This is a genomic window from Microbacterium hydrocarbonoxydans, assembly GCF_011752045.1.
GTDB lineage: Bacteria > Actinomycetota > Actinomycetes > Actinomycetales > Microbacteriaceae > Microbacterium.
This window is the reverse complement of record NZ_JAAKXW010000005.1, coordinates 1-112752: the sequence shown is the minus strand read 5'-3', so window position 1 is coordinate 112752 and position 112752 is coordinate 1. Positions and strand designations below refer to the sequence as shown.

The window sequence follows — 112752 nt, the reverse complement described above, 5'->3', positions numbered from 1 at the left end:
CCGACGCGACGGATCGGCCTCGGCGGCCCGCACGAGCGTCGCGGCGATCTCCGCCCGCTCCTCCCGCGCGACGGGGACGAGCGCCTGCGCGGCGAACACGATGTCGGTCGCGGGCGGACGCGCGACCGAAGGAGGCCGCTCGGCCAGCGTCATCGCGGCTCGCCCCGAGGAGACCGACAGCGCCACGGCCGGCGCGAGCATCCGCGCCTTCGTCCTGGCGAACGGCAGCGTGGCGAGCGCCGTCGGCAGCTGCACGCCGATGCGCCGCCCGAGCTCCGCGAACGCGCGCTGCTCGCGGTGCGAGTGCACGACCAGGAGATCGGCGTGCCGCCGATAGTCGAGCGCCCCGCGCTGCGCGGGGATCGCCATCCCGGGAAGGCCCGAGACGGTCACCGGCCGGTGGGTCAGCGCGTCGATCACCCGGCCCATCAGCCGCACGAACGGCCCGCGGCCGGCGAGCAGCACCACATCGGGGCGCTGCGCCTCCAGCCACGGACCGACTTCGCCGAACACGACCCGCGACACGGCTGACGCGTCGAGTCCGGTGCCCGTGAGCGCCGTGCGCTCCTGCGCGGCGCTCGCGGTGAGCGGGGTGCGCACGAGCAGCAGGTGCGGACGGATGCCGGGCACTCCGCCGAGCAGCGATGCCGACCACTTCACGAACGAGTCGGCGTCGGCGATGGCGACGACGCGCAGACCGTCTGCGGAGACCATGCCGGCTCAGGCGGGGACGCGGCGGAGCTTCGCCATCGGCGCCTGCTCGCTGTCGAACACGCGCTTGACGCCGTCGCCGAGGGCCTTCTCGATCACGCGGATGTCGCGCACGAGGTGCTCGAGACCGGCAGGCTCGAGGGATGCCGCGTGGTCGGAGCCCCACATCGTGCGGTCCAGCGTGATGTGGCGCTCGACGGCGACCGCGCCGAGCGCGACGGCGGCGAGCGAGATCTGCAGCCCGCGCTCGTGTCCGGAGTAGCCGACGGGGATGCCCGGGTAGCGGTCGCGCAGCGTCGCGATGACGCGGAGGTTGGCCTCCTCGGGCTCCAGCGGGTACGTCGAGGTGGCGTGCAGCAGCACCACGCGGTCGGTGCCGAGGGTGTCCAGCGCGCGGTCGATCTGCTCGCTGGTCGACATGCCGGTGGAGAGGATGATCGGCTTGCCCGTCTCGCGCAGCGCGAGCAGCAGCTCCGTGTCGGTGAGGCTCGCGGAGGCGACCTTGTGCGCGACGACGTTGAGGTCCTCGAGGAACTCGACGCTCGGCACGTCCCACGGGGAGGCGAACCAGTCCAGGCCGAGCATGGTGGCGTGGTCGCCGATCTCGATGTACTCGTCGCGGCCGAACTCGACCCGGCGGCGGTACTCGAGGTAGCTCATGGTCCCCCACGGGGTCTCACGCGGGACGTCGCGCATGTGCTCGGGGGTGGAGATCTCCGGGGTGCGCTTCTGGAACTTCACCGCGTCGGCGCCCGCACGGGCCGCCACGTCGATGAGCCTCTTGGCGATCTCGACGTCGCCGTTGTGGTTCAGGCCGATCTCCGCGATGACGTAGGCGGGGTGCCCGCCGCCGATCACGCGCGAGCCGATGCTGACAGTCATGGTTCCTCCGGTCGTCGATTGCCTTCCCTCCTGGGTACGCGCCGAGGGTGAACACCGCGCGACAGGAGGGTTACCGGCACAGGTCAGCCCGGCAACACCCGTTCGATCAGCTCGCGCACGGCCCCGTTCCCGCCCGTGCGGCTCAGCACGACGCGCGCCTCCTCGAGGACGAGCGGATGCGCGTTCGCCACGGCGACCGGCCAGCCGACGATCCGCATCGCGGGGAGGTCGTTGACATCGTTGCCCAGATAGGCGATGTCCGCGAGGTCGATGCCGCCGTCGGCGGCCCACGCCCGCAGCGCGGTCTCCTTGTCGTCGATGCCGTGCAGCACCGGCACCTGCAGCTTGCGTCCGCGGGCCCTGACCACGCCGTTCATCTCGGTGGAGAGGATCAGCATCGGCACGCCGGCGCGGCGCAGCAGCGAGACGCCCATGCCGTCCTCGCGGCTCACCCGCACCCGCTCGTGCCCGTCGGCGTCGATGATCGCGGTGTCGTCGGTGTGCACGCCGTCGAAATCGGTGACCACGGCCTTCGCCGGGATCGGATGCGCAGGCTCGTGCAGCGCGGCGAGCGTCCTGGCGATCCGCAGCTGGTGCTCGTCGTCGATCTCGATCGCCGTCCACTCCGGCACCGCGGCGATCCGGGTCCGTCCGAAGAAGCGGTGCCCGCTCGCGCGGAAGCCCGCCGCGGAGAACACGTAGAAGGCCCCGGTCTCGAGGTGATGCGGCTCGCGGTCCTGCCGGCGGGGTCGGACCGCGGCGTCGTGGTTGATCGCCTCCGCCGCCCCGTCGCCGCCCTCCCGCCAGAGGAAGCCGTAGGTCTCCTGCGCGGAGAACACGCTGTCCGCCCTCCCGGCGCGGACCTCGGCGACGGCGTCGGCCAGCACGTCCGCGGGGATGAACGGCGAGGTCGCCTGCAGGAAGGCCACCACCCCGACGGCGATCCCCTCGCCCTCCAGCTCGTCGAGCGCGTGCAGCAGGGCGCTCTCGGAGCTGGCGGTGTCTCCGGAGATGCCGGCGGGACGGCGGATCACCCGCGCCCCCGCCGCGGCGCTGACCGCCGCGATCTCCTCGTCGTCGGTGGACACCGCGACGAGGTCGACGCCGTCGGCATCCGAAGCGGCGCGGATCGCGCGGACCACGAGCGGGATGCCGCCCACCCGCTGGAGGTTCTTGCGCGGCACGCCCTTGGACCCGCCGCGCGCCGGGATGATCGCGACCGTGCTCTGCTTCTTCATCGTCCTCGGATCGCCTTCCATGCTCGTGCCGCCCGGCGCCGCGCGCCGAGCACCGTCAGCCTCGCCTCCTCGACCCTCCCGACCCCGCCGGCCGGGCGGAGGGCGCGATCGAGCACTCCCGGTCGCGGCGCACCGGGGAGCCGCAGCGCCGCCAGCCGAGCGGGCGTGAAGTACCGCCGCCGCTCGGCCTCGTCCGCAGCACGCAGAAAGTCCTCCGCGCGCGGGCGGAGGTGCCCGGCGACCACCGGCTGCATGGCGTAGCCGACCGCGTCCACGAGCAGCTGGAGCCGCTCAGGTTCCCGGTATGGGGAGTCGTCGCGGGTGAGCGCATCGACGATCGTCGCGGGGATGCGGTTGCTGTTCTCGAACGGCTCCAGCCGCCGCAGCACCGAGGCGGTGCCGGCGGCGCCGATCGGCGTGCCGAGCAGCGCATGCACCGTCGGCAGCGCCGTCGAGAAGCCGGCGACGACGGCCAGCACGCCGAGCCGCTCGGCGAGCAGCTCGGCGGCGAGCGCGCCCCGGTATTCGGCGAACTCCACGCCGTGCCGCTCCGCGCGCCGGCGCACGGCATCCGTGATCAGCGGCGGAGCAGAGGGATGCGGCTTGAAGACGATCCGCTGCGGAGCCCAGTCCATGGCCCGGTCGATGAGCTCCCCCTGGAGGGCGATCTCCTCGGCGGGCGTCACGAGTCCGAGCGCCGAAAGGTACTGTCCGAGCACCAGCACGGTGGGCGTGCCGTCGGCGAGCGTCCCGGCATCGTCGATCGCGGTCTCCTCGAGCGCGGCCCGGAACAGGTCAGGCGGCACCGGCACGGTCGTGGCGTGCGGAGAGGCGACCAGGGGCGTCACCCCCGGGACCACGTCGGCGTGCACGACCCGGCCGATCCGTGCGGCCACCGTGTGGCTGAGCTTCACCCGCATCGGCGACCAGGTCATCAGCCCGTCGCCGATGATCGTGATGCGGGCGCCGGGGAACAGCGACATCAGGGTGCGCGCGGGGGCGACCTGCGGGCTCTGCACGAACAGCTCGAGATCGCGCGGATCGAGACCCCACGCGCGCGTGAGCAGGCGCCCGAGCACGGGCAGCTCGGCGTCGCGCGGCTTCCAGGAGCTGGGATGCAGCGCGCCGAGCACGGCCTCCAGCTCCTCCACCCGGTCGAACCGGCCGCGCAGCGACCGCAGCGCCGGGTCGGCTGCGATCCCCAGGGCGGTCTCCGGCACCCGCGCGGAGTTGAACGGCACGAGGATGCTCTCGCCCTCGCCGTCGAGCAGCCCGCCGTCGAGGGCGGCCGCCACGGTGGCGAGCCCGTAGGCGCTGTGCAGCGCGAAGATCCGGGTCATGCCGCGCTCCCCCGCTCGCGCAGCAGCGAGGCGAGCACCCGGCGTCGCGGGCCGTCGAGCCGGCGCACCACCCCGGGGACCGCGTCGGCGGGCAGACGCCGGATCAGCGCGCGGATGCTGCCCCGCATCTCCGCACGCAGCGCAGGGGTCATCCGGCGGGCGCGGACCAGGTGACGGGAGCTGAGGGCCAGCGCCGTCCAGGTCGCCTTGGGCAGGAAGCGCTCCGCCTCGGCATCCTGCTCCACGATCTCGATCACCGCCGTCATCGCCCTCGCGAAGTCGAGCTGACGGCGGTCGCGCACCTGCGTGAGCGACGACGCCACCCCGCGCCGGTACAGCAGAGCCGGCGCGTCGACGACGGCGAAGGAGCGCGCCTTCAGGTGCAGCCGCCAGATCCAGGGGCGGTCCTCCGCGGTGAACAGTCCGGGCGGGAACTCCGCGAGTCCCTCGTCCAGAACCCTGCGGTGGAACAGCCCGGCCCAGGCGAAGGGGTAGTCGACCATGGTCGGCTCGTCTTCGGGCAGGATCGCCTCGCGCGGGGACACGACCCGCTCCCGCCAGGGATGCGGAGCGCGCACGAGCGTGCGCCGGCTGGCGTTCACGGTGACGTGGTCGGTGCGCAGGAAGTCGCATCCGAGCTCGGCGAGTCGCGCCGTCAGCACCTCGAGGCGCCGCGGCTGCATCCAGTCGTCGCCGTCCACGAAGCAGAACGCGTCGCCTTCGACGTGCGCGAGCCCCTGGTTGCGGGCGCTCGCGAGGCCCGCGGGGCGCGGGTTGCGGATCACCTCGGCGGCTCCGAACCGCTCGGCGTAGCGACGCATGAGCTCCCCAGTGCCGTCGCCGGAGCCGTCGTCGATCGCGACGAGCTTCACCGCCGACGGATCGGCGAACTGACGGGTCAGGGTCTCCAGGGTGGTGCCGATGTAGGCACCCGCGTCCTTGGCAGGGAGGATGACGGTGACGAGCGGGGCGCGCATGATGCCACGGATGCTGTCACGCGATCGTGGCCGGCCGGGGACGCCGAGGTGAACGCGGGGTGTCCTGGTCCGGCGCCCCGCACGCATGGACCACGATGGGAGGATGCTCTGGCCTCTCGGAAGGATGTGGCGCGCGCCGCGGCGGAAGCACGGCGCCACGACCGACCTGCGCTGGCTCAGCGCACGGGCCTGGACGACGAAGTGGTACCCGCAGGGCATCGACGTCGGCGTCCGCGACGGACGCCGCACCCTCGCGGTGAGCTGGTTCCGCCAGGACCGCGGCCGGCGGCACCTCGCCTCGCGGGTGACCTTCATCGACCTGGAGCGCGGCCGTCGCGTCGACGTCGCCCTCGCGCTGGAGGAGGACGGAGAGCTCGTGCCCGCGCCGATCCACGCCGGCGGGGTCGCGTGGTTCGGCGATCGGCTCTTCGTGGCGGCGACCGGCCGGGGCATCTGGGAGTTCGACCTCGGCGGCGTGAGCCGCCGCACAGGCGCCGAGGCGCGGCGGGTACGGGCCATGAGCCGCCACTGGCCGTGGTCGACCGCCCGGGTCGCCGTGCGCACCAGGGTGCATCCGATCGATCTGCGCTGCTCCTACCTCGGCCGGGTGTTCGACGCGAGCGGGCGGCCGCTGCGGCGCGTGCTCATCGGCGAGTACCGCACCGACGACCGCGGCCGGATCGCGGAGTTCACGGTCCCCGACGGCCCGCTGGGCTCCTTCGAGGAGATCGACCGCTTCGCGCCCGGCATCCGCTCCATGCAGGGGGCCGTGCGGTGGGGCCCCCGGCTCTTCGTCTCGCAGTCCGACGACCTCCGCCCCGGCACGCTGTGGACCGGACGGCGGGATGGCCTGGCGCCGGCATCCGTCCCGCTGCCCGCCGGGTGCGAGGACCTCGCCCTCGACCTCCAGGCCGGGCTGCTCTGGTCCCTCGGCGAGCATCCCTGGCGGCGCGTCGTGCGCGGAATCCCCCTCGACCGGCTCGGAGCATCCGCAGAGGCCGGCGAACGTAGACTGGACGGGTGAAGCCCGCACCTCTCCTCGTCTACTCCGTGCTGCGGCTGCTGGCGTTCCTCGTCCCGCTCGCGATCATGTGGTTCTTCTTCCCGATCTTCCGCGAGCTCTGGTGGCTGGCCGCGATCTTCGCCGCCCTCATCGGAATGAGCATCTCGATGCTGTTCCTGCGCGCCCCGCTCACCGACGCCTCCGCGCGTCTGCACCAGCGTCGGGAGAGCCGCGGCTCGTCCGCGCAGGCCGACGCGGATGCCGAGGACCAGGCGATCGACGGCGGCAGCGCCGCCTGAGCCGCGCGGACCGGACCGCGCTCCCCAGGAGCGAAGGGACCTTATGCCCGTCAGCGCTCCCGCCTCCCGCGCACACTGGCCCTGATGGCCGCGCGGCCGTCGAGAGGAGACGGAGCGATGATGTACGGAACCGGTTTCGGCTGGGGTTGGATGTGGGTCGGCGGCGTGCTGATGCTGCTCATCCTGATCGCGCTGGTCGTGCTGATCGTGCGGCTGTCGGCCCCGGGGGCGACCTTGGGTCCGCGCACGCGGGAGAGCGGAGCCGCAGATCAGGCGCGCCGGATCGCCGCGGAGAGGATGGCCAGGGGCGAGATCGCCCCTGACGAGTTCCATCGGATCGTCGGCGCGCTGGACGAGCATCGCTAGCGCGGAGCCGATGATCCCGCCGGCCCCTGCTCAGCCGACGAAGGCCCAGAACAGCGCGCCTGCGTAGAGCAGCGATGTCAGCGACGTGAGCGCGAGGGCGATCACGAGTTCCCGCGGCTGCCGGTACGTCCACACGATCAGCACGGCCGGGAGTCCGGCGAGCAGGGCCAGCAGGCACAGCCAGGCGATCGGGAACAGCAGTGCGAGGAACACCGCGATGCCGAACGGTGCGAGCACGAACAGCGTGAACAGCACCTGCGTCGCCCGCCTGCCGATCAGCACGGTCAGGGTGCGCTTGCCGACGAGACGATCCTGGTCGATGTCGCGGAGGTTGTTGGCCAGCAGCACCGCGCAGGCGAAGAGCCCTGCGGCGATCGCGCCCAGCCAGGCCTGCTGCGGCAGCGCGAACACCTGCACCCAGGTGGTGCCGAGGGTGGCGACCAGCCCGAAGAACACGAACACGAAGACCTCGCCGAGCCCGTAGTACCCGTAGGGCCGCTTGCCGCCGGTGTAGAACCAGGCGGCGACGATGCATGCGGCGCCGACGGCGAGCATCCACCACTGCCCCGTGCGGATCACGATCGCGAGTCCGACCGCCGCGGCGAGCGCGAAGAACGCCAGCCCGACGATCAGCACCGTGCGCGGCTTCACCCGTCCGGAGGCGGTGAGCCTCGCGGGCCCGACCCGCTGCGCGTCGGTGCCGCGGATGCCGTCGCTGTAGTCGTTCGTGAAGTTCACGCCGATCTGCAGCAGCACCGCGACCGCGAGGCACGCGAGCGCGATGACCCAGTGGAACTCCGGCCCGGTGCTGCGGGCGGCTCCGGTGCCGATGAGCACCGGAGCGATCGCCAGGGGCAGCGTGCGCAGACGCGCGGCGCCGATCCAGTCGCCGGCGGTGACGGGGCCCAGCTCGACGACGGGCTTCTTCGCGGGGTTCCCGCTGGTACGGGACGGGGTGCGCTTGGTCTTCTTCTTACGCTGTGAGGATGCTGCCACGCAGGGAATCCTAGTGGGGTCGTCGATGAGCGACCGGCCCCCGATTCAGGGGTTGGGGTTGCTGTCCTTGCCGTCGAGCCAGAGGGTGTCCGACTTGTCGCCATGGGCGCCCGGCTTGCCGACGTGCTTGTCGCCGATCTTCGGACCTTTGAGGATGACGTGCACCATCGCCTGCGCGTGACCATGGCCGAGGCCGTAGGTCTCCTTCAGCCAGTTCAGGACGACGGTCGCCTTGGTCGAGGCGTCGAAGCCCTGTTCCTCGGCGAGCGCGATGAACTGGCGCGGGGTGAGGCCGGTCTGGGTCTCGATCTTGTCGAGGTATGCCTGGAAGGACATGCGGTCTCCTGTTCAGTCCTCGTCGAGGAACGTCTGGATGATGGTGGCCGACGCGTGGATGCCGATGATCCGCAGGGTACCGTCCCCGACGTTGGTGAACGCGTGCGGCACGAAGGCGGGTCCGGTCGCGGTGTCGCCGGCACCGGCGACGAACGTCTCCTCGCCGATGGTGATCTGTGCGGTGCCCTCGAGCACCACCCAGGTCTCGGGATAGGGATGCCAGTGCAGGCCCGGCCCCTCGCCCGGCTGGTTCTCGACATAGAAGTAGGAGACCTCGGCGCCGTGCTCGGCACCGACGAATCTGCGGCTGCGACCGGTTCCGAGGCGGATGTCGGCTGCGTGGACGACGGCTGCGGGGAGCGATGTGCTGTTCATGTCCCCAGTCTCGACAGGACGTTCGGGCACCCCTAGAGTTTCGATGTGGATCGAAACAGCCTCCCGATCGAGGGTGTCGAGCACCCGGACCACCGAGTCGAGTTCCAGCTCAGCCCTGGAGACATCGAGGCCGTGCGCTTCGGCGTCTCCCCCGGTCACGAGCTCGCCCACGCCGTCCGCGTGCTGCTGCGACCGGCGCAGCATCCGCTGCAGTGGGGCTGGCTGCGCGCCGTGCGCGAGCGCCTGCCGCGGGAGAGCTTCGGCCTGCTCGCCGCCGTGATCGGCGACGACGGCTACATGCCCGACTTCCTCACCTCGGCCCCGCACTGGGACATGACCCCGGACGCCGAGCTCGAGGCGCTCCGTGCCGCCGAGCTCGAGCCGATGCGCGTGGACTTCGGCAAGATGGTGCTCCGATCGACGGGGGCGAGGCAGCGGGCCCTGCGCGACATGCAGGCTCAGCCCGCGAAGGCGAGGTCGATGATCGCCGACGCATGGTCGGAGGTGTGGGATGCCGCGCTCGCGCCGGTCTGGCCCCAGCTCGAGCGGCTGCTGCGCGCCGACATCGCTGTGCGCTCCCGCACGATCGCCACCTCGGGGATCGCCGGGATGGCCGACGGCCTGCATCCGAACGTGAGCTGGGGCGCCGGAGCGGTGCGCGTGCGGCTGCGCAAGCACAGCGAGCAGGTCGACTGCCACGGCAGCGGCCTCGTGCTGGTCCCCTCGGTGATGTCATCGTGGGGATGCATGGTGCTCACCGAGCCGCCGGCGCAGCCGACGCTCTTCTACCCCGCGCGCGGCGTCACCGCCGGCTGGGCGCGCGACCCCGCCGAGATCGCCGAGGCGCTCGGCGCGCTCCTCGGGCCCGCCCGCGCCGGCATCCTGCTGGATGCCGGCGTCGCGCGCACGACCTCTCAGGTCGCGCAGGATGCGGGCCTCGCAGCGTCCACGGCCTCTCACCACCTCACCGTGCTCCGCGATGCGGGGCTCATCGGCAGCGAGCGCCAAGGCAACAGGATGCTGCACCTGCGCACGCCGCTCGGCGAGGCGATGATCGGGGCGGTGCTCTGATCTAGGCGTCGCCGCCGACCGGGATGATCGGGCGGTGCTCGTAGTAGGTCTGCAGCACGACGGTCGTCCGCGTGCTCACGTTCGCGGACAGCCGGATGTCGCGGACGAGCTCCTCGAGCGCGCGGGGCGAGGGCACGCGGACGAAGAGCATGTAGCTCGCGTCCCCGGCGATCGAATGACACGCCTCGATGGCCTCGAGATGCTCGAGCAGCTCCGGCGCGTTGTCGGGCTGCGCGGGATCCAGCGGGGTGATCTCGATGAAGGCGGAGAGCGGTGTGCCCACCTGCTCCGGGTCGAGGATCGCCCGGTAGCCGGAGATCACGCCGCGCGTCTCGAGGCGCTTGAGCCGCGACTGCACGGCGGAGGAGGAGAGACCGACGGCCTCGGACAGCTGCGCGAGGGTGGCGCGCCCGTCCCGGGAGATCGTGGTGAGGATCGCGCGGTCGACAGAATCATCCATACATGGAATAATATCTGTCAGACCCGGTTCATGCCGGAAATTTTCCACCAACCTCACGATCGGAGGGTCCGATGTCCATCATCACCAGCACGTCCCAGGCCATCATCGGCGAGCCCGAGGTCGTCGAGGACGCTGCGACCGCCGAGACCTCCGCCGCCTGGGCGCAGCTCAAGGCCGCCGCGATCGCGATCCGCGAGCTGCAGGTGCAGGACGGCTCCATCCCGGACGCCGCGCGCCACGCCGCCGCCCGCGAGCTGGTGTCCGCGATCACCGCCGGCATCCGCGCCCTGGCTCCCGCCTTCCCGCACGACGCCGAGTACCTCGCAGCGTCCATCAGGGACTTCGACCGCTGGGCCGCCGAGGGCTTCGGCGTGCCGGACTTCCTCGACTCGCTCGTCGCGTTCCAGCCGCAGCAGCACCGCGTCGACGGCATCCGCCACCTCGTGATCTTCCCGATGTACACGCAGAACGGCTCGAGCGACCGCCTCGTCGAGGCGCTCATCGTCGAGACGATCTGGCCGGAGTTCATCGCCGAGCTCGAGGCCGGCGACTACGGCAACAAGCTGTTCGTCTCGCTGCGCCTGGTCGACTTCACCCCCGGCTACGACACGAACTCCGCCGTGCTCTTCCCGGAGACGGTCGCGATGCGCGAGATCCCGTCCTTCACCTGGGGCGCGATCTTCCAGGACCGCGAGGCCGCCCGCTACCGCCGTGTCGTGCGCGCGGCATCCGAGATCACCAACCTCGACCTGCCGGAGCGCGCTGCGGCGATGCTCGACGACCAGTCACTGGCAGAGCGCGCGTTCGTGATGTGGGACATCATCCACGACCGCACCCACATGCGCGGCGACCTGCCGTTCGACCCGTTCATGATCAAGCAGCGGATGCCGTTCTTCCTGTACTCCCTCGAGGAGATGCGCTGCGACATGACCGCTTTCCGCGAGTCGGTGAAGATCCAGCGCGCGCTGACCGCGCGCGTCGAGGCCGGCGAGGAGCTGACCGCCGCCGAGCAGGAGATGCTCGAGCACGCGCCGCTCGTGCAGTACGCCGTGATCTTCGACCGGATCTTCCGCTTCGCGATCACCGGCAACCGCACCCGCAACTACGACGCGGTCGGCGGTCAGCTGCTGTTCGCCTGGCTGCACCAGCGCGGCGTGCTGCACTGGACCGACACCGCTCTCGCCTTCGACTGGGAGAACGTGCCCGACGCCGTCGTCGCCCTGGGAGATGCGATCGACGACCTGTACTGGCACTCGATCGACCGCCCGAAGGTCGCGCACTGGCTGGCTGCGTACGAGCTCGTGCGCAGCGTGCTCACGCCTCACCCGGCGTCGAAGTGGGCCCGCGGCCTGTCCGACGAGATCCTCGCCGGCGCACCGAAGGGCTACACGGACGCGGTGATGGACGACGAGTTCCCGCTGTCGATGTTCTTCGAGACCCTCGACAAGAAGATGAAGCCGGTCATCGAGTCGACTGTCGGCATCCGCGGCACCGACGACTGACACACACACGGGCGCCCCGATCTGCGGAGCCGGTCCCGATCTGCTGACGTTTCCTGGAGAATCGTCCGCAGATCGGGTCTCGGTCGGCTGATCGGGGCGCACTGGTCACGGGAGAGAGCATGAGCCTCAACGGACGCACCATCGTCCTCGCCGGCGCGACCAGCGCGTCCGGCCTCGCAACCGCCTCGGCCCTCGCGGCCGCGGGCGCCCGCGTCGTCGCGACCGGCCGCTCCGCCTCGCGACTCGAGCCGCTGCGCGCGGCCGGGGCCGAGGTCGAGGTCGCCGACGCCACGTCGCTCGACTCCATGACCGCACTCGCAGAGCGTCTCGGCGCCGTGGACGCGGTCGTCCCGCTGGTCGGCGGCTGGCGCGGCGGCGGCGGTCTCGCCGGGCAGTCGGATGCCGACTTCGAAGCGCTGCTGCCGGCTCTGCAGGCCGTGCGCGCGACCAGTCGCGCCTTCGACGCCGCGCTGCGAGCCTCGGATGCGGGGCGCTTCGCGATCGTCTCCTCCACCGCCGTGGGCCGCCCGCTCGCCGGCGGTGCCAACTACGCCGCGGTGAAGGCCGCGAGCGAGGCCTGGGCCCGCGCGGTGGCCCAGGGCTTCGCCAAGGCGGCACGGGATGCCGAGGAGCCGCTGCGCGCGGCATCCGTCGTGTTCCGCGCCAAGGCTCTCGATCCGGAGACCCTCGCGCCCGCGATCCTCAGCCTGTGGGACGCGGATGCCGCCGAACTGAACGACCGCGTCATCGATCTCTGATCACGTGCCGCCCGTCCGGCCGTCGTCTGCGGGCTCGCGGACGGGGACGTCCGCACGCCCTCCGCGAGCCGTCACCGGATCGCTGCCCGCATGTCCGTGCGGCTCCTGCCCCTCGGCAGGCCCATCGATGTCCTGCTCCGGCGCGTGCGCGTACAGATCCGTGAGCTTGCGGTAGGAGCGGGTGAAGAAGGCGAGTCCTCCGGCGACGACCATGATGAGTCCCGCGAAGAGGCAGATCAGCGCGATCCCTCTGGCCTGGCCCTCGCCGAGCAGCCAGCCCCACTGCGCGTCGCCCTCGGGGCTGCGCATGAACGGGATGATGAGGAACTCGGCGATCGGCGCGATGAGGAACGCCGTGATCGGGGCGGCGGCCGCCTCCATCGCCGCCGCGACGCCGAACACCCGCCCCTGACGGTCGAACGGCACCACCTTCTGGATGATGGTCTGCTCCGCGGCCTCGGCGGGCGGCACGAGCGCCATGTACATCCACATGCCGATGACGAACAGCGGCCACCACTCGCGGATCATGAACACCGCCCCGAGCACCCCCATCGCCATCACGATGATCAGCAGGGTGCGCATCGGCTTGGCACCGAGTCCGAACTTCGCCACCAGCCCGCCGCCGATGAGGAACCCGGTCGAGGCGAATGCGAGCGCGAATCCCCACATCTGCGCGTCGAACAGGGTGAGGCCGTACGGATCCATCAGCGCCATGTACACGCCGCCGATGAGGTTGTTGAACGTCGAGAAGATGATCAGCGCGAACAGGCCGGGAGCGAGCCTGATCGCCGTCACGCTGCCGCGGAAGTCCAGGGCGCTGGACGCGTTCGGGTCGGGCTGCGGGGTGCCCTCCGGGATGCGGATGAACAGCAGGTGCACGAAGGTCAGCGCCATCGCGACGATCGCGATCGCGAGCGTCCAGCCCATGCCGAGGAAGCCGATCGACAGGCCGGAGAACACGCTCGTGACGAGGAACGCGAGGCCCTGCACCGTGCCGACCAGGCCGTTCGCGTTCGCCCTCTTCTCCTCCTCGACGAGGAGCGTCACCGTGGTCGACAGCGCGATGTTGCGCAGCTGCTCGATCACGCCCCCGAACAGGATCACCGCGGAGAACAGCCAGAACCACGGGCCTCCGAGATCGAGCAGAGCCGCCTCAGGCTGCCACAGGTAGAGACCGCCGGCGATGAGGAAGGCGACCGCCGAGATGACGCTGGACAGCAGCATCACCGTGTGCTTCCGGTGCCGGTCGACGATCGTGCCGAAGACCATCGCGAAGAACGCGATGAAGAGCATGTAGGCGCCGCCGATGATGCCGGTGGCCAGCACCGACTGCGTCTCGATGTACACCCAGAACGTGAGGGCGAACCAGAGGAAGCTCGTCGTCACGTTGGCGATGAGCGTGTTGAGGAGGACGTTCCCGAAGGCGGCCTTCGCAGCGGTGCGTTCCATGTGTCCGAGGGTAGGACGGGCTTCCGACATCCGGAACCCCACCCTGCTCGCGGCCCCCGGGCCGGCGGCGTCCGCCGATTAGAATCGTGTAGTGACTCTTCAGCATGACCCCGCGATCCGGGGCTTCGCATCCGACAACTACTCCGGCGTCCACCCCGAGGTGCTCGCCGCCATCGCCAGGGCCAACGGCGGCCACCAGGTGGCATACGGCGAGGACGCCTACACCGCACGTCTGCAGGAGGTCTTCCAGCAGCACTTCGGCGAGGGCGTGCAGGCGTTCCCGGTCTTCAACGGCACCGGCGCGAACGTCACCGGCCTGCAGTCGATGCTCCCCCGCTGGGGCGCCGTGATCGCGGCATCCACGGCCCACATCAACGTCGACGAGGGCGGCGCTCCGGAGAAGATCGGCGGCTTCAAGCTGCTGACCGTCCCCACCGATGACGGCAAGCTCACCCCCGAGCTCGTCGACCGCGAGGCGTGGGGCTGGGGCGACGAGCACCGCTCGCAGCCGCTGGTGGTGTCGATCACGCAGTCCACCGAGCTCGGCACGCTGTACACCGCCGAGGAGATCAAGGCCCTCGCCGACCACGCGCACGAGCGCGGCATGAAGCTGCACCTCGACGGCGCCCGCATCTCGAACGCCGCAGCCGCCCTCGGCCTGCCCTTCCGCGCCTTCACCCGCGACGTCGGCGTCGACGTGCTCAGCTTCGGCGGCACGAAGAACGGCGCCATGCTCGGCGAGGCCATCGTCGTGCTCAACCCGGAGGCCTCCGACGGGCTCATCTACTCGCGCAAGTTCAACATGCAGCTGTCGTCGAAGATGCGCTTCGTGTCGGCTCAGCTCATCGCCCTTCTCGAGGGCGACCTGTGGCACCGCAACGCCAGCCACGCCAACGCGATGGCGCAGCGCCTGCGCGGCGCCATCGAGGCGGGCCTCGCCGACGGCTCCATCCAGGGCGTCTCGTTCAGCCAGCCGACGCAGTCGAACGGCGTCTTCGCGACCCTGCCCGACGGCGTCGCCGACCAGCTGCGCGAGTCGTTCCGCTTCTACGACTGGGATGCCGCGCGCAACGAGGTCCGCTGGATGTGCGGCTTCGACACCGAGGAGGCCGACGTCGACGCCTTCGTCGCCGAGCTGGGGCGCCTCACCACCGCCTGAGCGACCTCTTCCGCGAGCATCCGGTTCCGGAGCAGCTGCCTCCGCCGACGCCCCATCTGAGCATCCGCGCCCCACCTGAGGTGCGTCTGCCGGGTGGGGCGTCGGCGTTCAGGTGGGGCGTCGGCACACGGTGAGCGGACGCTGCGAGCGCAGAGCTACCGGAGCAGGCCGAGGTTCGCGAGGGCCTGCCGGATGAGGGTGCCGCGGCCGCCCTCCATCTCGGCGGCGACGGCGTCGGAGCCGGCCGCCTCTGGCGAGAACCAGGTGACCTCGAGGGCGTCCTGACGCGGTTCGCATGTACCGGTGACCGGCACCACGAAGGCCAGCGACACGGCGTGCTGGCGGTCGTCGTGGTATGCGCTGACGCCGGGGATCGGGAAGTACTCGGCCACCGTGAACGGCAGCGGCTGAGGCGGCAGCAGCGGGAACGCCATCGGTCCGAGGTCGTTCTCCACATGCCGGAAGAGCGCGTCGCGGATCGTCTCGCCGAAGCGCACCCGGCCCGACACGATCGTGCGGGTCATCTCGCCGAGCGGGGTGGAGCGGAGCAGGATGCCGATCTCGGTGACGACGCCGGAGCCGTCGGTGCGCACGGGGATCGCCTCGACGTAGAGCATCGGCAGGCGGCGGCGCGCCTCCTCGAGCTCGACATCGGTCAGCCAGCCGGGGTTGGCACTGGGCGCCGGCGGCTGCGGATCCCCGAACCCGGGGATGCCGTCGTCGTCGGGTTCCGGATCGGGATCAGGTGTGCGGACCGCCATGTGTCCTTTCTACCAGCCGGGTCGCCGCTGCGGCACCGGCATCGCGGTGTCGGCATCCGCTGGCAGGATGGGAGCGTGAGCGAGATTCTGACGATCGACGACGCCGCGACCCGGTGGTCGCCGGGCGAGCGCGCACGGATGCCGCTGCTGGTGCTGCTGCACGGCTACGGCGCCGACGAGCACGACCTGTTCGGACTCAGCGCCTATCTGCCGGAGGGCATCGCCGTGGCCTCCGTGGCCGCGCCCCTCACTCCCCCGTGGCCGATGCCGGGGCGCTCCTGGTACCCGATCGAGGGTCTCGACGGGCGCAGCTCGGCCGCCGTGACCGCGGCCGCCGAGGCGCTGCTGCGCTGGCTGGACATCGCCGCGCCCGACGCCCCCTCCGTCGCCCTGCTCGGCTTCTCGCAGGGCGCTGCGGTGTCGCTGCAGGCGCTGCGCCTCGCTCCGGAGCGTTTCGGCGCCGTGGTCGCGCTCAGCGGCTACGCCGCTCCCGGCGACCTGCCGGACGACGAGGTGCTCGCCGCGCTGCGCCCGCACGTGTTCTGGGGCCGCGGCACACATGACGACGTCATCCCGCCCGCCCTGATCGCGCACACCGCGGAATGGCTGCCCTCGCACGCCGACCTCACCGGCCGGGTCTACACCGGCCTGACCCACAGCATCTCCGAGGAGGAACTGGCGGACGTGCGCCAGTTCCTCACCCGGTGGCTGGAGAATGTGCCGGCCTGAACCGCGTCAGCGCTTCGCGCCGGGCACGTCCGCGTCGATCCAGACCAGCCGGTGGTCGCTGGACGGGAACGGGTACGTGCCGGTGAGCGCCGAGAGCGGGTCGGCGGATGCCGGCCAGAAGACCCCGGAGTCGAGGATGCGGATCTGCCGGCTCGGCAGCACGTAGTCGACGCGCAGGTTCCCCGGAGGCTCGGAGAAGTCGGCAGTGTCCTGCGCCGGGTCACCGCCGTGGGCGAGGTTCACGCCGCCCTGCAGCTCGGCGGCCTCCGCCCCGCCCTCGCTCGCCGGCACCGAGCCGGTGTTCACCTTCGGATGCTCGAGCAGCTGATCGATGGCGCCATCGGTGGAGTCGCCGTCGTTCGGGTCGGCGTTCTGGTCGCCGGCGATCACGAACAGCGATCCGCCCTTCAGCCCGCCGCCCTGGCCGGCATCGTCGGTGATGTAGTCCGCGGCCTTGCCGCCCGAGATGTAGTCGGCCCAGAACCGGATCTCGTCGTGGTTGCGTCGGCCGTTGCGGTCCTCGGCGCCGTCGAAGGTGGGCGGGGTCGGGTGCGAGACGAGGAAGTGCACCGTCTTGTTCTTCGACACCCGGATCGGCACGTCCCAGTGCGACTTGCTCGACAGCGGGAACTGGGCCAGCTCCTCCGGCGAGTACCAGTCGGCCGGTGCATCCGTCGCCGGGTCGTCCGGCAGCAGCGCGCCGGGCATGTCCGCCCAGCGGAAGTTCCGGAACGTGCGGATCGCATCCTCGTCGATCGGCAGCTTCGAGTAGACGGCCATGCCGTACTGCCCGGAGAAGAGCCCGAAGCCCCAGGCGTCGTCCCCGCCGCCCACGGTGCCGTTGTTGTTGAGGTCGAACCCGCTGGGCACGCCGGTGTTCACGGGAGCGGTGTACCGGTACGGGTACTCCACCGGCGCGGCGTCGCCGTGCGCGACGGAGAGGTAGTTCTCCTGGAACAGCCGCAGCGCCTCGCCGCCCGCGTCGTAGTCGAACTCGTTGATGAGCAGCACGTCGGGGTTCGCGCGCTGGATGATCTCGGCCACGGCATCCGCCTGGGCATTGCCGGGCTCCGACAGATCGGCCACCAGGGCGCCCTCGGCGCCGCGGTTGAGGGAGGCGTTGAACGTGGCGAAGCGCACGTCGCCCACGCTAGCCGGGGCAGGCGACGGCGGCGAGGGCTGATCGGCGAGCGCCGGCGCGGCGGTCGCCGACGCACCGGCGGTGAGGAGCAGTACGGCGGCGATCCCGGCGACGCGGGCGCGGCGATGCGTTCTGGTCATGCCGGCACTGTAGACCCGGAACGTGGACCAGGGGTTAACGATCTGCGGAGGACAGGACCCCGGCTCAGCGCTCAGCGCTCAGCGCTCCGCGCCGTCGGCTCCGTCGCCGGAGGAGGCATCCGGCCCCTCTTCGCCGCCCCTCCGTCGCATCCGGCTTCCGGCGGCCGTGAACGCCACCATCATGGCCGTGCCGATCGCGATGCCGATCCCGATCCCGAGCCCCATGTCGTCGAGGGCTGAGCCGAGGGCGACGCCGACTCCCATGCCCACCGCGAGCCCCGCTCCCATGCCGACCCGCTGGAGCGTCTCACCGGGATGCGGATTCTCTTCTGCCATTCCTCTACGGTACGGACGCCGCGCGTTGCCGCGCATCCGCCGCACGGCGGATCCCGCGACACGCCCGGAGGTTGCGGATGCCGACACGCCCGGGTATCGTCGTGGAGTCCTGTCCGCCGTGTCTGGAAGTCCCTTGATCTGAATCGTCGCCTCCGCGCCCCTCTTTCCGCGCGCTGACCCGACGATCGCCGACTCACGGCCGACATTCCCCTCCTTCCGAGGCGCTTCGACGTCTCCGTCCGGGGACCGGTGTCAGTGCACCCTCGCACTCGACAGGAGACACCATGTCAACACCCACCCTTCACGCCTCGGTCACGCTCGACCGCCTCACGTTCATCTGGCCCGACGGCCAGACCGCGCTCGACGCGGTGTCCGGCTCGTTCGGCTCCGGCCGCACCGGCCTCGTCGGCCGCAACGGCGCCGGGAAGTCGACCCTCCTCCGGCTGATGGCCGGGGAGTTCGAGCCCACATCGGGTACGGTCACCGCGGCCGCCGGGGTCGCCTATCTCCCGCAGCAGCTCACCCTGGACGTCGACCGTCGCGTCGCCGAGCTCCTCGGCGTCGCCGACGCCCTGGATGCCGTGCGGGCGATCGCCGCCGGAGACGTCGACCCCGCGCACTTCGACGCCGTCGGCGACGACTGGGACATCGAGGCCAGGGCCGCGGCATCCCTCGCGGAGGCCGGACTCGCGCCGGAGTTCCTCGACCGCCGGGTCGGCGAGCTCTCCGGCGGAGAGGCGGTGCTCGTCGCGATCGCCGGCATCCGCCTGCGTCGCGCGCCGATCACCCTCCTCGACGAGCCGACCAACAACCTCGACCGCGAAGCCAGGGCGAAGCTGCAGGCGATGGTGCAGGCCTGGAAGGGCACGCTCGTCGTCGTCAGCCACGACCTGTCGCTGCTGGAGCTCATGGACGACACCGCCGAGCTGTACGGACACACGCTGACCGTGTTCGGCGGGCCGTACTCGGAGTGGCGCGCCTGGCTGGACGCCGAGCAGGACGCCGCGAAGCAGGCCGAGGTCACCGCGAAGCAGGAGCTCCGCAAGGAGAAGCGGCAGCGGATCGAGGCCGAGGTGAAGCTCGCCACCCGTGCGCGCACCGCCAAGAAGGCCGAGATCGAGAAGCGCGTGCCCAAGATCATCGCGCACGGCCGGAAGATGGCCGCGGAGGTCTCGGCCGGACGCCTGCGCGTCGAGGTCGGGGCCAAGGAGGATGCCGCCCGCTCGGCGCTCGACGAAGCCGGGCGCCGCGTGCGCTCCGACGCGTCGATGAAGATCGAGCTGCCGGATCCGCAGGTCTCCCGCAGCCGCCGCCTCGCCACCCTCGGCGACGAGGAGCGGGCGTGGGTGATCCAGGGACCGGAGCGGGTCGCGCTGATCGGGCGCAACGGCGCCGGCAAGACGACGCTGCTCGAGCGGCTCGTCGCGTCGGGCGTTCACAACTCCTCAGAAACCGGCGAACACGGTGACGAGAGGTCGGAAACAGGGGATTCCGGCGCGGGTCTGAGGAGTGATGAACGATCCGCGCTGCACGCCGAGGCGCTCACCGACCGGATCGGCTACCTGCCGCAGCGGATCGACGGCCTCGACGAGGACCTCTCGGTGTTCGAGAACGTCGCCGCCGTCGCGCCGCACGTGCCCGAGAAGGAGCTGCGCAACCGGCTCGCCAGGTTCCTCATCCGCGGAGCCACGGCCGAGCGCCCGGTCGCGGCGCTCTCCGGCGGCGAACGGTTCCGCGTCGCGCTGGCGAGGCTGCTGCTCGCGGATCCGGCGCCGCACCTCGTGGTGCTCGACGAGCCGACGAACAACCTCGACATCGACACCGTCGACCAGCTCGTCGAGGCTCTCCGCGCCTACCGCGGTGCGGTGCTCGTCGTCAGTCACGACGACGCCTTCCTGCGGCGGCTCGATCTCGACCTCACGCTCGAGATCGACGCCGAGGGAGCGCTGCGAGAGGCCGAGCTCCCCGCGTGAGCCGGGGCGGTCCGGCATTCCCGGGCCGCCCCCGCTCGGGGCAGTATGGAGGCATGAGCTCTCTCGTGCGTCCCCGCTCCGACCGCGTCATCGCCGGCGTGTGCTCCGGCCTCGCCCGCCGCTTCGGCATGAAGCCCCTCACCGTGCGGATCCTGGCCGTCGCCCTCGTGCTGTTCGCCGGCCTCTCGCTCTGGGCGTACGTCCTGATGTGGATCCTCATGCCCAACGAGGAGTGACCGCGCTCCCGGCCCCGATGTCGGCGGCCTGGGCGAAGATGGACGGATGAGCGACGTGCTCGACCGCTTCACCCCGGCCACGCAGGACTGGTTCCGGGGTGCCTTCACCGCGCCCACACCGGCACAGGCGGGCGCCTGGGAGGCGATCTCCGCGGGCAAGCACGCACTGGTAGTCGCGCCGACCGGATCGGGCAAGACGCTGTCGGCGTTCCTCTGGGCGATCGACAGCGTCTTCCGGGAGCGGATGCAGCTGCCCGAGGCGCCGGTCGGCAAAGGCGCCTCGCGCACCCGCATCCTCTACATCTCGCCGCTGAAGGCGCTCGGCGTCGACGTCGAGCGCAACCTCCGCTCACCACTGATCGGCATCGGGCAGTCCGCTCGGCGGCTGGGCACCCTGGCGCCGGCGGTGACGGTCGGCGTGCGCTCCGGAGACACGACCTCGAGCGACCGGCGCAAGCTCGTCGCCGACCCGCCGGACATCCTCATCACGACCCCCGAGTCGCTGTACCTCATGCTCACCAGCCGCGCCGGTGAGACCCTGCGCGACGTGCACACGGTGATCATCGACGAGGTGCACGCCGTCGCGGCGACGAAGCGCGGCGCCCATCTCGCCGTCAGCCTGGAGCGGCTGGACGCCCTCCGCCGGAGTCACGGCCACGACGCACCCGCCCAGCGGATCGGCCTGTCCGCCACCGTGCGGCCGATCGACGAGGTCGCCCGGTTCCTCGGCGGCTCGGCGCCGGTCGAGATCGTCGCCCCGCCGGCGTCGAAGACGTTCGAGCTCGGGGTCGTCGTGCCGATGGACGACATGACCAACCCTCCCCCTCCGCCCGGCGTGACCGCTCCCGTCGACGGCGAGCCCGCGGAGTACACCGAGGTCACGGGTTCGGTGTGGCCGCACGTCGAGGAGGCGATCGTCGACCGCATCCTGGAGAACAACTCCACGATCGTGTTCGCGAACTCCCGCCGCCTCGCCGAGCGGCTCACCGGTCGGCTCAACGAGATCTACTCCGAGCGAATCGGAGTCCCGGTTCCCGAAGCCGCCGTGCCGGCCGCCATGATGGCGCAGGCCGGAGCCACTGCCGGCGCCGACCCCGTGCTCGCCAAGGCGCACCACGGCTCGGTGTCGAAGGAGCAGCGCGCGCAGGTCGAGGAGGAGCTGAAGTCCGGCATCCTCCGCTGCGTCGTCGCGACGAGCAGCCTGGAGCTCGGCATCGACATGGGCGCGGTCGACCTCGTCATCCAGGTGGAGGCGCCGCCGTCGGCGGCATCCGGTCTGCAGCGGGTCGGCCGCGCCGGACACCAGGTCGGCGAGATCAGCCGCGCCGCCCTCTTCCCCAAGCATCGCGGCGACGTGCTGCACACGGCGATCGTCACAGAGCGGATGCTGGCCGGCAAGATCGAGGCGATCCAGGTGCCGCGCAACCCGCTCGACATCCTCGCCCAGCAGACGGTCGCGGCGAGCGCCCTCGGCGAGATCGGGGTCGAGGAGTGGTTCGAGACGGTCCGCCGCTCCGCTCCCTTCCAGTCGCTCCCCCGTTCCGCCTACGAGGCGACCCTCGACCTGCTCGCCGGCCGCTTCCCCTCCGACGAGTTCGCCGAGCTCCGCCCCCGGCTCGTCTGGGACCGCGACGCCGGCACGCTCACCGGGCGCCCGGGAGCGCAGCGCATCGCCGTCACCAGCGGCGGGACCATCCCCGACCGCGGCCTCTTCGGGGTCTTCGTCGCCGGCGAGGGAGCAGGGCGACGGGTCGGCGAGCTCGACGAGGAGATGGTCTACGAGTCGCGCGTCGGCGACGTGTTCACCCTGGGCACCACGAGCTGGCGGATCGCCGAGATCACCCATGACCGTGTGAACGTGATCCCCGCCTACGGGCAGCCGGGCAAGGTGCCGTTCTGGCACGGCGACGGCATCGGACGCCCCTATGAGCTCGGCGAGGCCCTCGGCCGGTTCTCGCGGGAGGTTGCGGCGGCAGCCCCGGAGAAGGCCGCCCAACGGCTCATCGAGGCCGGCCTCGACGAGAAGGCCAGGGCGAACCTCATCGCCCACCTCACGGAACAGCGCGAAGCCACCGGCACCCTCCCGACCGACCGCACGTTGACGGTCGAGCGCGGTCACGATGAGGTCGGCGACTGGCGCGTGATCCTTCATTCCCCGTACGGCATGAAGGTGCATGCCCCCTGGGCGCTGGCCATCAACGCCCGCGTCCGCGAGCGGCTCGGGGTCGAGGGCTCCGCGGTCGCGAGCGACGACGGCATCATCGTGCGCATCCCGGATGCCGAGGCCGAGCCGCCCGGCGCCGAGCTCTTCGTCTTCGACCCCGACGAGCTCGAGCACCTGGTCACGGAGGAGGTCGGCGGCTCCGCGCTGTTCGCCTCCCGCTTCCGGGAATGCGCGGCACGCGCGCTGCTCATGCCGCGCACGAACCCGAACCGGCGCTCCCCGCTGTGGCAGCAGCGGCAGCGCTCTGCGCAGCTGCTCGAGGTGGCCCGGCGGCATCCCACCTTCCCGGTGATCCTGGAGACGCTGCGCGAGGTGCTGCAGGACGTCTACGACCTGCCCTCGCTGCGCCGGCTCGCCACCGCGATCGCCGACCGGCGCATCCGCCTCGTCGAGACGCAGCCCGCGCAGCCCTCCCCGTACGCGCGGGACCTCCTGTTCGGGTACGTCGGGGCCTTCATGTACGAGGGAGACTCGCCGCTCGCGGAGCGCCGGGCCGCCGCGCTGTCGGTCGACCCCGCCCTGCTCGGCGAGCTGCTCGGCACCGTCGAGCTGCGCGAGCTGCTCGACCCCGAGGTCATCGCGCAGTTCGAGCGGGAGGCCCAGCGGCTCGACCCCGAGCGGAGGGCTCGCGGACTCGAGGGCGTCGCCGACCTGCTCCGGATGCTCGGGCCGATGGATGCCGAGGAGGTGGCGGCCCGTCTCGAGGAGCCGGGTGAGGCGGCCGCGCACCTCGACGCCCTGGTGACCGCCCGGCGCGCGATCCCTGTGACGATCGCCGGCGCGCACCGGTTCGCCGCCATCGAAGACGCCGGGCGCCTCAGGGACGCCCTCGGCGTCGCCCTGCCCACCGGCATCCCGGTCGCCTTCCTCGAACCCGTCGCGGACCCGCTCGGTGATCTCGCCGCGCGTCATGCGCGCACGCACGGGCCGTTCACGACGGATGCCGTCGCCACCCGCTTCGGGATCGGCACCGCGGTCGCCCGGCACACCCTGCAGCGGCTCGAGACGGCCGGCCGGGTCACCAGCGGCTACTTCCTCCCCGAAGCGGCGGGCTCGGCGGACGAGATCGAGTGGTGCGACACGGAGGTGCTGCGCCGGCTGCGGATGCGGTCGCTGGCCGCGATCCGCGGCAGCGTCGAGCCGGTCTCCCCGGAGGCGTACGCGCGCTTCCTCCCCGACTGGCAGCACCTGAACCGGCCGCTCGAGGGACTCGACGGGGTGCTCACGGTCATCGAGCAGTTCGCCGGGGTGCCGATCCCCGCGAGCGCGTGGGAGTCATTGGTGCTGCCCTCGCGGGTGCACGACTACACCCCCGCGATGCTCGATGAGCTCACCGCCGCCGGCGAGGTGGTCTGGGCGGGCAACGGCACCCTTCCCGGTCGCGACGGCTGGGTGTCGCTGCACCCGGCGGACCTCGCGCCGTTCATGCTCCCCGACCCGGATGCCGAGATCGCCGCCGACTCCCTCGAGGCGCGGCTCCTCGCCACGCTGCAGGCCGGCGGCGCCTACTTCGCGGCGCAGCTCAAGGAGATGACCGGGGCGGAGAACGAGCAGTCCGTGCTCGAGGCGCTGTGGGCGCTGACCTGGTCGGGGCGCGTCACGAACGACACGTTCGCCCCGATCCGATCGCTGCTCGCCGGCGGCTCCCAGGCGCACAAGGTCACCCGGCGGGCGCCCCGGGCGCGCACCTACCGGGGCATGTCACTCGCGCGCTCGACCCCGCGGCCCACATCGATCGGCGGGCGCTGGTCGCTGCTGCCCGGCGTCGAGACCGATCCGGCGCGACGCGCCACCGTCACGGCGGGTCTCCTCCTCGACCGCTACGGCGTCGTCACCCGCGGTGCCGTGCAGTCGGAGGGGGTTCCCGGCGGATTCGCGCAGGCCTACCGCGTGCTCGCCGGATTCGAGGAGGCCGGGCACTGCCGACGCGGCTACGTGATCGAGAAGCTCGGCGCGGCGCAGTTCGCGGCATCCGCCACCGTCGACCGCCTCCGCACCTTCGCGGGCCTGGCCGACCCTCCGCCGCGGAAGGCGGTCACGCTGGCCGCGACCGACCCCGCGAACCCGTACGGCGCTGCGCTGGGCTGGCCGCGTCGCGAGGGCGTCTCCCACCGGCCCGGCCGCAAGGCCGGCGGACTCGTCGTGCTCGTCGACGGCGCCCTGGTGCTCTACCTCGAGCGCGGCGGCCACACCGTGCTGTCGTTCAGCGACGACGGGGAGACGCTGCGCGCCGCGGCGTCCGACCTCGCGGTCACCGCTCGCGCGCGTCGCCTGGAGACGCTCACCGTCGAGAAGGTCAACGGCGAGGGCGTCTACGGCACCGAGTTCGCCCTGGCCCTGCAGGAGGCCGGCTTCGTGGTCACCCCGCGCGGCTACACGCTCCGCAAGGGCGTCTGAGCGAGCACATACCCTGGACCCATGATCAGCGAGTTCGGCGCCGGCATCCGCACGCTCCTCCGCGGCTTCGCACTGTGGCGCACGAGGCCGGGGCTGATGAACCTGGGCCTGGTCCCCGCCGTCATAGCCCTCGTCGTGCTCGGGGCGACGCTCGTGCCGCTGTTCCTCGGCCTCAGCGCGATCACGGCCTGGGCGACCCCGTTCGCGGAGGAGTGGCCGGCCGTCTGGCAAGGCCTGCTGCGCGCGGCCGTCGGATTCGTGATCGCCGCGGCGGCGATCGCACTCGCCAGCGCCGTGTTCACGGCGCTGACCCTCACCATCGGCGACCCGTTCTACCAGCGGATCTGGCGCGCGGTCGAGACCGACCTCGGCGATCCGCCTGCGTCGGACGGCGGTGGCTTCTGGTCGGCGGTCGGGGAGGGACTCCGGCTGGTGATCCTCGGCATCCTCGTCGCGATCGTCGTGCTGCTCATCGGACTCGTCCCGCTCGTCGGCGGCGTGCTGGGCTCCGTGCTCGGCGTGGTCCTCTCCGGCCGGCTGCTCGCGCGCGAGCTCACCGGACGCTCGTTCGACGCCCGCGATCTCAGCCCCGCCGACCGCGCGGCGCTGTTCGCGGGCAGCCGCGCCCGGGTGCTCGGCTTCGGCGTCGCGACGCAGCTCTGCTTCCTCATCCCCGGCGGCGCGGTCGTCGTGATGCCGGTCGCGGTCGCCGCCTCCACGATGCTCGCCCGCGACATGATGGCGCGCGCCCCGCTCGCCACCCCGCAGACGCCGCCGCCGTCCGGAGCCGTCTGATGCCAGAGGGCGACACCGTCTTCCGCACCGCCCGCCGCCTGGACGAGGCGCTGGCCGGTTCCGCGGTGACGCGCTTCGACCTGCGCGTGCCCCGCGCCGCGACGGTCGACCTGACCGGGCAGACCGTGCACGGCGCGGCCTCGCGCGGGAAGCACCTGCTGCTGCGCATCGGGGACAGCACCCTGCATTCGCATCTGCGCATGGAGGGCGCCTGGTACGTCTACCGGCCGGGCGAGAAGTGGCGGCATCCGGCGTTCAGGGTGCGGGCGATCGTCGGCACGGCGGAGCGCGAGGCCGTCGGCGTCGACCTCGCCGAGGTCGAGGTGGTGCCCACTCGCGACGAGGAGCAGCTCGTCGGCCATCTCGGCCCCGATCCGCTCTCCGCGGACTGGGATCCCGCCGAGGCGGTGCGGCGAGTCGGCGCCGATGAGCGCAGCATCCATGTCGCGCTCCTCGACCAGCGCAACGTCGCAGGCTTCGGCAACGAGTACGCGGCGGAACTCCTGTTCCTGCGCGGGATCCTGCCGACCACGCCGACCCCGCGGGTCGACGTCGCGGCCCTCATCGACCTCGGCGTGCGGACCATCCGCGCCAACCGCGACCGCGTCGACCGGACCTTCACCGGGGTCAACCGCCCCGGGCAGACGACCTGGGTGTACGGGCGCGCAGGACACCCCTGCCGGCGGTGCGGAACCCTGATCCGCAAGGGCGCGCAGGGCGCCGATCCGGCCCGCGAACGGGTCACGTTCTGGTGCCCGACCTGCCAGCGCTGAGCCACATCCCGGCTCGGGAATGAATCATCCCCCTCCGTGGTTGTTGCTATATCCGGAGAACTCCGGACACGGGAGGAATCGTGGGCAAGAACTACGTCGACATCGAGAACGACCAGGGCGGGACGCTGCGGTACCGCAAGCACGCCAACGGCCGCGGTCTCGTCGCGCATGGCGCGAAGGTGCATCCGAAGGCGCACATCGAGGCGGGCGCCTACATCGAACCCGGCGCGCGCGTCGGCGCCGGGGCGACCGTCGCCCGCGGCGCGTGGATCGATGCGGATGCCGTGATCGGCGAAGGCGCGCACATCGACGCGCACGCGCACATCGGACAGGGCGCCGCCGTCGGTGACGGCGCGCATGTCGGTGTCCGCACCGAGGTCGGACCCGGCGCCCGCATCGCACGCGGCGCCCGGATCGGCGACGACGAGACCGTCGCCGCCGGACTCACGGTCGCGACCGACCGCAAGGGACTCTGGCTCGCCGCCTGAGGCCCGCACACCGGGAACCTTCCCGGAGCAACCTGAAGAACAGTCTTCTGCGAGACCGGGCCCCCAACCGGTCCGCAGAAGTCGGGCCGGCCGCAGTGTCGCGCACCGACCCCGCGGCGACGCGCCGTTCCCCAGCGGTGCGCCGCCGCCTGCTCAGTGCGCTGCGGGCTTCGGCCGCGCCGACGCCAGGCGGGCCAGTGCGAGAGCGCCGATGAGCAGCCCGAAGTCGCGCAGAGCGACGTCGAGGTAGCCGCCGACGCTGACCAGGCTGATGATGATGCCGAACAACCACGCGGCCACCAGGTAGCCGCCGAATCGCGGCAGGAATGCCACGACGACGCCGGCCACGATCTCGATCGCGCCGACGATCAGCATCGCGGTGCGTGCATCGCCGGGGATGATCGCGTCCATCCACGGAGCGAGATAGCGCTCCCAGTCGGGCGTCAGAACCCGCACGAACTTGTCGAGTCCGAACAGGATCGGCGCGACCGTGAACACGGTGCGCAGGAGCAGGAAGGCCTGCCTGTTCCCGTCCTGCGTCAGCGGAAGGCGGGTCTCGGTTCGAGTGCTCATGAACTCATCCTTTCTATAAGAGAATGATCCACACGATAGAAGCCCTTGACTCTAAAAACAAGAGCTTTATCATTTAGAGGTGGCCACTGACACGACGACGGATGCCGCCCGCATCGGCGCCCTCGCGGACCCCATCCGCGAGGCCCTGTATGCGCATGTCGCGAGCCATGACGACGCAGTCGGCCGCGACGCTGCGGCTGCCGCCCTGGATCTGCCCCCGCACGTCGCGAAGTTCCACCTCGACAAGCTGGTCGAGGCAGGCCTCCTCGACGTCGAGTTCCGGCGCCTCAGCGGCCGCACGGGTCCCGGGGCCGGCCGCCCGTCGAAGCTCTACCGCCGCGCGGCAGGCACGGTCGCCGTCTCACTCCCGCCGCGCCGCTACGACCTCGCCGGCCACCTCCTCGCCCGCGCCATCGAGCGATCGGCCACCGGAATCCCGCTCGACGACGCGATCGCCGCGGTGGCCCACGAGGAGGGCGAGCGCATCGGCGCCGGCGGCACGACCGACGTCGACGGCCCCGAACTCGATCGCCTCGGCGGGGTGCTCGCTGCCCACGGCTACGAGCCGCGCATCGCCCAGGAGCGGATGCTGCTCGCCAACTGCCCCTTCGATTCGCTCGCACGCGAGCACACCGGCCTCATCTGCGCGATGAACCATGCGTACGTGCGCGGCGTCGCCGACGGTCTCGGCTGCAGCCATCTGGAGGCAGACCTCGACCCCGGCGAGAACCGGTGCTGCGTGACAGTGCAGCGCACCGGCGCAGCGCCCGTCCAGAGCGCCCGATAGCCTTGCCCTATGGCAGGGCAGGGACGGAAACCGGGTCGCGGATCCGGGCGGGGCGCGCCGGCGCGTCGCGGCAAGGCTGCGCCCGCGGCGCGAGTTCCGGCACGGAGACCGCAGAAGAAGGCCGAGAAGGTCGTCTTCGACGCCCCCGCACCGGACGCGGACGAGCCGCGGACGTTCCGGCTCGGCGTGGTCCCCGGCGCGACCCCCGGCAAGTGGATCGACGCCTGGAAGCAGCGGATGCCGCAGGTGCCCCTCGAGCTCGTCCCCATCGAGGTCGCGGGACAGCGCGAGGCGATCGACGAGGTCGACGCCGCCCTGGTGCGACTGCCGCTGCACGACGACGCACTGCACCTCATCGCGCTCTACGAGGAGATCCCGGTCGTCGTCGCCTCGATCGACTCACATCTTCTCGCCGCCGAGGAGCTGACCGTCGAGGACCTCGAGGGCGAGGTCGTCATCGCGCTCAGCGATCCGGCGCTCCGCCCCATCGACATCCTCGGCGCCATCGCTCCGCGCTTCGACCCGATGCCCACCGCCGACGCCATCGCGACCGCGGCATCCGGAGCCGGCATCGTGATCGTGCCGATGTCGCTGGCCCGCCTGCATCACCGCAAGGACGCGGACCGCCGCCCTCTCGCCGGCGGCCCAACCTCCACGGTGGCGCTGGCCTGGCGCCGGGACCGCACCACCGTCGACGTCGAGACGTTCGTGGGCATCGTGCGCGGGCGCACGGCGAATTCCTCTCGATGACGTCGCCCGAGGCGGCCCCGTCGCGGTCTCGTTAGAATCTCCGGATGGCCTCGCTTCTCTACGTCAGCGTGCGCCCGGAGACCGGCGCGGCGGATGCCGAGCACGCCTCGTTCCGGCGCGCTCTCGGCGCCGACGTCGTCGACCGCCTCGATCTGCTCGACGGCCCCCTCATCGAGTCGCGGCTGGACGGCTACCGGGGCCTCGTCGTCGGCGGCTCCCCGTTCAACGTCAGCGACACCGCGAAGTCGGCGGTGCAGCGGCGCGTCGAGGCCGATCTCGAGATCATCGCCCGCCGCGCGATCGACGGGCGGGTGGCGGCGTTCTTCACCTGCTTCAGCATCGGCGTCGTGACGCGGATGCTCGGCGGCGACGTCGGCACGGGCTCCCCGGAGGCGGCGAGCGCCGCGGTCATCCGCACCACCCCCGAGGGCGACGCCGACCCGATCTTCGGCCCGAGCGGCCCGGCGCTCACCGTCTTCACCGGCCACAAGGAGAGCGCGGTCGCCGTTCCCGACGGCGCGACGCTGCTCGCCACGAACGACGCCTGCCCCGTGCAGGCCTATCGCGTCGGCACGCATCTGTACGCGGCGCAGTTCCACCCCGAGCCGACACCGCGCGACTTCGCCGACCGGATGACCTTCTACCGCACGACCGGCTACTTCGACCCTGAGGAGTTCGACCTCGTGCAGGGGCAGGTGCTCGCAGCATCCGTCACCGAGGGCGCCGCGCTGCTCCGCCGGTTCGCACAGCGCTTCGCCTGAGCACCGGCCTCCGGGTTCAGCCGCGCAGCAGGTCGATCCGCTCGTCGAGGTAGGCCGCCAGCGGCATGTACCCGCCCGCCGTGCTCCATCGCACCTGCGGCACCCCGTCGAGCAGGGCGAGCGGTCCGGACGAGCCGCCCGCATCCACGGCATCCACATCGATGACCGTCCAGCCCACGTGCACGACCTCCCCCGCGGCGAATCCGCCGCGCAGCGCCTCCTGTCGCCGCGCCGCGCGCTCGCGGGCAGACTCGGCGGTGTACCCGCGGCGGCCGGGGTCGGCGGCTCGGAGCACCTCCGCGGTCGCCAGCGCGCGAGTGCCGGTGAGCAGCAGCACGCCGAGGTGCCAGGCCTCCCCCACGCGCACGATCCGGCGGCCGCGCCAGCGCGACTCGCGCTCCTCGCCGAGGCCCTCGCGCGGCGCGCCGGCCAGAGCGGCGCGTGCGGCATCCATCAGGTCGGCGGCGGTGTCCACGTCTCCAGGGTAGGAGCCGATTCGCCCGGTCGCCGCATCCACGGCAGAATCGATGCACACCCCGAGGAGCGCTCATGTCCCAGCCCGATACCGCCCGCCTGCTGATCGCGTGCGACGACCAGCCCGGCATCGTCGCCGCCGTGGCCGGCGTGCTCGCCGAGCACGGGGCGAACATCATCTCGCTCGACCAGCACTCCACGGATGCCGAGGGCGGCCGGTTCTTCCAGCGCACCGTCATCCACCTCCCCGGCCTCGCCGCGGCGCGCACCGCTCTCGAAGCCGACCTCGAGGTGGTGGCCGTGCGCTTCGGCATGGAGTGGTCGCTGCACGACACGTCGCGCCGCAAGCGCGTGGCGATCTTCGTGTCGAAGTACGACCACTGCCTGATGGAGCTGCTGTGGCGGACGCAGCGCGGCCAGCTCGACATCGACATCACGATGGTCGTCTCGAACCACCCCGATCTCGCCGAGGCCGTGCGCTCCTTCGGCGTGCCGTTCGTGCACATCCCGTCCGGAGACAAGGCGTCGATGGAGGCTCGTCAGCTCGAGCTGCTGCAGGGCAATGTCGACCTCGTCGTGCTCGCCCGATACATGCAGATCCTCACCGACGACTTCATCGAGCGCCTCGGCGCCCCGGTGATCAACATCCACCACTCGTTCCTGCCGGCGTTCATCGGGGCGAACCCGTACGCACGGGCCAAGGACCGCGGGGTGAAGCTGATCGGCGCGACGGCGCACTACGCCACGGCCGACCTCGACGAGGGGCCGATCATCGAGCAGGACGTCACCCGGGTGACGCACTCCGAGTCGGCGGCAGAGCTGCAGAGCCGCGGCGCCGACGTCGAGCGCCTCGTGCTCGCCCGCGCCGTGCAGTGGCACGCGGAGGACCGCGTGATCGTGCACGGGCGCTCCACCGTCATCCTCTGACGGGCCACGCCGCCCCGGTGTTCGCGCGACTCACACGGGCACGCCGGCGACCAGCTCCTCGAACACGTCGGCGGCGGCGTCCCTCGTGGCGAGGGGCGCGGCCTGCCCCATCCACAGCGACTGCAGCTCGCCGAGCCCCCGCTGGCCGGCCGCGGTGCGGAAGCGACCGGTCAGCCAGTTCTGCATCGGGAACGGCGCGATCGTCCCGCTCGCCTCGATCGCCCGCACCGCGCGGTTGCGGGCGCCCCGTGCGAGGCGCCCGCTCATCGCACGGGTGAGCACGGTCTCGTCCGCCGCCGTCGAGCGGATCGCGGCGCGGTGGACGTCGTTCGCCGCGGACTCCGCGGTGGCGAGGAACGCGGTGCCCACCTGCACGCCGGAGGCCCCGAGGGCGAAGGCCGCCGCGACGCCTCGACGGTCGGCGATGCCCCCGGCCGCGATCACGGGCACGCCGACGGCGTCGACCACCTGCGGCACCAGCGCGAACGTCCCGACGAGGGATTCCTCGGCCGGACGCAGGAAGGACACCCGGTGACCGGCCGCCTCGGCACCCGTCGCGACGACGGCGTCGACGCCTGCCTCGGCGAGCGCGACGGCCTCGGCCACCGTGGTGGCGGTTCCGACCACTCGGATGCCGCGGCGGTGCGCCTCGTCCACCACCCCCGCCGACGGGACGCCGAAGACGACGCTGAGCACGGACGGCGCTGCGTCCCAGATCGCCTCGAGCTGCTCGGCGAGCGGCGGAAGGTAGCGCTCCGGACGCTCGGGCACCTCCACCCCCACGGCCTCGTAGAACGGCTGCAGCGCCTGCGCGAAGATCGCGTGCTGCGGGTTCGGCTCGGCCTCATCACCGGTCGGCAGCCAGATGTTGACGCCGAACGGGCGGGACGTCGCGGCCCGGAGCTCGGCGATCGTCGAGCGGACGCGGTCGCCGTCGTAGCCGTAGAGCCCGTAGGATCCGAGCCCGCCGGCCTCGCTCACCGCGGCCGTCAGTCCGACGGAGGACAGACCGCCGAACGGGCCGAGGAGGATCGGATGCTCGATGCCGAGGAGGGTCTGCAGATCGCTCATACCCCGAGGCTACGCCCGCCCGCGAGGTCGCCGGCGGACACCTGTCAGGTCGGAACCCCGGATGCCGGCCGAACCCGGCGATCCCACCCGACAGGTGTGCATTCGATCCGGCATCCGTGCCGGAATCCTGACTCATCGACGCGCTGCACCACCTCACGGCGGTGTTCGCGGTGTTCCTCCCGCTCGCGGCGGCGCTCTACCTCACGGTGACCGTGGCCTGGACGCTCGTCCAGCGGGCGCTGCTGCGCCGGCGGTACCCGCTGCCGTCGACGGCATCCGCGCGATGATCCCGGTCAGTCCGGCAGCGGGATCGGCGCCGTGAACGGCCCCTGCTCGCGGCGCTCCCTGCGCACGCCGAGCGTGGTGCCGACGCTCGCCGCGATCACGAGGCCTATCGCGAGCATCCGCAGCACCGTCGCCTCCTGGCCGAGGATCAGCCAGCCGGCGAGCGTCGCGAACGCGGGCTCCAGGCTGAGCAGCACGCCGAACACCCGCTGCGGCAGACGGCGCAGCGCGGCGAGCTCGAAGGAGTACGGGATCACCGAGGCGAGCACGGCGGTGAGCAGCGCCAGCACGAGCAGTCGCGGATCCCCCGCTACGACGACGGCGCCGGGGATCCCGACCGGGAGCAGCAGGATCGCCGCGACCATGAGTCCGACCGCGAGCCCGCTGTTCCCCGGGATCAGCGCGCCGACACGGGCGCTCATGCGGATGTACATGGCCCAGAACCCGGCGGCGATCAGGATGAAGAGCACGCCGAGCGGGTCGAGCGGGTCGGCACCGATCATGCCGTCCGCGCCGAGCAGCGCCATGCCGGCGAGGGCGACCCCGACCCAGACCGCGTCGGCGAGGCGCCGGGTGAGCACGGCCGCCAGCACGAGCGGGCCGAGGAACTCGATCGCGACGGCGGGACCGAGCGGGATGCGATCGATCGCGGCGTAGAAGAATCCGTTCATCCCCGCCAGGGCGATGCCGAAGAACGCGGCGGCGGTCCACTGGCCGCGATTCCACCCACGCGGACGCGGACGCACGATGACGAGCAGCAGCAGCGCGGCGATCGCGACGCGCAGCGCGGTGACGCCCCAGGGGCCGAGCACGGGGAACAGCTGCGCGGCGACGGCGGCGCCGAAAGGCAGAGAGGCGCAGGAGCCGACGACGAGCGCGACGCCGACGAGGGGACGGGACGACGCTGCCTGCTGCACCCCTCCAGCCTAGGGGCCGCCCGCGGTCAGAGGTGCTTGCCGCCGGTCACCGCGAGCACCGCTCCCGACACATACGACGACTCCGCGGAAGCGAGGTACACATACGCGCCGGCGAGCTCCGCCGGCTGTCCCGCACGGCCGAGCGGGGTGTCCGCGCCGAAGGTGGCCAGCCGCTCGGCATCCCAGCCGGTGGCGGGGATCAGCGGCGTCCAGATCGGGCCAGGGGCGACCGCGTTCACGCGGATGCCCTTCTTCCCCGCCTCCTCGGCCAGGGCCTTGACGAAGGCCACCTGCGCCGCCTTCGTCATCGCGTAGTCGATGAGTCCCGGCGACGGCTGGAACGCCTGGACGGATGCCGTCACGATGATGCTCGCGCCGGGTTCGAGGTCCGGATAGGCGGCCCGCGCGGAGAAGAGAAGACCCGCGAGGTTCGTGTCGAACACCCGCCGCATCCGCTCGGTGCTGAGCGACTCGAAGCCTTCGATGTCGTGCTGGTAGGCGGCGTTGAGCACGAGCACGTCGAGGCCGCCGAGCGTGCGCCTCGCCTCGTGCACGGCCTCGGTGGCGAAGGCCTCGTCGCGCACGTCGCCGGCGATGCTCACGCCGGTGCGCCCGGCCTCGCGGACGAGGGCGAGCGTGTCGTCGGCGTCCGCCTGCTCCGAGGGCATGTGCACGATCGCGACGTCGGCGCCCTCACGGGCGAAGGCGATGGCGACCGCGCGGCCGATGCCGGAGTCGCCGCCGGTGATGAGCGCACGCCGGCCCTCGAGGCGGCCGTGCCCGACGTAGCTCTCCTCGCCGTGGTCCGGCTCCGGTCGGGTCTCGTCCGTGAGTCCCGGCTGGTCCTGGTGCTGGGCGGGGAAGCCCTCCGCGCGGTGCGCGTGCCGGGGGTCGGGGATGTTCGCGGTCATGGCTCTCCTCCGTGACGGTTCCGTTGGCGTCCCCCGAGCCTCTCCGGTCGCGACGCCGTGCGGCCAGGGGGTTGACACGGGCGCCGAGGGCCTCGCCCCTCAGCCTCCGTCCACGACCCGCAGCCACCGGTACCCGTAGGCGTCGAGGTCGATCGCGAAGCCGTCGCGTCCGGCGACCACGGGCGGCGCCGACGACAGGAGATCGTCGAGCCTGGTGCCGCCCACGGCCCCGGCGCGCAGCGAGACCCGGCAGGGCTCGTCGCCGAAGTTGTGCAGAGCGAGGAAGACCGCTCCGCCCGCGCCGAGCGTGTGCGCGAGGACGGCAGGGGCGTCCACGTCGAGCACCGCGACGGAGCCCCATGCGATCTCCGGCGCCTCCCGGTAGCGGGTGATGAGCATCCGGAGGAAGGACAGCAGGGAATCAGGGTCGCGCTGCTGCTCGTGCACGTTCACGTGCTCCGGCCCGTACCCGCTCTCCGCCAGCTCCCTCCGCCGGCGGGACACCGGCGCCGTCGAGAAGCCGCCCTTGCGCTCGGGGCGCCACTGCATGGGGGTGCGCACCGCCGTCCGGTCGCCCAGCCCCGGCACCTCCCCCATGCCGATCTCCTCGCCGTAGAAGAGCGCGGGGGTGCCCGGCAGGGCGAACATCAGGCTGTACGCCATCCGCAGCCGCCGCGGGTCGCCGCGCAGCATGGGGGCGAGGCGGCGCACGATCCCGCGGCCGTAGACGCGCTGCCGCTCGTCGGGAGCGAGGTCCTCGAACACCTCCTGCCGCTCGTCCTCGCTGAGCTGATCCAGGGTGAGCTCGTCATGGTTGCGCAGGAACATCGCCCAGCCCTGGCTCACGTCCACCTCCGGTCGTGCGCGCAGCACGGCCGCGACGGGCCGGGCGTCATGCCGCACGAAGGAGAGGAAGCACGCCTGCATGGTCTCGAAGTCGAACTGCAGATCGAGCTCCGCTCCCTTCTTCCCGAAGTAGTCCAGCTGGGCCCTGTGCGGGAGATTCACCTCGCCGAGCAGCGCCGCACTCCCCTGGCGGCGCTTGACGAAGCGGTGCAGCTCACGGAGGAAGTCGTGCGGGTCTGCCGTCTCCGGCCCTCCCGGATGCTGGATGAGGAACGGCACGGCGTCGATCCGGAAGCCGTCCACGCCCAGCTGCGTCCAGAAGCCGATGATCCGAGCGATCTCGGCGCGGACCGAGGGGTTCGCGAGGTTCAGGTCCGGCTGATGCCGGTAGAAGCTGTGCAGGTAGTACTGGCCGCTGCGCTCGTCCTTCTCCCAGACGCTGTGCTCCTCGCCCGGGAACACGAGGTTCTTCGCCCCGCGCGGCGGGCGGTCGCGCCACACGTAGTAGTCGCGGTAGGGGGAGGAGGGGGAACGGCGGGCGGCGACGAACCACGGATGCCGGTCCGAGGTGTGGTTCACCACGAGGTCGACGATCACGCGCAGGCCGCGACCGTGGGCTATTCGCAGGAGCTCGACGACGTGCCCGAGATCGCCGAGCCGGGGGTCCACGCCGTAGAAGTCGGTGATGTCGTAACCGTCGTCGCGGTCGCGCGTGGGCTGGAAGGGCATCAGCCAGAGGCAGGTGATGCCGAGGTCCGCCAGATAGTCGACGCGGTTCGCGAGCCCCTCGAGGTCGCCCACGCCGTCGCCGTCGGAGTCCTGGAAGGTCTCCACGTCGAGGCAGTAGATCACGGCGGTGCGCCACCACAGGTCGCTGGTGTCCGCGGGTCTCACAGCCGGCTCCGCAGCGCCGGGAGCAGCTCGGACTCGCACCGCCGGAGAAACGCCGCCTGGTCGGTGCCGACATGGTGCAGGTACACCTCGTCGAACCCGCCGGCGGCCTCGGCGATGCGGCGCGCCACGTCCTCGGCATCGCAGCCGATGAGCACCGCACTCCTCAGCTTCTCCTCGGTGGGATCCGCGAGGGCCTCGAAGTCCTCGGGCTGGCGCAGGTCCCACATCCGGTCCGCGGGAGCCGTGGCGTGCACCCACTGCTCCTGCGCGACCTGCAGTGCGCTGTCCTCCGAGTCCTCCAGACTCAGGTGCAGCTGGAGCACCGTCGGACCGAGGCCCGACGCCTGCCGGTAGGCGGCCCGCACCTCCGCTGTCGCGGCGGGGTCGGATCCCACGGTGATCAGCCCGTCCGCCCACTCCGCCGCCCACTGCGCCGTGCCCGGGCTCACCGCGGCGCCGAGCAGCGGCGGCGGCGAGGCCGGCAGACTCCAGATCCGCGCCTCATGCACCCGGATGCGGGCGTCCACGCTCACCCGGTCTCCCGCGAGCAGGCGGCGGATCACGCTCACGCAGTCGCGCAGCCGCGCCTCCCGCTCCGCCTTGGGCGGCCACGGGTCGCCGGTGACGTGCTCGTTCAGGGCCTCGCCACTGCCGAGCGCCGCCCAGAAGCGTCCGGGGAACATCTCCTCGAGGGTCGCCATCGCCTGCGCCGTGATCACCGGGTGGTAGCGCTGACCGGGGGCCGTGACCATCCCGATCGGGAAGTCCGTGCGCGCCAGGGCGGCGCCGATCCAGCTCCATGCGTAGCCCGACTCGCCCTGCGCCCTGCTCCACGGAGCGAGATGGTCGGAGCACATGGCGGCGTCGAAGCCGACCGCTTCGGCAAGACGCACCGCGGTCAGGAGCATCCCGGGCGGGAGCTGCTCGTGGGAGGCGTGGTAGCCGATCACCGTCATGCGCTCCGCCCCTTCTGCGCCAGATTCCGCTGTGCCGGCCCCTCGAGCACCTTCCCGTCAGGGGCGAAGCGAGACCCGTGCAGCGGGCAGTCCCAGGTGCGCTCGGCGCTGTTCCAGCGCACGATCCCGCCGAGATGCGTGCACACGGCCGACACCGCGCAGACGCGGCCGTCGACCTGGCTCTCCGCGACCGGGGTGATCCCGCGACGGCGGATCCGCGCCCGCACGCCGTCACCGGCATCCGGGTACGACTGCTCCGGGTTCACCCAGCCGCGCGCCAGCCCCGCCGCCACGGAGGCGTTCGCCTTCACCATCTCCGCAGCGCCGTGACGCCCCGTGCTCAGCTCGGCGAAGGGCGCCGCCCAGGCGGGCGGATCGTCTTCGGCGTGTCCGGCGAGCGCCATCGCGGCGGCCACGGCGTTGGTCATCCCCCACTTGGCGAAGCCGGTGGCCGCGAGCACCCGGCCTGCGTGGCCGGCGACGCGGCCCATGAACGGGCGTCCGTTCGCCATGCGGTAGTCCTGCGCCGCCCACCACCGGGTCCGGCTCGCACCGGGGAACGTCTCCGTCGTCCAGCGGTCGATGGACGCCAGCCGCTCCGCGGTCTCGGGATCGCGTCCTGGCACGTAGGAGTCCCCGCCGACGAGCAGCAGCGTCTCGCCGTCCGCGCCGCGGGCGGTGCGCAGCGACCGGGTGACCGGGTCGGCCGACAGGTACATGCCTTCGGGCGGATCGATGCCGTCCGGCAGCCGGTAGGAGACGACGAACTGCCGCGACGGCGTGAGCTGTGCGAAGAACGCGTTCCGGTCGAGGGCGGGGAAGCCGGTGGTGAGGATGAGAAGTCTGGTCCGCATCGTGCGCCGCGGCGTCTCGATCACGAGCCCCTCGGCCTCGTCGTGCACGGCCGTCAGCCGGCAGTTCTCCACGACGGCCGCTCCGTGCCGCCGGGCGTCACGGAGCAGCTGCGCGAGAACGGCCATGGGATGCAGCTGCGACTGGTCCGGCAGGGAGAGAGAGCTCGTCACCGGGAACGGGAGCCCGATGTCACCGGGCCCCTCCAGCCGCGCGCTGATCCCGGCGAGGGCGCAGGCGGCGGATTCGCGGCGCAGAGCCTCGTCGCCCTCGGGGCCGGTGGCGTAGGTGTATGCGGTGCGCCGCTCCTCGGCGCCGGTGCCGTGCAGGCGGTCGCGGAGCCACAGCTGGGCGTGCTCGTTCCCCTGCGCGTAGGCGCGCAGGGTCGCGGGTCCAGAGCCCTCCAGCACGGCGCTCAGCGTCGTGCCCTGCAGCAGGCTGAGCTTCGCGGTGCTGTCGCCTGTGGTCCGCGCGCCCACGCGATGCGCCTCCAGGAGCGCGACCCGGTGACCGCGGCTGCTCAGCATCAGGGTCGTGGCGGCCCCGGCCAGCCCGGCGCCGACGACGACGACGTCGGCGTCGATCGGCAGGTCGGCATCCGTCTCGATCAGCGGAGACGTCTCCCGCCAGAGAGATCGCTCACGGTTCCCGTCCATCACCGGCCTCCGTTCCTGTCGCGCCCTCGACGTTCCTGTCGCGCCCTCGGCGGACCGGGGGCCCGATCGCGATCCTCGCCGGGAGCGGCGGAGCACGGCAGGGGGTTGACAGCCCTGTAGGACGGATGCCGCGGTCGGTCAATCCCCTTCGGGGCCGTCCTGCCGCCCCGGTACCGTGCAGGCATCCGCCGGAACGAGGCCCAGGCCGCGAACAGGAGGTGCCAGATGAGCGATGTGACGATCTTCGCGCCGTCGCCGACCCTGACGGTCACGATCGAGGACCATCCGCAGGGATCGGAGATCCACGTCCACGCCGGGGGCCAGGGCGTCTGGCAGGCGCGCATGCTGCGGCGGCTGGACACGACCGTGACGCTGTGCTGCGTGCTGACCGGCGAGGTCGGCGTCGTCCTGCGGCATCTGCTCGAGGACGAGGAGATCGAGGTCGTCGCGATCGAGCGCTCCGGGCGCGGGTCCGCCTACCTGCACGACCGCCGCGGCGGCGAGCGGGTCGTGATCGCCGAGGAGGAGGGCGACCCGCTCGGCCGGCACGAGCTCGACGACCTGTACGGCGCCGTGCTGCGCACCGCCGCGGAGTCGAGGGTGGTGATCCTCAGCGGCCCCGCCGGCGAGACGGCGGTGCCGGCCGACGTCTACCGCCGTCTTGCGATCGACCTCCGCGACGACGGCCGCACGGTGCTCGCCGACCTGGCCGGCGACCGTCTGGACGCGGTCGTCTCCGGACGTGTCGACGTCGTCAAGGTCAGCCATGAGGAGCTCGTCGACGCCGGGCTCGCGGCGGACGATTCCATCCCCGCCGTCATGGCGGCGATGAGGGAGCTGCGCGCGCGCGGCGCCGGGGTCGTCATCGCCACGAGGGCCGCGGAGCCGCTGCTGCTGCTCGACGAGCACGGCATCGCCGAGGTGGTGCCTCCGAGGCTGGAGGAGAACGAGAGGCGGGGCGCGGGAGACTCCCTGACCGCCGGCGTGGCGGCCGGGCTGGCGAGGGGCGACACCGTGCGGGCGTCGATCGCACTGGGCGCGGCCGCGGGCGCGTTGAACGTCACCCGGCACGGACTCGGCACCGGTGACGTCGCGACGATCCTGAAGCTGCGCGAGGAGGTCGCCGTGCACGACCGGAGCGGAGGCGGGACGACGGATGCCGACGCCGGCGCGGTGAGCCCCGACGGGCTCGCCGCCCTCGCCGACCCCGGCCAGGCCCCGCCGTCGTCAGGGTCCGCATCCGCATCCGAGTCCGCATCCGCATCCGCATCCGCATCCGCATCCGCATCCGCATCCGCATCCGAGGAGGAGACGTCATGACCCGGGCACTCATCACCAACGATGACGGCATCGACGCTCCCGGGCTGAGCGCGCTGGCGCAGGCCGCGCGGGCGCAGGGGCTGGACGTCGTGATCGCCGCGCCCGTGCGGCAGTCCAGCGGCTCCAGCGCCTCCATCGTCGCGGCTGAGGAGGACGGTCGCGTGGCCGTCGACACGGTGGAGCTGACGGGTCTGGAGGGCGTCCCGGCTTACGCCGTGCACGCCGGGCCCGGCCTCATCGCCCTCATCGCCGCGCGAGGCGCCTTCGGAGCATCCGTGGACCTCGTGCTCTCCGGGGTCAACCACGGAGCGAACGTCGGGCGCGCCATCCTGCACTCCGGCACGGTGGGCGCCGCGCTCACCGGCGGCCTCAACGGCGCCCGTGCGGTCGCCGTGTCGCTGGACGTCGGCATGAAGCCGGACGTGTTCCACTGGGAGACGGCAGCGGATGCCGCGATCTCCCTGCTGCCCCTGCTCGAGCGGCGTCCCGCCGGCACGGTGATCAACGTCAACGTGCCCAACACCGCCGATCCGCGCGGCATCCGCGAGGCGCACCTCGCCCCGTTCGGCATCGTCCAGATGACCATGGCCGAGTCCGATGCGCAGTACATACGCCTCGCCGTGGAAGAGCTGCCGAACACGCCGGAGGAGGGCAGCGATGCCGCCCTCCTCGCAGGCGGGTGGGTCACGGTCACCGGGGTCGACTCGGTCGCGGCCTGCCCGTTCCCTCTCGACGAGCCCGCCGCTCAGAGCGGCGGCGTGACCGGCACCTCGCCCGTGCCAGGGGCCTCGCCGGCCTCCGGCGGCTCGGGGAGCAGGTAGAGACCGCTCGGGGCGTTGGCTGTGAACGCGAGCGCCTCGATCCAGGCCCGGTTGATCGCCGGCTGCCGGCTGCCGAAGTACTTGAAGACGAGCGAGCTGCCCGGCTGTACCCAGACGGTGGTCCGGCCGCCGCCGACGCTCGCGTCCTCGCGCCAGCTGAAGGGGAAGGGCTCGCCGCGGCGGAGCTTGGCGGTGATGACCAGCTGCAGGTGCGTCAGCGCGCGGTCCTCGATCTCGGTCTTCACATCTCCCTCGTAGATGAACTTTCCCATCCGGGCTGCTCCTCCTTCTGGCTCATGCATCGCGCCCCGACAGGGTCTGTCGGAACGGCGGTCCTATGCGTAGCGTAGGCCCTATGGGCATGCTGTATTACGACGATGCCCAGGAGCCGATCCCGATCGACGACCTGGCGCTCGCCCACCTGAAGGTGGTGATCGCCACCAAGCTGCGCCGGAACGAGAGCTTCACCCTGTCCTGGCGGCACCCTGAGGGCGATCCCGCAGGCAGATCGACGATCTGGCTGCATCCGTCGATCCCGCTGCGATTCGTCTTCGACGACCCCGTGCCCCCTCCGCTGCAGCCCGAGTGGATCACCGCGATGGCCAACTCCGCCAACTCCAGCGGCGGGATCACGCTCCTCACCGCCGACATGATCTCGAACGGCGAGGTCGACATCGGCACCCGGAACGCCAGCGACATCGACGCGAACTGAAGTCAACCCCCTCCGCGGAGCGCCGCGGGGCGCCTAGCCTCGTCATCTCGGAAACGCACACGACATCGAGGAGGCCAGGGCTCATGGACGCACGGCACATCGACGATCGACCCGACCACGGCTACACGCCCGGGACGACCCACGCGGCGTGGGGCGCCGGGAACCCGCACCTGCGGATCACCGGCGAGGACGAGGAGCGAGCGGAGTTCCCCCTGGAGGCGGACGTCGTCCGCATCGGCTCCTCGGACGGCTGCGACCTGCGCCTCGAGGGCACGGATGCCGTTCACGCCACGATCACCCACGACGACCGCGACGAGTACGTGCTGGAGCTGCACGGCGCCGGTGAGCTCAGCGCGAGCCCCGGTGTGGAGGCCACGCACGGCGGCGAGCGCACGGAGACGCTGCGCACGGGGTTCCGCTTCACGCTGGGACCGTGGACGCTCGTGTACGCGCGCGACGAGTTCGCCGATCACGGGCGGCCGTACGGCGGCCGGCTGGGCGGGGAGTACTCCGATCAGCCGCTGCAGCCGCCGCGTCCGGACTACTCAGGCGAAGCCGACACTCCGACAGGCGATCCCGGCACCGCCGGCGACGCGCATGCGGACCCGCGGACGGGCACGTCATCGGGTCCGCCCGCGGGGGCTCAGTCGGATTCCTCCGACGAGACGTGATGAGGGATGCCGACCGGCTTGGACTCCGCCGAGCCTCGCTGGCGGAGGTAGATCGAGAACGCCACCATGGTGCCCACCGCGAGGAACTCGGACTGCCAGTTCTGCAGGGTGCGATCCCAGAAGTCCGGTGAGGCGAGGTAGTCGGTCCAGCCGATCGCCGCGGCACCGTGCATCGCGTTCTCCTCGTTGAGCACGACGAGTCCGCCCAGGGACTGCGCGAACCAGGACAGCAGGAAGATCGCCCCCATCACGAGGAGCAGCGAGTTGCCGAACACGAACGTGCGCCATCCTCCCGCCCGCGCCCACCGCGGGGAGTCGGGGCGGGCGTGGGCGCCGACGAGCTGGTCGGCGTCGCTTCCCGGGCCCTCGTCGCCCGGCTTCTTCGACTCCGGCGAGCCGCGCTGCACGAACCAGATGGTCGCGGCGATGAAGAGGAAGAACTGCAGGAACTCGGACTGCCAGTTCTCCGCGACGTCGACGAGGAAGTCAGACGATGTGACGAAGGCGCCGAAGTCCGTCGGCGGGCGGCCGTGGTCCGCGAGCTCGGAGTTCGTCCGCAGGAAGCCGGCGACGGCCTGACCTGCCAGCGCCAGCACGAAGAGTGCGAGGAAGAACAGGCTCAGCGCGTTGTCCTTGAACGCTCTGCGCATCATCGCCCTCCCAGCGGTATCGCGATCATCACGGCGAGTCCGCCCGCGATGATGAGCGCCCAGGTCCAGAACATGCCGCGCATCCCCGCGGTCTCCTGTGTCCGATCAGACATGTCGTCCTCCCCCGTGTCGGCATCCACCCTCGTCGCCGGGCGGCGGCAGGACCAGGGGGTTGACTCGCGGTCGCCGTCTTGTCAATCCCCTGCGCCGTCGAGGAGGGCGGGGCCTATCGTCGGCCGCACGGAGACCGAACGGACACGAGATGAGGGGACCAGGATGACCACCGCAAGCGAGATCATGACGCCGAGTCCGCGGTGCATCGGCGTGAACGACTCCCTGCGCATCGCCGCCTCGGTGATGGCCGACCTCGACGTCGGCTCGCTGCCGATCTGCGGAGAGGACAGCAAGCTCAAGGGCATGCTCACCGATCGCGACATCGTGGTCGGCGCGATCGCGGCGGGGATGGACCCGGAGACGACGCCGGCAGGGGCGCTGGCGAAGGGCAAGCCGGTCACCGTCGACGCCGGCGACGACATCCGCGTCGCCCTCGAGCTGATGCGCGAGCATCAGATCCGCCGGCTGCCGGTGATCGAGGACCATCTGCTCGTCGGCATCGTCAGCCAGGCGGACATCGCGCTGTCGCTGTCCGCGGCGGCGACCGGCAAGACCGTCGAGAGCATCTCCCGCTGAGGCCGTCATGGAGGAGCTGGCGAGGGTGAGCGGCATCGCGCGCGAGCGCGGACTGAGCGTGTGCGTGGCGGAGTCGCTCACCTCCGGCCGGCTGGCGAACACGGTCGGAGCCGCAGAGGCCGCCTCGACCTGGTTCGCCGGCGGCATCGTCGCCTACCTGACCGAGGTCAAGGAGCGGGTGCTCGGGCTCACCCCCGGCACCGATCCGTGCTCGGCGACGTGCGCGGAGCAGCTCGCCGCCGGCGCGCTGGCGCTGTTCGACGCCGACATCTGCGTCTCCACGACCGGGGTCGGCGGGCCGGGACCCGAGGGCGGGCATCCGGCCGGAACGGTCTATCTGGGGTGGGCTACCGCCGAGGGTCGCGGCCACCGCGCCCTGGCTCTCGTGGGCGATCCCGAGCAGGTGCTGGAGCAGGCGACGGCCGCCGCGGTGCGCCTCCTCGTCCTGCACCTCGAGGCGGTCAGGCCGGCGGGACCCCGCCGTCATGACGGGGCCTCCGCGTCTCAGCGTCCCGGTGCCAGCCCGATCCGCAGAGGCGCTCCCGGAGCGGATGCCGCGGCGATCGCCTCGTCGATCTCGGCCAGCTGACGCACCTCGCCCACCGCCTCGGCGAACGGGTACGCCCGGCCGCGGCCGGCGAGGAACGCGACCGCCTCGGCGAGCTCCGCTCCCGTGTAGTTGTGGACGCCGGCGACGGTGACCAGCTTCCGCACGACGCCCTCGGCGTCGAAGGGCACCGGGTCCGCCGGGAAGACGCTTCCCACGAGCACCACGATGCCGCCGATCGCGATGCCGTCCAGCGCTGCGGCGACCGCCTGCCCCGAGGCCTCGATCACCACGTCCGGCTCGCGATCGAGTGCCGTCGCGCCGTACCGGGCGGCGAGCTCGCGGCGCAGCGGATTCGGGTCGAGCACCTCCACGACCGCGCCCTCCTCGGCGGCTATCGCGGCCGCCGACAGCCCGACGAGGCCGGCTCCGTGGATCCGCACCGCGGCGCCTTCGAGCTCCCGGTGCCGCGCGGCCCGTGCGATCGCGGCGAGGGCGGTGGCGGTCGCGCACGATGCCGGGGCGAGCACGGCGGCCGGGAGGGACTCCGGAACGCGGACGATCGCCGTGCCGGCGCGCAGCTGCACGTGGCTCCCGAAGGCGCCGGTGAGATCGCCGTGCACGCCGATCCGGTCGTGTCCGTACTTGCCGAGCTCCCGGCACTTCTGCGGGATGCCCTGCACGCAGCGATCGCACGCGCCGCACGAGATCGTCACCGACCACACCACCCGGTCGCCGATCCGCAGCGGGGCGCCGTCGACGGCGAGCGGTCCCCCGTCGCCGGTCGCGATCACCCTCCCGACGCTCTCGTGGCCGAGCACCAGGGGCGTCGGCGCCGACCGCCGCCCCTGCACCGTATGCACGTCGGAGCCGCAGATCGTGGAGAGCTCCACCGCGACGAGGACGTCGTGATCGGCGAGCGCGACCCCCGGCACCGCGATCGTCTCGTGCGGATGCCCCTCTCCGATCCAGACCATCGCGGTGGCCGCCGGGCGCAGCGCGACGTCACGGCGGTGCCCCGGCGGACGGATCAGGATGGTGCCCACGATGCTCCCGCTCAGGTCGTCTGGACGAGGCGGAGCAGACCGCGGTCGGCGAGCGCGGCCTGCAGCTCGGTGACGTCGGCGAGCACGGCATCCGCTCCCGCGCCGGTGAGGGTCGCCGCATCGTGGGCGCCGCTGAGCACGCCGGCGACGAAGCCGGCGCCCGCGCGGCGACCGGATTCGACGTCGCTGGACGTGTCACCCGCGACGGCCACAGACCGCACCGAGGAGGCGCCGGTGCGCAGCAGCGCGGTGAGCACGAGATCGGGGGCAGGGCGGCCGCGCCCGGCGTCGGCGGGAGAGAGGGCGAGCTCGACGAGACCGCGCCAGCCGAGGCCGTCGAGGAGGGCGTCGCGGGTCACCGGCGCGAAGCCGGTGGTCAGCACGACCGTCAGACCGGCATCCTTCAGCCCCTGGATCGCGTCGGCGGCGCCGGGGATCTCGGACACGCCCTGCTCCGCGACGATCTCGGCGTACGCGCCCTCGAACGCGGCGGTGGCGCGCTCCGCCGCGAGGCGGTCGCCGCCGGCGAGGTGCGTGAACACGTCGATCTTCGACTGGCCCATCGTGTCGCGCACGTACTCGAGCGCCTCCGCCCACGGCATCCGCTCCGCGACGCCGGTGCGCTCCGCCGCTCGGCCGAACGCCTGCTCCACGACGCCGTCGTCGAGCACGGTGGTGCCGGCCATGTCGAGCACGACGAGTTCCAGGGGCGTGTTCATGATGGTGTTCCTTCCCTTGCAGGTGCCGCCCCGAGGGCGGCGGTGAGGTTCTCCTCGGCGAGACCCAGTCCCGTGGTCATCCCGATGCCGGTGGTCGCGGCGAGCGCGAGGACCCCGTCGTCGACGCGCTCGACGAGGAACTCCCCCGCCGCCTTGGCGTAGACGCCCTGCCAGCGCTCGATGACACGGGGCGCCGGCATGTCGAACAGCGCCTCGGCCTCGGCGAGGAACGCAGCGAACGCGGCCTCCGGCTGGAACGGGGCCGGCGCCGGAGCCGTCGCGTGGGAGTCGCCGAGGATGAGCGTGCCGTCGGGCAGCTGCGTGTACATCTGGTTGAGGTCGAGGGCGGCGAGGTCGGGGCGCTCCCCGTGCAGGCGCTCGCGCAGGGCGGCGGCCTCCGGCGCTCCGGCGAAGCGTCCGTAGCGGATCAGCGACCAGCCGGTCAGCAGCGGAGCCGCCAGGGGATGCCGCAGCGTGACCGCCGCGCGCATCATGTCCAGGGCGCAGCGCTCGACGCCGACGCGCTCGGCGAGCCCCGGCAGCAGTTGGTCGACATCGTGGTTCACCGCGACGACGACCAGCCCCGCCTCGATCGGCCCGCGGGTGGTGTCGACCCTGTGGCTGCGCACACCGGTGACGGCGGTGCGGAACCGGAACTCGACGCCGAGGGAGACGAGGTGACGGACGATGGCCGATGCCGCGGTGCGCGGATCGGTCTGCAGGTCGGTCTCGATGTGCGCGCCGCCGAGAAGTCCCTCGCGGCGGAGCGGCGCGAGGCGCAGGAGCTCGTCGACGTCCAGCATCCGGATGCCGTCGCCCGCCGTCTCGAGCACCGCGAGCTCGTCCTCGTGCCGGGCGGCCACGAGCGTGCCGGACTCGCGCAGCCAGAAGCCGGCGTCGCGGGAGAGGCGCAGCCACAGCTCTCGGGAGGCGTCTGCGTAGCGGCGGGCCTCGCCCTCCTGCGCGCCGATGCACAGGTGCCCGAAGTTGCGGATCGTGGCGCCGACGGGGGCGTCCGTGCGGTCGACGACGATGACGCGCAGACCGCGGCGCACGGCCGCATAGGCGGCTCCGAGGCCGACGATGCCGGAGCCCGCCACGACGACGTCAGCGCGGTTCACCGGAACACCTTCCGCATCCACATCGCGAGCCCCTCCACGACGAGCACCGTGGCGAGGATCATCAGGACGATCGCGGTCACCGTCTCGTAGCGGGATCCCTGGCTGGCGTTGAGCAGGTAGTAGCCGACTCCGCCGCCGCCGACGATGCCGAGGATGGTCGCCGCGCGGATGTTGGTGTCGAGCATGTAGAAGCTGTGGCCGATGAGCGCCTGCATCCCCTGCGGCACGGTGGCCGCGGCGTACGTCTGCAGGCGGGTGGCGCCGACGGCGCGGAGAGCGCGCTCCGGCCCCCGGTCGACCTCCTCGAAGGAGTCGGCGATGAGCTTGCCGAGCAGGCCGATCCCGCCGATCGCGAGGGCGATGACGCCCGCCTGCGGGCCGAGACCCGTGATCACGACGAGCACGATCGCGAGGATCAGCTCGGGGATGCCGCGGATGCCGACGAGCAGGAAGCGGGCCGCGCCGCGCGCTCCGCCGCTCGGCGCGACGTTGCTCGCCGCGAGGGAGCCGAGAAGCAGCGAGGGCAGCAGCGTGAGCACGGTGGCGGCGAGCGCGATCGCGACGGTGTCGCGCATGGCGGCGAGCATGGTTCCGGCGTCGTAGCTCCCGAACGAGGGCGGCCAGAACATCGCCGCGACCTCGGGGATGCGCCCCCAGAACGTGACGAGGTCGGTCCAGTTGATGTCGCTGACGACGATGCCGCCGATCACGACGAGCACGGCCGCGACGCCGGCGATCGTGTGCCGCACGCGCTGCACCGTCCACGGTCGGTGCAGGGCCGATGACGGGGACGCCGCCCAGGCGGGCTTCTCCGCCGCAGCCGCCGCCGCGGGCAGCCGCGGGTGGATGATCCGGTCGATCCACGAACGCGTGTGCCTCTGCCGGCCGAGCATCGCCCCGCGGACGAGGCTCGACACGATCTCCATGACGACGCAGAGCACGAAGATCACGAGGGCGATGCCGAGGCCCTTGCCGTAGTTCAGCGACTTGAACGCATAAGACATCTCGAGGCCGAGGCCGGCGACGCCGACGTAGCCGAGCACGACGCTGCCGCGGAGGTTGATGTCGTTGCGGTGCAGAACGGTGGCGACCCAGCTCGGGAGCACCTGCGGGAGGACGCCGGCGGTGAACTCCTGAAGCCTCGTGCCTCCGGCGGCGCGGATCGCGAGCCGAGGACCCTCGTCGATCTGCTCGATCGCGTCGGCGAACATCTTCGAGATCATGCCGATGGAGTGGATGCCGATGGCGAGGATGCCTGGCAGGGTGCCGAGTGAGAACATCAGCACGAACGCCATCGCGAGCACGACGTCGGGCAGGGCCCTGGCGAGCACGCCGAGGAAGCGCGCGGCGGCGCGCCAGCCGTTTCCCGGCGTCGTGTTGGACGCCGCGAGGTACGCGATCGGGATGGACAGGACGGCGGCGAGAAGGGTGCCCGTGAGCACGAGGCCGACGGTGAGTGCGATCAGCCAGAGCAGGTCGCCGGGTTCAGGGAAGGAGAGCGCGCCGACGCGGGCGAAGAACCTCTCCGCGTTGCCCCAGCTCTCCGCCATGGCGGGGACGGAGATGCCGACCTCGTTCACGGCGAGCACGCCGAGCACGACGAGGGCCACCAGGGTGAGGGCCGCGGCGATGCGCTCCGGGGAGACCGGGCGCTTCGGGGCGCGCTCGGCGAGCGGGACGGATGCCGTCTGCCGCGCCTGGCCGGACACGAGGACGGTCATGACGCACCCACCTCGGCGACGGCATCCGCCAGCTCGATCTGCACGGCCTGGATCTCCGCCGTCGTCGTGGCGACGCGGCCGTAGATCTCCATGACCTCGGCCTTGGTGAGGTCGGTCGTCGGGGTGTCCAGCACGACCTGGCCGTGCCGGAGCCCGACGATGCGGTCGGCCCAGGAGATGGCGAGGTCGACCTGGTGCAGGCTGCAGACGACGGTGAGTCCCTCGTCGGCGGCGATCTCGCGGATGAGCGCCATGACCTGCTCGCTCGACTCGGGGTCGAGCGAGGCGACCGGCTCGTCGGCGAGGAGGATGTCGGGCTTCTGCATGAGGGCGCGGGCGATGGCCACGCGCTGCTGCTGCCCGCCGGAGAGGGTGTCGCTGCGCTGATAGGCGCGGTCGAGCAGCCCCACCCGGTCGAGGTGCCCGAGCGCCTGCAGCCTGGCCGCCTTCGAGTAACCCCACAGCCCGAGGCGCGGTCCGCGGACCGTCGAGAGCGAACCGGTGAGGACGTTCTCGAGCACGGTCAGGGAGGGCACCAGCTCGAACTGCTGGAAGATGAAGCCCACCCGGCTGCGCAGGGCGCGCAGAGCCCGGCCCCGGAGGGACGGGACCTGCGCGCCGAGCACCTCGACGGAGCCGGAGGTCGGGACCTCCAGTCCGTCGACGTGGCGCAGCAGGGTCGACTTGCCGGAGCCGGAGAGCCCGAGCAGGACGACGATCTCGCCGCGGGAGACCTGGAGCGAAGCGTCCTTCAGCGCCATGGTCGACCCGAAGGTCTTCGTCACGCCGTCGAGGCGGATGAGGGCGTCGGATGCCGCGTTCATGTCGGTTCTCCCGTGTTCTTACCGGTGGTGGACGGTGCCGGGCTTCAGCCCTGGCACTGCTCCGCTTCGGTCTTCTCGCAGATGTCGCGGATGAGGTCGTAGTACTCGTCGTCGACCGGCTTCGTGGCGTAGAAGACGCTGCGGAAGGCGTCGGAGTCGGCGCTGTCGATGCCCGCGGCGATGATGTCGTCTACGGTGATCTCCGCGAGGCCGTCCACGAGCTGCGTCGCGACCTCCTCGGGAAGGCTCGACGCGTAGACGAGCGGCGCACCGGGCACCATGGTCTCGGCGACGACCTTCACCTTGTCCGACTTCTCGACCTCGGAGTCCTCGGCGAAGCCCGCCTCGCACTCCACGCCCTCGCCCACCTTCTGCACGCTCACGTCGTGCTTGCCGGCGAAGACAGGCGTGATGTCGCTCTTCGGGTCGATGCCGGCCTCGAGCAGGTTGTACGACGGGAAGAGATAGCCCGAGGTCGACGACGGGTCGACGAAGCAGACCTTCTTGCCCGCGAAGTCCTCGATGCCCTCGATGTCGCTGCCGACGGGGACGATGGCCTGCGAGTAGTAACCCGGCTCCTGGCCCTCCTCGGTGACGATCGAGGAGATCGGGGTGAGCTCGGCGCCGTTGTTGGTGGCGGTGACGTAGGTGAAGCCGGAGAACGAGGCGACGTCGACCTTGCCCGCGACCGCGGCCTCGATGAGGGCGGCGTAGTCGGTCGATTCGTGGTACTCGACCGTCTTGCCGGTGATCTCGGCGATGTAGTCCATGAGCGGCTGATAGTTGGTCTCGGTGTCCACCGAGTCGGGGACGACGCCGAAGACGAGGGTGTTCTCGTCGACCGCGTAGCCGGAGCCCGTGGACGACTCGTCGGTGCCGGCGTCGGTGGCGCCTGCCGAACCGGAGCAGGCAGCGAGGCCGAGAGCGAGGACCGCGGCGCCGGCGAGGGCGGGGAGAGCACGGAGCTTCATGAGGACCTTTCAGGGTATGAGGGGTGATCCACGAAGACTCTCTCAGGCGGCGAGCCGAGAAATATACCTAACTTGGAAGAGTTCAACCCTCGTTTACCCACGGTTCTCCCGCATTAACATCAACCGAACGTGCAGGCCTGGCGCGAGGTGGCGAAGTAGTATGCCTATGTGGCAGAAGCTGTGTACACCCAGATCGCCGACGACCTGCGCGAGCGGATCTCAGCCGGCATCCTGCGCCCGGGAGACGATGTGCCCACCGAGGCCGAGCTCGCCCAGCGGTGGAGCACGTCGCGCGGCCCGATCCGCAACGCCCTCGCCGCGCTGAGATCCGAGGGGCTCATCGAGACGAGCCGCGGCCGCCCCGCGCGCGTGGTGGCGCGCAAGGCGAACCAGGCCGTCGACGTGTCGGTGCCGTTCACGCGCTGGGCCAGGGAGCTCGGCGTCACACCCGGAGCGCAGACCCAGGAGCTCAGCCTCCGGCGCGCCGGAGCCAAGGCGGAGGCGCTCGGCGTCGGCCCCGACGACACCATCGTGGGCGTCGTGCGACTGCGGCTGCTCGACGGTCGCCCGACGATGCTCGAGCGGCTCTTCTACACCGAGGACGCGGGCCGGAATCTCTTCGACGTCGACCTCGACGCGGTGTCGATCACCGAGCATCTCGCCTCGGTCGGGCACCCGATCGTCGGACTGCAGCACGAGATCGACGCGGTCGCGGCAGACGAGCAGGACGCCGCGCTGCTGCGCGTCCCGCAGGGCACCCCGATCCTGCGACTGAGCCGGACGTCGAGGGATGCGGAGGGCCGCATCTTCGAAGCCTCGGAGGACCGCTACCTCAGCGAGGTCGTGCGCTTCACCGTCGCGGCATCCGGGATCTCCACCGACGGCCACTTCATGCGCGCGGTCGGAGGCTGACGGGCACGGCTGCGGCGATCGGATCGCCGGCCGACGAGACGTTGGCGATCGCGAGCGCGATTGGGGTTTCAGAAGCCAGAGGTCGCGCTCGCGATCGCAAGAAGCGCTGGGGACGCTTCAGGCCAAGGCGCTGGGGACGCCTCTTCTCGGCTTGCTTCCACGGTAGTGAGGCCGCTGTGCAGTCATAAGGGCCAAAGGTCGATACGGCATTAGACCTTCGGCCAGAGTTGCATTCCGGTATATCGGAAAATCTTCGGCTCAGACCAGGGGGACCCGGGCCAGCACCCTCCAGAGACCCTCGGATTCGCCGGCACTGAACTCGCCGCTGGCTCCGATGACCCGCTCCGCCATACGGCCGAGACCTGTCCCGCTGGAGGAGAGCTCGCGTCGAGGCGTCAGCGGGAGCGGGCTGAGGATCGTCAGCGCGACCGACTCGTCGTCGACGTCGAGCAGGACCGAGACCGCGCCCTCGCCGGCGTACTTCAGGACGTTCGTCGCCGACTCGCGCACGATCCGGGCGAGGATGATCTCGGCGGCGCGCGGGATGCGTTCGTCGCGAGGGTCGCCGCGGAGGACGACGTCGTGCCCCGCCGCTTCGAACTCGGAGCGGGCCTCGTCGATCGCCGCCGCGAGGTCTCCGGTCTGCACGCCCGCGGAGCGCGGCCCGTCGTCGGCGAGTTCGATGACGAAGCGGAGGTCCGCCATGGCCTTGCGAGCGGCGATGCGGATCGCCTCCTGCGAGGAGGCGCTGACGGTCGCATCGTCGAGCATCTGCACGTGCAGGGCGACGACCGTGAGGTGATGGGCGATGCTGTCGTGGAGCTCGCCGGCGATCCACCGGCGCTCTGCGAGCACGGCCTCGCGCTCCTGCTCGGCCTGCTCGGCGACCTGCTGCTCCAGCTGCAGTTCGAGCCGCCTGCCCCGCGCGAAGGCGAGGCGCAGGCCGAAGCCGATCGCGCCGGCCAGGGTCGCGACGATGAGGTAGATGCCGACGTTCACGGGGACACTGAGGTCTCCGTAGGCGATGATCCCGGTGCCCACCAGGAAGGCGCCGACGTAGGCGAGGATGAGCGAGGTCCAGCCCAGGCGCATGATCAGGCCGGCCGCCACGGCGACGGCCAGCAGCACCTGGGTCTCGTTCTCCGTGAGGAACGAGAGGACGAACATGATCCCGAGGGCGCAGGTGGCCCAGAGCGGAGACCAGAGGTAGAGGGCGAACGCCGAGGTGGTCACGATGCTGAACAGCGTCGCGACGGGGTCGGCTCCGCGGGTGAGGACCAGGCTGAGCGCGTCGAGGACGACGACACCGCCTGCGATGACGAGGACGACGATGCGTTCGGGGGTGGTCAGCGACTCACCCCGGCTCAGCCGGAGCAAGGTCGCATCGCGTCGCATCGTAGAGGCGAACTCCATGGTTCACTATCTCCTGTTCGCCAGGTACTCTAGCGAAGGATGCCCAGAAGGATGCAGAGCTGCTGCCAGAAAGTCATGGGAATTCACCTCCAGTGCTGGTCTTTTGTCGGCGGGATAACTTCATCTTCTCGGGGTCGGACGAAACGCACATCCGACTCACTGGCAGTCTTTTTTGGACAAAGGTCTACATGGGCTCGGGCGCGGGTCCCGGCCGTTAGGCTTCCTCCATGCCGGAAATCCGCGTTCTGATCGTCGATGACGATCCCCTGGTGCGCTCTGCGCTCTCCCACTTCGTGTCACGGGACCCGGAGATCAAGGTGGTCGGCGAGGCCGAGAACGGCGCCGAGGGGATCGAGGCCGTCGACCGACTCCGCCCGGACGTCGTGATGATGGACGTGCAGATGCCCGAGATGAACGGCATCGAGGCGACGGCGGCGATCGCCGGTCGCTGGCCGGACGTGCGCGTGCTCGCCGTGACCACGCTCGACGGCAGCGACACGGTGCTCCCGATGCTGAACGCAGGGGCATCCGGGTACCTGCTCAAGGACTCCAGCGCCGCGGACATCGTGGCCGGCGTGCGCGAGGTGCATGGCGGGGCGAGCTCGCTGTCGCCGCGCATCGCCTCCATGCTCATCAAGCACGTGCGCGACTCGGGGCCGGCAGAAGGAGCGGGGCGCGAACTGGAGCCGCTCACCGACCGGGAGCGGGAGGTGCTCGACCTTCTCGCGCAGGGCATGTCGAACGCGGAGATCGCGCGCGCGCTCATCGTCTCGGAGGGCACCGTCAAGGCGCACCTCGGACGCATCATGTCCAAGTGGCAGGTGCGCGACCGCGTGCAGATCCTCGTCGCCGCCGCGCACGCAGGTCTCGTCGAGTTCCGCTGACCGGGCTTTCTGCGCCTCTGGGGAGGGTTTCTCGTCGGGGCTTCTTGCGGGTTTCTTGTGTGGTCGCTGCGCGATGGATGCCGTGGGGAAGACATGCCCTCGCTCGCCTTCGGCGTGCTCCCGCCAGACCCGGTGCCAGCTTCCCCACGACATCCATCGCTCCGCTCGGAACCCGAACACCACCCGGTCGCTCGGTCGTTGAGCGAGCGGAGCGAGTCGAAACGCACCTTCCGACGTACGACACACGCGGGTAGGTTCAAGCCCGCAGGGGTGTTCGTCGTCTTGGCGGTACGGGGATCGACAGACTCGGCGTGCGCCATCGCTGCTCCCGATCCCACCACTCCGGGCCCCGGATCTGCGGGACCCCGCCGTTCATCCGGATCGCCCACCCCGAATGGCCCAGGGACCGGTGATGCCACCAACACAACGACACCCCATTGTCCGTATGGGTGGGTCCGCCCTTCGCATGCTCGGCCACGTGATGGATCTCACACCACGACGCCGGAACATGACAGCCGGGAATGAGACACTCCTGGTCGCGGGCGATGATCGCCCGCCGCTGATGCACCGTGAACACCCGATCCGTCGTCGTGATCCCGATGATCCGGCCCTCGTCGAACAGCACCCGCTGCACCGCACCCGTGCACGCGGTATGCGCGGCCACGGACAACGGGACCGGAGTTTCCGCGCCCGGGATCGTGGCCCACCCCGTCCCGGTGGCGAGATCCTTCGCATCCACATGCACCACCAGCGTCGGCGCCGCACCACCCAGGGTGGGCATCTCGTCGTGACGGGCCGCGATGCCCAAGGCGGCGGCGAGAGCATCGTGGCGTTTCTGACCGGGGGTGCGGGAGTCGATCAGGTTCCGCGGATCGATATTGAACCGATCCTCCCCCTCGATCTCGCCGTCATCGTCCGGGGCGGGCTCGAACCGCACCCCCGGTGCCGGAGCGCCGCCGACCTTCGGGTTGTTGTACGCGTCGGCGATCAGCTGCCATGCCGCAGCGACCTCCGGGGTCAGATTTCCCCGCACCGGATGCACGCCGTTGCGCAACCGGCCCACGGTGAAGCACCGGCGCGACTGCGCCTCCAAGTCCGACGGCTCCGCCCCATCCGGATCCAACCCCACCGCGAGAGCACTCGCGAACAGTTTCAGATCCTCCGCGGAAGCCCGCGGACCCCGGGAGGTATCGTCGCCTTCCTCGACACGTGCCTCCAGGGTCATCTCGACGACGTCGGCATCCTGACCGGCATCCGCGACCGCGACCGCGTCGGCGTCCGCGCCGGTGTCGGGGAGGTTCTCACCGCGCGCGAACGCCGCGAGGTTCGCGTCGGCCCACAATCGCTCCTCCAGCGTGATCCGGTCCCGCGCCCGCTCGATCGGGCTCACCGCGGCCAGCAGACCGGCCACGCCGACGGCCCCGTCCAGCAGTGCTTCTCGCATGGCGGGCCAGCGGGCGGGCATCCGCTCCCCCGACACCAGACTCACATCCCGCGCGACCGCGTCCGCGGCACGGATGATCCTCCCCGCCATGGGGGCGTCGACCAGGGTGGCGCGGCGGAGGAGTTCGTTCATGCCGCGGCATCCGAACCGGTGACCGAACTCCACATCCGCGGTCGCCACCGCCTCCACCATCGCCGCATCCGCCAACCGGGAGACCTCACCAAGGCCGACCAGCAGCGCCGCGCGGTCGGCATCCGAAAGCCCGGCGACCGTGTCCCCGGACAGCAGCTCACGCAGGCCGGAAGTGACCTGAGCGACGGTGTCGGCGGGGCTGTTCATACCTCAATTCTGCCGAGGGCCACCGACATTGCGGCGCCGGTTTCCCCCAGATCGGAGAAGCTTTCCGACCGATTCTGAGGTCGTGTTCGGAAGGGGCGTTTCGACTCGCTGGCGCTCACTCAACGACCGGAACCGAAGGTGCCGTCCGAACTCGCCCGGGCGACCCGGCTCGCGACTGGCACACCACCCGATGGCACGGAGGCCCTCACAGAGACCCCGGCCACAGGGCGAGGTCGCAACCCCCGATTCTCTCGACGTCAGAACGCGGAGCCGGGTACCGTCGATCCATGAGCGATGACGCCCTCCGCGCGGCGATGCGACGGTCCGCGTGGGTGCCGGTCGCGATCGGCGGGGCCGGCAGTGCGATCACCGGGGTGTGGCTGGCCCTGAGTACCGGCGTTCCGTATCTGATCGCCTGGAACGTCATGTTCTTCGGATCATTCGGCGTGCTCGCCGGCGTGATCATCCTCGGAATCGGATTGGCGACGGCGGCGCTGAGGGCGGCTCAATGGCTCGCCCCGACGCTGAGTGTCGCCCTCGCGCTGGGGCTCGGGCTGCTCGGCGGGGAACGGCTCGGAGCGGGCTGGATGCTGGTCGCGCTCATCGCCACGGCATCCGCCGCTTCGATCGCCCACGTCGCCGCAGCACACCGACAGGCCAACGCCAGCGACGCAATCACAGCCACCGAGGCCGATCAGTCTGCCGACCGCCCGTCCCGCATCGCCGTCCTGCTCGCGGCCGGCGCTCTCGGCGTCGTTCTCTCGCTGGAGTCGATCGGAATGCTGCGCCAGACCCTCCATGTCGGGTGCTCCTACGGCAGCATGGGCGAGGGCATCGGCACCTGGGTGTGCGCAGACGGCATCGGGTACATCTTCTACGGCGTGGCTCTGCTGTTCTGCGCCGGCCTCCCCCTGCTCACGGGTGCGCTGACACTGATCGCCGCGACCCCGTCGCGGGGATCTCTCGGCCTCCACTGGCTCGCCGCAGTGCCCGCGATCCTGACCGCCGCATTGCTCGCCTCGCTGACACTTCCACGCACGGATCGGCTGCCCGCGGGCGAGACCTGGCCCATCCTCTGGACGGCGGCCGTCGGCATCCCGCTGATGCTCGCTCTCCTCGGTACCGTCTGCGTCGCGGTCTCGGATCCTGCGTCCGGGGTCGCGTCACGCGTCGTTCTGTTCGGCGGCGCCACGCTGCTGCTCGCCGCGTTCGTTCTCCAACCAGGGCTGGGCCCCGCTGTGTGCGCGGCAGGTGGATTGCTCGCCGCCGCGCGGATCGGTACCCGTGCACCCGCGACGGTCGTCTCAGAGGGCGAGCAGCACGATCCCCACGGCGACCACGATCGACGATCCGATGCGCCATCCGGGCCGGCTCTCACGCAGCACGAACACGCCGAACAGGCTGACGAGCACCACGCTCACCTCGCGCAGCGGCGCGACGAGGGCGACCGGGGCGATCTGGATCGCGGTGAGCACGAGGATGTAGGACAGCGGTGACAGGATGCTGAAGGCGACGATCCGCCGCCACTGCGTCGTCCACAGCGCCCGCACCGCTCCCCATCGCCGCCCCACGGCGAGCGTGTAGAACGGGATCTCGAGCGCCATGGTGCCGACCATGAAAGCCACCGGGGACAGGCTCCAGGCGCGCACCGCGTTCGCGTCCCAGATCGTGTAGACCGCGATCATCACGCCCGTGAGCATCCCGAACACCAGTCCGAGATCGATGCCGCGGCGGCCCGCGGACCGTCCGCGGTCGACGAGCCCGATCGCGACGACGCCCGCGATCACGAAGGCGACGCCGACGAGCGCGATCGGCGACGGACGCTCGCCGAGCAGCAGCACGGCGACGATGACCGACAGGAACGGGCCCGTCCCCCGCGCCGTCGCATACACCGTGGAGAGGTTGCCCTCCCGGTATCCCTTCTGCAGCACGGCCATGTAGACCACATGCAGCACGGCCGACACCCCGACGCCCCAGAGGAAGGCGAGCGCGTCGTCGGTGCCGAGGCCGCCGGTGAACGGGATGACGCCGATCCAGACGGCCGTCCCGCCGACGGCGCCCCACCACAGGAACGGCGCACCCGCCCGGCTGACGCCGTGGGCGATGACGTTCCAGCTCGCGTGCGCGACGGCGGCGGCGATGACGAGAGCGAAGGCGAGTGCGGACATGAGGAGACGCGCCACCCTAGCCCATCGGTGTGAACGACCCGCCACCCGGGCCCGCGCCCGCGGATGCGTAATGAAGCGGCGGCCCCCTTGCGCGGCATCCGTTTGGCATACCAGAGTGCTACCCACAGAGCGGACCCGACCGCTCAGGACCTCGGAGGTATCCATGGAAGTTGGACGACGCACACTCATCGCGGGGCTCGGTGCCTCCGGGCTCACGGCGGGCCTGCTCGCCCTCGGCGCGAGTCCTGCCGCAGCGGACGACGGCGATCCCGCGCAGAACATCCTGAGCGCTGCCGTCGCCTGGTGCGTCACCGCCGCCGAACGGGAGATGCTGTACCGTCAGGCCTTCAACATCGCCCGCGACCGGATCGACGCGGTGCTGCGCGGCGAGGGTCAGAAGCGCCGCGGCTCGAAGCCGCTCGCGATCATCTCCGACGTCGACGACACGGTGCTCTCCTCCGACACCTACTGGGCGATGCTGCTCGGCTCAGGGAAGCAGGCCTTCGACGACGTCCTGTGGGACGACTGGGTGCGCGCGAACGGCCCCACTCCGACCCCCGGCGCCGTCGAGTTCACCCGCTACGCCGAGAGCCGCGGAGTCGAGGTGTTCTACGTCTCCCAGCGCGATCAGGGTCCGGACACCCAGCAGTACGGCGTCGCGAACCTGCAGCACGCGGGACTGGCCTTCGCCGACGATGCGCACGCGACCTTCCAGCGGGAGTCGTCGAACAAGGAGGCCGCCCAGCAGGCGATCGCCGAGAAGTACGAGGTGATCGCCTACCTCGGCGACAACCTCAACGACTTCCGCCGCCGCTACTACGTGACCTCGGTCGCGCAGCGCAAGGCGCTCGCCTCCGAGGACGCCGAGCGCTTCGGCCGGGACTTCATCCTGTTCCCGAACAACACCGACGGGCACTGGATGCGGGCGATCTTCGGCACCAGCGAGCCGGCGGACTCCCCGGAGTACCGCGCCCGGATGCTCCTCGCCGCCCAGAACCTGGTGCCCTGAGCCGGCGGCGCGGATCGCCTGCGGAATGGCGGGCGATCTGCGCCGGATACGATCGAGGACATGGTCACAAGCCCGCAGTCCCTCGCCCACGCCGAAGACCTCGCCGACTTCGTCGCCGCCTCTCCCTCGAGCTACCACGCCGCCGCCGAGGTCGCCCGCCGCCTGGAGACCGCAGGGTTCGAGCGCCTCCGAGAGGAGGACGCGTGGGAGATCCGGGCAGGAGGCCGCTACGTCGTCGTCCGCGACGGCGCGGCGATCGCGTGGTCGGTGCCGGCGGATGCCACGGCGACGACCCCCGCGCACATCCTCGGCGCGCACACCGACTCCCCCGGCTTCAAGCTGAAGCCGCAGCCGACCACCGGCACGAAGGGCTGGCTGCAGGCCGCCGTCGAGGTGTACGGCGGGCCGTTGCTGAACTCCTGGCTCGACCGCGAGCTGCGCCTCGCCGGCCGTCTGGCCCTCGCCGACGGCTCCGTGGTGCTCGCCGACACCGGCGCCCTGCTGCGCCTGCCGCAGCTCGCGATCCACCTCGACCGCGAGGCGAACACCGGTCTCGCCCTCGACAAGCAGTTCCAGACCCAGCCGGTCTGGGGCCTCGGCGACCCGACGCAGGCCGACATCCTCGCGGAGCTCGCGGCCTCCGCGGGCGTCGACGCCGCCGGCATCCGCGGTTACGACGTGGTCGTCGCGGATGCCGCCCGCGGGGCGGTGTTCGGCAGGGACGACGCCTTCTTCGCGTCCGGCCGGCTCGACGACCTCGCCTCGGTGCACGCGGGAGTCGTCGCGCTCGAGGCCCACCAGACTCCGGCGGGCGGGCCGATCGCCGTGCTCGCCGCCTTCGACCACGAGGAACTCGGCTCGGAGTCCCGCTCCGGCGCCGCCGGGCCGTTCCTCGAGGACGTCCTGGAGCGTGTCTACGCGGACCTCGGCGCCGATCCCTCGCAGCGCCGCCAGGCCTACGCCTCGTCGTGGTGCCTGTCCAGCGACGTCGGCCACTCCGTGCACCCGAACTACCTGCACAAGCACGACCCGGTCGTGCAGCCGCTGCTCGGCTCCGGCCCGATCCTCAAGATCAACGCGAACCAGCGCTACGCGACGGATGCCGTCGGCTCCGCAGCCTGGCGCGGATGGTGCGAGAGCGCCGGCGTGAGCACGCAGGAGTTCGTGTCGAACAACAACGTCCCGTGCGGTTCGACGATCGGCCCGATCACCGCGACCCGTCTCGGCATCCGCACTGTCGACGTAGGCATCCCGATCCTGTCGATGCACTCGGCGCGCGAGCTGGCGGGCGTCTCCGACCTGCACGACCTCTCCCTCGTCGCCGGAGCGTTCTTCGCCGGCTGACGATCCTGCTCCCGCCGGCTCCGCTGCGGTGCCAGGATGAGGGCATGACGGAGAGCAAGGGCGCGCTGATCGAGCGCGCGGGCATCGAGATCATCCCGGAGTCCGACCGCACGGCGAAGCCGAGAGACCTGTTCTGGCCGTGGTTCGCGGCGAACGTGTCGGTGTTCGGCATGTCGTACGGCTCGTTCGTGCTGGGCTTCGGCATCTCGTTCTGGCAGGCGACGCTCGTGTCGGTCGTCGGCATCGTGGTGTCGTTCCTGCTCTGCGGGCTCATCGCGATCGCGGGCAAGCGCGGATCCGCGCCGACCATGGTGCTGTCCCGTGCCGCGTTCGGCGTGCACGGGCAGAAGATCCCCGGCATCGTCTCCTGGCTGACCTCCATCGGCTGGGAGACGTTCCTGGCGATCATGGCCGTGCTCGCCACCGCCACCGTGATCACGCAGCTCGGCGGCGACGGCGGCAGCCTGTGGCTGAAGATCATCGCCACCGTGATCGTCGCGGCGCTCATCGTCGCGGCATCCGTGCTCGGCTATCACACGATCATGAAGCTGCAGTCGGTGCTCACCGGGGTGACCGGCATCGTGACGATCCTCTACGTGATCCTCGCGGCGCCGAGCATCCGCTGGGATGCCGTCATGGCCCTGCCCTCCGGCGGATCCGGCCAGGTGATCGGCGCCCTGGTCATGGTGATGACCGGGTTCGGACTCGGCTGGATCAACATCGCCGCCGACTGGTCGCGCTACCAGAAGCGCACGGCATCCGACGGCGCCATCGTGTTCTGGAACACCTTCGGCGGCTCGATCGCCCCGGTCCTGCTGGTGATCTTCGGCCTGCTCCTGGCGGGGTCCGACGACGATCTCCTGGCGGCCGTCGGCGCCGACCCGATCGGGGCGCTGGCCGCCCTGCTGCCCATCTGGGTGCTGGTGCCGTTCCTGCTCACCGCGGTGCTCGCACTCGTCTCCGGCGCCGTGCTCGGCATCTACTCCTCGGGCCTCACGCTGATCAGCCTCGGCATCCGGATCCCGCGCCCCTCGGCCGCGGCCGTCGACGGCGTGATCCTCACCCTGGGAACGATCTACGTCGTCTTCGGCGATCAGGGCTTCCTCGGCCCGTTCCAGAGCTTCCTCATCACCCTCGGAGTGCCGCTGGCCTCGTGGGCCGGCATCCTCATCGCCGACATCCTCCGCCGCAGGAAGGACTATGACGAGGACGCGCTGTTCGACCCGAACGGACGCTACGGCGCGTGGGACGGCATCTCGATCGCCACGATGATCGTCGCCAGCGTGATCGGGTGGGGCTTCGTGATCAACCTGTTCGCGGATGCCGCCCCCTGGAACAACTGGCAGGGGTACCTGCTCTTCCTCATCGGCGGCAAGGAGGGCGAGTGGGCGTACGCGAACCTCGGCGTCTTCTTCGCCCTGGTCCTGTCGTTCGTGTTCACCTGGTTCGCCAGGGCAGGGCGCATCCGGCGGCAGGAGGAGGGATGAGCGGCCCCGGAGCCGACTGGCTGATCGTCGTCGATCCGCAGGCGATCTTCGCGGCCCAGGACTCGGCATGGGGCTCCCCCTTCTTCGCCGAGGCGATGCCGCGCATCCGCGCCCTGGCCGACGCCTTCGGCGACCGGGTGCTCGTCACGCGCTGGATGCCGACCGCCGACCGGACCACCTCCTGGGGCGACTACTTCGCCGCCTGGCCATTCGCCGATCAGCCCCCGAGCGACCCGCTGTTCGCCCTGGTCCCGGATGCCGAGGGCCTGAGCCCGCTGCCGACGCTCGATCTGCCGACCTTCGGCAAGTGGGGGCGCGAGATCGAGGAGATCATCGGCCGCGGAGCGCACGTCGTGCTGGCCGGCGTCTCCACGGACTGCTGTGTGCTCTCCACCGCTCTCGCGGCGGCGGACGCCGGGGCGCACGTGACCGTCGCCGCGGACGCCTGCGCCGGCTCGACGGCCGAGAACCACGCGGCGGCCATCCACGTGATGGGGCTGTACCCGCCGCAGATCACGATCAGCGACACGGAGGCGGTGCTCGCCGCGCGAACGGTTCGCTGACAGACTGATCCGCAGGAGGGGGGCTCCATGAGCGAGGATCCACACGACGAGACCACCACGAGGCGCGGCGAGCGACACCGTCCGAAGAGGCGGCATCGCGCCAGGATCGTCGTCGGCGTCATCGCCGGCGTGGTCGCCGTCGTCGCGATCGTCGCCTCGATCACGCCCTGGCCGTCGGCGATGGTGATCCGCTCCGTGTTCACCAAGGGCGGCGACGAGACCGCCGCCGAGATGGAGCGGCACGTCCCCGACACCGAGCTCACGGTGAAGACCGACGTCGCGTACGGCGCGGACGGCGCCGACACCACCATGGACGTCGTCACCCCGGCATCCGCCACCGGGCCGCTCCCGACGGTGGTCTGGATCCACGGCGGCGCCTGGATCTCCGGCTCGAAGGAGAACGTCGACCCGTACATGCGGATCCTCGCCTCCGAGGGGTACGCCGCCATCGCCGTGAACTACACGATCGGCCCGGAGGGCGTGTACCCGACCGCGGTGGATCAGCTCAACGAGGCTCTCGCCTACATCGATCAGCACGCCGAGGATCTGGGCGTCGACCCGAGCCAGATCGTGATCGCCGGCGACTCCGCGGGCGGCCAGCTCGCGAGCCAGCTGGCGACGATCGTCACCAGCCCCGAGTACGCCGAGATCATGAGCATCGAGCCCGCCATCGAGGCGGACCAGCTGGTCGCCGCCGTGCTCAACTGCGGCGTCTACGACCTCGGTGCCCTCGCAGCCCTCGACGGCGTGCTCGGCTGGGGATTCAAATCCGCGATGTGGGCGTACACCGGCACCCGCACCTGGGCCGAGGACTCCACCGGTGCGACGATGTCGACGATCGACTGGGTGACCGAGGACTTCCCCACGACGTACATCTCCGGCGGCAACGGCGACGGCCTCACCTGGACGCAGTCGATCCCGATGGCGCAGCGGCTCGATGAGCTCGGCGTGGACGTCACGAAGGTGTTCTGGCCCGCGCCCCACGAGCCGAAGCTCCCGCACGAGTACCAGTTCCACCTGGACCTGGACGACGCGCAGACCGCGCTGGAGAAGACGATCGAGTTCCTGAACGCGAACACCACGCGCTGACGGAAACGGCCCCCGGAGGCTCCGGGGGCCGTTCGCCTGTCACTTCATGGTGTCGAGGATGCCGACCAGGTCTTCGAAGGTGGTCAGCGGGTTGAGGATCGCGAACCGCGTGTTCGGGCGGCCGGCGTGCGAGCTCGGCACGACGAAGGCGCGCTGCGAGTCCAGCAGCTCGTCGGACCAGCGGTCGTAGTCCGCGCGGTCCCAGCCGTTGCGCTCGAAGACGACGACGGACAGCTGCGGGTCGCGCACCAGCGTCAGCTCGGGCCGGCGGCTGATCTCCTCGGCGATGCGCTTGGTCAGGGCGACCGTGGCGCCGATCGAGTCGCGGTAGGCGTCGATGCCGTAGGTCGCCAGGGAGAACCACAGCGGAAGGCCGCGCGGGCGGCGGGTCAGCTGGATCGAGTAGTCCGAGGGGCTGAAGTCGTCGCCGTCCGTGAGGGTGTCCAGGTATTCGGCGTGCTGGGTGTGCGCGCGGCGGCCGTTCTCCGGGTCGCGGTAGATCAGCGCACAGCAGTCGAACGGCGCGTACAGCCACTTGTGCGGGTCGACGATCACCGAGTCGGCGCGGCCGACGCCGTCGAACAGCGGGCGGGTGGCCGGCGCGAGCATCGCGGTCAGGCCATAGGCGCCGTCGATGTGCAGCCAGAAGTCGAACTCGTCCTTCAGCGCGGCGATGCCCGCGATGTCGTCGACGATGCCGAAGTTCGTCGAGCCGCCGGTGGCGACGACCGCGCAGACCGCGTCGCCGTGCTCGATCAGGGCCTCGCGCACGGCGTCGGCGCGCAGCACGCCGTCCTCCCCGGCGGGCACCAGCACGACGTCGGCGTCCATGACCTTGGCGGCCGACTTGTTCGAGGAGTGCGCCTCCTTGCTGCAGACGATCTTCCAGCGGTCCGGCAGCTCGCGGCCCGCGGCGAGGAGCTGCGACTTCGCGGTCTCGCGCGCGGCGACGAGCGCCGAGAGGTTGCCGATCGTGCCGCCCTGCACGAAGACGCCGCCGGCGGTCTCGGGCAGGCCGAACTCGGCGGCGAGGAAGGAGAGCACCTCGTTCTCGGCGTGCACGGCACCCGAGCCCTCGAGCCAGCTGCCGCCGTACAGGCCGGATGCCGACACGACGAGGTCGAACGCCACGGCCGCCATCGTCGGCGCCGCGGGGATGAACGACAGGTACTGCGGGTGGCTCGTCGTCAGGCAGGCGGGCGCGAGGATGTGCTCGAACACGCTCAGCGCGCGGGCGGCGCCGAGTCCTGCATCGGTGATGGTGGGGCCGACGAGCCGGTTCAGCTCGGCCGGCGTCTGCGGCTTGTCGAGCGGCACGTCCTTCGCGAGCATCCGTCGTCGCGAGTACTCGAGCACGGAGTCGACGATCGACGTCGATTCGGGCGAGGCCGCGTGCATGCGCACTGCATCCATGGGCTTTCCTTTACTGTTCGTGGTTCGTTTCGGGGGTGTCTAGGGGGTGGTGTCGAGCACGGCGGCGAGAGTGCGCCGCGCCAGGTCCGCTCGATCGTGCGGGGCCCACTTGACCAGCGAGTGGGCGCTCATGCCGTCGACCATGGCGAGCAGCAGCCAGGCGGCGGATCCGGGATCGACGGAGTCGGCCGAGTCGGAGGATGCCGCGGCGGCGATGACCTCCTCGAGGTCCCGCTGCCAGAGGTCCATCTCCTCGCGCACGCGCGCGCCGAGGGCCTCGTTGCGGGCGCCGAGCGACCAGGACTGCACCCAGACCAGGGCGACGTCGTCACGGGTCGTGTCCAGCAGCGTCTCGATGAGGCGCTGGAGGCTCGGGCGCAGGCCCTCGGCCGGCTCGAAGGCGCCGAGCACCTCCTCGCGCTCGGCGGCGACGATCGCGCTGAAGACCTCGGCGACGAAGGAGTCCATCACCGGCCGGTAGTGCGCGACGAGCGCGGGGGTCACGCCGACGCGCGCCGCGACGGCGCGCACCGTGAGGCTCTCCAGCCCGCTCTCGCAGGCCAGCGCGATGGCGCCCTCGAGGATCGCGCGCTCGCGCTCCTCGGGCGGCATCCGCTTCGGGCGGTCGGGTCTTGACGTGGTGTTCATCACCCGATACCGTAGCACTCGTTGATCAAGTGTTCAATAGCATCTTCCGGATGAATATGATCCGATTCGAGGAGACACCATGAACTGGCGCATGCCTGCCGAGACCGCACGCCACGACCGCATCTGGATGGCGTTCCCCGCCGAGGGGCAGACCCTGGGCGAAGGCGCGGCCGAGCGCGAGGAGGGGTACGCGACCTGGACCGCCGTCGCGCACGCCACCGCTGCCTTCACGCCGGTCACGATGCTGGTCGACCCCGGCGAGCTCACCCGCGCCCGCCGCATGCTCAGCGCCGACATCGAGATCCTCGAGGCCCCGGTCGACGAGTTCTGGATGCGCGACTCCGGCCCCACGTTCGTCATCGGCGACGACGGCCGCCTCGGCGCCGTCGACTGGATCTTCAACGGCTGGGGCGCCCCCGCGTGGGCAGAGTGGCAGAAGGCCGGCCAGCACGCCCGCATCATCGCCGAGGCCACCGGCGCCGAGCTGGTCAGCTCGACCCTGGTGAACGAAGGCGGCGGCATCCACGTCGATGGCGAGGGCACCGTGCTGCTCACCGAGACCGTGCAGCTCGACCCGCGCCGCAACCCGTTCGCCGACCGCCAGCGCGTCGAGGCCGAGATGCTCCGCACGATCGGCGCGACGAAGGCCGTCTGGCTGCCCCGCGGCCTCACCCGCGACTACGACGAGTTCGGCACGAACGGCCACGTCGACATCGTCGCCACCCTCGCCTCACCCGGCCGCCTCCTCCTGCACGAACAGCAGAACCCCGACCACCCCGACTTCGAGGTCAGCCGCGAGCTGCGCGCCCATCTCGAGCAGCAGACGGATGCCGCCGGCCGCTCCTTCGAGATCATCGGCCTGCCCGCGCCCTCGACCCTCACCGACGAGGAGGGGCCCGTCGACTGGAGCTACGTCAACCACCTCGTCACGAACGACGGCGTCGTCGCCTGCGGCTTCGGGGACGAGCAGGCGGATGCCGCGGCCCGCACCATCCTGGCCGACGCCTATCCCGGCCGTCAGGTCGTGACGGTCGACGCCCGCCCCCTGTTCGACCGCGGCGGCGGCATCCACTGCATCACCCAGCAGCAGCCGACCCTCTGACCCCACCCGGGTCCCTGAGCTTGCCGCAGGGCCCCCAACGAAGGACCCACCGATGTTCGACGTCTACGAAGCATCCATCGCCGACCTGCGCCGGGCGCTCGAGTCCGGCGCGACCACGTCGGTCGAGCTGGTCGAGGCCTATCAGGCCCGGATCGCCGCCTACGACGCCCCCGGCACCGAGACGGCACTGAACGCCGTGGTCGTGCCGAATCCGGCGGCGCTCGAGGAGGCCGCAGCCTCCGACGCCCGCCGGGCGGCGGGCGCCACGCTCGGCCCGCTCGACGGCATCCCGTACACGGCGAAGGACAGCTACCTCGTCAAGGGGCTGACCGCGGCGTCCGGCAGCCCGGCCTTCAAGGATCTCGTCGCCCAGCGCGACGCGTTCGCGATCGAGCGGCTGCGAGCCGGCGGAGCGATCTGCCTCGGCCTGACGAACATGCCGCCGATGGCGAACGGCGGCATGCAGCGCGGCGTCTACGGCCGCGCGGAGAGCCCGTACAACGCCGGCTTCCTCACCGCCCCCTTCGCCTCCGGGTCGTCGAACGGCTCCGGCACCGCGACCGCAGCGAGCTTCGGCGCGTTCGGCATGGGCGAGGAGACCTGGTCCAGCGGACGGGGACCTGCGACCAACAACGCGCTCTGCGCCTACACGCCCTCTCGCGGCGTGATCTCGACGCGCGGGAACTGGCCGCTCGTGCCGACCATGGACGTCGTGGTTCCGCACACCCGCAGCATGGCCGACCTCCTCGAGGTGCTCGACGTGATCGTCGCCGACGACGCGGAGACCCGCGGCGACTTCTGGCGCTCCCAGCCGTGGGTCGAGCTGCCCGCAGCATCCGCCATCCGGCCGGATTCGTACCCGGCGCTGGCCGCGTCGGCGTCGCTGGCCGGCGCCCGCATCGGCATCCCCCGCATGTACATCAACGCCGACCCGGATGCCGGCACGGCCGAGAAGCCGGGCATCGGCGGACCGACCGGGCAGCGCATCGAGACCAGGGCATCCGTCATCGAGCGCTGGGAGGCCGCACGCCGCGACCTCGAGGCCGCCGGTGCGACCGTCGTCGAGGTCGACTTCCCCGTCGTCTCGAACTACGAGGGCGACCGCCCCGGTGCACCCACCGTCGCCACCCGCGGGCTCGTCACTCCCGAGTACCTGAAGCGCGAGATCGTCGATCTGTCGGCGTGGGGCTGGGAGGACTTCCTCCAGGCGAACGGCGACCCGGCGCTGCACACGCTCGCCGATGTCGACGGCGCCACGATCTTCCCACATCCGGAGGGCGCGCTGCCCGACCGCTACACGGGCTTCGACGACGACATCGCCGAGTACCCCGGCTGGGTGCGCGACAACCCCGGCGTCGGCTTCCTCGACATGCCGGAGCTGGAGTCGGGGCTGCGGGGGCTCGAGGAGACCCGCCGCCTCGACCTCGAGGAGTGGATGGACGGCCTGGAGCTGGACGCCGTGGTCTTCCCGGCTGTCGCCGACGTGGGTCCAGCCGACATGGACGTGAACGAGGCCTCCGCCGATCTCGGCTGGCGCAACGGCACCTGGATCGCGAACGGCAACCTCATCGTGCGCCACCTCGGCGTGCCGACGGTGACCGTGCCGATGGGCCTGATGAGCGACATCGGGATGCCGATCGGGCTCACCTTCGCCGGACGCGCCTACGACGACACGCGTCTGCTCTCCCTCGCCGCCGCGTTCGAGGCGACCGGCGAGCCCGGCAGCCGCCGCACGCCGCCGCCGCGCACCCCGCGCCTCTGAGCCCACCGGGTCGCCGAGACCCCCGACTGTCGCCGAGACCCCCGCGTATCCACGTCGATACGCGGGGGTCTCGGCGATCACCGGGGGTCTCGGCAGATGCAAACATTTCATTATTGTGACGCCCGGCATGATAGTGATATGTTCTGGCCATGAGCACCGAGAATGAGCGCGCCCTCGAAGCAGGCATCGTCACCGACCTCGCGGGGCGGATGACGTACGGCTCGTACCTCGCTCTCGATCAGCTGCTCACCGCGCAGCATCCGGTCAGCGTCCCCGAGCACCACGACGAGATGCTGTTCATCATCCAGCACCAGACCACCGAGCTCTGGCTCAAGCAGCTGCTGCACGAGCTCTCCTCCGCGCGCGAGCTGCTCGCCAGCGACGACCTCCGCGAGGCGCTGAAGCGCGTCGCGCGCGTCAAGAGGATCCAGGACGTGATGACCCAGCAGTGGGCGATCCTGGCGACCCTCACCCCCACCGAGTACGCGCAGTTCCGCGGCGCGCTCGGCAATTCGTCCGGCTTCCAGTCCGTGCAGTACCGCGCCGTCGAGTTCGCGCTCGGCAACAAGAACGAGAAGATGCTCGGCGTCTTCCGCGACCACCCGGCGAACCTCGCCCTGCTCACGGCCGAGTGGGAGAAGCCGACCCTCTACGACGAGTTCCTCCGCTACGCCTCGCGCCGCGGCCTCCCGGTCCCCGCCGAGATCCTCGAGCGGGACGTCCGGCAGCCGTACCGGGAGACCCCGGAACTGGTGCCGGCGATTCGCGAGATCTACCAGGACCCGCAGCGGCACTGGGACCTCTACGAGGCCTGCGAGGACCTCGTGGACCTCGAAGACAACTTCCAGTTCTGGCGCTTCCGGCACCTCAAGACGGTCGCCCGCACCATCGGCATGAAGGTCGGCACCGGCGGCTCCAGCGGCGTCGGCTTCCTGCAGCGCGCCCTCGACCTCACCTTCTTCCCCGAGCTGTACACGGTGCGCACCGAGATCGGCGCGTGATGCAGGCCGCGGCCTTCTTCGACGGCGAGGGATGGCGCGATGGCGTCCTCGCCGTCGGCGACGACGGACGGATACTGCTGCGCGACGAGTCCCCGGCGCCGGACCTCCCCCGCTTGGACGGTGTGATCGTCGGAGGCTTCGCCGACCACCACGTGCACCTCCAGCTCGTGGAGCACGCGCTGCTCGCCGGCTCCCGGCTCGGCCGCGTGTTGGACCTCGGAGCGAACCTCGACGTCATCCGCACGCTTGCGGGCGCATCCGGCGCACCCGGCGAGGTCGAAAACGCACGGGAGAACGCGCCGGGGGATGCGATTTCGACCTCGCATTCCGAGCGGATCGTGCGCATCGAGTACGCCGGGGCGTTCCTCACGCCGGTCGGCGGGTACCCGTCCGACCGGGAGTGGGCGCCGGAGGGCTCCTTCCGCGAGATCGCGACACGAGCGGATGCCGCCGCGGCCGTGACCGAGATGACGGATGCCGGAGCCACCCGCATCAAGCTCGCCAGCAACAGCACCGCGGGGCCCGTGTTCGACGACGACACGATCCGCACGATCGTCGACCTCGCCGCCGCACGTCGCCTCCCCGTGGTCGCGCACGCCGAGGGGCCGGGCGAGGCGCAGCGCGTCGCGCGCCTGGGCGTCGCCGCCCTCGCGCACGCTCCCTTCTCCGAGCGACTCGACGACGACGAGATCGCCGTGCAGGCGGCATCCGTCGCCTGGATCTCCACGTTGGCCATCCATGACGACGCCGCGCGGGCCATCGCGATCGACAACGTCCGCCGCTTCCACGCCGCCGGCGGGACCGTGCTGTACGGCACCGACATGGGCAACGGCCCGACGCCCGTCGACCTGAATCCCGCCGAGATCGCCGCCCTGCGCGAGGCCGGCGTCGACGGCGCCGCACTGCTGCGGGCGCTCGCGCAGGTCGACCCGCGCGAACCGGCATCCGTGCTCCTCGTCCTCTCCGAGAAGACCTCCGACCCGTCCGACGCCCGACTCCTGAAGGTGTGACATGACCGATCTGCTCGCGACCGCCCGCTCGCTCGACGCCGCCGACCCGTTGCGCGCCCATCTCGACGCCTTCGCCGAGGCGCCCGGCGTCGGCGCCTATCTCGACGGCAACTCCCTCGGCCGACCGCTCAAGGACATCCCCGAGAAGCTCGCGGCCTTCGTGCGCGAGGACTGGGGCACGCGCCTCATCCGCTCCTGGGACGAGCAGTGGATGGCGCTGCCGATGGAGCTCGGCGACCGCATCGGCGCGGTCGCCCTCGGCGCGGCCGCCGGGCAGACGGTCGTCGCCGACTCGACGAGCGTGCTCATCTACAAGCTCATGCGCGCCGCCGCCGCGGCGGACGCGAGCCGCACCGAGCTGGTGATCGAGGCCGGCAACTTCCCCACCGACCGCTTCCTGGCCGAGGGAGTCGCCGCCGAGACCGGCTTGACGGTCGTGTGGCTGGAGCCCGACCCGGTGCATGGCGTGGCCGTCGCCGACGTCGAAGCGGTCGTCTCGGAGCGCACCGCCCTCGTCTCGCTGAGCCACGTCGACTACCGCTCCGGGGCCCTCGCCGACATGCCGGGCATCACGGCGGCAGTCCACGAAGCCGGCGCGCTGATGATGTGGGACCTGTGCCACTCGGTCGGCGTGCTCCCGATGCAGCTCGACGCCTGGGGCGTCGACATGGCGGTCGGCTGCACGTACAAATACCTCAACGGAGGCCCCGGCTCCCCCGCTTTCGCCTATCTCCGCCGCTCGCTGCAGGGCGTGCTGCGTCAGCCGATCCAGGGCTGGTGGAGTGCCGCCGACATCTTCGCGATGGGCCCCGAGTACGTGCCGGCCGGTGACATCCGCCAGCTGCTCAGCGGCACCCCGCCGGTGACCTCGATGCTCGCGATGCAGGGGATGCTCGACCTCATCGAGCAGGCCACGATCGAGAGCGTGCGCGCGAAGTCGAAGTCCCTGACGGACCTCGCCGTGCACGCCTTCGACGAGGTGCTCGCCCCGCTCGGCGTGCGGCTGCTGAGCCCGCGCGACCCCGAGCTGCGCGGCGGTCACATCACGATCGGTCACGACGACTTCCGCGAGGTCACCCGCCGGCTGTGGGCGGACGGCATCATCCCCGACTTCCGCTTCCCCGACGGCATCCGCCTCGGGCTGTCCCCGCTGAGCACCTCGCACGTCGAGACCGTCACGGGCGTACTCGCGGTGCGCGACGCACTGGAGTCGGATGTCGCCTGAGGCGAGCGGCCCGGTGCTCGACGACATCGACGCCCGCCCCGGCAGCACCGCCTCGCTCCTGCGCACGATCGTCGGCCTGTACCTCCGCCCGCTCGGCGGCTGGATCTCGGCCGCGCACCTCGTGGCGCTCGCCGGCGACCTCGGCATCCCCGCCGCCCCCGCCCGCACCGGCATCGCCCGGCTCAAGCAGAAGGGGCTGCTGCTCGCCGAGCGCGAGTCCTCGATCGGCTACCGGCTGAACCCTGCCGCGCTCACCATGCTCGAGCGCGGCGATCGGCGCATCTTCGAGATGCGCGAGATGACGGATGCCGACAGCTGGTGCCTCGTGTCGTTCTCCATCCCGGAGAGCGCCCGCAGCGTGCGGCATCAGCTGCGCCGCCGGCTGCAGTGGACGGGCGCCGGCGTCGTCTCCCCTGCGCTGTGGATCTGCCCCGGCCACCTGCAGGGCGAGATCGAGCAGATCCTCGACGAGCTCGGCGCCCGGCACTGGGTGACGCTCTTCCCGGCCGGGACCCCGACCACAGCGACGTCGCTGCCCGAGGCCGCCGCCGAGTGGTGGGACCTCGATGCGCTGCGCGCGGAGCACCAGGCCTTCCTCGACTCGCTCGCCGCCCTGCCGGCGGAGCCGTTCGCCGCGTACGTGCAGCTCATCGACACCTGGCGGGTGCTCCCCTACCTCGATCCCGGCCTGCCGCCGTCGATGCTCCCCGACGGCTGGCCGGGCCGACGCAGCTTCGACGAGTTCGCCCGGCTCTCCTCCGCGCTGCGCGACCCCGCATGGGAGCACGTGCGCGCGGTCACCGGCGCCTGAGCCGCGCTCTCAGCCGAGCGTCCGGCAGACGTCGGCCAGGAGCCCGGACTGGAGGGTCCACCACTCCTTCGTGTCCGGGTCCGGCCACGTCGAGAGCTTCACGACCACCGTGTCGATCGACGGGTCCAGCCACAGGTTCTGGCCGTGGATGCCCATGCCGCTGACCGTGCCGCGCTCGTCGCCCAGGCACCACCACTGCCGCGTGTACGAACCGCCGGGGAGTGTGCCGTCTCCTGCCGCCATCGCGGCCGGGTCGCCGCCGGCGAGGATCGCGTCCACCCACTCCCGCGACACCACCCGCCCTGCGGGTCCGGCGCCGCCGTCGAGCATCAGGCGTCCGACCCTGGCGAGATCGCGAGCCGTGCAGGAGACCCCGCCGTTCGCGAAGCCGAATCCGGTGCTGTCCACGGTGATCGTCGCGTCGTGCTCGGCGCCGATCCTCGCCCACAGCCGCTCGGAGAGGGACTCCGCATACCGGCGTCCGGTGACGCGCTCGACGATCCAGGCGAGAACGTCGGTGTTCGCCGAGCAGTACTGGAAAGCGCCGACCGCTCCGCTTCCCCGCAGGGTCGCGAGGAAGGCGTACGTGTCGGCCGGGTCGCCGTCGCGGCGGCGGCGCCAACCCGCCGAGCGGTCGTGCGTCTGCACCTCCGACGCCGGGTTCACGTAGTCCTCGTCGTAGTCGATCGCGATCACCATGTCGAGGGCGTGCTGCACGGTGGGGCCGTCGTAGACGGAGCCTGCGAGCTCGGGGACGTACGCGGTGATCGGGAGCGCCGGATCGATCGCCCCCTCGTCGACGAGGGATCCCACCACCAGGCTGCACAGCGACTTCGACACGCTCATGATGAGGTGGCGGTCATCCGGAGCGAAGCCGGAGCGATAGTACTCGGCGACGACCTCGCTCCCGCGGAGCACGAGGAAGGCGTCGGTGTACGTCGCCTCCAGGCGCGACTCCAGATCCGGGATGCCGTCGGCGAGCGCGTCGAGGCGCACTGTCGCGCCGCCGGCATCCGGTGCCCGCCGCGAGACGACGGCGCTCGGCACGAGCTCGCCGAGGTGCGCGAACGCCCAGCGGTTGTGCGGCGGGTCCTGCCAGGTGTCGAGCGTGGGCTGCCCCGGGGCCGTGCCCGCGTGACGGGCGGGGTGCGGGCCGGTCACTCGCCGTTCTCCCGCCGGATCCGCGGACCGGCGAGCACCACGTAGAGCACGATCGACACGAGGATGCCGACCGGCGCCGAGAGGTCGATGTAGCCGAGCGCCTCGGCGAGCGGACCTGTCCAGATCTCCGTGGAGAGGAAGAGCGCGGTGGCGACGGCACCGGCGACGACCGAGACGAGCCCGGCCGCCCCGAACCCGCCCTGGTACCAGTAGCGGCCGCCGGGACGCTCGTCGAAGAGTCCGAGGCTGTCGTAGCGGTTGCGCCTCAGCACGATGTCCGCCACGTAGACGGCGATCGTGGGAGCCGAGATGATCAGCAGGAACTGCAGCATGAGGTTCACGGCGTCGATGAGGCTGGTGCCGAGCACGAGGACGATCGTGAAGGCGGTGCCGAGCACGCCGATGAGGACGGCGGAGGGGATGCGACGGATCGGGACGCCGATCGACTGCAGCGCCATGCTGGCCGTGTACGTGGTCATGCCGTTGAGGGCGACGGTGTTGACGATCACTCCGAGCACGAAGAGCGGGCCGAGCCAGACCGGGAGCATGTCGAGCAGCGCGTACTCGATGCCGATGGCGACATCGTCCGGGCTGACCGCTCCGCCGAGCGCGGCGCCGAACGACGTGAACACGAAGGCGGGGACCGCCCCGCCGAGAGCCGTCGCGGCGACGACCGCCGAGGGCTTGGTCGACGCGGGCAGGTAGCGCGCCACGTCGGCGCTGTTGGAGTACGAGAGCGGGCTGGAGGCGAGGATCGCGAAGGCGATCGTGATGCTCGACCAGAGCGCGACGCCGCTGAGCTGCGCCGGCTGGGCGTAGCTCCAGTCGATCTGCGGGGTGATGAATCCGACGACCAGGAGGAAGACGACGAGGAGTCCGATGGTGATGCCCATGTACGCCTTGAGGATGAGCGCGTGCCCGTAGACCGCGACCAGGACGGTGACCGCCGCCACGACGACGGACACGAGTATGAGCGCGAGCGTGTGGTCGCCGAAGCCCCAGCGCATCAGCAGCTCGGCTCCCATGAACGAGGACGCCACCCAGTTCAAGGCGAGGAACACGCCGGAGATGAGCCAGCCGTAGAACGCGATGATGACCTTGTTGCCCCGGTAGCCGTAGATCGCGCGCTGGACGACCGATCCGGAGGTGCCGGAGGCGGGGCCGCTGGTCGCCACGATGCCGGGGAACACCCAGAGCAGGGAGGAGGCGAGGATGACGAGGACCGCCTGCCAGATCTCGAGGCCGAGCAGCAGCGTGAGCGTCGCGCCGATCGTGAAGTTCAGCACGCTGACGTTGGGGGCCGCCCACACCGCGAAGAGGTCGCGGGCGCGGCCGTGGCGTTCCTCGGGGTCGACGAGTTCGATGCCCCGCGTCTCGGGGCGCGACGCGGTGTCGACGAACTGCGCGGCGTGCGATGTATCCGTCATCGGAGTCCTCTCGGCGCGATCTCCGCAATGAGATCGTTGTTATTGGTCGGGCAACCAATTGTCTATTGGTCACTCATCCAATAACATGACGGGCATGATGTCAAGAGCGAATCCGCGCCAGACGCGCAAGGCGCCGGAGGAGCGCCGCGCAGAGATCGTCGCCGCCGCGGCGGAGATCGCCCTCGCCGACGGACTCGAGCGCATCACCCTGCGCGCCGTGGCCGAGCGGCTCGGGGTGCGGCCGGGTCTGATCGGCCACTACTTCCCCGTCGCCGAGGAGCTCGTCGTCGAAGCGTTCGCGCTCGCCATCGCCGGCGAGCGCGAGGCGCTGTTCCCGCCCGGGGGGACACCGACCGCGCAGGTCGCCACGCTGATCGCCCGCTCGCAGAGCGAGGAGTCCCGCCCCCTCGCCCAGCTCTGGCTCAACGCGCGCCATCTGTCCCGGTTCCACCCCGCACTGGCAGAGTGCCTCACCGTCCAGGAGGACCTCGACCGAGGCCGCCTGGTCGCGGCGATCGAGGACGGCATCCGCTCCGGCGAGTTCCGCACGACGGATGCTCTCGCCGCAGCCGTGCGGATCTTCGTCGCCGTCGACGGCGTCGGCGCCTACGTGAACAACCCCGGCTCGTTCGACGAGGACTCCTACACCCACTTCGTCGCGGACACCGCGGAGTGGGCCCTGGGACTGGAGCCCGGAGCGATGCGGGCCGCTGCCGCGGAGCCGGCCTGAGTCAGCGCTCGCCGGTGAGCCGCGCGGTCGTGGCCCGCACCACGAGGCGCGTCGGCAGGGTCACGTGCATCTCGTCCAGCTCCCTGCCCGACAGCTGCGCGAACACCATCTCCGCCGCGACCGCCCCCAGGCGACGCATCGGCTGCTGGATGGTCGTCAGCGGCAGCGTCCTCCGTGAGGCCTCGGGCACGTCGTCGAAGCCGATCACGGAGAGATCGTCGGGCACGCGCAGGCCGAGGTCGTGCGCGACGTCGATCACGGCGATGGCGGACAGGTCGTTCGCGGCGAACACCGCCGTCGGCCGCGAGGCGCTGTCCAGCATCAGCCGCGCGGACTCCCTCGTCGTCTCGAGCTCGTAGCGGCCGATCCCGACGAGCGAGGGATCGACGAGGATGCCGGCGTCGGAGAGCGCACGACGGTAGCCGGCGTCGCGGAGCGCCGCCGAGCGCAGATCCGGCCGGCCCGCCAGGAAGCCGATCCGGCGGTGCCCCAGGTCGATGAGATGCCGGGTGGCCGCGTAGGCGCCGCCGAAGCTGTCCGACTCGACGGTGGGCAGATCGGCGCGGCCCGTGTGCGGATCGATCGCGACCACCGGGATCTCCGCGCCGGGGCTGACGACGGTGGGCGTGACCATGATCGCGGCGTCGATGAGCGTTCCCGAGAGCCGGCTCAGCGATCGCCGCTCCCAGCCCTCCCGCGCGCCGTGGTGCGAGCCGCTGTAGGCGAGAAGGTCGAAGGCGGTGTCGTGCATCGCGGCACCGACGCCCTTGAGTATCTCGGCGCTGAACGGCTCGAAGTCCGCGAGGAGCACGCCGATCACACCCGTGCGCCGGGCCCGCATGCTGCTGGCGACGAGGCTGGACTCGTAGCCGAGCTCCCGCACCGTGTCGAGGACGCGCTGCACCGTAGCATCCGCGATCCCGTACCGGCCGTTGACGGCCTTCGACACCGTGGACACCGAGACGCCGGCCGCCTTCGCGACGTCGTGGATCGTGGTCCTTGCCCCCATGACACGACAGCGTAGCGTCGCCGAAGCGGGCGCGGAAACTGTTTTCGAAAACGTTTGACGAGATTCCGGGCCGGCCGCAGACTGCATCACGCTGCGGTCTCACCCGAGGCTCCGCAGGCGCCCGCATCGACGCGGCGCGCAACTCGACGAGGAGAACGAATCACATGATCAGCAGAAGACTCCCCCTCGCCTCGACCGCCGCCGTGCTGGCAGCCGGAGCGCTCGCGCTCTCGGGATGCACGGCGGGCGGGTCGGACGGCGACGGCGACGCATCCACCACGATGACCCTCTGGCACAACTCGTCGACCGGCCCCGGCATGGAGTTCTGGGAGCAGACGGTCGCCGACTTCGAGGAGGCCAACCCCGGCGTCACCATCGAGATCCAGTCGATCCAGAACGAGGATCTCGACGGCAAGCTGCAGACGGCCCTGAACTCCGGCGACGCTCCCGACATCTTCCTGCAGCGCGGCGGCGGCAAGATGGCGGCGATGGTGAAGGCCGGGCAGCTGAAGGACCTCACCGACGGGATCGCCGGAGCCGCCGCCGAGGAGATCCCGGATGCCGCGTACTCCGCGAACAGCCTGGACGGCAAGGTGTACGCCATGCCCGTCGCGGTCCTCCCGGGCGGCCTGTTCTACAGCCAGGACCTGTTCGACCAGGCGGGGATCACCGAGAACCCGACCACCATCGACGAGCTGACGGAGGCCACGGAGGCGCTCAAGGATGCCGGCATCGCACCGGTCGCCCTCGGCGCGAAGGACGCGTGGCCCGCCGCGCACTGGTACTACTGGTTCGCCCTGCGCGAGTGCAGCCCCGACACGCTGGCGAAGGCCGCCGACGAGATGAGCTTCGACGACGAGTGCTGGATCCGTGCGGGTGAGGACCTGCAGGAGTTCGCCGCCACCGAGCCCTTCAACGACGGCTTCCTCACCACGTCGGCCCAGCAGGGCGCGGGCAGCTCGGCCGGCCTCATCGCGAACCACCAGGCCGCCATGGAGCTGATGGGCGCGTGGGATCCGGGAGTGATCGGCTCGCTGACGCCCGACCAGCAGCCCCTCGCCGACCTCGGCTGGTTCCCGTTCCCCGAGATCGACGGCGGCGACGGGGAGCCCGGATCGATGATGGGCGGTGTCGACGGCTACTCGTGCTCGGTGGACGCCCCCGACGCGTGCGTCGACTTCCTCAACCACCTGGGCACCGCCGAGGTGCAGACGGCGTACTACAAGGCGTTCAACGCTCCGCCGGTGAACACCGTCGCCCAGGAGGCCGTGACCGAGCCGTATCTGCAGTCGATCCTCGAGGCGTACAACGCGGCGCCGTACGCGACGCAGTGGCTGGACACCGTCTACGGCCAGAACGTCGGCAACGCGCTCAACGTGGCCGTGGTCGACATGCTCGCCGGCCAGGGCAGCCCCGAGGACATCGTCAAGGCGGTCCAGGACGCCGCGGCGAAGGCCTGAGGCCCGTCATGACCTCGTCCCCGACGATCTCCGACGCGCAGGGCGACGTGGCCACGGCGAACACGACGGGGGGCGGCGCTCGCGCGTCGTCCCCCGCCCGCCGGCGCTGGGGCACCCGTGCCGAGATCGCGCTGCTGGCAGGACCGGCCCTCGTGGTGTTCCTCGCCTTCGTGATCTTCCCCGTCCTGATGGCCGCGTTCTACGGCTTCTTCAGCTGGCAGGGATACGGCCCTCCCACCGACTTCGTCGGCCTGCGGAACTACCTGACGATCCTGCAGGACCCGCTGTTCCACGAGGCCCTCGCCCACAACGGCGTCATCCTCGTGCTCTCGCTGGTGCTGCAGGGCCCCGCGGCGATCCTGCTCGCGCTGCTGCTGAACCGCCGGATGCGCGGCCAGTCCCTCATCCGGGTGCTGATCTTCATCCCGTACGTGATCTCGGAGGTCGTCGTCGGCACCGGCTGGAGCCTCATGCTGCAGACGGCCGGAGCCTTCAACGACCTGCTCGAGTCGATCGGCCTCGGCTTCCTGCGCAACGACTGGCTCTCGAACCCCGACGTCGCGATCTGGACCCTGATGGGGATCATCACCTGGAAGTACGTCGGCTTCGCCGTCATCCTGTTCCTGGCCGGGCTGCAGGGGATCCCGGAGGAGCTCCACGAGGCGGCCGCGATCGACGGCGCCTCCTACTGGCAGATCCAGTGGCGCATCACGCTGCCGCTGCTCGGCCCCACCCTGCGGATCTGGGCGTTCCTGTCGATCATCGGCTCCCTGCAGCTGTTCGACCTCGTCTACATCATCTGGGGCCAGTACATCGCGTCGACGGCCGGCACCTCCACGATGGCGACCTACATGGTGTCGGAGGGACGCAACGCCGGCAACTTCGGCTACGGCAACGCGGTGGCGGTCGTGCTCTTCCTGATCTCGCTCGTCGTCGCCCTCATCTACCAGCGCGCCGTGCTGCGCCGCGACACCGAGGGCGCGCTGACCGGAGCGGGCCGCGCCATGAAGACGACCCCGAGGAAGAGGACCCGATGACCGCGACATCCCTGATCGTCACCCGGCGAACCGGGCGCGCCGGACGCCCCTCGCGCGAGCGGCTGCCCTGGGCGAACCCGACCGTGTACTTCGTCGCTCTGCTCGCGATCGGACTGATGCTGGCCCCGATCGCGTACATCATCCTGGGCGGCTTCCGCACCAACGCCCAGATCACCGCCGATCCGGCAGGCCTCCCTCAGCCGTGGGTGCTGTCGAACTACCTCGACGTGATCACGGGCGGCGTCTTCTGGCGCCAGGTGCTCAACTCCACCGTCGTCGCCCTCGCCACGACCGTCGGCGCCATCGGCCTCGGCCTGATGGCCGCGTACGTCATCGCGCGGTACCGGTTCGCCGGACGCGGAGCGCTGTACGCGCTGTTCGCCGCCGGGCTGATGTTCCCGATCACCGTCGCGATCACGCCGCTGTACATCGTGATCCGCAGCCTCGGCCTGATGAACTCGCTCGGGGGCGTGATCCTTCCGCAGATCGCCTTCGCGCTGCCGACGACGATCATCATCCTGGTGCCCTTCCTGCGGGCGATCCCGGATGAGATCCAGGAGGCCGCCTTCCTCGACGGATGCAGCCGGCTCGGGTTCTTCTGGCGCATGGTTCTGCCGCTGTCCCTCCCCGGCGTGATCACGACGGGCATCCTGGCGTTCATCGGCAGCTGGAACGGCTATCTCCTCCCGCTGTTCATCCTCAACGACGACGCCGCCTTCACCCTGCCGCTGGGCGTGCAGTCGTTCGCCTCGCAGTACTCGGTGGACACCGCCAAGGTGCTCGCCTTCACCTCGCTGTCGATGATCCCCGCGCTGGTCTTCTTCAGCCTCTTCGAGCGGCGGATCGTCGGCGGCCTCACCGGCGCCGTCAAGGGCTGACCGGCATCGGCAGCAGCGACCTCAGAAAGTGATGAACGTGACGAACGTGACGCAGCAGATCATCGGCACCGGCCTCTCCCCGCGGGTGCGGGATCTCCTCTCCCGGATGACTCTGGAGGAGAAGCAGGCCCAGCTGGTCGGCTTCTGGGTCGACCAGGGCGACGAGGTCGTCGCGCCGATGGCCGGCGAGAAGAAGAGCACCACCCGCTACGACGAGGCGACCGCCCACGGCATCGGCCATCTGACGCGCGTGTACGGCACGCGCCCCGTCGATCCCGCAGAACGCGCCGCATGGCTCTGGGGCGAGCAGCGCCGGCTGCAGACGGAGACCCGCCTCGGCATCCCCGCCCTCGTGCACGAGGAGTGCCTGACCGGCCTGGCCGCGTGGCAGGCCGCGACCTTCCCGACGCCGCTGGCGTGGGGAGCGTCGTTCGACCCGGCGCTCGTCGAGGAGACCGGCCGCGCGATCGGCTCGTCGATGCGGGCGCTCGGCATCCATCAGGGGCTCGCACCGGTGCTGGACGTCATCCGCGATCCGCGCTGGGGACGGGTGGACGAGTGCATCTCCGAGGATCCGCTCGTCGTCGGCACGATCGGCACGGCGTACGTCCGGGGCCTGCAGGCCGAGGGAGTGCATGCGACGCTCAAGCACTTCGTCGGGTACTCCGCCTCGAAGGCCGGACGCAACCACGCGCCGGTGAGCGCGGGAACGCGCGAGATCGAGGACGTGCTGCTGCCGCCGTTCGAGATGGCGGTGCGCGAGGGCGGCGTGCGCAGCGTGATGAACTCGTACTCGGAGATCGACGGCGTGCCCGTCGCGGCGGACCCCCGCTATCTCACCGGCATCCTGCGCGAGCGATGGGGCTTCGACGGCGTGGTCGTCTCGGACTACTTCGCAGTGGACTTCCTGCGCAGCATGCATCGCGTCGCGGCAGATCAGGCGGATGCCGCCCGGCTGGCGATCAGTGCCGGCATCGACGTGGAGCTCCCCTCCCCCGACGCGTACCTCACCCTCGCCGAGCAGGTGCGGGACGGTCGCCTCTCCGCAGACGTCCTGGACACGGCCGTCGGCCGGGTGCTGGCGCAGAAGGAGGAGCTGGGCCTTCTCGACGCCGACTTCGACGCCCCTCCGCCGGCTGTCGACCTCGACTCGCCCGCGCACCGGGCCCTCGCGAGGCGGCTCGCCGAGGAGTCGATCGTGCTGCTCAGCAACGACGGCGTGCTTCCGCTCGCCGCCGGTGCGCGGCGCATCGCCGTCATCGGCCCGAACGCCGACAGCTCCGAGGCGCTGATGGGCTGCTACTCGTTCGTGAACCACGTGCTCGCGCATCACCCGCGCGTGCCTGCGGGCATCGCGCTGCCGACCGTGCTCGACGCGGTGCGGAGCGAGTTCCCGGAGGCGACCGTCGGCCACGCCGCCGGCTGCGCGGTCGAAGGCGAGGACCGGAGCGGGATCGCGGACGCCGTCGCCACCGCCTCCTCGGCGGACGTCGCGATCGTCGTGGTGGGCGATCGCGCCGGCCTCTTCGGCCGCGGCACCGTGGGCGAGGGGAACGACGTCGAGTCCCTGGAGCTCCCCGGCGTGCAGCGCGAACTCGTGGAGGCGGTGGTGGCGACCGGCACCCCGGTGATCCTCCTCGCGATGACCGGGCGCCCGTACGCCCTCGACTGGGCTCTGCCCGACCGTGCCGGTGCCGCGGGCGCGGTCGTCGGGCTCGGTGCCGTGAACTCGGCGCCGTCGCCCGTCGCGGAGCAGGCCACGGCATCTCCCGCACGCCCCGCCGCCGTGCTGCAGGCGTTCTTCCCCGGGGAGGAGGGCGCGCCGGCCCTCGCCGCGCTGCTCAGCGGCCGGGTCGCGCCCTCCGGGCGCCTCCCCGTGTCGCTGCCGCGGTCGGCCGGTGCGCAGCCGTACTCCTATCTGCACCCGGTGCTCGGCGGTCGCGCCGACGTCACGAGCGCCGATCCCACGCCCGCGCGCCCGTTCGGGTTCGGTCTGAGCTACACGACCTTCTCGCACAGCGACCTCACCGCCCCGGAGCGCATCGCCGTCGGCGAGACCCTGCGCGCCTCGGTGCGGGTGCGCAACACCGGTGCCGTCGCGGCGGCCGACGTCGTCCAGCTGTATGCCCACGACGAGGTCGCCAGCGTCACGCGCCCGGTCGCGCAGCTGCTCGCCTTCCAGCGGATCGCGCTGCCGCCGGGAGCCGAGGAGACGGTCGTCTTCGAGGTGCCGCTCGATCGGCTCTCCTTCACCGGCCTCGGCGGGGAGCGCGTCGTCGAGCCGGGGACGATCCGGCTCTGGGTGGGCGCAGCCTGCGACGACGAGGAGACGGTCGCGTACGTGGACATCGTGCGGGCCTGACCGTGGCGATGGGGTCGCCCCGGGAAGCCAGGGGCGGCCCATTGTTTCGCCGCGTTTCGCGCCCCGTTCCCTGCTCCCGGCTGCACCCCTACTCTTGCTGAAACGCATCCGACCGACAGGAGCCACCGTGTCCATCCCGCAGAACGACCTTTCGCCCCTTCAGGTGCGTGAGCGTTCGGCGTGCATGTGCAGCCGGGGTGACGTCTGCTCCTCGTTCGCCGCGGGCCATGCGCTGCACCTGATCCAGGCGCGCATCGCGTCGGCCACGCCGGCCGGGTGGGTGGACGCGATCGTCGAGCAGGCGGATGCCGCCACCGGCGACCTCGTCGTGCGAACGCTCGACGGCGACGCACACTCGCTGTGGAACGGCTCGGGCGCTGCGCTCGAGGCGGCTCCGGGCACTCCGGTCGCCCTGCACGCGCGCTACGGCGTGCTCGCCGTGGGCCGCGCGCAGTTCAACGTCGCGGCGGTGTGACGCGGGCGGGATCAGCCCGCCATCATCATGTCCTTCATGGCCATGCAGGCGTCCATGCAGGCCTGGCACGCCTGAGCGCACATCTTGCAGACCTCGCTCTCGTCGGCGTGCATCATGCACATGTCCATGCAGGTCTGGCACATCGCGATGCAGGCGTCGAGCATCGACATCATGGACGCCGGGGTCATGCCCTGCATCCGCATCATCGAGCGCATCATCGTGTTGCACATGTCGGCGCAGTTCATGCAGGCCGGAGAACAGTCCATCATCTGCGTCGAACAGACGACACAGGCCTGCTCGCAGGCCGAACACGCGTCCATGCACGCCTGCATGACGGACATGTCCATCATCGCCATGTCGGGCATCGACATCATGTTCTTCGACATGGCGCCCATCATCATCGAGTCCATCGCACACCGCTTCCGTCGTCGGCATCCGCCGAGGTGAGAGCGGGCAGGACCACCCGCCTGTCGCCAGAGTAGTCCTCGCCGGCCGCCTCGTCGATGGCGGATCGGGGCTTCGCATGCGATGCCCCGATTGTCAATCCCGTGGTGCTCTGCGCGGTGCCGATGAGACGGTGTCGTCTCGACCGGAAACCCATCGAGAGGAGTCGGACATGAGCGCCGGAGACGAGATGAAGAACGCCGCCGAGAAGCTGGGCGGAAAGGTCAAGGAGGGTGTCGGCAAGGCGACCGACAACGAGAAGCTGGAGAACGAGGGCCGGCTCGACCAGGCCAAGGCGGACGCGAAGGATGCGGTCGACGACGCCAAGGACGCCGCGAAGAAGGCGGGCGACAGCGTGAGGGACGCCTTCAAGGAGTGAGCCGGAGGGCACAGCGAGCGGGACCCTCCGGGAGGAGGGCCCCGCTCGTCGCCTCAGACCCTGCTGCGACCGCCGATCGCCCTGATCAGCCACGCGATCACTGCGATCGCGAGAAGGACCAGACCGACCCAGAGGAGGAACTGCAGGGACTGCACCAATCCGCCGGTGATCGCGAGGATCACGGCGACGACGACGACGATGATCAGGAGGATGTTCATCGGTCTTCCCTTCTGCCGAGGACGAGACGTCCGTGTGTGACCTCACCGTAGCCACGGGCGCCCCGCCCGCCGAGGGGCTTGACGCAGGACCCTCCTGGTGCCATGGAAGGAGACAGGACATGCCTGGACGGCGGAACAGCTCCCTGAAGGACCCGGAGCTGTATGAGGAGCTCCGCGAGGACGGAGCGTCGAAGGAGAAGGCGGCGCGCATCTCGAACGCCGCCGCGAAGGAGGGCCGCAGCACCATAGGCCGACGGGGAGGCGAGCACGGCGACTACGACGACTGGACCGTCGAGGAGCTGCGCAGGCGCGCGAAGGAGCTGGGCCTGCACGGCTACAGCGGCAAGCGGAAGTCCGAGCTCATCTCGGACCTCCGGAACCACTAGGAGCACCCATGAACAGGTTCGGGGTCGAGGAGGAGTTCGTCCTCCTCGACGAGGAGACGCTCGTCCCGATCGGGATGAGCGACGGCTCCCGCGAGCGCATCACCGGTCACAGCGCCGGCGGCGAGGTGATGCCGGAGTACCTCACCTGTCAGTTCGAGTGCGTCACCGAGCCGGCGCAGTCGAGGGCGGATGCCGAGGAGCAGCTGCGGCGGATGCGCGGACTGATCGGCGCCCATGCGGCGCAGCACCGCGCGATCGCCGCGGCCTCGGCCACGCCGTTCATATCGCCAGGCGGCCTGGTCGTCTCCTCCTCCGCGCATTACGCCGAGGTCGCCACCCAGTTGGCCGAGATCACCAGGGAGCACGAGGTGAACGGGCTGCACGTTCATGTCGAGGTCGACGGCGACGAGGAGCGGGTGCAGGCCCTGAACCGCATCAGAGGCTGGCTCCCGGCGCTGCTCGCGCTCACCGGCAACGGCCCGTTCACGCACGGCAGGCACTCCGGGTTCGCGAGCTGGCGGAGCATCCTGATCCGGCGGCTGCCGTCGTCGTGGTGCCCGCCGTACTTCCGCGACCTCGACGACTACCGCGCCAGGGTCGGCCACCTCATCGCCCTCGAGGCGATCCCTGAGGCCGGCTCGCTGGCCTGGGCCGTGCGGCTGTCGGAGCGGTTCCCGACGGTCGAGGTCCGGGTGTTCGACGCCCAGCTGACGCCGGAGGACACTCTGCTCGCGGCCGCTCTCTCCCGGGCGCTGATCCTCAGCGATTCGCCCGACGGCGCGGCGGACCCGGAGCTCGACGCCATCGACGCCGCCCTGTGGATGGCCGCACGCAAGGGAACCGAGGCACGCGTGATCGACCCGACCACCGGAGACGTCGCACCGTTCTGGGAGGTCGCCGACGCGATGCTCGAGCACGCGCGTCCGGCGCTCGCCCACCTCGGCGACGAGGAGTTCGTCACCGAGCGCATCGCCAGGGTCCGCGCGGAGGGCACCGGTGCGCAGCGGCAGGAGCGGGCATTCCAGCGAGAGGGCGTCGCCGGTCTGAGGGAGCTGTACCGCTCGGGCACGAGCTTCTGACCTGCCGCGTCCCGATTCGGCCCCTCCCCTGCGGGGCCGGGAGTATCGTCGGGCTGTGGCCTCCTTCGCCCCGACTCAGCGACTCGTCATCACGATCGCGATCCTCGCGTCCTTCGTGACCTTCCTCGACGGCACCGTCGTCACGGTCGCCCTGCCGGCGATCAGCCGCGAACTCGGCGGAGGCCTGATCACCCAGCAGTGGGTGGTCGACGCATACCTGATCACGCTGAGCGCGCTGATCCTGCTCGCGGGCTCGGTGTCCGACGCCTACGGCCGCGTGCTCGTGATGCGGATCGGGCTGATCGCGTTCGGCGCGGCATCCGTCGCCGTGGCCGCCGCACCCGATCCGCTCATCCTGATCATCGCCCGCGCCGCGCAGGGAGCCGCAGGCGCCCTCCTGGTGCCGAGCTCCCTGGCCCTCATCACCGCGACCATGCGCGCCGAGGTGCAGTCCCGTGCGATCGGGGTGTGGACCGCGTTCACGACGGCGGCGATGCTCGTCGGCCCGCTCCTGGGCGGGCTGTTCGTGGATCTGCTCTCCTGGCGCTTCGTCTTCCTCATCAACGTCCTCCCCATCGGCGTCACGCTCGTGCTCCTCGCGCGGCTGCATCTGCCCGAGCATCCGCGCGGCGTCCGAGTGGACTGGTGGAGCGGCGCGCTGTGCGCCGTCGGCCTCGGCGCCGTCGTGTTCGCGCTCATCGAGCAGCCGAACCTCGGCTGGGGCTCCCCGGGGATCTGGATCCCCGGGGTCGCCGGGGCCGCCCTGTTCGCGCTGTTCCTGGTGCGTCAGCAGCGATCGGCGTCCCCGCTGATGCCGCTGTCTCTGTTCCGCGTGCGCAACTTCGGCTGGGGGAACCTCGCGACGCTGTTCGTCTATGCGGCGCTGTCGCTCAACGGCTTCGTCGTCGGGGTGTACCTGCAGCAGGGCGCCGGCCTCAGCGCGACGGCGGCGGGACTCGCCAGCCTTCCTCTGACGATCCTCATGATCCTGCTGAGCTCCAGGGCCGGAGCGTGGTCGGGCCGGTTCGGCCCGCGCATCTTCATGACCGCCGGCCCGCTGCTGATGGCCGCGGGAACGCTGCTGCTTCTCACCGTCGCCCCGGACTTCGACTACTGGTGGCAGGTGCTCCCCGCCATGATCGTGATGGGTCTCGGCCTGGCCCTCACCGTCGCACCGCTCACCTCGGCCATCCTCGGCGCCATCGACGAGGCCCGATCGGGCATCGCGTCCGCGGTGAACAACGCGGTCGCCCGCGTCGCCGGCCTCCTCGTCGTCGCGATGCTGTCCACGATCGTCGGCGGCACGCTGGATCTCGACGGCTTCCACAGCGCGGCGTGGGTGACCGCCGCGCTGATGGCGATCGGCGGCGCCGTGTCGTGGATCGGCATCCGCCGCAACCCCGTGGAGGAGCCGGCGGAGGTCGCCGACGAGACCCGTTGACCGGGTCCGCGGCCGGGCGCAGACTGGGGACCGCACGGACAACGGAGGTCGCATCGTGAGCACGAAACCCCTTCCCCCCGTCGTCGACGCCGAGACCTGGCAGCGTGAGCTCGACGCCCTGCGCATCCGCGAGAAGGCGGCGACGCGCGAGCTCGACGCCGTCGCCGCCCAGCGCCGGCGGATGCCGATGGTGAAGCTGCCCGAGTACACGCTGGTCGGCGCGGAGGGACCCGTGCGCCTGGCCGACGTGTTCCAGGGGCACTCGCAGCTGATCGTCTACAACCACATGTGGTCCGACGGGAACGAGTGGCAGTGCCCCGGGTGCACGGGCTTCACGTCGCAGTTCACCCGGCTCGACAACCTCGAGCGCTACTACGACGCCCGCTTCGTCATCGTGACGAACGGCTCCATCCAGGAGGCCCTCGCCTACCGGGACCGCGTGGGCAACCGCATGGACTGGTACTCCAGCGCCGGCAGCCCGTTCAGCAGCGACGTCGGGGCTCCCCCGGGCGCCGGGTTCGCGCTCAACGTCTTCCTCCGCGACGGCGACACGGTGTACCGCACCTGGCACACCGACGGCCGCGGCGTGGAGCACCTCGGGTACATCCACGGGCTCATCGACGTGCTGCCCTACGGCCGCCAGGAGGAGTGGGAGGACTCCCCCGCCGGCTGGCCGCAGCACCCGACCTACGCCCAGGGCATGGGCTCGAAGGAGATCGGCGAGCTGTACGGGGTGCGCTCCTGAGCGCGCTCAGAGGCTGAACCGGCGCTGCAGCTCGGCGTAGCCGCGGACCCCGGAGAGGAAGCCGAGGGTCCCGGAGCGCATGAGCTCGGCACCCGCGTCCTCCAGGGCGCTGAACGCCACCCTGGCGAGGCTCCCGCCCAGGCTCACCCGGCGCACGCCGAGGGAGAACAGGGTGGGCGCGTCGATGATGCGCGCGGCGAGTCCTGCCACCACGTTCAGCGGCGCGGGGATCTCCGCGGCGAGGCGCGCGATGGTGTCCTCGTCGTTGACGCCGGGCACGAAGACGCAGTCGGCGCCGGCCTCCACGTAGCGCAGCGCCCGCTCGACGGTCTCCGCGAACGGGTCGTCCGACGCCCCGAGGAAGTACGCGTCGGTGCGTGCGTTGAGCACGAAGGCGCCACGCGGGGCGGCCTCGCGAGCCGCCGTCAGCCTCTCGGCCGCCTCGTCGACGCCGAGCAGCCTGCCGTCGACGGCATCCTCGAGGTTGCCGCCGGCCACCCCGAGGCCGGCGGCCCTGGCGACGGTGGCCGCGACCCCGCGCGGGCTGTCGCCGTACCCCGCCTCCAGGTCGGCGCTCACCGGCACGTCCACGGCCGCCACGATGCGGGCGACCTGCTCGAACATCGTGTCCGGATGCAGCGCGCCGCCGTCCGGCACCCCGTACGACCACGCGATCCCGGCGCTCGTGGTCGCGATCGCCGGAAACCCGATCTGCTCCAGGATGCGCGCGGATCCCGCGTCCCAGGCGTTCGGGATCACGAACCCCGATCCCGCGTGCAGCTCCGCCAGGGCTGCGGCCTTGTCCTGCGTCATGATGAGCGCTCCTCCCGACTCCTCTGTGTATCAGATGCCGGAACGGCGGGCCGCGTCAAGGGCCCGCTAGGCTGACGTCGTGACATCGACGGGGGCGCTCGCGCGTGGTCTGCGCGCCATCCTCACGCGCCTCGCCGACGCCGTCGTCGCGTTCCCGCGACCGGCATGGGCGGTCGCCGCGGTCGCCGTCGTCCTCCTCGTGGTGGTGATCCTCACCGGCGGGCTGGAGCCCGCGCGGTCGTCGCCGGCCCCGGCACGGGCCGGAGAGGAGGTCCGCACCCCGACCTACGCCGTCACGGTGCTCGACGCGCAGTTGACCGACGAGATCGAGGAGCAGCTGCTCGACGCCGACGAGGGCGAGACCCTGCTGGTGATCCGGATGCTGCTGGAGAACCTCTCCGACCGGCCGATCGGGATCCCCTCGAGCACCGACCGCCTCACGTCCAACCTCGTCAGTCCGGGCCGCGCGCTCCTCGAGGTCCACGGCGTCGACCAGTCCGTCGGCCCCACCGTCTGGCGCGACGGCGAATCCGCCGGCTCGCTCGTCCTCCAGCCGGGGGTGCCGAGCGAGGTCGCCGTCGCGTGGAGGGCGGACGAGGACGCGTTCGAGGGAGGCAAGGTGACGATCGACGTGCACGAGGCCGTCGTCCGTCACGGTGCGGTCATCCTCTCGGCATCCGTCGAGACCTGGAACGCGGGAGCGGTCGTGGCGCGCATCACCGCGGAGGCCGGACGATGAGGCCCGCGGCATCCGCCTGGCTCGCCGGAGCCGGCCTCGTCCTCGTCGCCGGCCTGGTCAGCGGGCTCACGCCGGCCGAGGAGTCGCTGTACGATCCGGTGCTCGTGCGCGCGGGCGCCGGCGAGCAGGCGACGGGGCGCACGCTGATCGCCGCCGTCGCCGGCACGTCGTTCGCCGACGAGATCGTCGCCGACGACGGGGACTGGAGGGCGGAGGGCAACTGGCTGGTGGTCGAGATCGTCGCGTCAGCGCCGCGGACGGAGGACGACGCGGAGGTCCCCCTCGCGACGCTCCGCGTCGACGGGCGCGTGTACCAGGCGAGCGAGCGCCCGCCGGACACGATGGTCGACGCGCAGCTCCACGTGGGCACCGACACCGTCGGATTCCTGGCCTTCGAGCTGCCCGACGGCCTCCGCAGCGGAACGGGCGAGCTGCGGCTGACGTCGCAGTACTCGACACCGGAGCTCGATGACGTCCTCGCCTTCACCCTGTCCCTGGACGAGTCGCCGTCCGTCGCGAGCATCGAGCTCGCCGAGCCGCGGATCGGCGCGCCGTGACCGGGTGGCGGGCGCAGCGCGCGCCCCTCATCGCGCTGCTCGTCTCGGCGGCGGCCGTCGTCGGCGTGCACCTCTGGTTCGACGCGCGCCCCGTCGCCGAGAACCAGGAGCCGGCACCCCGGGTCGTCGACGGGGCCGCGGAGCTCGGCGGAAACGAGCTCGACGTCACCTCGGCGCGGTGGGGCGAGTTCGAGGCGCCGGACGGCTCGAGGACGCTGAGCGTGCGGATCGACGCGCACAGCACCGCCGACGCCGAGCTGTGCGGGACCTTCGTGCTCAGCGAGGCCGACGGGGAGCGGGTGTGGCACGATGCCCGTCGCGACCTGGACGTGCCCTTCGACGCCGGGGAGTCGTCGTGCCGGTCGGACTCACCCTCCTACGGCATCCTCTCGGTGTTCCTGCTCCCGGAGGACGCCGACGGCCCCTTCTGGTTCGACGTCTCCGCCGGCGACGAAGAGGCCCGGTTCCGGGTGGAGCCCTGACGCCCGCACGTTGATCCCGGCGGCGGGCCGGCCGACGACGGCGTCGAAGGCCGTGGCGACGACCGCGACGCGCAGGGGCTCGGCGATGACGGCGACGGCGACGAGGATGAGGGGGAAGAACGCGGACCAGAAGTCCCCGTCCTGGCCGCCGATGGCCTCCAGCAGCCCTCGGGTTCCGGCGCGCTCGGCGAGCGCCCAGAGGGCGTACGCGGCGGCGAAGATCCCGAAGAGCAGCGGTCCTCCCCGCCAGATCGCGGCGAGCGCGGCCCCGACGTCCTCGAGCTGGCGCAGCAGCGTCCGCGACAGGGTGCCGGTGGCGCCGCGTCGCGCCTCCATCCGCTGCAGCAGCGGCGGGAGCGTCGCGAAGTCGGCGCCGTAGATGATGCCGGCGACCGCGAGCCAGGCCGCGGGGACGATCACCGCGGCGACGACGATGCCCACGAGCCAGAGGATCGCCTCCCAGATCGTGGCGATCGCCGGGATGCTCGCGGCGACGCCGTCGCCGAACTCGTCCAGCCAGGAGGCGAAGGCGCGCCCCGCGAGCCACTCCCTGACGTCCGCCCACCACTGGGCGACCAGCGTGAACAGCATGAAGGTCCACAGCGCCTCGAGGTACACGGCGAAGGCGAGCGTCCACTCCGGAAGCCGCTCGCGGAACCGCGCGAGCAGGAGCCTCCCGAGCAGGGCGACGACGAGCACGAACACCGGCAGCAGTCCGACCGAGATGAGGCCGCCGCGGTCGCCGAGGTCGGTGAACCCGGACTCGCGGAACGCGACGGCCGAGGCGATGATGAAGAACTCCTTCTGGTCGCGGTCGAGCATGCCCCACGCCGCGTAGAAGGCGAAGAACGGCAGGATGGCCACCAGCGTCGACCGGACGAAGCCTTCGATGCCGGAGCGCGTGCGCTCGGCGGCGTGCGGCATCGACGGCCGCACCGTGAGGTACATCGCGACGTACGACACGAGCCGCGCGGCGACCGCGAGCGGGAGCAGCAGCAGGCCGCCGAGGGTGGTGTGGCCGCCGACGAACCCCGCCAGCTGCACGAGCGCCTGATGCAGCGCCTCCCCGCCCAGGTACCACGCCATGAGGGCGGGCCAGTGCCGGGCGAGGATGCGCCCGAAGGTGCGGAGGGCCTGTCGCATGTGCCCTACGGTAGCGGGTCGCGCGACCGGATCAGCCGAGGTCGGCGTCGTCCTCGGCCTCGCCACGGGCGATCTCGGCCCAGCGGCGCAGCCAGAGCGCGCCGGCGTCGTCGTGCACGAGGGTCGAGTGGTGGCGCACCGGGTACGGGGTGGGCGGGATGCCGTCGCCCGGACGCACGTCGACGTGCACGACGTCGTGGCCGTTCTCGTGCAGCCAGTCGGACATCGCGTAGTCGGTGCGGGAGTCGCCCATGGTCCGCCAGCTGCGCGGACGCGGGATGCCCTCGCCGTCGAGGAACGACAGCATCAGGCGGGCGCCGAGGTCCTTGCCGGTGCGGTTCGACTCGACGTCGGTGGAGATGATCGTCGGGTCGATGCGGTAGCGGATGCGGCCGCGGGAGTCGGGGACGCGCTCCTCCTCGCGCTCGTACCCGAGGTCCAGCCGGCGCAGGACGGCGGCGATCGCGTCGTCGAGCGCAGGCTGCGCGGCGCGGAACGTCTCGTTGGGGATGTCCGTGAGCTGCTCGAGAGAGACCATCGCCCGCTTGGTGTCGTCGTAGAACACGATGTCGGCGAACTCCTCGCGGACGAGCCGCTCCATCTCGCGGTCGAACGCCTCCGGCATCCGGAGGTCGTCGTCGACGTGCACCGCGCCGGCGCCGTCGGCCGTGATCCGCATCCAGACCGCGCCCTTCTCGCAGATGCCCCACAGCCGCACGCCCTCGTCGAGGCCGGCCTCCCGCAGCGGCGGGATGACCTGCTCGCGGAGGAAGGCGTCGGACCGCCCTGTGTTGAACGCGATCGGGATGCCGAGGTTGGCGAGCTCCGCGAGATCGCGGGCGATGCTCGGGATCGCGATCGTGCGGGTCACGGGGCTGGCGATGGGTCCGTCGACGTCGAGGAGGAGGCCCAGGGGCGGCGTGGCGGGGGTCACGTGACGATCCTATGAGGGGTCGCGGCCGGCTCCTGCCCGTGTTGCGCCGGCCCGAGGGTCGCGGACCCGCGCGAGACCCCGTGGGAGCTCAGAAGCCCGCGCCGTGCGCCTGGAACGGCGCGACGAGGCCGGTCGCGGCGTCCGCCCGCGCGAGCGCCTCGGCGGGCCGCAGCCCGCCGGACAGTCCCTCGTGCATGGCCGCGAGGAGCTCGCACGCGACGTCGTCGGCGACCACGACCGGGGAGGCGATGACGCAGCGGGTGCCGGCGTGCAGCCAGACGCGAGTCATCCCGATCGCCTCCTCGCCCCAGCGCACGGACGATCGGCCGAGCTCGCAGGCGGAGAGAACCACCGTGTGCGGCACCTGGGGCACGAGGTCGACGTCGTAGCCGAACAGGGTGCCGTCGGCGAGCTCCAGACCGGAGAACAGCGGGTTCTCCGCCGCGTGCCGGCCGTGCGCGGCGACATGCAGCGTGCCGACCCGCGAGGCCAGGCGCTCCGTGCCGTCGACCGTCGCCGCGGCCCCCTCGAGGATCTCTGCCGCCGCCCAGACCGCCGCACCGCGCTCGATCTCCTCGGCCCCGCGTGCCACGCGCGGCCCTGCCACGAAGCCGACGCCGCCCCCCGCCGGGCTGCTCCGGTCGGCGATCCACTGACTCGCCGAGGTCGCGATCGTGAACGTCCGGCCGCGGAAGGCCGGCAGCATGCCCCAGGGGATGCCGCCGAGGATGCCGGGCACCGTGATCGCGACCCGCCGGTCGCCGATCGCGGCGAGGAGCGGATCCGCGAGAGACGCGGAAAGACCTCTCAGCCGCTCGTCGAGCGACTGCCGCACCACCGGCGCCAGTGGACCCGAGCGCACGGTGGCGCTCACGTCGAGATCGGCGCGCAGTCCGGCGTGCGCGGCGTCGATGCGCGCCCAGGGCCCGATCCCGATCACCGAGGCCCGCTCGGCGGTGACCGCCAGAGCGGTCAGCCCCGCACCGTCGTAGACGTAGGACACGAGGGCCTCGTCGGCGCCGAGGGCGGCCTGCAGGGCATCGAGGGAGAGCCGTGCGCGCGCGCCGGCAGCGCCGGTGGCCGCCCACTGCCGGCGCCGGACCCGCTCGCTGAGCTCGACGGCCCGCGGAGCCGACAGCCAGTCGCCGCGATCTGATTCCGCGCGCAGCATCCGCAGCTCACCGAGGTCGGCAGCCAGTTCCTCGTCGCGCGGCGGGCGCACCGGGATGGCCTGCTGGCTGAGATGGCGCGCCCGCTCGGACCACTCGAAGAGCACGTCCGGCCGCCCCGAGCGCACAGCCGACCCGAGACCCGCGAAGACGAGGCCGCCGCCGTGCATCGCGAGCGAGGTCGCGAGGTCGAGGCTGCCGAACGAGCGCTGCCACTCGGCGAGCTCCTCGAGCCCGCTGGCCGCGTGCCGCCGCGCTCCCGCCTCCTCGCTGCGCGCCACGGCACGGGCCGCTCGCACCTCCTGGGCGAGCAGCCGCACCGAGAGCGGGGCGTCCCGCCTCGTGCGCACGGGCCCTGCACGCCCGGAGGAGCCCGCCAGCCGGAGTTCGCGGGTCAGCCGCAGCGCATCGGCTTCGGCGTGCAGTCCGTGCGCCCGCAGCGCGGCGACGGCCTCGTCGACGCCCGCCGGCATGGCCTCCTGGGCGCGGATGCGCGCACCCTCCGCCTCGCTCGCCGGAACGAGCACGGCGCGCAGCCGCAGAGCCTCGGCGCGCAGCGCCCACCAGTCGCTGCCGATCGCACGGAAGGTGCGGACGGCGGCCGCCGCCGTCGACGCCGCTCGCCCGGGGGAATGCAGGAGCAGGGAGCGCGCGAGGTGGAACTGCGCCTCGCCCTTCGCCTGCCGCATCCGGTTGGCGGCGAACACGCCGACGACGCGCTCCAGGCGGCGTTCGGCCTCCCGCGCGAGCCCGGCATCCCGCAGCACCTCCGCCGTGTCCAGATCGCAGATGGCGGCGTTGACGGCGGATGCCGCGGCGAGGGCCCCGCGCGCCTCCCCCATCTGGTGAAGGGCTGTGACGAGGTCGCCCTCCAGCAGGGCGATGTAGCCGGCGTTGTGCATCGCCATGGCCCGCTCGACCTCACCGCCGACGGTCCGGTAGTCGCGGGCTGCCGCCTCGACGTCGGCGCGCGCCGCCGCCAGGTGCCCGGCCTGGCTGTGCGCGACGCTGCGGTTGACGAGCATCGGCGCACGGTACTCGGCGTCGTCCCGGATGCCGGCGATCCCGCGGTCCAGCATCGCGATCGCCTCGTCGAGAGCGCCGCGCTCGAGAGCGAGCAGGCCGAGCTGACCGTAGACGATCGCCGCGGTGCCGTCGGAGACGCCGGGGATCGCGAGCGCCTCGCGGCACAGCTCCTCGGCGGCATCCGGATCGCCCTGGCGGATCGTCACCGCTGCGAGCGAACCCGCGATGCGGGCGCGCAGGTCCGCATCGTCGGTGCGCTGCGCGGCGAGGGCGAGCACGCGCCGCGCGGCGGCGTTGCGCCCTTCGTTCAGGTGCGCGCGTCCCCGGCGGTGCAGCTCCGCCGCTGAAAGCGTCATGCTCTCAGGATGGCGCGTGCTCACGGCATGCGCGAGTGGTCCCTCCCGTGCAGCTCGCCGAGCACGCTCTTCTTCGCCGCCTCGGGGGTGTCGCCCGCGAGGATCCGCGACGCGATCCGCCCGGCGACCACGGGGGCCGCGAACGACGTGCCGCTCCAGACGCCGAAGCCGCCACGGAAGTCGTCGACGTCGACCGTCTCCCGCCGGCGGCCGAGGGCGTCGTCCCTCGTGCCGGCCTGGATCCCGCCCTGGAAGGAGACGGGGATGATCGACAGCACCGCGACTCCCGGAGCGTACGTCTCGACCCAGTCGCCGACGTTCGAGAACAGGGCGACCGAGTGGTCGGAGGGGTTGAGGGCGCCGACCGAGACGTGACGGCCCTGCTCCTTCGCAGGGAGAGCAGCCGGATAGGTGGGCCTCGAGGTGGCCTCGTTGCCCGCCGAGCATACGACGACGCAGCCGCGGGCGCGGATCTCGTCGAGGAGCCGGCCCAGCTCGGAGACCGTGTCGGGGTCGTCGGGCGTCTCGTGCGAGAAGCTGAACGACAGATTGAGCACCGTGACCTTCGAGCCCCCGCGCTCCGCCTCGAGCGCGGTGTCGTCCATGAACGCGACGAGCCGGCCCAGAGCGCCGAGAAGGTCGTTCTCGAGGATGAGTCCGTCGCCGTCCGCGATCCGCACGGGCAGGAGCATCGCATCGGGGCACTCCTGCCGCACGATCCCGGCGATGAAGGTGCCGTGCCCGGCGGCGTCGTCGAGGATGCCGTCGAGCGGCTCGGCGAGCGAGGGCTCGCTCTCCGGGTCGGTGGGCGAGACCGGGTCGATGCCGATCGGCTCTCCGCCGGAGAGACGCGGCTCGACGATCGAGCCGTCCAGCCACGGATGCTCGCCCGCACCGGTGTCGAAGATCGCGACGATCGGGCGGATCGCGTTCGGGTGACGCCTGGCCGGCTCCGGGCCGAGGTAGCTCACCGGCTGCAGGCCGCCGGTGCCGATCTCGCCGTAGCTGCCGATGCCGACCGTGCCCGCGTTCGCCTTGAACGGGTTGGCCTTGAACGGGTTGGCCTTGAAGGGATTCGCCTTGAACGGGTTCGCCTTGAACGGGTTGACCCCGAGGCCGTCGGTGCTGAGCACGTGATTGAGGCTGATCCCGCGGGCGCCCTCGTCACTGCGACGCAGCTGGCGCAGCAGCGCCCATGCGTCGGGCGTCGGGGGGATCTGCTCGGCCTCGGCCGACACCCCCAGACGCACCCGGATGGAGCGGCTCGCCCCTCGGGTCCGCGGCAGCGCCCTCCGCGCTCGCCGATCGGTGCGCGGATCCTCGAGGGCGTCGTCCTTCTCGGTGCCGGTGACGGTCCATCCGGTCCGCTCGGCGAGCGAGCGCAGCCGTGCGATCGTGCCAGGGTCGGCCACGCCGGGGTCGATCAGCAGCTCGTCGGCGACATAGACCGAGGGCAGCACCGTGCCCGGCGCCTCTCCCGCCGGGTCGACCACCGCGAAGCTGCGCTCGGCTCTCCAGCCGCTCGCACCGTTCCTGCCCTCACCGCGTGGATCGCTCACTGCATCTCCTCACTCGTGTGCTGCTTCTGCTCGCTCCCCGTTCACACTTCGAACTGGGGCGTCTGGAACTCGGTCAGTCCGCCGTCGGCGGCCCGCACGACGATGCGCAGCCGGGACAGCCCGGCCGGGATCGCACGGAACTCGAAGCGCCCGCGGTCCCCTGCCGCGGCCGCCCAGTCGTGCCCGCCCTGCGCCAGGCGGATGGCGAGCGCATCGGCGTCCACCCATCCGTCGATGCGGCGGGAGCCGTCCTCGGTGGCGGTGACGTGCAGCAGCACGCTCGTCTCGCCGTCGCTGAACTGCAGCGTCGCCGTGTCGCTCTCGCTGCGGACGACATCGAGCGCCGACGACTCGACGAGCGTCAGCTGCGCGTACTCGCGCGAGAGGTCCTCGACGGCGACGGCCGCGACCATCCGGTCGACGAGATCGTCCGGCACCGGGTCCCTCTCCTGCCAGGCGTCGCGCAGGCGCGCGAACAGGGCGGCGTCGGGTGCGCGGCCCTTCTCTTCACTGGTCATCTCTTCCTCCCCAGCCGTCGCCCTCGAGCAGGGCGCGGAGCTTCCCGAGGCAGCGCTGCCTGGTCGGTCCGATCGAGCCGACCGGCATCCGCAGGTCCTCGGCGATGCGTGCGTAGTCGGGACGCTCCTCGAACGCGACGATCCGGAGCAGGCGCTGACAGCGCTCGTCCAGGCGTCCGACCGAGCGCCACAGCCGGCGGCTGTCATCGTGCTCCGCGGCGGACTGCTCGGCGGACTCGTGCAGCGGAAGGTGCCGCTCCAGGGTCTCGGGCTCCGTCGCGTCGGCGCGACGATGTCCGCGCCCCACCCGCCACGCCTCGCGCCGGGCGCACATCGTGAGCCAGCCGGACACGGCCAGCGGATCGGCGATGGAGTCGTGTCGCCGCACCAGCGTCAGCCACGTGGTCTGCACGACGTCCTGCGCGAGCGCGGCATCCAGCCCGTACGCGCGGACGATGTGCCACAGCGACGGGGTCATCAGGCGCACGAGCTCGTCCATCGCCCGGCTGTCGCCGTCCCGCCACCGCACGAAGAGTGAGCCCGCGCGTTCCCAACGCGCGGGCTCGATGGACTCGACCGACGCGGCGGCCCCCTCCTGCGTCATACGGTCAATTGTGTCCACACGGAGAAGAGAGCGGTAGAGCGGTCCTGATACATGTCGGCTGGAGTTTCTCGGCGGGATTCTCGTCGGGGGCTTCTTGCGGGTTTCTTGGGGGTCGCTGCGCGATGGATGCCGTGGGGAAGACATGCCCTCGCTCGCCTTCGGCGTGCTCCCGCCAGACCCGGTGCCAGCTTCCCCACGACATCCATCGCTCCGCTCGGAACCCCGGTCGTTACCGCCGGTCGTGGAACGAGCACCCACCCGGTCGTTGAGCGACCCCCACCCGGTCGTTGAGCGAGCGGAGCGAGTCGAAACGCCCCTTCCGGGGCACGGCCCCGGTCCCGGTGTTCGAGCGATCGCACGCCCGGTCGTTGAGCGAGCGAAGCGAGTCGAAACGCCCCTTCCGGAGCGCGACACAAGTGTGCGGATGCTGTTCAGGTGCGCAGCACCGTCCGTCGCTTCGGTGGCACGGGGACGGTGTGACGCGGGGTGCGCCACTTCTGATCCGGGTCCCACCACTCGGGCCCGCGTATCTGCGGCAGGCCGTTGTTCATGCGGATCTCCCACCCGGAGTAATCCAGGGACCGGTGGTGCCACCAGCACAACGGGACACCGTTGTCCGTGTGCGTGGGGCCGCCCTTCGCATGCTCGGTCACGTGGTGGATCTCGCACCACGACGCGGGCACGTGACACCCGGGGATGAGGCATTCACGGTCGCGGGCGATGATCGCGCGTCTTTGGTGCACCGTGAACACCCGGTCCGTCGTCGTGATGCCGATGATCCGGCCCTCGTCGAAGAGCACCCGCTGGATCGCACCCGTGCAGGCCGTGTGGGTGGCCACGGACAACGGAACCGGGTCCTCTGCGCCCGGGATGGTCGCCCATCCGGTGCCGGTGGCGAGGTCCTTCACATCCACATGCACCACCAGGGTCGGGGCGGCACCACCCAGGGACGGCATGTCGTCATGGCGGGCCGCGATGCCCAAAGCGGCGGCGAGAGCATCGTGTCGCTTCTGCCCGGGCGTGCGGGAGTCGATCAGGTTCCGCGGATCGATGTTGAACCTGTCCTCACCGTCGCCGTCGGCACCGTCGGCAGCGGCCTCATCATCGGCGGGCTCGAACCGCACACGGGGAGCGGGAGCACCGCCCACTTTCGGGTTGTTGTAGGCGTCGTTGATCAGGCGCCACGCCGCCGCGACCTCCGGGGTGATGTTGCCCCGCACCGGATGCGATCCGTTCCGCAGCCGGCCGACCGTGAAACACCGGCCCGCCTGCGCCTCCCGATCCGACGGCTCCGCCCCATCCGGATCCAACCCCACCGCGAGCGCACTCGCGAACAACTTCAAATCCTCCGCCGACGCCCGCGGACCCTGCGGTGAACCGCGCTCCGCGCCCGCCTCATCCGAGTAGTCGCCGTCGGCATCGGCGCCGTCGCCGGTCGTCGCCGCGTCGCGGTCGACGTCTGCGGTCGCCGGATCGAGGCCACCGGCCTCGTCGCCCGGAAGCTCCTCACCCCGCGTGAACGCCGCGAGATGGGCGTCCGCCCACAGCCGCTCCTCGAGCGTGATCCGGTCCCGGGCCCGCTCCAGCGGCCCCACCGCCGCCAGCAGCCCCGCCACCCCGACCGCCCCATCCAGGAGTGCTTCGCGCATCGCGGGCCAGCGGGCCGGCATCCGCTCCCCGGACACCAGGTTCACCTCCCGGGCCACGGCATCCGCAGCCCGGATGATCCTCCCCGCGGTCGGGGCGTTGACCAGCGTCGCTCGGCGGAGGAGTTCGTTCATGCCGCGGCATCCGAACCGGTGACCGAACTCCACATCCGCGGTCGCCACCGCCTCCACCACCCCGGCATCCGCCAGCCGCGACACCTCACCCAGGCCGACCAGCAGCGCTGCACGGTCGGCATCCGACAGGCCCGCGACCGTGTCCCCGGACAGCAGCTCACGCAGGCCGGAGGTGACCTGGGCGAGGGTGTCGGCGGGGCTGTTCATACCTCAATTCTGCCGAGGGCCACCGACATTGAGACGCCGGTTTCCCCCAGGTCTGAAGAACTTTTTGACCGATTCTGGGGCCGTGTTCGGAGGGGGCGTTTCGACTCGCTTCGCTCGCTCAACGACCACGGGGCAGAACCCCCTCCGACAGGGCGTTTCGACTCGCGTCGCTGGCTCAAGGACCGCAGCACGACAGGGGCATCTCGACTCGCTCCGCTCGGTTCAACGACCGGACAAGACACAGGCGTTTCGACTCGCTTCGCTCGCTCAACGACCACGGGGCAGAACCCCCTCCGACAGCGCGTTTCGACTCGCACCCCTCGCTCAACGACCGGTGGACGGGAGCTCGACCACCGGCCGCACGCCGCGCCCTTCCCTCAGCGAACCCGGGTGCTCCTTCGCAGCACTCGCACGAAGGGCGACCCTCCGGGCAGACGTCCGTCGACCCGGATGCTCACGGTCGAGAAACCTGCGGGCATTGCCGCAGTGGCCCCGTCCCAGATCGTCGGCGGACGGCGCACACCGGCCTGCTTCTGGAGCACAGCCGACAGCCGCTCGAGCCCGCGGTCGGGATCGACACCTTCCGGCAGCACGAGATGCGGGTCGGCGACCGAGGAGACCGAGAGCCGCGGTGCGCGGAGCGGGCGCTTCTCGAACCGCGCCCGCACGTCGACCGTCGCCTTCCGCCCCTTGCCGATCACGTCGGGCAGCCGCAGGCGCACCTGCAGCGGCGAGCGCACGAACGCGGCGACGGCGCTCGGCGCCTGCTGGTCGCCGCGGATGAGGCGCCACACCCCGGCCGCCGGTCGCGACACGGAGATGTTGACGTATCCGTCGTCCCCGTTCATCCGGACGCCCCAGTCGTCCGGATGAACGGGTCGTCCCGAGGGAGACAGGAGCCGGATGCCGCCCCGCTTGCGAAACCCCGTCCGGAGACCCGCGCGAATCCCCTCAGCGAACCCGACCCCGAACCCGACCCCGCCCCCGACCCCGTCAGCGAGCCCCGCACCGGAACCCGCCACCAGGCTCACCGTGAGCTCCTCCGCTCCCGGCTCGACGGGGATGTCGGTGACCGGCGCACTGTCGACCTGATTCACCACGAGCCCCTGATCCGTGATCCCCGCGCGCATGTCGTTGTAGGCGAGATGCAGGTCGAGGGCGGTGGGGCTGTTCAGGAACATCCCGCCGGTGGAGGTCGCGATCGACTGCAGCAGCGGAGCATCCGCCGCCGGCCCGAGCGCCACCGTGTACACGCGCAGGCCCGCCGGCAGTCCGGCCAGCGCCGTCGCCACGGGCGGATCGACGTTCTGGAACCCGTCGGAGATGAGCAGCACCGCCCGTGGCGCTGCCGCGCCGGAGAGCTGAGATGCGGAAGCCAGCAGCCCGGCGCCGATCGGCGTCCACCCTCCGAAGGCGATCCCGTCGACGGCCGCCCGCAGCGCCCCGGCGTCTCCCGGATCATCGAGCAGCGTCAGCGGCGCCTCGACCGTCGCCCGGTCGCCGGGCGGTGTGACCCCGGGCGCGGGATCGGCGAACGTCACCAGGGCCGTCGAGTCGCCGAGCGACAGGAGGTCGATGAACCGCTTCGCGTTCTGCCGGGCCACCGCCTCATAGCCGAAGGCCACCATGCTGCCGGTGCGGTCGATGCACTGCACGACGCTGAGCGGCGTCGGCGTCGTGACCGTCAGGGTCCTGGTCGCCGCGGCGAGCGCGCGCAGCCCTGCCGTCACCTCGGCGATCACCGGCGTCGCCTGCGCCCACGGCGGCTGGAAGTCGAGCCCGCATTCGGTGTTGAACCCGAAGACGCGGTGCGCGAAGAACATGTACTCGTCCGAGGGCCCGGCATGGTTCGAGGTGGTGCCCAGCGAATACGCATTGCCGTTGACCGACTGGATCGCGGTGCGCAGGGTCGTCTCCAGACCCGCGTAGATCGCCTCGTCGGCCGCCGATACCGGCTCGGAGCCGACGAAGCTGCCGCCGGCCGGGTTCGGCCGCAGGATCTGCTGCCCGTAGGAGTGCGCATCGACGCCGACGAGCACGTTCGGGAACTGCTCGAGCACCCAGCGGATGTTGCGGTTCTCCGCCTCCGAGAAGGCGAACGCCCCGCGATACGTGTCGTTGCACGGCGATCCCGAGGAGCCCGCCCCGCCGAAGTACACCTCGTAGTTGCGGTTGTTGTCGACGCCGAAGCATCCGCCGCCGTTGTTCCTCCGGTTCTTGCGCCACCCCGCGTCGTCGTGCACCGAATACGTGAGCCCGTCGGGGTTCAGCACGGGGACGATGAGGATGTCGACCCCGTCGACGAGCGCGTTGATCGCCTGCACACCCGGGTCGGCGCTGGCGGGGTCGTAGTTGTTCAGCAGCTGCGCGGCGAACTCGATCGCGATGAGCGGGTTCATCCACTCCCGCGCGTGCGTGCCGCCGATCAGCAGGAATCCGGGCTTCGCCCTCGACGCCGGGGTGGTCGTGATCCGCAGGAGCTGGACGGATGCCGGCCCGGCGGCCGCCGCGAAGGAGCCGTCGTACCCGGGTGTCGGCTCGGGGAGAGTCGTGAGCGTGCAGAGCGACGGATGCGCGGCGGCGAGCGCCGACACGGCCGCCGCGACGCCCGGGCCGTCGAGATAGCCGGAGACGAAGCCGGTCGCGATGTCGACGAGTCCGCCGCTCACATCGTCGCGGTCGTCGCGCACGAGCAGCGGCTCGAGCCGGGTCACCGGCAGGCCGGCGGCCTCGACGGCGGTGATCTCGGCATCCGTCAGCACCAGGCGGAGGTCGCTGCCGACCACCTGACGGTGGTCGGCAGCGATGGTGCCGTCGGCGTCGAGCTGGGCGACGACGAGCAGGTTCGCCGTCGTCGCCGGCACGGAGCACCGGAAGGCGGTCACGTCCGTCAGCCCTTGCCGACCGTGATGACGACGCCCACCGAGCCCTCGATGCGCCCCCGGTGGTCGCGCTGCAGCACCACGACCTCGTACTCGCCCTCGGGCGTGCCCTCTTCGATGACCCCGCCGAGCACGAGCAGCGTCGGCCGCTCCCCCGGCACGGGCACGGGGACGCGCACGCTCTTCACCGGGGCGAGGAGCACGACCTCCCGCCCGCCCTCGAAGCCGAGCGACCAGGTGGGCCGTGCGGGGAGCTTGATGCCCCGCAGCAGCGGGTCGCGCTCGAGGATCGCGAGACCCCGGGTGGCGAGCGTGCGGGTCGGCTTGATCCGCGTGGGCGTCTCCACGGGCTCTTTGCGGTTCTGCTCGGCCAGCGCCCGCATCCGCCGCCGCAGCACCGGGTCGACGAGGTCGAGGTACAGCCGCACCGACTTCGGCAGGTCTCCGCGGAGCACCTCCACGATCATCGACTTCCCGCGGTTGATGTCCTGCCCGATCACGAAGCCGGTCGCGAAGTCGCCGCCGCCCGTGTCGGCATCCACGATGGCGATGTTCTTCTGGGCGAGGTTGTTGTCGTCCCAGACGTGGTTGCCGGTCGGCAGCGGCCCGTCGTGCGGCGTCACCTCGGCCAGCAGGCACGGATGCCACTTCACCGGGCTGCCGCCGATCATCACCGTGTCCGGCGGCACGAGTCCTGCCGGCCATTCGACCGTCACGATCTGCTCGGCTCCCGGTGCGAGCGGTCCCACCTTCGCCTCGCCGATGAAGTACGTGCCGTGCGTCATCGGCGACGGGATCGGGTCGCCCGGTCCGTTCGTCGGGATGAAGGATGCCGGCCAGATGAACTCGGTTCCCGGCCAGTGCGTGATCGACAGACGCACCCAGGCCTCGTTCGAGGCGACGGTGGCGCTGCGGTTGCGCACCCGGGCGTAGATCCAGTTGGCCTGGCCGCGGATGGGATCCTGATGCGGTCCGGCGTTCCCGTACCCGGCGGGCAGTGCTCCCGGGTCCGAGGCGGGGTTCGTCGTGCGGCACCACACGTCGGGGGTGTTCCAGAACGCGCCGGTGCTCGGCACGTTGCCGCTGTCGGAGAGGTTGTCGCGCATCACGACGTCCGGCAGCGCCCCGAAGCTGATCGCGCCCTGCACCGCCGCGGCGGCGTCGATGCGCCCGTAGCCGTACCAGCCGCTGCGCACGGCGGGCTGCCCCGAGGTGACGGAGGGGTTGCCGGCGGCATCCAGCCACTGCCCCACCGGGTCGGTGTTCGCGAGATCGAACCGCACCGCGGTGTCGCGGAGCACCTGCCGGGCCTGCACCCAGGTGAGCTGCGGCTTGGCGGAGAGCACGAGCGCGGCGACGCCCGCGGCGAGCGGCGTCGCCGAGGAGGTGCCGCCGAACGCGTTGGTGTGGTTCGCGGGCCCCTGCACGACGACGGCGCCGTTGGCGTGGGCGTTCACGAGACCGCCCGACCACTCCGTGAAGTAGTCCGGCCAGCCCTCCACGGTGAGCGTCTTCGTTCCCGCGTTGACCGCCGAGATGCGGGCCGGCTCGCTGCCGTTCGCCCCGATCGCCCCGATGTGGATGACCTGCCCCGCGGCGAGACCGGCGACGCTGGCCACCGTGATCGTGGTCGCGCCCGCCGTGCTGGCCGCCGTCATGGTCGTCGTGATCGCCGGGTGGCTGGGGAGGTTCCCGCCGCCGAGGTGGGCGGCGCCCCACGTGCAGTAGCCGGTCGGCGGGTTGTGGACCCCGCCGTAGTCCTCGGTCGGCGAGGAGAGGGCGATGCTGCCCCAGCCGGACATCGTGGCGCGCACCTCGGTGACCCCGTCGTTCGCGAGCGTCGTGCCGGCGATGCCGAACGACTTCTCGTAGGCGCCCCAGGGGCGCGCGGTGACGTTGTTCTGGTTCTGGTTGCCGGTCGAGAAGAAGCAGAGAGTGCCCTTGCCGCCCCGCCCGAAGGTGGTGAGGAAGTCGAGCGTCGCCCGTGCCGTGCCCGACAGCGGGGAGCCCGCCCCCGGGGTGAGGCTGCAGGTGATGACGTCGGCGCCGCGGCTGAGCGGTGCGGGGAACCCGGTCAGCGGGCTCTGCGGGTCGAAGCCGGCCATCCAGATGTACTGGTCGGAGACCTCGATGTCGACGTACGGCGTGCGGCCGACGACGCTCATCATCTGCACGTTGGGCGCGGCGCCGGCGATGCCGTAGCCGCCGCCTCCGGGCGCCGGGTTGTTCGCCATCGCGACCGAGACGCCGGCCACGCCGGAGCCGTGGTCGCCCCACGGGCTGTTGTTGTTCGCCACCATGTTGTCGAAGTCGAACGACGCGAACACCTTCGGCTGGCCGTTGGTGAGGGTGCCGGCGAAGTCCGGGTTCGTCGGGACGCCGCCGGACTCCTGGACCCCGGAATCCCACACCGCGAGCAGGATGTTCGGGTCGCCGAACGTCTGCAGCCCGTTGTCCTGCAGGATCTGCCAGGCGTCGGGGGCTCCGACGAGGATGCGGTCCCAGGCGCCGGGGAAGAGGAAGTCGTTCGGGGTGACCGTGTCGACCTGCGGGGAGACCGCCAGGCTCGGCTCCGCCCAGGCGACGTCGTCTCGGGCGGCGAGCTTCTCGATCACTTCCAGCGCGTCGAGCGAGGCGCCGCGGTGCAGACGGAACACGAAGGTCGTCGTCGCGTACGGCAGTTCACGGACGAGCTCGCAGCCGAGCTCCTTCGCGATCGCGGCCGCCTCCTCGCGGCGCGGACCCTGGAACTGCACGACGATGTCGCGGGTGAGGTGGCTGAACCCCTCGGCTCCCTGGGTAACGACGGCACCGGCGTGCTCGACCTCGTCGAGGGCGTCGAGCCGCTTCAGGGCCTCCTCCACCCGACCGCCGTCGGCACGATAGAGGCGCATGCCGGCCTGACGCGCGAGGTCCGGGAGCTGCTGCTCGTCGAGCCCGAGGTCGGCGGCGACCGCATCCATGCGACTCTGCCGGCGCGCCTGCCTCGCGAGGGTGACGCCGATGAGGCCGGGTTCGGCGGTGATCGGCACGCGCACCCGCTCCCGGAAGAACGTCGGAGTCCCGGGCTTCGCGAGCAGCACCAGCTCGGCGTTCTGCCCCTCCTGCAGGGTGATGCGCCGGATCTGGTCGTCGAAGTCCGGATGCCGGACCGTGAGGGTGGCGGTGCCCGGTGGCAGCTTCTCACCGGCGTACGCCCCGAGGTCCTCGCGGAACTCGAGGGAGCGGGCGTCGCGGGCGGACTCCACTTCGACGTGGGCATCGGGAACGGGCTTCTCGTCGAAGAGCACATCGACGCGGAGCAGTGCGGACATGTCAGACCTCCAGTTCATGACGGATTGTCGGAGGGGAAGAGCCGTCACCCGGCCGGCCTGATACGTCGGACCGGCATGTATCAGAGAGCGCTGAGGACGCTCTTCCCATCGACCTGTTCCGGGTCACGGAGGTCCGCACGAGCGGACCGAGAGGGCCCGTCGGGGCCGGAAGGAGGGAGCTGCCATGGCACCCAGGAAGTCACTGCGGGAGACGGCCCTGTGGGCGATCCTCGCGAACCGCCACCCGATCCTCTGGGAGGAGATCGTCGGCCCGCTCGGGCCGCTCGGCCGCGTCGCCGCACACCACCATGCCGCGCTGAACCCGCAGCCGCTCCCTCCGAAGGAGTCGTCTGTCGGCATCCGCTACGGGCTGAAGACGGCCTACGGCGTCGTCCGGGCGGCCGGCATGGCGCGCCTGCTCGGCATCGCCTTCGACGACATCCCCGACATCTGCCCGCCCGAGCCGGAGCCGTTCCCGCCGCTCCCGGATGCTCCGGATCCGATCCCGTGGCACGTCGCGCTGAAGACCATCCCGGACTTCTACGCCGACTACGCGCTCGGGCTCGCGATCGGCCTCGAGGCCACCGCCGGCGAATGGGAGCATCTCCCGGCGGCCGGCGCGCTCGCGAAGCTGCGCGAGCGGGCGATCGGCATCGCGCCCGTGCGAGTCTGACGGGCGCGGCGCGGCGAGCGGCCCCGTGGCCCCACCTCCCCCGAGGGTCACGGGGCACTCGTTGCGCTCGGGGGCCGGGAGTGGGATGCTGGCGCGGACGGGGGTCTCTGGGTGCACCAGGAGGAGACGGCCATGTCCTCTTCGGAACTCGTCGGCGCAACGGATGCGACCACGACGCAGGGCGGCGATCCCCCGGCGCCGAGGTCGCCGCGTGCGTCGTGGGGGCCGCCGTGGAGCGGCCCGAACTCGCCGTTCGCCCGCCGGCTGCGCGAGCGCCTCTGGCTGCCCCTCGCCGTCGTGGTCGCCCTCACCGGCTGGGTGATCCTCCGGGAGGCCGACCGGCTCATCGGGGCCATCGTGCATCCCGACGGCCGGGTGGCGTCCGTCGGCGACGTGACCGGCCTCTTCGCCTGCTCCGGTCGCGACTCCTGGCAGATCTGGGCGGGGTCGGCGGACCGGCCCTCCCTGCCCGCGTTCATCGCCGGCTACGTGATCGGCGACCTGCTGTTCATGGCCGGCTACTTCGTGCTCCTCGGGATCCTGCTGGCGCGCTCGCGGTTCGCCTTCACGATGCTGATCGCGACCGCCGGCTTCGACCTCATCGAGGCGGCGCTGCTGGTCGTCACGGCCGGCGCAGTGGCGGCATCCGCTCCCTGGATGGGCTGGCTGCCGACGGCACTGGCGTGGGTGGCGGTCCTGAAGTGGGTGGCGCTGGGACTCGCCCTCCTCGGCGGTCTGCTCGTGCGCGCGAGCCGGGAGGCGCTGCGCGCCCGCCTCGCCAGGGCGATCATCGCCCTGTGGACGCACCGGCTCACCGTGCTCTTCGTCGCCGGGTTCGGGTTCGTGGCGCTGGCGCCGTTCTCCGGCATCTTCGACCAGCTGCCCGACGTGCAGCGCGAGTGGTTCGGCGACGGCTCCGGGTTCGCACGCCCGGCCGGCGAGGCGACCCTCGCCTTCCTCGCGCTGCTCGGCACGGCGGCGCTGTTCTGGTACTTCGGGCGGCGCCGCACCGAGCGCGTCTACCGGAGGTTCCGTACGTCGCAGGGCCATGACTGGCAGGCCGCGCCCGACAGCATCGCCTGGTGGGTGGGGGTCCCGGTCGCCGGGCTGTCGATGGCGGTGCTCGCCACCCTCGCCGACGACGTCGCCGGGATCCTGCTGCTGGCCGCCGCGGGGTGCCTGATCGCGACGGTCGCCTCGGCCTGGTGCGCTCAGCTCGCCTGGGCCGGCGGGAGCGCGCAGTGGTGGCTGGTCCCCGCCGGCATCCTCGCCGGGTTGTCGGCGTGGGCATGGGCGGCGGGCGCCGCCGAGTGGCTGGACATCCGGACTCTGGGAGGGATGTTCGGCGTCTCCGCGATCGTGATCGGGCTCTCCGCGCTGCTCAAGAAACTCTGGACCACCGGAATCCTGGGCTGGCGGGTCGCGGAGCCGCCGCGTCCGCTCATCGCGGGCGCCGGGGTCGACCGCGCCGCCGACACCGGCGCCGGCGACGCCGCCCCGCCGCTGCGGGACCCGGCGGAGGACGTCGTCGCCACGGCATGGCTCGTCGGCGACGGACTTGCCGTGATGGTGCTCGCCATCGCTCCGCTCGGTCTCGTCCGCTCTCTCACCGCACCGGTGCTGATGGACGCCGCCGACCCGGCCGTGCACGTCGGGCCCGCCGTCTGGGCTGGACTGCTCATCGCCCTGCCGATGGTCGCCGGGCTCGTCGTGGCACCGGTGATCGGCATCCACCGCCTGGACCGGATGCTGGAGAAGCCGGAGGCCGACCCGAGTCTCGGACGCATCCTCATCGACCCTCAGATCGCCGCGCCGGCGAGCGAGGAGGCGGCGATCTTCCGGTTCGACGTGGGGATCGTGGGCGTGGGGCTGACCCTCATCGGCTGGGCGACCTTCTCGCCGGCATCCTTCGCCTCACTGGGGCCGGTGGCGGTGACCACCGTGCTGCTGCTCGCCTGGAGCATGGTCTTCGGCGGGGTGATGCTGTCCATGCAGCGGAGCCGGCCGCTGCCCCTGTTCCGTCAGCTCGGCCTCAGCGCCGCACCCGTCATCGCCATCGTCACGGTGTTCATGTTCGCGGTGTCCCTGTGGGCGGTGCCGGAGCTGCACGGCATCCGGACCATCGACGACGCCGCCGTGCCCCGGGATCCCTCGGGCCTGTCGACCGACAAACGGCTGGCGGAGGCCTTGAAGGACAGCTTCGATCGATGGCTCGAGTCGGCGCCCGGCTGCGGAGATGCACCGACGCCGCTGCTGCTCGTGGCGGCGGAGGGCGGCGGTGCGCGGGCCGCCTACTGGACCGTGCGCGCCATGGAGGAGCTGCACGCGAGCGACTGCCTGGGACCGGCGCTGTTCGCCGCCAGCGGCATCTCCGGTGGAAGCGTGGGCCTCGCGATCGACCAGGTGGTGACGGCCGGGAACGCACCGGCGATCGAGGCGGAGTCGCTGTCGCCCGAGGCGTCGGCGGTGACCGCCCTGACCGGACCCGCCCCGCTCGCCCGCGTCGTCACCGGCTTCCTCGGCGGCGACTTCATCGCGGCGCTCACCGGAGTCCGGGTGCCGACCACCGGGAACGCGTGGCTCGACCGAGCGGGTCACCTCGAGGTGGCGTGGGACGAGCAGGTCCCCCCGCTCGCGGGCTCCTACTCCCCCGAGGCGCCGGCCGGCAGCCCGTTCCTCGTGCTGAACTCGGCCGATTCGGTATCCGGATGCCGCATCAGCGTCACCCAGCTGCCGCTGGCGGCGGGACCGGCGTGGCAGGGCGGCGAGCGGATGACCGCCGACGACTGCGGGTCACCGACCACCGGGGCGGGGTTCGCCCTCGAGTTCGACGACGCCTGGCGGGACTGCTCCGACAACCTGCGCTGGTCGACGGTCGCGATGCTCTCGGCGCGCTTCCCGTTCGTGACGCCGGGCGGACGGATGCCGGTCGACGGCTGCAGCGGCGGTGCGGGCGAGACCGCGCCGGACGCCCAGCTCGTCGACGGAGGATACAGCGACGGCTCCGGACTCGCGCCCCTCGCGGATCTCATGCCCGAGCTCGTGCGGCTCGTCGACGATCACAACCGCGATTGCGCGAGCGCTCCGGCCGAGAAGGAGTGCGCTTCCGCTCCGGAGGTCAGGCCGGTCGTCGTCTACCTCAAGAACGAGCGCGGGTTCGAGATCGACGCCGAGGCGGAGCGGCTCGCGGCGGAGTTCCTCATCCCGCTCGCCGGTCTCAAGGCGAAGAGCCTGCAGAACAGCGAGGAGGCCTGGCTGCAGCGGCTGTCCGACGGCCTCGGCGAACTGGCCGCCACCGCCGCGTGCGCCGAAGACGACCCGATCTGCAGGCATCCGGTCGTCGTCGTCTCCGCAGCGACCACCCCGACGATCACCCCGCCGCTGGGCTGGACGCTGTCGGAGCTCAGCCGCGACACCCTCGACCTCGCGCTCGAGGCGAGCCTCAGCCGGTGCACCGTGGTCGCCGGGTACCCGACCCTGGGCGCACTGAGAAAGGCGTTCGACGGGGTGGAGTGCGAGGAGTAGTCAGGTGCCGACGGAGTCGGCACCTCGCAGCGGAGGGGAGCGGATCGACGAGCGCGCGCGACTGCGCGTGCGCACCGCCCGTTCCCCGCGCGGCGTGAGAGGTTCCGCCACGACGAACGGAACCTGCGCGCCGGAGTCGCGCAGCATCGCGGCGATCATCGGCTCGTCTCGCACACCGGCCATGATCGCCCGGAACTCGAGCTCCACCAGCTCCGGATCGGAGCAGACGATGTCCCAGAACTCCTCCGACACCCGGTCGATGCCGCCCTGCACGGCTCACCACCTCCAGATTCTCCGCGGGACGACGGACCGACCATGTCCGCTCGCCCGCTCACTCAGATAATCTGCAACTGCTGATAGAGATTTTTTACCACCACGACGTCGCGTGAGCAAGCACTGCTGCCTCAGGAGATGGGGGCACGGAGCTCTCGCGTCTGCTCGACGTTCAGAGCGGCCGCCCGCTCGAGGAACTCCGTGGCGAAGCTGAGCTGCTCGTCTGTCAGCGTCTCGAGGTACTCGCCCCACCTCTCGCTGATGCGCCGGTAGACGGGAGCGATCCGCGGCATCAGCGACGTGGGCTCGGCGGTGACGACGACACGGCGGCGGTCCTCGGGATCCCGGCTGCGGGTGACGTGGCCGGCCCGCTCGAGACGGTCGATCACGGCTGTGATCGCACCGCCGCTGGTGAGCCCGACCTCCGCGGCGAGCTGCCCTGGGGTGAGCGGCCCGCCGCTCATCAGGATGCCGATGGTCTGGAGGTCGGTGCTGTTGAGGCCGACCGCTCGAGCCACGGCATCCTGGAAGAGCACGGCGCGAGCCATGAACTCCTGCATGGCCCTGCCGTGCCGGGCGATGGCATCGGTGCGAGCCGACTCCGGCTCCGGCGACCCGGCCGTGTCGGGCGATGCGTCCATGCGCCCCAATCTACTCGTCGCGCCCCGCGCCCACCGGCGCCGGCTCGGCCTCGAACACCCAGTCGTAGCGCGTGTCCTTCGTCGCATTGCGAAGGAAGAGCGGCAGCAAGAGGTCCCTGAGGACTCCGGCGATCCGGCTCCCGCCGGCCTTCTTCTGCCTGTCGATCGCGGCCGCGTAGGCGACGACCCTCTCCGCGCGCTCCCGCCGGCTCGCTTCGAAGGCGGCGAACCCGGCCTCGTGATCGGCATGGCGATCGAGGGAGGCCGCGAGGGCAGCGGCATCCTCGAGCGCCAGCGATGCCCCCTGCCCGGCGGACGGGCTGGTGGCGTGCACGGCGTCGCCGAGAGCGACCGCGGGTCCGCGCCACCACCGCGGCACGGTGGGCAGACGGAAGATCGGGTAGGCGCCGACGGATCCCTGCGTCCCGCGCAGGATGCTCGGCACCGGCTCGGGGTCATCCGAGTGGAGCACCCGCAGCTGCGCGAGCACCTCGACGGCGGATGCCGGGTGCTCCCGCGACGGCGGCTCCGGGACGGTGGCATTCGCGAACCAGTAGACGGTGCCGTCGTCGCGCACGAGGTAGCCGAAGAACGAGCGGCGGCCGAACACGAAGCGCTGGATGCCGGGGGTCGGTGCGAGCCCCGCGACGCGGGCGAAGCCGCCGGCGCCGACGAGGCCGGTGTACTCGGCACGGACCTCCGGAGCGATGAACCGGCGCACGCGCGAGCCCACGCCGTCGGCGCCGATCACGATCTCGCCGTCCTCGACGTGGCCGTCGTCGAAGAAGGCCCGCACGCCGTCCACGGTCTCCTCGAGGCCGGTCAGGCGCCGCCCCGTGCTGATCCGCACGCCGGCATCCGCGGCGCTCTCCCAGAGGACCTGCTGCAGCCAGCCGCGGCGCACCACGGCGCCGCCGTCCTCCGGGCGACCCGCCGGGCCGTTCGGGACGGTGGCGAGCAGCCGCCCCTTGCCGCTGTACATCTCCATCTCCCCTGCGCGGTGCGCGTCGGAGAGCAGCCGGCCGGTGATCCCGAGGAGGTCCAGCACACGGCGGCCGTTCACCGCGACGTTGAGGAAGAGCCCGTCCGCGGGGTCGAGCGCCGTCCGGGATTCGAAGACGGGCGCCTCCCACCCCTGCCGGGTGAGCAGCTGCGCCACGGCGGGTCCCGCAGTTCCCGCCCCGATGATGATCGCCTTCGGCATCCGCTCCTCCTCTGTCGCCACGGACCGAGACGCCCGCGCGAGAATCACTCTACTTCAGACTCTCTCTAATTTCGAGCGATATTTGGAGAGGGGCGGAGTAGTGTCTCCCTCATGGTCCCGATGGAGAACCTCCTCGCATTCACGATCACGTCCGTGGCGATCATCGTCATCCCGGGCCCGAGCGTGCTGTTCGTGATCGGGCGCTCGATCGCGCTCGGCCGGCGCGCGGGGCTGCTGAGCGTGTTGGGGAACACCCTCGGGCTGATCCCCGCCGTGCTCGCGGTGGCATTCGGCGTCGGCGCGATCGTCGCCGCCTCGGTGGTGATGTTCACAGTCATCAAGATCGCCGGTGCGCTCTACCTCGTCTGGCTGGGCATCCAGGCGATCAGGCATCGGCACGCGCGGACGCACCTCGCCTCCGAGACGCGGACCTCATCGTGGAAGCTCTTGCGCCAGGGGTTCATCGTGGGCATCACGAATCCGAAGACGATCGCGTTCTTCCTCGCCGTACTGCCGCAGTTCGTCGCCCCTCGGGCGGGTGCCGTGTGGCTGCAGCTGCTCGTGCTCGGCCTCGTGTTCCTCGTTCTCGCGCTCGCGTGCGACAGCATCTGGGCACTCACCGCCGGCACCGCCCGGGCGTGGTTCGCGCGCTCCCCGCGGCGCGTTTCCACGCTGTCCGGCGTCGGCGGCGCGATGATGATCGGCCTCGGCGGCGGGCTCGCGCTGACCGGGTCGCACAGCTGACGCGAGGCGTTGCGCTCAGAACTTTCTGCACCCCCGCGCCGCTGGTAATCCGGCCGATCGTCGTTCGACCGCAACCCCTGTTGCGCGCGATCCGCCCGATGGAGAAGCCCTGATGCCGCAGCACTCTCGCCCACCGCACTGCGGGCCCTGCATCCACCGCGTCGACACTCTCCCGACCACGCCGGCCGGCTGCGCCTGCTGCCGACGGCAACGCGCTCGCGCTTCAGACCGGACACGACGTCGAGGTCGCCGGGACATGCAGCGCGCTCTGCCGTGTGGTGGCGCGGGGTTCTCCGTCAGGAGGCGTCAGTGGGTGTCTTCGGCTTCGATCTCGGTGCGGTCGCCGGACCACTGGGTGTGGAAGG

Annotated in this window: 107 protein-coding genes (1 of these 107 only partly in view); 55 read left to right on the top strand and 52 right to left on the bottom strand. The window is 71.6% G+C overall.

From position 1 onward, the window contains the following. The 5 genes from G6G98_RS14350 to G6G98_RS14330 form a co-directional block, all read right to left on the bottom strand. Positions 1-714 carry the 5' portion of a DUF6716 putative glycosyltransferase gene (locus G6G98_RS14350; protein ID WP_164234370.1) on the bottom strand. It extends 663 nt beyond the left edge of the window, so the window shows 714 of its 1377 coding nt (coding positions 1-714); its start codon is at positions 712-714; its stop codon lies beyond the left edge, outside the window. Positions 715-720: 6 nt separating this feature from the next. Continuing rightward, entirely contained in the window at positions 721-1593 is an 873-nt protein-coding gene (locus G6G98_RS14345) for an N-acetylneuraminate synthase family protein (RefSeq protein WP_067354126.1), read from the bottom strand. A gap of 83 nt (positions 1594-1676) precedes the next feature. Continuing rightward, positions 1677-2831: an acylneuraminate cytidylyltransferase gene (locus G6G98_RS14340; RefSeq protein WP_164234369.1), complete on the bottom strand. Its 1155-nt coding sequence runs from the start codon at positions 2829-2831 to the stop codon at positions 1677-1679. After that, on the bottom strand, positions 2828-4171 hold the full coding sequence (locus G6G98_RS14335) for a polysialyltransferase family glycosyltransferase (protein ID WP_164234368.1): 1344 nt from the start codon (positions 4169-4171) through the stop codon (positions 2828-2830). The genes G6G98_RS14340 and G6G98_RS14335 overlap by 4 nt, the downstream gene beginning before the upstream one ends. Continuing rightward, the gene (locus G6G98_RS14330) at positions 4168-5148 is read right to left on the bottom strand and encodes a glycosyltransferase family 2 protein (protein ID WP_208321505.1); all 981 of its coding nucleotides are present in this window, start codon (positions 5146-5148) and stop codon (positions 4168-4170) included. The genes G6G98_RS14335 and G6G98_RS14330 overlap by 4 nt, the downstream gene beginning before the upstream one ends. Before the next feature lie 103 nt (positions 5149-5251). On the opposite strand from G6G98_RS14330, the gene G6G98_RS14325 reads away from it, so the two are divergent. From G6G98_RS14325 to G6G98_RS14315, 3 genes are all read left to right on the top strand, one after another. Then, the gene (locus G6G98_RS14325; RefSeq protein ID WP_164234367.1) at positions 5252-6172 is read left to right on the top strand and encodes a hypothetical protein; all 921 of its coding nucleotides are present in this window, start codon (positions 5252-5254) and stop codon (positions 6170-6172) included. After that, a complete protein-coding gene (locus G6G98_RS14320) occupies positions 6169-6450 on the top strand; it encodes a DUF4229 domain-containing protein (RefSeq protein WP_164234366.1) in 282 nt (93 codons plus the stop codon). Before G6G98_RS14325 ends, G6G98_RS14320 begins: the two co-directional genes overlap by 4 nt. A gap of 117 nt (positions 6451-6567) precedes the next feature. After that, positions 6568-6816 carry a hypothetical protein gene (locus tag G6G98_RS14315; protein WP_067354114.1) on the top strand — a complete coding sequence of 83 codons (249 nt, stop codon included), beginning with the start codon at positions 6568-6570 and terminating at the stop codon, positions 6814-6816. A gap of 30 nt (positions 6817-6846) precedes the next feature. Here the strand turns inward: G6G98_RS14315 and G6G98_RS14310 are convergent, their stop codons facing one another. The 3 genes from G6G98_RS14310 to G6G98_RS14300 are packed head-to-tail and all read right to left on the bottom strand — an operon-like array spanning position 6847 to position 8523. Then, positions 6847-7812 carry a 1,4-dihydroxy-2-naphthoate polyprenyltransferase gene (locus G6G98_RS14310; RefSeq protein WP_164234365.1) on the bottom strand — a complete coding sequence of 322 codons (966 nt, stop codon included), beginning with the start codon at positions 7810-7812 and terminating at the stop codon, positions 6847-6849. A 45-nt stretch (positions 7813-7857) separates the two neighbouring features. Then, positions 7858-8148 carry a DUF4287 domain-containing protein gene (locus G6G98_RS14305; protein ID WP_067354107.1) on the bottom strand — a complete coding sequence of 97 codons (291 nt, stop codon included), beginning with the start codon at positions 8146-8148 and terminating at the stop codon, positions 7858-7860. 12 nt (positions 8149-8160) lie between these two features. Next, positions 8161-8523 (bottom strand): cupin domain-containing protein, encoded by a 363-nt coding sequence (locus tag G6G98_RS14300; RefSeq protein ID WP_067354104.1) that lies wholly within the window; start codon positions 8521-8523, stop codon positions 8161-8163. Between the two features lie 45 nt (positions 8524-8568). On the opposite strand from G6G98_RS14300, the gene G6G98_RS14295 reads away from it, so the two are divergent. Next, the gene (locus G6G98_RS14295) at positions 8569-9594 is read left to right on the top strand and encodes an ArsR/SmtB family transcription factor (protein ID WP_164234364.1); all 1026 of its coding nucleotides are present in this window, start codon (positions 8569-8571) and stop codon (positions 9592-9594) included. A gap of 1 nt (position 9595) precedes the next feature. Here the strand turns inward: G6G98_RS14295 and G6G98_RS14290 are convergent, their stop codons facing one another. Continuing rightward, positions 9596-10054: an Lrp/AsnC family transcriptional regulator gene (locus tag G6G98_RS14290; RefSeq protein WP_164234363.1), complete on the bottom strand. Its 459-nt coding sequence runs from the start codon at positions 10052-10054 to the stop codon at positions 9596-9598. A gap of 71 nt (positions 10055-10125) precedes the next feature. On the opposite strand from G6G98_RS14290, the gene G6G98_RS14285 reads away from it, so the two are divergent. Together G6G98_RS14285 and G6G98_RS14280 are read left to right on the top strand one after the other, a co-directional pair. Beyond that, positions 10126-11556, top strand: a complete 1431-nt coding sequence (locus tag G6G98_RS14285) for a DUF6421 family protein (RefSeq protein ID WP_164234362.1) — start codon at positions 10126-10128, stop codon at positions 11554-11556. Between the two features lie 119 nt (positions 11557-11675). Further along, positions 11676-12314, top strand: a complete 639-nt coding sequence (locus G6G98_RS14280; protein WP_067354095.1) for an SDR family NAD(P)-dependent oxidoreductase — start codon at positions 11676-11678, stop codon at positions 12312-12314. Here G6G98_RS14280 and G6G98_RS14275 read toward each other — a convergent pair whose 3' ends face one another. After that, positions 12315-13763, bottom strand: a complete 1449-nt coding sequence (locus G6G98_RS14275) for an MFS transporter (RefSeq protein WP_164234361.1) — start codon at positions 13761-13763, stop codon at positions 12315-12317. Positions 13764-13854: 91 nt separating this feature from the next. Between G6G98_RS14275 and G6G98_RS14270 the strand changes: the two genes are divergently transcribed. Beyond that, a complete protein-coding gene (locus G6G98_RS14270) occupies positions 13855-14922 on the top strand; it encodes a threonine aldolase family protein (protein ID WP_164234360.1) in 1068 nt (355 codons plus the stop codon). Positions 14923-15077: 155 nt separating this feature from the next. Here the strand turns inward: G6G98_RS14270 and G6G98_RS14265 are convergent, their stop codons facing one another. Beyond that, entirely contained in the window at positions 15078-15683 is a 606-nt protein-coding gene (locus tag G6G98_RS14265) for a DUF4916 domain-containing protein (RefSeq protein WP_067354088.1), read from the bottom strand. Between the two features lie 75 nt (positions 15684-15758). On the opposite strand from G6G98_RS14265, the gene G6G98_RS14260 reads away from it, so the two are divergent. Next, entirely contained in the window at positions 15759-16412 is a 654-nt protein-coding gene (locus tag G6G98_RS14260) for an alpha/beta hydrolase (protein ID WP_243842142.1), read from the top strand. A gap of 6 nt (positions 16413-16418) precedes the next feature. On the opposite strand, the gene G6G98_RS14255 is transcribed toward G6G98_RS14260, so the two are convergent. Together G6G98_RS14255 and G6G98_RS14250 are read right to left on the bottom strand one after the other, a co-directional pair. Continuing rightward, complete coding sequence (locus tag G6G98_RS14255) at positions 16419-17693, bottom strand: endonuclease/exonuclease/phosphatase family protein (RefSeq protein ID WP_164234359.1); 1275 nt, start codon at positions 17691-17693, stop codon at positions 16419-16421. Between the two features lie 78 nt (positions 17694-17771). Further along, complete coding sequence (locus tag G6G98_RS14250; protein WP_208321504.1) at positions 17772-18029, bottom strand: hypothetical protein; 258 nt, start codon at positions 18027-18029, stop codon at positions 17772-17774. Between the two features lie 284 nt (positions 18030-18313). Between G6G98_RS14250 and G6G98_RS14245 the strand changes: the two genes are divergently transcribed. The 6 genes from G6G98_RS14245 to G6G98_RS14220 all read left to right on the top strand — a co-directional run bounded on the left by G6G98_RS14245 (position 18314) and on the right by G6G98_RS14220 (position 26915). Further along, positions 18314-20002 (top strand): ABC-F family ATP-binding cassette domain-containing protein, encoded by a 1689-nt coding sequence (locus G6G98_RS14245; RefSeq protein WP_164234358.1) that lies wholly within the window; start codon positions 18314-18316, stop codon positions 20000-20002. Between the two features lie 53 nt (positions 20003-20055). After that, the gene (locus G6G98_RS14240; protein ID WP_067354072.1) at positions 20056-20238 is read left to right on the top strand and encodes a PspC domain-containing protein; all 183 of its coding nucleotides are present in this window, start codon (positions 20056-20058) and stop codon (positions 20236-20238) included. A 46-nt stretch (positions 20239-20284) separates the two neighbouring features. Next, positions 20285-24859: an ATP-dependent helicase gene (locus G6G98_RS14235; protein ID WP_164234357.1), complete on the top strand. Its 4575-nt coding sequence runs from the start codon at positions 20285-20287 to the stop codon at positions 24857-24859. 21 nt (positions 24860-24880) lie between these two features. After that, on the top strand, positions 24881-25654 hold the full coding sequence (locus G6G98_RS14230; protein ID WP_164234356.1) for an EI24 domain-containing protein: 774 nt from the start codon (positions 24881-24883) through the stop codon (positions 25652-25654). Beyond that, entirely contained in the window at positions 25654-26427 is a 774-nt protein-coding gene (locus tag G6G98_RS14225; protein ID WP_164234355.1) for an Fpg/Nei family DNA glycosylase, read from the top strand. Before G6G98_RS14230 ends, G6G98_RS14225 begins: the two co-directional genes overlap by 1 nt. Before the next feature lie 80 nt (positions 26428-26507). Further along, on the top strand, positions 26508-26915 hold the full coding sequence (locus G6G98_RS14220; protein ID WP_067354060.1) for a transferase: 408 nt from the start codon (positions 26508-26510) through the stop codon (positions 26913-26915). 153 nt (positions 26916-27068) lie between these two features. Here the strand turns inward: G6G98_RS14220 and G6G98_RS14215 are convergent, their stop codons facing one another. Continuing rightward, on the bottom strand, positions 27069-27488 hold the full coding sequence (locus tag G6G98_RS14215; RefSeq protein WP_164234354.1) for a hypothetical protein: 420 nt from the start codon (positions 27486-27488) through the stop codon (positions 27069-27071). Between the two features lie 79 nt (positions 27489-27567). On the opposite strand from G6G98_RS14215, the gene G6G98_RS14210 reads away from it, so the two are divergent. From G6G98_RS14210 to G6G98_RS14200, 3 genes are read left to right on the top strand one after another with little or no spacing between them, the layout of a single operon-like run. Continuing rightward, positions 27568-28275 carry a helix-turn-helix transcriptional regulator gene (locus tag G6G98_RS14210; protein ID WP_164234353.1) on the top strand — a complete coding sequence of 236 codons (708 nt, stop codon included), beginning with the start codon at positions 27568-27570 and terminating at the stop codon, positions 28273-28275. Positions 28276-28284: 9 nt separating this feature from the next. Further along, positions 28285-29025 (top strand): LysR family transcriptional regulator substrate-binding protein, encoded by a 741-nt coding sequence (locus G6G98_RS14205; RefSeq protein WP_164234352.1) that lies wholly within the window; start codon positions 28285-28287, stop codon positions 29023-29025. A gap of 44 nt (positions 29026-29069) precedes the next feature. Further along, a complete protein-coding gene (locus tag G6G98_RS14200) occupies positions 29070-29786 on the top strand; it encodes a glutamine amidotransferase-related protein (RefSeq protein WP_067354046.1) in 717 nt (238 codons plus the stop codon). Between the two features lie 16 nt (positions 29787-29802). Here the strand turns inward: G6G98_RS14200 and G6G98_RS14195 are convergent, their stop codons facing one another. Continuing rightward, complete coding sequence (locus tag G6G98_RS14195; protein WP_243842141.1) at positions 29803-30261, bottom strand: glutaminase; 459 nt, start codon at positions 30259-30261, stop codon at positions 29803-29805. Positions 30262-30335: 74 nt separating this feature from the next. Between G6G98_RS14195 and purU the strand changes: the two genes are divergently transcribed. Continuing rightward, positions 30336-31187, top strand: a complete 852-nt coding sequence (gene purU, locus G6G98_RS14190) for a formyltetrahydrofolate deformylase (protein ID WP_164234351.1) — start codon at positions 30336-30338, stop codon at positions 31185-31187. Between the two features lie 30 nt (positions 31188-31217). Here purU and G6G98_RS14185 read toward each other — a convergent pair whose 3' ends face one another. The 6 genes from G6G98_RS14185 to G6G98_RS14155 all read right to left on the bottom strand — a co-directional run bounded on the left by G6G98_RS14185 (position 31218) and on the right by G6G98_RS14155 (position 38575). Beyond that, a complete protein-coding gene (locus G6G98_RS14185) occupies positions 31218-32258 on the bottom strand; it encodes an NAD(P)H-dependent flavin oxidoreductase (protein ID WP_067354039.1) in 1041 nt (346 codons plus the stop codon). A gap of 293 nt (positions 32259-32551) precedes the next feature. Next, entirely contained in the window at positions 32552-33460 is a 909-nt protein-coding gene (locus tag G6G98_RS14175) for an EamA family transporter (protein ID WP_067354036.1), read from the bottom strand. 26 nt (positions 33461-33486) lie between these two features. Beyond that, positions 33487-34371 carry an SDR family oxidoreductase gene (locus tag G6G98_RS14170; protein ID WP_164234350.1) on the bottom strand — a complete coding sequence of 295 codons (885 nt, stop codon included), beginning with the start codon at positions 34369-34371 and terminating at the stop codon, positions 33487-33489. Between the two features lie 99 nt (positions 34372-34470). Continuing rightward, the gene (locus G6G98_RS14165; protein WP_164234349.1) at positions 34471-36111 is read right to left on the bottom strand and encodes an alpha-amylase family protein; all 1641 of its coding nucleotides are present in this window, start codon (positions 36109-36111) and stop codon (positions 34471-34473) included. Next, positions 36108-37067 (bottom strand): TIGR03885 family FMN-dependent LLM class oxidoreductase, encoded by a 960-nt coding sequence (locus G6G98_RS14160; protein ID WP_067354025.1) that lies wholly within the window; start codon positions 37065-37067, stop codon positions 36108-36110. The genes G6G98_RS14165 and G6G98_RS14160 overlap by 4 nt, the downstream gene beginning before the upstream one ends. Continuing rightward, complete coding sequence (locus G6G98_RS14155) at positions 37064-38575, bottom strand: FAD-dependent oxidoreductase (protein WP_164234348.1); 1512 nt, start codon at positions 38573-38575, stop codon at positions 37064-37066. The genes G6G98_RS14160 and G6G98_RS14155 overlap by 4 nt, the downstream gene beginning before the upstream one ends. A 225-nt stretch (positions 38576-38800) precedes the next feature. On the opposite strand from G6G98_RS14155, the gene G6G98_RS14150 reads away from it, so the two are divergent. After that, positions 38801-39895, top strand: a complete 1095-nt coding sequence (locus tag G6G98_RS14150) for a PfkB family carbohydrate kinase (protein ID WP_164234347.1) — start codon at positions 38801-38803, stop codon at positions 39893-39895. After that, complete coding sequence (surE, locus tag G6G98_RS14145; protein WP_164234346.1) at positions 39892-40716, top strand: 5'/3'-nucleotidase SurE; 825 nt, start codon at positions 39892-39894, stop codon at positions 40714-40716. The genes G6G98_RS14150 and surE overlap by 4 nt, the downstream gene beginning before the upstream one ends. Here surE and G6G98_RS14140 read toward each other — a convergent pair. After that, a complete protein-coding gene (locus G6G98_RS14140) occupies positions 40641-40988 on the bottom strand; it encodes an ATP-dependent DNA ligase (protein WP_067354019.1) in 348 nt (115 codons plus the stop codon). The two genes, surE and G6G98_RS14140, sit on opposite strands and share 76 nt — an antisense overlap. Before the next feature lie 83 nt (positions 40989-41071). Here G6G98_RS14140 and G6G98_RS14135 point away from each other — a divergent pair, with 83 nt between their 5' ends. Next, on the top strand, positions 41072-41428 hold the full coding sequence (locus tag G6G98_RS14135) for a hypothetical protein (protein WP_067354016.1): 357 nt from the start codon (positions 41072-41074) through the stop codon (positions 41426-41428). Between the two features lie 83 nt (positions 41429-41511). After that, positions 41512-42099 (top strand): FHA domain-containing protein, encoded by a 588-nt coding sequence (locus G6G98_RS14130; protein WP_243842140.1) that lies wholly within the window; start codon positions 41512-41514, stop codon positions 42097-42099. On the opposite strand, the gene G6G98_RS14125 is transcribed toward G6G98_RS14130, so the two are convergent. Continuing rightward, a complete protein-coding gene (locus G6G98_RS14125) occupies positions 42072-42749 on the bottom strand; it encodes a DUF6766 family protein (RefSeq protein ID WP_067355106.1) in 678 nt (225 codons plus the stop codon). The two genes, G6G98_RS14130 and G6G98_RS14125, sit on opposite strands and share 28 nt — an antisense overlap. A gap of 276 nt (positions 42750-43025) precedes the next feature. On the opposite strand from G6G98_RS14125, the gene G6G98_RS14120 reads away from it, so the two are divergent. Then, positions 43026-43439 carry a CBS domain-containing protein gene (locus G6G98_RS14120; RefSeq protein WP_067354013.1) on the top strand — a complete coding sequence of 138 codons (414 nt, stop codon included), beginning with the start codon at positions 43026-43028 and terminating at the stop codon, positions 43437-43439. Between the two features lie 25 nt (positions 43440-43464). Beyond that, positions 43465-44028: a CinA family protein gene (locus G6G98_RS14115; RefSeq protein ID WP_243842139.1), complete on the top strand. Its 564-nt coding sequence runs from the start codon at positions 43465-43467 to the stop codon at positions 44026-44028. Here G6G98_RS14115 and G6G98_RS14110 read toward each other — a convergent pair. The 6 genes from G6G98_RS14110 to G6G98_RS14085 are packed head-to-tail and all read right to left on the bottom strand — an operon-like array spanning position 43944 to position 50388. Next, on the bottom strand, positions 43944-45032 hold the full coding sequence (locus tag G6G98_RS14110; RefSeq protein ID WP_084788355.1) for an alcohol dehydrogenase catalytic domain-containing protein: 1089 nt from the start codon (positions 45030-45032) through the stop codon (positions 43944-43946). The genes G6G98_RS14115 and G6G98_RS14110 overlap by 85 nt on opposite strands. Positions 45033-45043: 11 nt before the next feature. Then, positions 45044-45751, bottom strand: a complete 708-nt coding sequence (locus G6G98_RS14105) for an HAD family hydrolase (protein ID WP_164234344.1) — start codon at positions 45749-45751, stop codon at positions 45044-45046. After that, on the bottom strand, positions 45748-46872 hold the full coding sequence (locus tag G6G98_RS14100) for a TIGR03364 family FAD-dependent oxidoreductase (protein WP_164234343.1): 1125 nt from the start codon (positions 46870-46872) through the stop codon (positions 45748-45750). Before G6G98_RS14100 ends, G6G98_RS14105 begins: the two co-directional genes overlap by 4 nt. Continuing rightward, on the bottom strand, positions 46869-48593 hold the full coding sequence (locus G6G98_RS14095; protein ID WP_164234342.1) for a PhnE/PtxC family ABC transporter permease: 1725 nt from the start codon (positions 48591-48593) through the stop codon (positions 46869-46871). Before G6G98_RS14095 ends, G6G98_RS14100 begins: the two co-directional genes overlap by 4 nt. Next, positions 48590-49417 carry a phosphonate ABC transporter ATP-binding protein gene (phnC, locus tag G6G98_RS14090; RefSeq protein ID WP_067353996.1) on the bottom strand — a complete coding sequence of 276 codons (828 nt, stop codon included), beginning with the start codon at positions 49415-49417 and terminating at the stop codon, positions 48590-48592. The genes G6G98_RS14095 and phnC overlap by 4 nt, the downstream gene beginning before the upstream one ends. 44 nt (positions 49418-49461) lie before the next feature. Beyond that, the gene (locus tag G6G98_RS14085) at positions 49462-50388 is read right to left on the bottom strand and encodes a phosphate/phosphite/phosphonate ABC transporter substrate-binding protein (protein WP_067353992.1); all 927 of its coding nucleotides are present in this window, start codon (positions 50386-50388) and stop codon (positions 49462-49464) included. A gap of 168 nt (positions 50389-50556) precedes the next feature. On the opposite strand from G6G98_RS14085, the gene G6G98_RS14080 reads away from it, so the two are divergent. After that, entirely contained in the window at positions 50557-51300 is a 744-nt protein-coding gene (locus tag G6G98_RS14080; RefSeq protein ID WP_243842138.1) for a GntR family transcriptional regulator, read from the top strand. A 258-nt stretch (positions 51301-51558) separates the two neighbouring features. Here G6G98_RS14080 and G6G98_RS14075 read toward each other — a convergent pair whose 3' ends face one another. Next, positions 51559-52713: a sensor histidine kinase gene (locus tag G6G98_RS14075; protein WP_164234341.1), complete on the bottom strand. Its 1155-nt coding sequence runs from the start codon at positions 52711-52713 to the stop codon at positions 51559-51561. A gap of 227 nt (positions 52714-52940) precedes the next feature. On the opposite strand from G6G98_RS14075, the gene G6G98_RS14070 reads away from it, so the two are divergent. Beyond that, complete coding sequence (locus G6G98_RS14070; protein WP_243842137.1) at positions 52941-53597, top strand: response regulator; 657 nt, start codon at positions 52941-52943, stop codon at positions 53595-53597. Between the two features lie 256 nt (positions 53598-53853). On the opposite strand, the gene G6G98_RS14065 is transcribed toward G6G98_RS14070, so the two are convergent. Both G6G98_RS14065 and G6G98_RS14060 read right to left on the bottom strand, forming a co-directional pair. Beyond that, positions 53854-55380, bottom strand: coding sequence for an HNH endonuclease signature motif containing protein (locus G6G98_RS14065; protein ID WP_164234340.1), 1527 nt, complete (start codon positions 55378-55380; stop codon positions 53854-53856). Between the two features lie 1304 nt (positions 55381-56684). Next, on the bottom strand, positions 56685-57548 hold the full coding sequence (locus tag G6G98_RS14060; protein WP_164234339.1) for an EamA family transporter: 864 nt from the start codon (positions 57546-57548) through the stop codon (positions 56685-56687). Between the two features lie 163 nt (positions 57549-57711). Between G6G98_RS14060 and G6G98_RS14055 the strand changes: the two genes are divergently transcribed. Genes G6G98_RS14055 through G6G98_RS14035 form a run of 5 tightly spaced genes read left to right on the top strand, consistent with a single transcriptional unit; the run spans position 57712 to position 63040 of the window. Beyond that, positions 57712-58557 (top strand): 5'-nucleotidase, lipoprotein e(P4) family, encoded by an 846-nt coding sequence (locus G6G98_RS14055; protein WP_164234338.1) that lies wholly within the window; start codon positions 57712-57714, stop codon positions 58555-58557. Positions 58558-58617: 60 nt separating this feature from the next. Beyond that, positions 58618-59901, top strand: a complete 1284-nt coding sequence (locus tag G6G98_RS14050) for a M18 family aminopeptidase (RefSeq protein WP_164234337.1) — start codon at positions 58618-58620, stop codon at positions 59899-59901. Between the two features lie 44 nt (positions 59902-59945). Further along, complete coding sequence (locus G6G98_RS14045; RefSeq protein WP_164234336.1) at positions 59946-61388, top strand: purine-cytosine permease family protein; 1443 nt, start codon at positions 59946-59948, stop codon at positions 61386-61388. Then, complete coding sequence (locus G6G98_RS14040; RefSeq protein WP_164234335.1) at positions 61385-61951, top strand: cysteine hydrolase family protein; 567 nt, start codon at positions 61385-61387, stop codon at positions 61949-61951. Before G6G98_RS14045 ends, G6G98_RS14040 begins: the two co-directional genes overlap by 4 nt. A gap of 27 nt (positions 61952-61978) precedes the next feature. Further along, entirely contained in the window at positions 61979-63040 is a 1062-nt protein-coding gene (locus G6G98_RS14035) for an alpha/beta hydrolase (protein ID WP_164234334.1), read from the top strand. 39 nt (positions 63041-63079) lie between these two features. Here the strand turns inward: G6G98_RS14035 and G6G98_RS14030 are convergent, their stop codons facing one another. Further along, the gene (locus G6G98_RS14030) at positions 63080-64453 is read right to left on the bottom strand and encodes a pyridoxal phosphate-dependent decarboxylase family protein (RefSeq protein WP_067353971.1); all 1374 of its coding nucleotides are present in this window, start codon (positions 64451-64453) and stop codon (positions 63080-63082) included. A gap of 39 nt (positions 64454-64492) precedes the next feature. Beyond that, entirely contained in the window at positions 64493-65101 is a 609-nt protein-coding gene (locus tag G6G98_RS14025; protein WP_067353967.1) for a TetR/AcrR family transcriptional regulator, read from the bottom strand. 79 nt (positions 65102-65180) lie between these two features. On the opposite strand from G6G98_RS14025, the gene G6G98_RS14020 reads away from it, so the two are divergent. From G6G98_RS14020 to G6G98_RS13995, 6 genes are all read left to right on the top strand, one after another. Beyond that, positions 65181-66203 (top strand): agmatine deiminase family protein, encoded by a 1023-nt coding sequence (locus G6G98_RS14020; protein WP_164234333.1) that lies wholly within the window; start codon positions 65181-65183, stop codon positions 66201-66203. A 52-nt stretch (positions 66204-66255) separates the two neighbouring features. Beyond that, positions 66256-67965 (top strand): amidase, encoded by a 1710-nt coding sequence (locus G6G98_RS14015; protein WP_164234332.1) that lies wholly within the window; start codon positions 66256-66258, stop codon positions 67963-67965. 149 nt (positions 67966-68114) lie between these two features. Beyond that, positions 68115-68966, top strand: coding sequence for a tryptophan 2,3-dioxygenase (locus G6G98_RS14010; RefSeq protein WP_067353957.1), 852 nt, complete (start codon positions 68115-68117; stop codon positions 68964-68966). Further along, positions 68963-69976: a hydrolase gene (locus G6G98_RS14005; RefSeq protein WP_164234331.1), complete on the top strand. Its 1014-nt coding sequence runs from the start codon at positions 68963-68965 to the stop codon at positions 69974-69976. The genes G6G98_RS14010 and G6G98_RS14005 overlap by 4 nt, the downstream gene beginning before the upstream one ends. A gap of 1 nt (position 69977) precedes the next feature. Then, positions 69978-71201, top strand: a complete 1224-nt coding sequence (locus G6G98_RS14000; protein WP_164234330.1) for a kynureninase — start codon at positions 69978-69980, stop codon at positions 71199-71201. Then, on the top strand, positions 71191-72012 hold the full coding sequence (locus tag G6G98_RS13995) for a PaaX family transcriptional regulator (RefSeq protein WP_067353947.1): 822 nt from the start codon (positions 71191-71193) through the stop codon (positions 72010-72012). Before G6G98_RS14000 ends, G6G98_RS13995 begins: the two co-directional genes overlap by 11 nt. A gap of 9 nt (positions 72013-72021) precedes the next feature. Here the strand turns inward: G6G98_RS13995 and G6G98_RS13990 are convergent, their stop codons facing one another. Continuing rightward, complete coding sequence (locus tag G6G98_RS13990; RefSeq protein ID WP_164234329.1) at positions 72022-73173, bottom strand: serine hydrolase domain-containing protein; 1152 nt, start codon at positions 73171-73173, stop codon at positions 72022-72024. Beyond that, a complete protein-coding gene (locus G6G98_RS13985) occupies positions 73170-74600 on the bottom strand; it encodes a purine-cytosine permease family protein (protein WP_164234328.1) in 1431 nt (476 codons plus the stop codon). The genes G6G98_RS13990 and G6G98_RS13985 overlap by 4 nt, the downstream gene beginning before the upstream one ends. 94 nt (positions 74601-74694) lie before the next feature. Here G6G98_RS13985 and G6G98_RS13980 point away from each other — a divergent pair, with 94 nt between their 5' ends. Then, positions 74695-75330, top strand: a complete 636-nt coding sequence (locus G6G98_RS13980; protein ID WP_067355095.1) for a TetR family transcriptional regulator — start codon at positions 74695-74697, stop codon at positions 75328-75330. Position 75331: 1 nt separating this feature from the next. Here G6G98_RS13980 and G6G98_RS13975 read toward each other — a convergent pair whose 3' ends face one another. Further along, on the bottom strand, positions 75332-76339 hold the full coding sequence (locus tag G6G98_RS13975) for a LacI family DNA-binding transcriptional regulator (protein WP_067353938.1): 1008 nt from the start codon (positions 76337-76339) through the stop codon (positions 75332-75334). Between the two features lie 164 nt (positions 76340-76503). On the opposite strand from G6G98_RS13975, the gene G6G98_RS13970 reads away from it, so the two are divergent. The 5 genes from G6G98_RS13970 to G6G98_RS13950 all read left to right on the top strand — a co-directional run bounded on the left by G6G98_RS13970 (position 76504) and on the right by G6G98_RS13950 (position 82551). Beyond that, complete coding sequence (locus G6G98_RS13970; protein ID WP_067353935.1) at positions 76504-77799, top strand: extracellular solute-binding protein; 1296 nt, start codon at positions 76504-76506, stop codon at positions 77797-77799. A gap of 8 nt (positions 77800-77807) precedes the next feature. Continuing rightward, entirely contained in the window at positions 77808-78836 is a 1029-nt protein-coding gene (locus G6G98_RS13965) for a carbohydrate ABC transporter permease (protein ID WP_067353933.1), read from the top strand. After that, positions 78833-79714, top strand: a complete 882-nt coding sequence (locus tag G6G98_RS13960) for a carbohydrate ABC transporter permease (protein ID WP_067353930.1) — start codon at positions 78833-78835, stop codon at positions 79712-79714. The genes G6G98_RS13965 and G6G98_RS13960 overlap by 4 nt, the downstream gene beginning before the upstream one ends. 106 nt (positions 79715-79820) lie before the next feature. Next, positions 79821-82076 carry a beta-glucosidase family protein gene (locus G6G98_RS13955; RefSeq protein WP_067355092.1) on the top strand — a complete coding sequence of 752 codons (2256 nt, stop codon included), beginning with the start codon at positions 79821-79823 and terminating at the stop codon, positions 82074-82076. Between the two features lie 127 nt (positions 82077-82203). Next, positions 82204-82551, top strand: coding sequence for a hypothetical protein (locus G6G98_RS13950; protein ID WP_067353926.1), 348 nt, complete (start codon positions 82204-82206; stop codon positions 82549-82551). 11 nt (positions 82552-82562) lie between these two features. Here G6G98_RS13950 and G6G98_RS17180 read toward each other — a convergent pair whose 3' ends face one another. Then, positions 82563-82739 (bottom strand): hypothetical protein, encoded by a 177-nt coding sequence (locus G6G98_RS17180; protein ID WP_243842136.1) that lies wholly within the window; start codon positions 82737-82739, stop codon positions 82563-82565. Between G6G98_RS17180 and G6G98_RS17175 the strand changes: the two genes are divergently transcribed. Together G6G98_RS17175 and G6G98_RS13940 are read left to right on the top strand one after the other, a co-directional pair. Continuing rightward, positions 82723-82998 (top strand): hypothetical protein, encoded by a 276-nt coding sequence (locus G6G98_RS17175; protein ID WP_243842135.1) that lies wholly within the window; start codon positions 82723-82725, stop codon positions 82996-82998. The two genes, G6G98_RS17180 and G6G98_RS17175, sit on opposite strands and share 17 nt — an antisense overlap. A gap of 169 nt (positions 82999-83167) precedes the next feature. Continuing rightward, positions 83168-83374, top strand: a complete 207-nt coding sequence (locus tag G6G98_RS13940) for a CsbD family protein (protein WP_067353920.1) — start codon at positions 83168-83170, stop codon at positions 83372-83374. A gap of 53 nt (positions 83375-83427) precedes the next feature. Here the strand turns inward: G6G98_RS13940 and G6G98_RS13935 are convergent, their stop codons facing one another. After that, positions 83428-83592 (bottom strand): hypothetical protein, encoded by a 165-nt coding sequence (locus G6G98_RS13935; protein ID WP_166706130.1) that lies wholly within the window; start codon positions 83590-83592, stop codon positions 83428-83430. Between the two features lie 119 nt (positions 83593-83711). Here G6G98_RS13935 and G6G98_RS13930 point away from each other — a divergent pair, with 119 nt between their 5' ends. The 4 genes from G6G98_RS13930 to G6G98_RS13915 are packed head-to-tail and all read left to right on the top strand — an operon-like array spanning position 83712 to position 87243. Further along, positions 83712-83978, top strand: a complete 267-nt coding sequence (locus tag G6G98_RS13930) for a DUF7218 family protein (RefSeq protein ID WP_067353917.1) — start codon at positions 83712-83714, stop codon at positions 83976-83978. An 8-nt stretch (positions 83979-83986) separates the two neighbouring features. Then, the gene (locus G6G98_RS13925) at positions 83987-85057 is read left to right on the top strand and encodes a carboxylate-amine ligase (protein WP_164234326.1); all 1071 of its coding nucleotides are present in this window, start codon (positions 83987-83989) and stop codon (positions 85055-85057) included. Between the two features lie 55 nt (positions 85058-85112). After that, a complete protein-coding gene (locus tag G6G98_RS13920) occupies positions 85113-86498 on the top strand; it encodes an MFS transporter (protein ID WP_164234325.1) in 1386 nt (461 codons plus the stop codon). A 55-nt stretch (positions 86499-86553) separates the two neighbouring features. After that, positions 86554-87243 carry a DUF899 domain-containing protein gene (locus G6G98_RS13915; protein WP_067353901.1) on the top strand — a complete coding sequence of 230 codons (690 nt, stop codon included), beginning with the start codon at positions 86554-86556 and terminating at the stop codon, positions 87241-87243. A 6-nt stretch (positions 87244-87249) separates the two neighbouring features. On the opposite strand, the gene G6G98_RS13910 is transcribed toward G6G98_RS13915, so the two are convergent. After that, complete coding sequence (locus G6G98_RS13910; RefSeq protein ID WP_164234324.1) at positions 87250-88056, bottom strand: isocitrate lyase/PEP mutase family protein; 807 nt, start codon at positions 88054-88056, stop codon at positions 87250-87252. A gap of 79 nt (positions 88057-88135) precedes the next feature. On the opposite strand from G6G98_RS13910, the gene G6G98_RS13905 reads away from it, so the two are divergent. Genes G6G98_RS13905 through G6G98_RS13895 form a run of 3 tightly spaced genes read left to right on the top strand, consistent with a single transcriptional unit; the run spans position 88136 to position 89834 of the window. Further along, positions 88136-88795, top strand: a complete 660-nt coding sequence (locus G6G98_RS13905; protein ID WP_164234323.1) for a hypothetical protein — start codon at positions 88136-88138, stop codon at positions 88793-88795. Beyond that, the gene (locus G6G98_RS13900) at positions 88792-89352 is read left to right on the top strand and encodes a hypothetical protein (protein ID WP_067353892.1); all 561 of its coding nucleotides are present in this window, start codon (positions 88792-88794) and stop codon (positions 89350-89352) included. Before G6G98_RS13905 ends, G6G98_RS13900 begins: the two co-directional genes overlap by 4 nt. Next, the gene (locus G6G98_RS13895) at positions 89349-89834 is read left to right on the top strand and encodes a hypothetical protein (protein ID WP_164234322.1); all 486 of its coding nucleotides are present in this window, start codon (positions 89349-89351) and stop codon (positions 89832-89834) included. The genes G6G98_RS13900 and G6G98_RS13895 overlap by 4 nt, the downstream gene beginning before the upstream one ends. Here the strand turns inward: G6G98_RS13895 and G6G98_RS13890 are convergent. The 9 genes from G6G98_RS13890 to G6G98_RS13850 form a co-directional block, all read right to left on the bottom strand. Then, complete coding sequence (locus G6G98_RS13890; RefSeq protein ID WP_164234321.1) at positions 89721-90977, bottom strand: hypothetical protein; 1257 nt, start codon at positions 90975-90977, stop codon at positions 89721-89723. The genes G6G98_RS13895 and G6G98_RS13890 overlap by 114 nt on opposite strands. Positions 90978-91008: 31 nt before the next feature. After that, positions 91009-91911: a hypothetical protein gene (locus tag G6G98_RS13885; protein WP_164234320.1), complete on the bottom strand. Its 903-nt coding sequence runs from the start codon at positions 91909-91911 to the stop codon at positions 91009-91011. A gap of 88 nt (positions 91912-91999) precedes the next feature. Continuing rightward, complete coding sequence (locus tag G6G98_RS13880; RefSeq protein ID WP_164234319.1) at positions 92000-94462, bottom strand: CHAT domain-containing protein; 2463 nt, start codon at positions 94460-94462, stop codon at positions 92000-92002. 20 nt (positions 94463-94482) lie between these two features. Beyond that, a complete protein-coding gene (locus G6G98_RS13875; protein WP_164234318.1) occupies positions 94483-96021 on the bottom strand; it encodes a S8 family peptidase in 1539 nt (512 codons plus the stop codon). Between the two features lie 41 nt (positions 96022-96062). After that, positions 96063-96539 carry a hypothetical protein gene (locus G6G98_RS13870; protein ID WP_067353876.1) on the bottom strand — a complete coding sequence of 159 codons (477 nt, stop codon included), beginning with the start codon at positions 96537-96539 and terminating at the stop codon, positions 96063-96065. Next, complete coding sequence (locus tag G6G98_RS13865) at positions 96529-97143, bottom strand: RNA polymerase sigma factor (protein WP_067353874.1); 615 nt, start codon at positions 97141-97143, stop codon at positions 96529-96531. Before G6G98_RS13865 ends, G6G98_RS13870 begins: the two co-directional genes overlap by 11 nt. A gap of 431 nt (positions 97144-97574) precedes the next feature. Then, a complete protein-coding gene (locus tag G6G98_RS13860; RefSeq protein ID WP_164234317.1) occupies positions 97575-99131 on the bottom strand; it encodes an HNH endonuclease signature motif containing protein in 1557 nt (518 codons plus the stop codon). Positions 99132-99508: 377 nt separating this feature from the next. Beyond that, positions 99509-102016 (bottom strand): M14 family zinc carboxypeptidase, encoded by a 2508-nt coding sequence (locus G6G98_RS13855; protein WP_164234316.1) that lies wholly within the window; start codon positions 102014-102016, stop codon positions 99509-99511. A gap of 5 nt (positions 102017-102021) precedes the next feature. Beyond that, the gene (locus G6G98_RS13850; RefSeq protein ID WP_164234315.1) at positions 102022-105327 is read right to left on the bottom strand and encodes a S8 family serine peptidase; all 3306 of its coding nucleotides are present in this window, start codon (positions 105325-105327) and stop codon (positions 102022-102024) included. A 184-nt stretch (positions 105328-105511) separates the two neighbouring features. On the opposite strand from G6G98_RS13850, the gene G6G98_RS13845 reads away from it, so the two are divergent. Then, complete coding sequence (locus G6G98_RS13845) at positions 105512-106000, top strand: hypothetical protein (RefSeq protein WP_067353866.1); 489 nt, start codon at positions 105512-105514, stop codon at positions 105998-106000. Positions 106001-106132: 132 nt separating this feature from the next. Next, positions 106133-109525 carry a hypothetical protein gene (locus G6G98_RS13840; protein WP_164234314.1) on the top strand — a complete coding sequence of 1131 codons (3393 nt, stop codon included), beginning with the start codon at positions 106133-106135 and terminating at the stop codon, positions 109523-109525. Here G6G98_RS13840 and G6G98_RS13835 read toward each other — a convergent pair whose 3' ends face one another. The 3 genes from G6G98_RS13835 to G6G98_RS13825 form a co-directional block, all read right to left on the bottom strand. Further along, positions 109526-109798 carry a hypothetical protein gene (locus G6G98_RS13835; RefSeq protein WP_164234313.1) on the bottom strand — a complete coding sequence of 91 codons (273 nt, stop codon included), beginning with the start codon at positions 109796-109798 and terminating at the stop codon, positions 109526-109528. A gap of 131 nt (positions 109799-109929) precedes the next feature. After that, positions 109930-110439, bottom strand: a complete 510-nt coding sequence (locus G6G98_RS13830; RefSeq protein WP_164234312.1) for a MarR family winged helix-turn-helix transcriptional regulator — start codon at positions 110437-110439, stop codon at positions 109930-109932. 10 nt (positions 110440-110449) lie between these two features. Continuing rightward, positions 110450-111643, bottom strand: coding sequence for an FAD-dependent oxidoreductase (locus G6G98_RS13825; RefSeq protein ID WP_164234311.1), 1194 nt, complete (start codon positions 111641-111643; stop codon positions 110450-110452). A 111-nt stretch (positions 111644-111754) separates the two neighbouring features. On the opposite strand from G6G98_RS13825, the gene G6G98_RS13820 reads away from it, so the two are divergent. After that, positions 111755-112387, top strand: coding sequence for a LysE family translocator (locus tag G6G98_RS13820; protein WP_067353854.1), 633 nt, complete (start codon positions 111755-111757; stop codon positions 112385-112387). The last annotated feature ends 365 nt before the right edge of the window (positions 112388-112752 follow it).

Bases quoted from the DNA above. Each gene is read 5' to 3' on its own strand.
- G6G98_RS14345 (WP_067354126.1), bottom strand. From the start codon at position 1,593: ATGACTGTCAGCATCGGCTCGCGCGTGATCGGCGGCGGGCACCCCGCC.
- G6G98_RS14340 (WP_164234369.1), bottom strand. From the start codon at position 2,831: ATGAAGAAGCAGAGCACGGTCGCGATCATCCCGGCGCGCGGCGGGTCC.
- G6G98_RS14335 (WP_164234368.1), bottom strand. From the start codon at position 4,171: ATGACCCGGATCTTCGCGCTGCACAGCGCCTACGGGCTCGCCACCGTG.
- G6G98_RS14330 (WP_208321505.1), bottom strand. From the start codon at position 5,148: ATGCGCGCCCCGCTCGTCACCGTCATCCTCCCTGCCAAGGACGCGGGT.
- G6G98_RS14325 (WP_164234367.1), top strand. From the start codon at position 5,252: ATGCTCTGGCCTCTCGGAAGGATGTGGCGCGCGCCGCGGCGGAAGCAC.
- G6G98_RS14315 (WP_067354114.1), top strand. From the start codon at position 6,568: ATGATGTACGGAACCGGTTTCGGCTGGGGTTGGATGTGGGTCGGCGGC.
- G6G98_RS14305 (WP_067354107.1), bottom strand. From the start codon at position 8,148: ATGTCCTTCCAGGCATACCTCGACAAGATCGAGACCCAGACCGGCCTC.
- G6G98_RS14300 (WP_067354104.1), bottom strand. From the start codon at position 8,523: ATGAACAGCACATCGCTCCCCGCAGCCGTCGTCCACGCAGCCGACATC.
- G6G98_RS14290 (WP_164234363.1), bottom strand. From the start codon at position 10,054: ATGGATGATTCTGTCGACCGCGCGATCCTCACCACGATCTCCCGGGAC.
- G6G98_RS14285 (WP_164234362.1), top strand. From the start codon at position 10,126: ATGTCCATCATCACCAGCACGTCCCAGGCCATCATCGGCGAGCCCGAG.
- G6G98_RS14280 (WP_067354095.1), top strand. From the start codon at position 11,676: ATGAGCCTCAACGGACGCACCATCGTCCTCGCCGGCGCGACCAGCGCG.
- G6G98_RS14275 (WP_164234361.1), bottom strand. From the start codon at position 13,763: ATGGAACGCACCGCTGCGAAGGCCGCCTTCGGGAACGTCCTCCTCAAC.
- G6G98_RS14265 (WP_067354088.1), bottom strand. From the start codon at position 15,683: ATGGCGGTCCGCACACCTGATCCCGATCCGGAACCCGACGACGACGGC.
- G6G98_RS14255 (WP_164234359.1), bottom strand. From the start codon at position 17,693: ATGACCAGAACGCATCGCCGCGCCCGCGTCGCCGGGATCGCCGCCGTA.
- G6G98_RS14250 (WP_208321504.1), bottom strand. From the start codon at position 18,029: ATGGCAGAAGAGAATCCGCATCCCGGTGAGACGCTCCAGCGGGTCGGC.
- G6G98_RS14245 (WP_164234358.1), top strand. From the start codon at position 18,314: ATGTCAACACCCACCCTTCACGCCTCGGTCACGCTCGACCGCCTCACG.
- G6G98_RS14240 (WP_067354072.1), top strand. From the start codon at position 20,056: ATGAGCTCTCTCGTGCGTCCCCGCTCCGACCGCGTCATCGCCGGCGTG.
- G6G98_RS14235 (WP_164234357.1), top strand. From the start codon at position 20,285: ATGAGCGACGTGCTCGACCGCTTCACCCCGGCCACGCAGGACTGGTTC.
- G6G98_RS14230 (WP_164234356.1), top strand. From the start codon at position 24,881: ATGATCAGCGAGTTCGGCGCCGGCATCCGCACGCTCCTCCGCGGCTTC.
- G6G98_RS14225 (WP_164234355.1), top strand. From the start codon at position 25,654: ATGCCAGAGGGCGACACCGTCTTCCGCACCGCCCGCCGCCTGGACGAG.
- G6G98_RS14215 (WP_164234354.1), bottom strand. From the start codon at position 27,488: ATGAGCACTCGAACCGAGACCCGCCTTCCGCTGACGCAGGACGGGAAC.
- G6G98_RS14205 (WP_164234352.1), top strand. From the start codon at position 28,285: ATGGCAGGGCAGGGACGGAAACCGGGTCGCGGATCCGGGCGGGGCGCG.
- G6G98_RS14200 (WP_067354046.1), top strand. From the start codon at position 29,070: ATGGCCTCGCTTCTCTACGTCAGCGTGCGCCCGGAGACCGGCGCGGCG.
- purU (WP_164234351.1), top strand. From the start codon at position 30,336: ATGTCCCAGCCCGATACCGCCCGCCTGCTGATCGCGTGCGACGACCAG.
- G6G98_RS14185 (WP_067354039.1), bottom strand. From the start codon at position 32,258: ATGAGCGATCTGCAGACCCTCCTCGGCATCGAGCATCCGATCCTCCTC.
- G6G98_RS14170 (WP_164234350.1), bottom strand. From the start codon at position 34,371: ATGACCGCGAACATCCCCGACCCCCGGCACGCGCACCGCGCGGAGGGC.
- G6G98_RS14160 (WP_067354025.1), bottom strand. From the start codon at position 37,067: ATGACGGTGATCGGCTACCACGCCTCCCACGAGCAGCTCCCGCCCGGG.
- G6G98_RS14155 (WP_164234348.1), bottom strand. From the start codon at position 38,575: ATGGACGGGAACCGTGAGCGATCTCTCTGGCGGGAGACGTCTCCGCTG.
- G6G98_RS14150 (WP_164234347.1), top strand. From the start codon at position 38,801: ATGAGCGATGTGACGATCTTCGCGCCGTCGCCGACCCTGACGGTCACG.
- surE (WP_164234346.1), top strand. From the start codon at position 39,892: ATGACCCGGGCACTCATCACCAACGATGACGGCATCGACGCTCCCGGG.
- G6G98_RS14140 (WP_067354019.1), bottom strand. From the start codon at position 40,988: ATGGGAAAGTTCATCTACGAGGGAGATGTGAAGACCGAGATCGAGGAC.
- G6G98_RS14135 (WP_067354016.1), top strand. From the start codon at position 41,072: ATGGGCATGCTGTATTACGACGATGCCCAGGAGCCGATCCCGATCGAC.
- G6G98_RS14130 (WP_243842140.1), top strand. From the start codon at position 41,512: ATGGACGCACGGCACATCGACGATCGACCCGACCACGGCTACACGCCC.
- G6G98_RS14125 (WP_067355106.1), bottom strand. From the start codon at position 42,749: ATGCGCAGAGCGTTCAAGGACAACGCGCTGAGCCTGTTCTTCCTCGCA.
- G6G98_RS14120 (WP_067354013.1), top strand. From the start codon at position 43,026: ATGACCACCGCAAGCGAGATCATGACGCCGAGTCCGCGGTGCATCGGC.
- G6G98_RS14105 (WP_164234344.1), bottom strand. From the start codon at position 45,751: ATGAACACGCCCCTGGAACTCGTCGTGCTCGACATGGCCGGCACCACC.
- G6G98_RS14095 (WP_164234342.1), bottom strand. From the start codon at position 48,593: ATGACCGTCCTCGTGTCCGGCCAGGCGCGGCAGACGGCATCCGTCCCG.
- phnC (WP_067353996.1), bottom strand. From the start codon at position 49,417: ATGAACGCGGCATCCGACGCCCTCATCCGCCTCGACGGCGTGACGAAG.
- G6G98_RS14085 (WP_067353992.1), bottom strand. From the start codon at position 50,388: ATGAAGCTCCGTGCTCTCCCCGCCCTCGCCGGCGCCGCGGTCCTCGCT.
- G6G98_RS14075 (WP_164234341.1), bottom strand. From the start codon at position 52,713: ATGGAGTTCGCCTCTACGATGCGACGCGATGCGACCTTGCTCCGGCTG.
- G6G98_RS14070 (WP_243842137.1), top strand. From the start codon at position 52,941: ATGCCGGAAATCCGCGTTCTGATCGTCGATGACGATCCCCTGGTGCGC.
- G6G98_RS14065 (WP_164234340.1), bottom strand. From the start codon at position 55,380: ATGAACAGCCCCGCCGACACCGTCGCTCAGGTCACTTCCGGCCTGCGT.
- G6G98_RS14060 (WP_164234339.1), bottom strand. From the start codon at position 57,548: ATGTCCGCACTCGCCTTCGCTCTCGTCATCGCCGCCGCCGTCGCGCAC.
- G6G98_RS14055 (WP_164234338.1), top strand. From the start codon at position 57,712: ATGGAAGTTGGACGACGCACACTCATCGCGGGGCTCGGTGCCTCCGGG.
- G6G98_RS14050 (WP_164234337.1), top strand. From the start codon at position 58,618: ATGGTCACAAGCCCGCAGTCCCTCGCCCACGCCGAAGACCTCGCCGAC.
- G6G98_RS14045 (WP_164234336.1), top strand. From the start codon at position 59,946: ATGACGGAGAGCAAGGGCGCGCTGATCGAGCGCGCGGGCATCGAGATC.
- G6G98_RS14040 (WP_164234335.1), top strand. From the start codon at position 61,385: ATGAGCGGCCCCGGAGCCGACTGGCTGATCGTCGTCGATCCGCAGGCG.
- G6G98_RS14035 (WP_164234334.1), top strand. From the start codon at position 61,979: ATGAGCGAGGATCCACACGACGAGACCACCACGAGGCGCGGCGAGCGA.
- G6G98_RS14030 (WP_067353971.1), bottom strand. From the start codon at position 64,453: ATGGATGCAGTGCGCATGCACGCGGCCTCGCCCGAATCGACGTCGATC.
- G6G98_RS14025 (WP_067353967.1), bottom strand. From the start codon at position 65,101: ATGAACACCACGTCAAGACCCGACCGCCCGAAGCGGATGCCGCCCGAG.
- G6G98_RS14020 (WP_164234333.1), top strand. From the start codon at position 65,181: ATGAACTGGCGCATGCCTGCCGAGACCGCACGCCACGACCGCATCTGG.
- G6G98_RS14015 (WP_164234332.1), top strand. From the start codon at position 66,256: ATGTTCGACGTCTACGAAGCATCCATCGCCGACCTGCGCCGGGCGCTC.
- G6G98_RS14010 (WP_067353957.1), top strand. From the start codon at position 68,115: ATGAGCACCGAGAATGAGCGCGCCCTCGAAGCAGGCATCGTCACCGAC.
- G6G98_RS14000 (WP_164234330.1), top strand. From the start codon at position 69,978: ATGACCGATCTGCTCGCGACCGCCCGCTCGCTCGACGCCGCCGACCCG.
- G6G98_RS13995 (WP_067353947.1), top strand. From the start codon at position 71,191: ATGTCGCCTGAGGCGAGCGGCCCGGTGCTCGACGACATCGACGCCCGC.
- G6G98_RS13985 (WP_164234328.1), bottom strand. From the start codon at position 74,600: ATGACGGATACATCGCACGCCGCGCAGTTCGTCGACACCGCGTCGCGC.
- G6G98_RS13980 (WP_067355095.1), top strand. From the start codon at position 74,695: ATGATGTCAAGAGCGAATCCGCGCCAGACGCGCAAGGCGCCGGAGGAG.
- G6G98_RS13975 (WP_067353938.1), bottom strand. From the start codon at position 76,339: ATGGGGGCAAGGACCACGATCCACGACGTCGCGAAGGCGGCCGGCGTC.
- G6G98_RS13970 (WP_067353935.1), top strand. From the start codon at position 76,504: ATGATCAGCAGAAGACTCCCCCTCGCCTCGACCGCCGCCGTGCTGGCA.
- G6G98_RS13965 (WP_067353933.1), top strand. From the start codon at position 77,808: ATGACCTCGTCCCCGACGATCTCCGACGCGCAGGGCGACGTGGCCACG.
- G6G98_RS13960 (WP_067353930.1), top strand. From the start codon at position 78,833: ATGACCGCGACATCCCTGATCGTCACCCGGCGAACCGGGCGCGCCGGA.
- G6G98_RS13955 (WP_067355092.1), top strand. From the start codon at position 79,821: ATGACTCTGGAGGAGAAGCAGGCCCAGCTGGTCGGCTTCTGGGTCGAC.
- G6G98_RS17175 (WP_243842135.1), top strand. From the start codon at position 82,723: ATGGACGCCGGGGTCATGCCCTGCATCCGCATCATCGAGCGCATCATC.
- G6G98_RS17180 (WP_243842136.1), bottom strand. From the start codon at position 82,739: ATGACCCCGGCGTCCATGATGTCGATGCTCGACGCCTGCATCGCGATG.
- G6G98_RS13940 (WP_067353920.1), top strand. From the start codon at position 83,168: ATGAGCGCCGGAGACGAGATGAAGAACGCCGCCGAGAAGCTGGGCGGA.
- G6G98_RS13935 (WP_166706130.1), bottom strand. From the start codon at position 83,592: ATGAACATCCTCCTGATCATCGTCGTCGTCGTCGCCGTGATCCTCGCG.
- G6G98_RS13930 (WP_067353917.1), top strand. From the start codon at position 83,712: ATGCCTGGACGGCGGAACAGCTCCCTGAAGGACCCGGAGCTGTATGAG.
- G6G98_RS13925 (WP_164234326.1), top strand. From the start codon at position 83,987: ATGAACAGGTTCGGGGTCGAGGAGGAGTTCGTCCTCCTCGACGAGGAG.
- G6G98_RS13910 (WP_164234324.1), bottom strand. From the start codon at position 88,056: ATGACGCAGGACAAGGCCGCAGCCCTGGCGGAGCTGCACGCGGGATCG.
- G6G98_RS13900 (WP_067353892.1), top strand. From the start codon at position 88,792: ATGAGGCCCGCGGCATCCGCCTGGCTCGCCGGAGCCGGCCTCGTCCTC.
- G6G98_RS13890 (WP_164234321.1), bottom strand. From the start codon at position 90,977: ATGCGACAGGCCCTCCGCACCTTCGGGCGCATCCTCGCCCGGCACTGG.
- G6G98_RS13880 (WP_164234319.1), bottom strand. From the start codon at position 94,462: ATGACGCTTTCAGCGGCGGAGCTGCACCGCCGGGGACGCGCGCACCTG.
- G6G98_RS13870 (WP_067353876.1), bottom strand. From the start codon at position 96,539: ATGACCAGTGAAGAGAAGGGCCGCGCACCCGACGCCGCCCTGTTCGCG.
- G6G98_RS13865 (WP_067353874.1), bottom strand. From the start codon at position 97,143: ATGACGCAGGAGGGGGCCGCCGCGTCGGTCGAGTCCATCGAGCCCGCG.
- G6G98_RS13860 (WP_164234317.1), bottom strand. From the start codon at position 99,131: ATGAACAGCCCCGCCGACACCCTCGCCCAGGTCACCTCCGGCCTGCGT.
- G6G98_RS13850 (WP_164234315.1), bottom strand. From the start codon at position 105,327: ATGTCCGCACTGCTCCGCGTCGATGTGCTCTTCGACGAGAAGCCCGTT.
- G6G98_RS13845 (WP_067353866.1), top strand. From the start codon at position 105,512: ATGGCACCCAGGAAGTCACTGCGGGAGACGGCCCTGTGGGCGATCCTC.
- G6G98_RS13840 (WP_164234314.1), top strand. From the start codon at position 106,133: ATGTCCTCTTCGGAACTCGTCGGCGCAACGGATGCGACCACGACGCAG.
- G6G98_RS13830 (WP_164234312.1), bottom strand. From the start codon at position 110,439: ATGGACGCATCGCCCGACACGGCCGGGTCGCCGGAGCCGGAGTCGGCT.
- G6G98_RS13825 (WP_164234311.1), bottom strand. From the start codon at position 111,643: ATGCCGAAGGCGATCATCATCGGGGCGGGAACTGCGGGACCCGCCGTG.
- G6G98_RS13820 (WP_067353854.1), top strand. From the start codon at position 111,755: ATGGTCCCGATGGAGAACCTCCTCGCATTCACGATCACGTCCGTGGCG.